We start from the raw sequence: 115343 nt of genomic DNA, 5'->3' as shown, positions 1-115343 counted from the left end.
AAAACGCTCAGGATCTTTAACTTGATAACCAAACACTGTTGCACCAAATTCACGTTCAGCTACATTCTGTAACGTTTTACTAAATGATTGGCCGTAGAAAATATTATCGCCAAGTACCAAACAGACATTATCATCACCGATGAATTCTTCACCAATAATAAATGCTTGTGCTAGACCATCAGGACTAGGCTGAATTGCATACTCTAAGTTGATCCCAAAGTCGCTACCATCACCTAACAAACGCTTGAAACCAGCATTATCTTCTGGTGTTGTGATGATCAAGATATCCTTGATACCCGCTAACATCAGTGTCGATATTGGGTAGAACACCATTGGCTTATCATAAATTGGCAATAACTGCTTAGATACACCACGTGTTAGTGGGTAAAGACGAGTACCAGAACCACCTGCAAGAACAATCCCTTTCATTATTTTTCTTCCTCTGTAACAACACCTAAGCGCTCACGCTGATAACTACCATCTTGAACATTCTGACACCATACTGAGTTATCTAAATACCACTGCACGGTTTTACGTAGTCCAGTTTCAAACGTCTCTTCAGGTGTCCAACCTAGCTCTTTCTGCATTTTTGAAGAATCAATCGCATAACGACGATCATGCCCCGGGCGATCTTGAACATATGTAATCTGCTCTGAGTAAGCTCTATCTTTAGGTACTAATGTATCTAAAATTGAACAAATCGTTTCAACTACCTCAAGATTTTGCTTCTCATTATGACCACCAATGTTGTAGGTTTCACCAACCTTACCTTCTGTTACAACTTTGTACAGCGCACGGGCGTGGTCTTCCACAAATAACCAATCTCGAATTTGATCGCCTTTACCATAGATTGGTAAATCCTTACCTTCTAAAGCATTAAGAATCACCAGCGGAATCAACTTTTCAGGAAAGTGATATGGTCCGTAATTGTTTGAGCAGTTAGTTACTATTGTTGGCAAGCCGTATGTGCGCAGCCAAGCACGTACAAGATGATCGCTTGAAGCCTTTGATGCAGAATATGGACTCGATGGCGCATATGGTGTCGTTTCTAAAAACATTGGCAATTCAGTGCCAGTTTCTACCTCATCGGGATGTGGTAGGTCTCCATAAACTTCATCAGTAGAGATGTGATGAAAACGAAACGAATCTTTTTGTGCCTCGCTCAGAGTATTCCAGTATGCTCGCGTAGCTTCAAGCAGTGTATAAGTACCCACCACATTTGTTTCAATAAACGCAGCAGGCCCTGTAATAGATCGATCTACATGAGATTCTGCCGCTAAGTGCATAACAGCATCTGGCTTATGTTCAGAAAAAACACGAGCCATAGCATTCGGATCACAGACGTCAGCACGCTCAAAAGCATAACGTGGATTATTTGACACTGTTGTCAATGACTCAAGATTACCAGCATAAGTTAACTTATCCACATTCACTACTTCATCCGAAGTGTTCTCAATAATATGACGAACAACTGCAGAGCCAATAAAACCCGCACCACCAGTAACTAATAATTTCATAATATTTTAAATATTTTCCAGTAATGTTAACGACACAACTTCGACTTCAGCTCCATCACATATTGCGGTAATAGAGTTTCTCTCATCTAGATATAACTCACCCTCATGGTACCTAGCCATACCAGCTTGCTCAATATCTTCATAATTGTTCTTATAGCCAGGTGTAGCAGTCGGACCTTGAAGCTGAATGTGTTTCATTTGCTCGGTTTTTACGAATAGGCCTGATACATTTCTATCCTTAAAATCAACTAAAACACATTTAAATTTCAACACATTACCAGCGACTTCAAACTGTTCAAATACGAATAAAAAGTCAGGGTTTAACTGATAATTCTCTACTGTCAATCCATAGGTCGAGAAACGCACATTAATATTGTACTCTTGGTAGATTTGTTTTGCTTCCCCCTCCTTCCGAACTTTCCCGCCATCTAACCAGACAATGCGCTCTGAAAGTCGAGATACTTGAGCTTCCGAGTGGGACACAATTATCACCGTAATGTCCGAAGCCATTTTCTCTTCGAGAGCCTGCTCTGCTTTTTGCTTGAAGCTAACATCTCCAACACCCAAAACTTCATCAATCAGCAATACATCGGGGGAAATATACATAGCAATAGAAAAAGCTAATCTAGCGCTCATCCCAGAAGAGTACGTTTTCACTGGCTTTTCAAAAAAGCCTTGAAGTTCTGAGAATGTTTTAATTAATTCTAGCTTTTCAATAATATCTTTTTTTCGGTAGCCTATTAGCATGCCGCTAATTATTGCATTTTTTCTTCCAGATAAATTAGGATCAAAGCCAGCAGCTAAAGCCATCAAAGAAACACTACTAGTATGGTGAGTAATTTCACCTTTATCTGGCTTAAATATGCCAGCTAAAAGCCTAAGTAACGTGGATTTACCCGCTCCATTTCTTCCAATAAGGCCTAATGTCTCACCTTTATAAACATCAAAAGAGACATCTTTAAGTGCGGTGTACACATTACTTTTAAAAAGAGAACTTCTCTCTTTATATGTAACGGCAACATTTTTTAGCTCAATTGCTTTATCATTACTCATTATTCAAGTACCACTCTAGGCAATATATACTCTAGCTTTCTATACAACCACAACGAAAGAAGGGTTAAAATCACACCAATACCTAGCACATAAGATAGCAATGCCCAACTTGGAGCAATTCCATCAATCAATACCATCCGATACGAAGAAAGTAGTGCTGCCATTGGGTTTATAAAAAAATATTCCTGAGCAGCCAAGGGGATATCTTTATAGCTAAAGAAGATGCCAGAACAAAACATTAAAAACTGAAGCCCTGTGGGAATAACAAAGGACATGTCACGAATAAATGGAACTAACAATGCGCATATTAATGAAACACCCAGTATAAATACGAACTGAATTGCGATGATAGGTAGTAAGCTAAACCAATTTAATGATGGACTTAAACCATAAAACAAAAGAAATAATAATAAAATAAAGAAAACAATTCCTTGTTTTACTAGATCTTGAGTAATGCAGGTTAATGGAAAAATGATCTTTGGTATGTGCAGTTGATTCATCAGCTGCTTCCCATTTAACACGCTATTCATTGCATGAGATACAGTTTTAGAGAACCATAGCCACGGGATCAACCCTGTTAAAAGAAAAGCAACAAAGTTATCCGCCCCACCATTAAGCAAAAAAGCAAAAACTGTATAGTAGACAGCCATATGCATTAGTGGTTCAATGATCCACCAAGCATAACTTAAGTAATTCACTGAAGCTTCAGAGCGTAAATTTAAACTAGCCCTTACCCAAATTAATTCAAGTGTTCGTTTCGTATCAAAAGAATGCATATAATATTTTAAACGAAGAGTGTTTCGTTTTTCCTACCTTTAACTTTTAAATGCTTTTACAGCCCCATTCAGGGAATTGCTCACAAATCAATGCGTTTAGTGCTTTTTCAGATTCGGTATATACACGACCTTCAGTATTACCCGATTTATCAGAGATTGTACTTATCATACCCGCACCAACCGTTACATTATTGATACGATCGATGACAATAAATGCACCTGTTTGCGGTAATTGCTGATACTCATCCATTGCTATAGTATCAGTAAGCTTGATGTTGATTAGCGCAATCTCGTTAAGCTCTAAACTATCAGCACCTTTAGCATGTTGTTCGAGTGTGTTTACATCGACTTTATGGGCAATGCTTGCAACCTTGCCTGAACAGCTCTTAGTAGCAAACTTAAATAGGTACTCTTTGTGCGTCAGCATTGGCTGTTCACCCATCCAAACAAGATGGGCCTCACACTGATTGGTCACTTGGGGTTCATGACCCGTATGAACAATCATATCACCACGAGAGATATCAATTTCATTTTCTAGCGTGATGGTAATAGCTTGGCCTGGATATGCAGTTTCTAACTCACCATCATGGGTGAAGACTGATTTTACTTTAGACGTTTTACCTGATGGTAGTGTTGTTACATCATCGCCTACCTGAACTTGACCTGAGGCCAATGTTCCACAGAAGCCACGAAAGTTTAGGTTAGGCCGATTTACATACTGCACAGGGAAGCGCATATGTTCTAAGTTCTTGTCTTTATCAACTTTAACCGTTTCTAGCAACTTCATTAGTGTAGCGCCCGGGTACCAATCCATTTTTTCACTTGGTGTAACTACGTTATCACCCTTAAGTGCAGAAATGGGCACAAAGCGAATATCATCGATGTTGAAGTTCTTCGCCATTTCACGGTAATCAGCTTTGATTTGCTGGTATACCTCTTGGCTATACTCCATTAAATCCATTTTGTTGATCGCAACAATAATGTGTTTGATACCTAATAGGGAACAAATGTAACTATGACGGCGTGTTTGAGTTTGAATGCCACGACGAGCATCGACCATCACGATCGCCAAATCACAAGTTGAAGCTCCTGTCACCATATTCCGCGTGTACTGCTCATGTCCTGGAGTGTCTGCAATAATAAACTTGCGCTTATCAGTAGAGAAGTAACGGTAAGCGACATCAATAGTAATGCCTTGCTCACGTTCTGATTGAAGACCATCGACTAAAAGCGCTAAGTCAAATGCTTCATCGGTGGTGTTAAACTTCTGAGAATCCTTTTCGATCGCAGCCATTTGATCTTCATAGATCAGCTTTGAATCGTAAAGTAGGCGACCAATGAGTGTTGATTTACCATCATCCACGTTACCACACGTTAGAAAACGCAATAGATCCTTGTTTTCATGTACTTTTAAATACGCTTCGATATCTTTAGCAATAAGCTCTGAAGAGTGTGACATGTCCTATTCCTACTTCTTATAAAATTCATTTAAAGCCTGTACGAAGTTTTCTACTTCAGACTTTGGTAATTGGTTAATACCTGCAGCAGCTTTTCGCCCGCCACCAGTTGCAAACTGACTACACACCTCATCGGCACCCGTTCTATTGTCTAAAGGAGCTCTTACACTGACAGTGTAGTCTTCTCCATTTGCATTCAAGGTTAGCACTGCATGTGCTTTACTTGATGATTGGTTAGCCAATTGGTTACCAAATACACCGCTAATTCTTCGAGCCCAAGCTTCACAAGGCAATACATACACTTCTGCTGACAAAGTTGTAAAGCTTGCTTCCAGTGTTTCTAGATTGCTTACATCACTTTCATACCCTTGCTTCAGCAAGTAGTAAGGGGAGTTCGTATCAGTTAACAGACCAAATGGTGACTCATACTGCATCAGTTGAACAAATAGCTCTGCGGGTTCTATGTGCAAATCAGATAAGCTTGAACCGTAACCATTGTAATTGATTAATACTCCGAGTTCTTTTAAAAACTCGACTTGTTCAACTTGCAGCTCACATTCATTAGCCAGCTTTTCTGCTTGAGCATTTAGGTTATCGCCAAAAGCACCCGCTATAGCCCAATGAATATAACGCCCACCAATATGTTTATTGATCAATAAACTAGTACAGATTTGAGCATCAAGATCGATCAAAGCGGTAAAGTTATCAGCTTGAGGCACTTCCCCTGTACGGTGATGATCACAATAGAAAACTGGTATCTCCCTATCTAATAACTCATGCAACGCATCTAGGTTCTTTTCCATTGAAATATCTAAGGCCGTCACACCACTAACATTTACCTCATTAACGACCTTTTGCAATAGTTTGATATCTCTCTTAACCCCGGTGATTAGAGTAGAGCTTTTGGGCTCATACTTACGCAGTTGGATAAGAGACAAGATGCCATCTGCATCACCATTAAAAACATCGTAATGCATATTAAATATATTCTTTTTCAGTCAGTGTATCGATAATCTGCTGTGCACACGCTTCAATCGTTGCGTCCGCTGTTTTGACATGTATTTCAGCAGAAGTTGGCGCTTCGTATTCAGAATCTATACCAGTGAAGTGTTTAATTTCACCCGCACGCGCTTTTTTATATAAGCCTTTAGGATCGCGTTGCTCACAGACTTCTAGCGGCGTATCAATAAACACCTCCAAAAACTGCCCACAATCTAACAGTTCTCGTACCTGATCTCGATCGGAAATAAATGGAGAAATAAATGCAGTCAGCACAATCGCACCGGAATCAACAAACAGTTTAGCCACTTCACCGATTCGGCGAATGTTCTCAACTCGATCTTCATCACTAAAGCCCAAATCTTTGTTGAGCCCGTGACGTACATTATCACCATCAAGTAGGTAGCTATGTTTGCCCAACTCTAGCAGTTTTTTCTCAACCGCATTGGCAACCGTTGACTTACCAGAACCACTTAAACCGGTGAACCATAGCACGACAGGTTGCTGTTGCTTCAATTCAGAGCGTTCTTGAGGTGATACTGTCGCATTGTGCCAAACAATATCATCATTCGCTGATTCATTTTTTTTTTGTTGTATGGATTCATAATTCATTAAAACGGGAATATTAGTGGAATAGCGGTAAGTGCTACGACGATATAACTCAGTGAAACTTTCCAACCCACTCGGATAAAATCTTTAAAGCTATAGCCCCCAGCATTCATCACCATCAAATTTGTCTGGTAGCCATATGGGCTGACAAAACAGGCACTGGCTGCATAAGCAACCCCCATAATGAAAGGCATTGCATTCACCTGGTATGCACTCGCAAGTGACAAACCTATGGGTAACATGATTGCCGCCGCTGCGGTATTAGTGATAATTTCAGTCATCATCACAGTTACCAAGAACAGTACCGAAAGAGCTATATAAGGGGATGCTTCACCCAATAGCTGATAAAGCATCTGCGTTATACTGTTAGCTAACCCTGAGTCACTAAATGCTTGGGCAATAGAAAGCGCACATACTAAGATGAGCCATAGCTCAAAAGGAAAACGTCGGCGGATTGTAGTACCATCGATAACCTTAATGCCAAGCATGAACACGATGTAAGCTCCGATAGACTCCAGCAAACTAACCGAAGTTAATGCAGAAATAGTAATGGCAAACACAAAACCAACAATGGCACACAAGTTCTGCATAGAAGTCAGGGTATTATTAAGCTCAATCCCGCTTAGTATAAAAAAGTTACGCGTTAAGTTTTGTCTTTTATTAAAATCTTGCCCTACCGCCAGAACCAACTTATCCCCTGACTGTATTTTTTGGTCACCCAATTTACCAGATAAACGTTGCCCCTCTCGGTTAATCGCTACTACTGCGGCATCAAAGCGAGAACGGAAGCCACTACTTTTAAGTGTTTTTCCAATCAATACTGATTCTGGGCTAACGATAACTTCGGTTAGGTTGCTGCTTAACAACTGGCTGTTATCAGCAAAAATTTCCACACCATCGAGCAGCTTTAATTGCTTGATGTTTTCCACATCACCTGTAAACACTAATTTGTCGTTGGCTTCGATGAGAGTCTCTGGGGTTACGGGTGAGATAAGCTGTTGACCTCTTACAATCTCGGCGAGAAACAATCCATCTAAGGCACGTAACTGATTAACTTTAACTGTCCTCCCAATGAGTTTACTCGCCCCTCTTACTTCAGCATCAATGAAATAGCCTTGATGAGATTCCACACCAGTTTGCTCATCTTTAAGGCTACCACAGCTCAAAGCGATGATGATCCCAACACAAGCGAGCAACAATAGTCCTACAGGTGCGAAGTCGAAAAAGCCCAATTCCGGCAGATCCATATCAACTAAAAGTGCATTAACTACCAAATTAGTGGCTGTACCTATAAGCGTGATCGTGCCACCTAGAATGGCAAAATAAGATAATGGAATAAGCAAGCGGCTAGAGGCGTGCTCTTGATTTCTTTTCACGCCGCTCATTAAAGTGGCAACAACCGCGGTATTATTCAAAAAAGCAGAGCTTAATGCAGATGATATTGCCAAATTGAACAGAGTTTTAGGATAGCTAGAATGGAAGATTTTACTCGATAGCCATGACAACAGATGGCTTTTTTCTAACGCTAAAGAGGCCACCATCAGACTAATTAAAGTCAATACTGCACTGTTAGTGACATTGGATAAAAGCTCGTGCTGCTCTACTTGACCAGAGATATACAGTACGATCGTAGCAGAGACGAATAACGACACTGCCCGATATTGAGTAAATATCAGGCAGAGTAACAAACCAATAATAACTAGAGCAGTCACTAACACAGCTTACAATCTTAATATCGCAGTTTAGTTAGAAGTAACCTTCACGCTTTTTCTTCTCCATAGAACCAGAGCTATCATGGTCAATGGCACGACCTTGGCGTTCTGAGGTCGTAGTTAGCAGCATTTCTTGAATGATTTCAGGTAGCGTTGTGGCTTCTGACTCCACAGCTCCTGTTAGTGGGTAGCAGCCAAGCGTGCGAAAGCGAACCATTTTCTCTTCAACTACTTCACCTTCTTTAAGCTCCATACGCTTATCATCCACCATGATAAGCATGCCATCACGGTCAACTACAGGGCGTTTTTTCGCTAAGTAAAGGCTTGGAATCTCAATGTTCTCTAGGTAGATGTACTGCCAGATATCTAGCTCTGTCCAGTTGGAAAGTGGGAACACACGAATGCTCTCACCTTGGTTTACTTTACCGTTGTAAATATTCCAAAGCTCTGGACGTTGATTCTTTGGGTCCCAGCGATGGTGCTCATCACGGAAAGAATAAACACGTTCTTTTGCACGCGACTTTTCTTCATCACGGCGTGCACCACCAAATGCCGCATCAAAACCGTGCTTGTCTAGTGCCTGTTTTAGACCCTGTGTTTTCATAATATCGGTATGCTTGGAGCTACCATGCACAAACGGACTAATGTTCATCGCCAAACCTTCAGGGTTTTGGTGAACAATGAGTTTCATACCAAGCTTCTCAGCCATGTAATCACGAAACTGAATCATTTCCTTGAACTTCCATGTAGTATCTACATGCATTAAAGGGAATGGGGGAATGCCTGGTGCAAAAGCTTTCTTTGCAAGATGCAACATAACCGAAGAGTCTTTACCGACCGAATAAAGCATCACTGGATTATCAAACTCAGCGACAACTTCGCGCATAATATGAATAGACTCAGCTTCTAGCTGCTTAAGGTGGGTCATACGCTCTTGCGTGATAGTCATTGTACTCATTCTTCCTTACTTGTAGGTCTTTGGTAGCGGGTACACTTTGACCACTCTGCCACCAAATTGTGGTAGAACAAAAATGCTACTACCATTAGTAGACGCTAAAACTCAGCTAATACTATGCTACTATATTATCCAGCCCAAATCGACTTGCACTATTCATTCGCGGTCAGATACTTGCCATCCATTTAACAAATGTAAGATTCAAAGAAGCTGTATACGACTCAGCCTCAATAGCATGATATACTTCTCCCAGTTTCATTATCTGACTGGACAATAACTATGATCATTGTAACTGGCGGCGCTGGCATGATTGGCAGCAACATTATTAAATCATTAAATGAGAAAGGCATTAACGATATTTTAGTCGTCGACAACCTTAAGAATGGTAAGAAATTCCAAAATTTGGTTGATCTAGACATCACAGATTATATGGACCGTGATGACTTTCTAACCCAAGTTATGGCTGGTGATGATTTTGGACCTATAGAAGCCGTGTTCCATGAAGGAGCATGCTCCGCTACCACAGAGTGGGATGGCAAATACGTGATGCTCAATAACTATGAATATTCAAAAGAGCTGCTTCACTATTGTTTAGAACGTGAGATCCCATTCCTTTACGCCTCTTCTGCAGCGACTTATGGAGAAACTGATACCTTCATTGAAGAAAAAAAATATGAAGGCGCATTAAACGTATACGGATATTCAAAACAGCAGTTTGATAACTATGTTCGTCGCATTTGGCAAGATGCAGAAGCACACGGTGAAACTTTGTCCCAAATTGCTGGATTCCGTTATTTCAACGTATACGGTCCTCGCGAACAACACAAAGGCTCAATGGCGTCAGTTGCATTCCATCTAAACAATCAAGTGAACGCAGGTGAAAACCCAAAACTATTTGCCGGAAGTGAGACATTCAAGCGAGATTTCATTTACGTCGGTGATGTTGTGGCCGTGAATCTGTGGTTTATGGAAAATGGCAAATCTGGAATTTTTAATCTAGGCACAGGTAATGCTGAGTCTTTTGAAGAAGTAGCGAAAGCTGTAATCAAGTTCCATGGCAAGGGTGAAATTGAGACTATTCCATTTCCCGAGCACCTTAAAGGTGCATACCAAGAGTTTACTCAAGCAGACCTGACCAAACTTCGTTCGGCTGGTTGTGAGCATCAATTCAAAACTGTTGCGGAAGGTGTCTCTAAATACATGTCTATAATTAATTAAAGAGAACATAGCGATCACTAAACATTATAAAATGCATAGATTAGTTCCAATGATCGAGCCCTTCATTATAGGGCTCCTCTTTTTATCTTTATTTATATCTAAGTCGGTGCTATATATTGCACTAGCATTACTACTGTTATTCCACTTCATCACTTCCATTAAAATTCAAACTTATAGCTTGCTAGGAAAGTCGCACCGATTACCGATGTGCTTATCTGTAGTTATTTTTTTGCTAGGAACCCTTGTCACATTCCCATACGACCTTAATTTCAATGATATTGGTGATTTCTTAAGAAAATGTATGATATTATTATTATTTCCATTACTTACACTACAATTAAGTAATGACAGACATCATACGACAGCACAAAAAAGTCTCTTGCTCGGCTTAGTCATATCATTACTTTACGCCTTATATCAATTCTTTAATATAGGGGTTAGCTCTTGGAGTGGGCAGCGAATTGGAAGTTTTTGGGATATTGGTCGATGGGCAGAGATTCTAGGTTATACAATCGCTTTATTAATCCCATTTTTATATGAATCAAGCCTGGGCTTAAGAAAAAGGCTAGCTTTAATTTCTATATTAATGCTAAGTCTAACCTGCTTAGTGCTTAGCGGTGGCAGAGGCCCTTTATTAGCAGTCTCAATTAGCATTAGTATATATTTACTACTAAGAAGCCCTAAAAGCCTTCTTTTTATACTGGTATTTATATTATCCATAGCAACATTACTTTCAGATAACTATTTTATCATCTACATTACGGAACGTATAGAAAGTATATTCAATATTAGCTCGCAACTATCCAACACCTCTAGAATAATAATGTGGGAGAAAGGGGTTGATTTCATTAAATACAACGCAAGCAATAGTATGGAAAGCCTATTGTTTGGAGTTGGTATAGATAGTTTTGAGCATGCCTACCATAGTTTTTTAAGAACCACGGATAGTTACAACTTGCTAGTAGCAAGTGGCAAATTTGATTTTTCGCTAACAGACATGCATAACACATACTTAGATTTAGCTCTAAAGCTTGGAGTATTATATGCTGCGCTATTTGTTTTGTTTCTAGCATGCCTATTCTGGGTATTTTATAGAAACAGGCACCTACGCCCTGATTTTGCTTATTCAGGAGCGGTCCTTGTTACCACCTACTCTATAACCGCTATATTCTACACTAGCGGTATAGAATTTCAGTTAACTGTGTTCCTATCCTTAGTTGCTTTATGTTACTCAAAGATATTGTGTTGTAGTGAGAAAAAAAATGAGAAGCCTTAAATTCAATGCAACAATTATCGTTGCATTTTATAATAACACCACTGCTTTATCCTGCATTATTAACGCATTACAAGCACAAAGTGACAATTTTGAAGTAATTATCGCTGATGATGGTTCCGCCCCCAATAATGTAGAAAAAGTTCAAGAGATAATAAGTAATTCCAGTATGGAAATACGGCATATTTGGCAAAGTGACAATGGATTCCGAAAAAATAGAGTACTAAATAAAGCAGTTAAAGCAGCTCGGAGTGATTACATTATATTTATTGATGGGGATTGTATTCCACAGTCACATTTTGTCTCTGATCATTTAGAAAATAGGGAGCTTGGATACATATTAAATGGAAGAAGAGTAGACCTGGCCGCTTGTTTTAAAGAGCCTTTACATGTATCACCTACTCCTCAAAACTTCTATCAAGATAATTTTTTTAAAATAGTTTTTAAATATCTCATGGGAGATGGAAAGAATGTAGAAAAAGGAATTAGAGTAACAAACAAACACTTATCACAGCTTCTAAATAGAAAAACCAAAGGTATTGTAGGGTGTAACTTTTCATTACATAAGTCTGATCTTGTTAAAGTCAACGGGTTTGATAACCGCTATAACACTCCAGGGGTAGGAGAAGATTCAGATATAGAGTATCGCTTGGTTGCAAATGGCATGAAGGTAAAAAACATATTTTACAAAGCCCCTGTATTACACCCTATTCACCCAGAGCTTACTCGAATGAATAGAGCTTATGAGATATTTGAGAAAACAAAGAAAGATCATCAAATTGTTGCATTAGACGGTTATGAACAAGCTCACCAACAAGACTAAGCTAGGGACTACCTATTATGGCTACTGAATATAAAACACCAGCGACTCTACACATCTGTCTTTCACATGGATGGGGTGGTCTTGAAATGTATCCAATTAGGATTGGACAAGAGCTTGTTCAGTCCGGCAGTAAGATTTATGGGCTATGTATAAAAGGCTCACAAGTGGCTACCGGAATGAAGAATGCAGGTATTGAAACATTTGAAGTCGAAAGTAAGTCTAAGTTGTTACTCTCTGGTTTACCTAAACTGAATAAGTGGTTAACTGAACGTAATGTGACAATTGTTCACAGCCACAAATCTGGTGATCTAGTTGTATCTTCTCTATTGAATACGCTTTCCAGGAGGAAATCATTTTTCACCGAACACATGGGGGTAAAGCGGTCAAAAAAAGATATTTATCACAAATATATCTATTCCCACTTAACGCATGTCTTCTCTATTAGTGAAGAAACTTACAAACGTAATATCAAAGCCCTACCAGTACCTCCAAATAAAGTCTCTCGATTGTGGCTAGGTACTGACATACCAGAAAAACCACTTGAATCTGCAGAGGTAGTTTCAAATATCCGTAGTGAGTTAGGGTTCAAAAGCAATGATATAGTTATAGGTAATGTAGGGAGGCTTTGTTCCGGGAAAGGCCAAATGGAGCTCTTAGAAGCGTTCGCCCTTCTTGAACCTAAGTTCACGTATTTAAAGCTGCTTCTTGTCGGGGGGCTTGACGTTAGCCACGGGTCTGACAACGACTTTGTCGCTCAAATTAAAGACAGAATTGCTGCGCTCTCCCTGGAGTCAAAAGTTACTCTTGCTGGTTTCAGAATTAACACATCAGATATGCTTGCTGCAATGAACATTGTATGCCTTCCAAACCACAACGAAGCGTTTGGTTTAACTGCGATTGAAGCTATGGCGGCTCAAAAACCGATAGTTGGTGCGAATACAGGTGCATTGCCCGAGATTCTTGAGCCTGTAGCTCTACTCTGTAACCCACAACTACCGAATGATATCGCAAACAAAATCGAAGTTTATCTATCTAGTCCAGACCTACAAGAGCGCAATTCAAAGCTAGCTTTTTCTCGGGCTCAAGCCGAATTTTCAATGTCATCTCACTTAGCTAAACTCCTGCAATACTATGAGATGGAATCAACTTCAAACAAAAGGCTAGATTTAAGTACTCGCCTCAGAAACAAAGTCCGGATCGAACATAACAACACGGTCACCATTTCAAGTGGTGCTAAACTTCGTGATTGTAACATTTCAATTAAAGGGCAGAATAATCGGTTGGTCATTGAAAGCGGTGTAAATATCAGAAAAACACAAATTGAAATCGATGGGAACCATTGCACAGTGTACATCGGCAAAGATTGTGTCATCGGCCATGGTTGTTACCTATCCTCTCGTGAAATAAAAACCGAACTGATGCTAGGCGCAAACTGCATGCTTTCTCGAAATGTTAAAGTCATGACTAGTGACGGCCATGACATCTTAAAGGGCGGGAAGCGCATCAACCCTGCTCAAAGTATTTCTATTGGAGAGCAAGTTTGGTTAGCTGATAATACAACGGTTCTCAAGGGTGTTAAAATCGGTGACAATTCTATAGTAGGAATCAATTCAACACTTACTAAATCCATTGCATCAGGAAGCATTGCTGTAGGTAACCCTGCCAAAGTGGTTCAAACAGACATATCATGGCGTTCTGATTTAACATATTAACCTAAATTTGTTCATATGAAGATACTTATTATTGGCCCTTCTTGGGTTGGGGATATGGTGATGTCTCAAAGCTTATACTCTGAGCTGAAACACCAATATCCAAGAGCCGAAATTGATGTGTTAGCTCCTTCTTGGTGTAAACCTATTCTTGAACGAATGCCTGAAGTAAATTCAGCAATCGAGATGCCAATTGGTCACGGTCAATTCAACTTTATGGGGCGCTATAAACTAGGGAGAGAACTCAACAAAAATAACTACTCTCATGCATTCATCTTGCCGAACTCAGCTAAGTCCTCTTTAATCCCATGGTTTGCAGGCATACCTACAAGAACAGGGTGGAAAGGTGAGTTTAGGTACGGATTGTTAACGGATTTAAGACCCAACAAAAAAGTCTTTCAATATATGGTGGAACGCTATGTAGCCTTGGCATTTCCAAAGTCCACCATGAATGAGTTGGTGTCCTTAGCAAATTGCCCCAGACCTAGTTTAGCTGTTGATGAGCAAGCACAACAACTAGCTCTAGATAGATTAGGATTGAATCTAGATAAGCCTACGTTTGGGCTATGTCCTGGTGCAGAATTTGGACCGGCTAAACGCTGGCCGGATAAATACTACGCAGAAGTAGCAAGTCACTTAATAAGTACAGGAAAACAAGTTTGGCTATTTGGTTCTAATAAAGATAGAGAAGTTACTCAGAAAATAAAAACATCATTACCTAAAGGTTTGCAAGCGTCATGCTTTAATTTGGCTGGCGAAACGTCTCTAATTGAAGCCGTGGACTTACTAGCTGCATGTCAAACCGTTATTTGCAATGACTCTGGGTTAATGCATGTCTCCGCTGCAGTCGGCTGTAATGTTGTAGCAATTTATGGTTCCAGCTCCCCTCAATACACTCCACCATTGACTGACTCTCTAGAAATAGTTCACACAGATATTGACTGTAGACCGTGCTTTAAACGAGAGTGCCCATTAGGCCACCAAAACTGTCTAAATGAACTGATGCCCAAACAAGTCATTTCTGCTATTAACGCTTTTTCGGATTAAATATTTATGAGTAACCTTTCTATTATCATTAGCAATCGACTCATTCGTTTTGTCGGCAACATCTTCAAGTTATTATCGTATCCTTTTCATGCACTTTTCCCGAATAAACGCTTTGTTATTCCATCAATCTCAAAGCCTAAGGTCGTTTCCACTGAACAGACTAAAATCCCAAAAATAATTTGGCAGACAAACTTTTCGGCTCGAAGTGCTTGGCCGGTTTATCTTAACTACCTGTTCAATCGCTTAATGTCTCTCGATTATGAATACCGTTATGTGAGTACCGAAGAGCGTGCAGAGTTTATTAAGGCAAACGCATCAGAGCGAGTCTACAACGCTTACATGCAACTGAATGATGGTGCTGCACAAGCCGATCTATGGCGCCTTGTGACTATCTATGTACACGGAGGTATTTACATGGATATTGACGCGACCCTCGTTTGGCCTTTAAAGCGTATCCTGCCTACGAGCGAGAACGCTATGTATGTAAAACTGAAAAAGAACCAGCACTACACTAATTTCTTTTTAGCTTCCGCTCCAAACAACCCAGATTATGAAGAAGCAATCAATAAGATTGTGGACAATATAGAGAAACGTTTCATCGAAAAAGGCGTTTACTTCTTAACAGGGCCAATGGTCATCACTGATATTCTAGAAAGTAAACAAGTAGCGTTTAAAGAAAGGAAATACGTTTGTATTCAAGGAACGTTTACCAATGAATACTTCCAATACCTTGATAAGCCTAGAAGTAAGTGGACGCATAAAAAACCAGAAGATTTGCTCAAGTGATACGCCTAATTTACACCTGCCTTTTGGTGCTAGCACTACCATTCCTTCTTCCTGGCTTATATAAACGTAAGTTGGGTAAACCATCAGTAGGCAAACGTTGGAAGGAACATTTTGGTGTTACTCCGACGCTACATAATCCAAGTCACAAACCTATCATTTGGGTTCACGCAGTTTCTGTTGGGGAGGTAATAGCGATCTCCCCACTAATGAGAAAACTGAGTGAGCAACACCCAAACACAAAGCTACTCATTACAACAACAACAGCAACAGGGGCGCAGCAGGCTTCTAAACTCAGCGATATTGCGGAGCATAGATACATGCCACTTGATTTTCCCTTTGCAGTCAAACGCTTCTTAAAGGTTATCCAACCGCAGCAAATGATCATCGTGGAGACTGAACTTTGGGCCAACACATTGACTTGTGTTTCCAGACTCAACATACCGATAACCGTAGTAAATGCCCGTCTCTCGGAGAAGTCGTTTCAAGGCTATAAAAAAATACAACCTCTATTCAATTTAATTGCACCTTGCCTACACAATGTCATCTGCCAACATGAAGATGACGCAGCAAGATTCCAAAAGCTAGGAGTTCCTCAAAGCAAGACCTCTGTTTCAGGCTCAATTAAATACGACATTTCAGTATTGCCTGAACAGTTTAGCAAAGCCGAGAAACTAAGGCGGGAGCTTGGCAATAAACGCCCTATTTGGATTGCAGCCAGTACCCATCAAGGAGAAGATGAGAAACTGCTTACCGCACACTCGCGCATACTTGAATCTCTTCCTTCTGCTTTGCTAATACTCGTACCTCGCCATCCTGAACGCTTTAATGACGTAATGAACTTAGCAAGTGCAAAGTTTAATACCGTTCGAAGAACAGAGCCGTCTAGTGTTGACGACAACACTCAAGTCTACTTGGCTGATACCATGGGTGAAATGATGGTGTTACTTGGTAGTTGTGATGTCTGTTTTATGGGGGGGAGCCTACTCGGTGACAAAGTTGGAGGGCACAATCTTCTTGAACCTGCAGCCTTAGCAAAGCCAACTCTGATTGGCCCTAGCTACTTCAACTTTGCAGATATTACTAAACAGCTCACCTCTGTTGGAGCATGTAAAGTTGTTGATTCAGAACAAGAGATTGCGCGAGTTTTAGTTGAATTATTCCTTAACCCAGAAGAAATGAAAATGAAAGGCTGCGCCGCTTTAGATGTCGTAGAACGCAATCAGGGAGCGCTAGATTGCACTTTGAATGAAATAGGGAAACTAAAGATATGAGTCTCAAAAAACTGTCGAAGCTTTATCATTACTTCAGATGCGTCCCTAAAACGATTTTCTTCAACTTGTATTACCTACCTATCAAGCAAGCGATCAAATTTCCGATATTGGTTAATCATCGAACCAAGTTCGTAGCGCTAGGCGGTCAAGTTAAGATTCCTAAAACTGCTAAGACCGCTAAAATCAAACTCGGCTTTGGTCGAGTCCAAATCTCTGATAGTAAATACTCTCGATTCATTTGGAACATAAGTAAAGACGGAGTCGTTGAACTGGGCCACCATATAAAAATAGGTACTGGTTCAAAGCTACATGTTCAGGGTCATCTTTCTATTGGGTCTGATAGCAACTTCACTGGTGAAGCAACCATTATCTGCAATAAAGAGATTGCGTTTGGTTCAAGTTCTCTTATTTCTTGGCAAACCCTTTTTATGGACTCTGACTTACATTCCATTACGAACGAACAAGGTGCACAGCTCAATGAGAATCAAACCATTCACTTCGGAGAGAATATATGGGTTGGAGCGCGAGCAACGGTACTTAAAGGCGTCAGCATTGGAAGTAATAGCGTCTTATCGAGTGGCGCTGTTGTAACTAAAACATTTCCAGAAAACAGTGTAATCGGTGGAAACCCAGCAAAAGTGATTGCTGATTTTACTGGGAAGAAATTCACGCATTAAAAAGGCTCCAAACGGAGCCTTCTCTTCTATTTCTCAGCTAGCCACAGTTCTGCTAACTCTTTTGCACCTTCATAATTCAAATGGTTGTTATCCAAATACAAAGGAATACCATTCAACTGACTGATACATTTTTCATCGTCACACATAAACGCAACAATTGGAATGACCTGAACCTGTGGGTATTTTGAAGCAACTTCATCAATTATGCTATTCGCTACAGATTGTCGATGTACCATTTCTTCAATCGGTAAATCACATGACTCGTCTTTCATCCAATCATACGTCATTTTCTTCACTAAACAGTTACTTGGCTTATAGCTGTACGATGGTGCTTGCTCAAACAATACTGGCGTGATTCCGTTATCAATTAGATGTTCTAATGTACGCTCTAAACCTTGCTTCAATGCTCGACGACTATTATCAATAGACTCGGAGTAATCCGTTGAATCCCCTAGAAATACACGGCTGCCTTTTTCACCTATAGCGCGAGTCGTTTCTGAGTACATTGCCCATCGACCGGCAAGAAAAACCATATCAGGTTTAAGCTCTACTATCTTTTTACCAATTTCATCATTTCTTTCGGAACAAGGTTTTTCTGGTGTGCCGTGTTTAATTAGATCTGAACCTAATAAAGGAGGGCACCCCCCCAAGCCACCATAAAGTGCAGAGAAACCACTGTCTTGACCTAACACATCGACAAAGCTTCTAAAATGCCCTGCGTGAGAATCGCCCCATACATAAGCATTAATAGGAGCAGTCACATCACCTATTAAATATGGCTCGAAAGGATACGATTCATCAACTTGAGGACGCTCTTGCTTGTCTTGGTCAAACGTATAGGAAGATACCTCGAAGACTTTTTGCACAGGCTCACTAAAGCGGCTTGGATACCCTTCTTTCGCAGCAATATTCTTGGCAACCGTCACAGATAGAGCAATTGGCAGAATGAGATAACATACGTATACCCAACGCTTCTTAATCTGTAGATGTCTCAATGGGTTTTCTACTAACTGCCATGATAAGAACGAAAGTACGATAGTAATCACACCACAGATAAGAGCATCTATTGTTGTGAAACCTGAAAAATAATAACGATAAAATGCCAATACAGGCCAGTGCCATAAATAGAGAGAATAAGACAATCGACCAACAAGAACGACGGGCTTCAAGCTCAATACATGTGACGTAATAGTCGTTTTAGACTCTCCCGAAAGAATGATAAAGGCAGATAAGAGCACCACCCAAAGCGCATTAAAGCCAGGAAATACATCACTTTCATCTAAAGAGAAAGACAACCAAACAAGGCCAATCGCGCCTATTACTCCAGCAAGTTGATAGACATGTTTTGACCAAGATACCTTTTTAAGCCGTTTTTGGTATATCGCTACTGCCAACAACGCACCAATCAAAAGTTCAAAAGCCCGACTTTGAATCAAGTAGTACCCAGCCCCGCCATCGATACGAGACAAATACTCTGAATAACCAACTAACCCAATGAAAGCAAAAAGCATTGAAATATTAAACCAACGCGGTGCCAAAAAACGGGTAGCTAAAATAAGAACAACAGGCCAGATAAAGTAAAACTGCTCCTCAATCGCCAGTGACCAAGTATGCAGTAATGGAAGAGTTTCAGATGTAGGAGCAAAGTACCCTGAATTTTTCTCGAAGTAGATGTTCGCAATAAATGAACTTGCATATCTCAAGCTATCCGCAAACCCGACAAAATCATTTGGAGTGTACAACCAATAAGCGAATACTAGGCTAGTTGTAGCAACAAGATAGAATAGCGGTAAGATTCTCTTAATTCGTTTTACATAAAACTGATTAAAAGAAAACTTTTTAGCCAGTACTTGTGGGTAAATGGCAGATGTAATGATGTAGCCTGAGATAACAAAGAACACATCAACGCCAATGAATCCACCAGGGATCCAGCTCGCATTCATGTGAAATAGAATGACCATCAAGACAGCAACAGCTCGAAGGCCATCTATATCTGCTCTGTATTTAATATTACTCACTTGTGTTTAACTCAACCTATTAGCCTACGAACAGATCATCCCACTGTTCTTGCGTCCAATGAATTTTTCGTTTGGTGGCTTCCTTCTCAAACGATCTTTTTAATCTATCTAAATTACTCTGCTTCCAGTCATCACCTGATTGCTGGAAGCATTTGTCGAAATCGATGATCCAGATTTTGTCTTGTTCATCGATAAGAATATTGTGAATGTTCAAGTCTGTGTGATTGACTTGAGCACCGTGCATTTTTTTGATTTCTTGACCGATTTTTTTGTACATCTCAGCAGAGAGTGGATTCTCCATCAATATAGAAACCAAATCTCGTGCATTTGGGATTTTTTCACTCAGTAGATCTGCTTTGTAAGTAAAGCCACTCTTCACTGCACGAGCTGCGATTGGCTTAGGCACATTCACGCCAGCCTCAATTAAGGTGTTTAAAAGCTGAAATTCTTGATGACTGCGAGTTTGCTCCCAACCAGAAAAGCGGTAACTGTCTTCCACTAGCTTGCCAAACAGACCGCCACGGCGATAATGGCGCAGTGCTGCTTCGATAGTTTCAGTTTGTACAAACCAAGTTGTACCTCGACCTTGAGCGCTGCCAATCACTTTGCCATTTTGCTGCCAAAACTCTGGGTTGAATACTTGCTTTGGGTCTTCTTTTAACAAGGCTTCATCATACCAAATCGTCTGGTTATCAAATTGCAAAGTCTTCATGCTCGGCTTTCTCTTAATAAATGCTGCTCGGTATTTTACATTTATTGAGCCTCTCTGCATAATCTTCGCTATTGCTCGTTAAAAGAAACGCTTATGACACTCTTCTCTTCTGCCCCTAAATCTCTCTGCATCTTGCGCTTGTCAGCCATTGGTGACGTGTGTAATACCGTTGCTGCAGTTCAAGCTATTCAACGTCAATGGCCAACGACAGAAATTGTCTGGATTACCGGTAAGCTTGAAGCAAAACTCATCGAAGATTTATCTGGTATTAAAGTGGTTATCTTTGACAAAAAAGAGGGATGGCAAGGGTATAAGAAGCTTTGGGCAGAGCTAAAGAGCGACCAATTCGATGCTTTGCTGCATATGCAGTATGCATTTCGAGCTAGTATCGCCACGTTAGGTATTAAAGCGAAATACAAACTCGGCTTTGATGCAGTGCGTAGTCAAGATTTTCAATCTCTTTTTACTAATGTAAAAGTGCCATCACCAAGCTCTATGCACGTTCTAGACGGCCTGCTGGCGTTTGGTGAAGCACTAGGGGTAACTGATATGTCCCCAAGCTGGAAGATTGATTACAGTGAGAGTGATTCAGCGTGGGCGGTAAGCAAACTGGCTAAAGATCAACGCAACTTAGTGTTCGTACCAGCAGCCAGCAAGGCTTATAAAAACTGGACGGCCGATGGCTATGCTCAAACGATTAAACATGCCCACCAACTAGGGTGGAACATTATCCTTACAGGTAGCCCAGCACAAATTGAAATTGATTTAGCCAATGAGATTGAGCAACTGCTCGATGTTCCCGTTCATAACCTCGTCGGGAAAAGCTCCCTAAAAGAGATGTTAGCGCTGCTCGACAAAGCCGACCTAGTCATAGCTCCGGACACTGGCCCTGCTCACATGGCGAATGCGGTCAATACTCCAGTGATCGGTTTATATGCTCATCATAATCCTGAACGCACAGGCCCTTATCAATATCGCCAATATGTCGTTTCTGCGTATGAAAAGGCGATTCAAGCAGAAACAGGCAAACCTTCGAGTGAGCTTAGTTGGCGAGCTCGGGTCAAAGATAAGTCCGCTATGCAGCGCATTCAACCACAGCAAGTCATCGCTATGTTTGATAAAGTAACCACAGAACTCGATTTACATTAAGCTCCGAGAGACTTTAGAGGTATCACAGTGAGTAAACCAACCATCGCCGTCGCACTTATCGTCAAGAACGAAGCGCAGCACCTAAAAGCTTGTTTAGAAACCGTTCATGATTGGGTCGATGAGATCGTAGTACTCGATTCTGGCAGTACTGACAACACCAAAGAGATTGCTAATCAGTTTACTGACAAGTTCTTTGTTAATGAGTCATGGCCTGGATTTGGTCCACAGCGCCGCCTCGCTCAATCTTATGTAGAGTCTGACTATGTACTTTGGTTAGATGCAGACGAGCGTGTGACCCCTGAGCTGAAAGAAAGCATTCTCAAAGCCGTATCTAACAACAACCCTGATACGATTTATCAAACGGCACGTTTAAGCTGGGTATTTGGTCGCTACATTCGTCATTGTGGGTGGTATCCTGATCGTGTGCTTCGCTTATACCCAACCAAGCTAACCCAATATAATGACTCACTGGTACATGAAAAGGTCGAAGTGACCAAAGAGATGAATGTAGAGAACCTGCAAGGGGATCTGATTCATTTCACTTACAACGACATGAACCACTACTTGGTTAAATCAGCGGGATACGCTAAAGCTTGGGCAGAACAACGTGAGAAGAAAGGCAAAAAGAGCAGCATTTCGCAGGGAATCCTTCACGCTTTTGGCTGCTTTTTGAAGATGTATGTGATTAAAGCTGGCTTCCTAGATGGCAAACAGGGCTTTTTGCTGTCCCTGCTCTCTGCGCACTCTACTTTTGTGAAGTATGCCGATCTATGGATTCGAACTGAAACCGAAAAAATGCCAGAAAAGTTTTAGGTTTAATTCGATTCGACAACAAGGCGACCATTTGGTCGCCTTTATTTTAATGTAGCTTTTCTGTTGCCCAAGGTTTTAGCTCTGCTAATACCTTATCGATATCGATTCTCGCCATATCCTCTTGGCTCGCTTTATCATCTGCTTTGGGCGGACAAAATGCGATGTGATTGCCTTGAGAGTTAATTGGTTGCCAACGTAGTGGTGTTGCCGAGCGCTTACTTGGGAAGAATCCAACCGTCGGTACATCAATCGCTGCTGCAATATGTAATGGGCCTGTCGAACCAGCAATGAACATATCGGCGCACGCAATCGAGCATGAGAAGTCCACCAACCCGTCATTCTTATCATACAAAGCGGCGCTTTTACCTTTCGCTTCGATCATCACTTTGAGTTCAGCCGCTTTCTCTTCTTCTCCTGGACCTGCGGTTAGCACCGTTTCAAACTCCCCCTCTAGGCCACAAATAAGGTTTGTGTATTGCGTAAGAGATAGATTATTGGCTGAGCCGCCGCTTCCCGCATGAACGTAAATCCACGGTTTATCCTGACTGATCGATAACTGCTGAGCTAACTTCGCCTTTTGGTTTGCAAGCTCATCTGAAGGGAATGATAGATACGGGGCCGCTGGTTCCTGAATCGAAATATTCTGGTCAGTTAAGAAGGCACGAATCAGATCCAAGTTGTATTGGTATTCTGGTTTAGCTGACTGAGAGCGTTTTTGTTTGATACGTTTGTTATAGAAGATTTGCGCTAATTTTGTCGCAGGAGCAAGTCGATACGGGATCTTTGCTTTCCAAACTAACTTGGCGTTGTAAGAGGTAGAAAATAAATTGATAGAGGCATCAAACTTCTCCGACTTAATCTTCTCAATAAGCAATTTTTGATCGGATTTAGCTGCTTTATCTGTCACATCCACAATCACTTCATCAATCCATGGACAAAGCTTAGCAAGGGCAACCGTATAGTTCGGGACTAGAGCGGTCACTTCACAATCTGGCATTGACTGCTTGAGCATAGCGAAACTCGGCCATGCCAACATAAAGTCACCAATTTTGTCATTGCGGACAACTAAAATCTTTTTCATTGCTTGTACCAACTCTCAATCTTTGCTGCCAATAATAACGGCTAAGTTGGGTAAATGTGAGCCTTTTTGTTACCATTGAAAGAGATAGAAGACTTTGAGTATAAAATCGTGAGCCAAAAACGCCTCTCCCGTGTCATTTACCCAGGCACTTTTGATCCCATTACCAACGGACATTTAGACCTTATCGAGCGTGCATCTGACATGTTTGATGAAGTGATCATCGCAGTTGCTGCCAGTCCAAGCAAAAACACCATGTTTACCCTTGATGAGCGTGTCGAGTTTGCCCAGCAAGTGACCAGCCATTTAGATAATGTCACTTCAAAAGGCTTCTCTGGTCTGATGGTTGATTTTGCTAAGCAAGAGCAAGCGAATGTACTAATTCGTGGCTTACGCACCACAGTCGACTTTGAGTATGAATTTGGCTTAACCAATATGTATCGTCGTTTAATGCCAGGCTTAGAAAGCGTTTTCCTAACCCCCGCAGAAGAGCACGCTTTTATCTCATCGACGATTGTGCGAGAAGTTGCGATCCATGGTGGTGATGTGACTGAATTTGTTCCAGACATTGTGGCCGACGCATTGAAAGGAAAAGCAAAAGTCTAATTTCGACCTGTAATTTGTCATCTTCGAGAGTAAGGAACGAGCGAGTTGAAGATCTCGCCGTTCACTAAAGAGATTCCTTGCTCTCTCATTCTTCGCTCCAAGGAGTGACAAGAAAACTTCAGTTCTATTTCTGGCAACTATTACAAAAAAACGTATTTCTTTGCCCTATTTTCTGCTCTGAAATGGGCTCTTCACAATTTGGGCAGGGCTCTCCTGCCTTGCCATACACCTGTAGTTCTTGTGCAAAATAACCAGGTTTGCCATCAGCTTGAGCAAAATCTTTGAGGGTTGTTCCCCCTTGTTTGATGGCGGTATCGAGTACTTGCTTAATCTCACTGACAAGTAGCATCCACTCTTTACTGGTTACCTTGCCCGCTGGCCGAGTTGGATGAATTTTGGCGCTGAATAAAGACTCATTGGCGTAGATGTTCCCAACGCCAACAACCACTTTGTTATCCATAATGAACTGCTTCACTGCCACGCGCTTGCCCTTCGCTTTTTCAGCAATATAGTCTGCATTAAAGTCATCAGTGAGTGGTTCGGGGCCCATTGTGCCAAGCGCGGTGTGGTTACCATCTTCCGTCCACAGCCATGCACCAAAGCGCCTAGGGTCGTTGTAACGCAAGACTTTGCCGTTAGTTAGCTTGAGATCAACATGATCATGTTTGGCTGGAGCGATCTCTGCATCTAGCACTCTCAATGAACCTGACATCCCTAAATGGACGATTGCACTGCCGACATCAGTTTCTATCAGCAAGTACTTAGCTCGGCGGGAAATATTGCGAATCACCTGCCCTTCCATCTGCTTCAATTCTTGGGGAATATCCCAACGCAGTTTAGGTGTACGAAAAGTCATTTTGGCGACAGTTTCTCCAATCAAATGTGGAGAAATACCCATACGGCTGACTTCGACTTCTGGTAATTCAGGCATGACAAGATCCTATGATGTGACTACTCGGGCATAAGATAACGAGGTTCGACTGAGATTGCTATCCACTTATCTTGCCAGTTATTCAATAGCCAAAACTGAGGTGTCTGATAAAAAGTGATCCTTTGCGGCTCTTCTTGATCGATATACCACACTTCAATCGTTTCAGGAGAACCGAGTTGAGGCCTCAGGCTATCAAAACTCTCTTGGCTCACCTCTGTACCCACCAGCTGTTGCCAACGTTGTACTAGCTCAGACTCAGGAACACTACTCGGAACAGAGCTTCTCCAACGACCTTGATTGTTTTCAAGTGACCAATTAGCAAAATGCAGCGCTTGAAGATCTTCACTTGGATTGAGGAGGTAAGGGTGTTGACTAATAACCACTGGCTCATCAATTAGGTAGGTTTTAATTAATGTTGGTAAATTCAACAGACCAATAAAGGCGATAATGCCTAGAATAAGGATATTATTCCAACGTCGGCGACGGGTAGGAGACACACGCATATCATTTCCTTGGCAGGCACTAGCGCCGCTTAAGTATTTAATACGCTGAGTATAAATTGCAGGTAATAAAAAACCCAACCATATTGCTATGATTGGGTTTCAATTCACGCTTCCCAAAGGAAGTTCAAAGAAGAATCAATTACTTGATTTTAGCTTCTTTGTACATAACGTGCTGGCGAACTACTGGATCAAATTTCTTGATCTCAAATTTGCCTGGCATGTTACGCTTGTTCTTATCAGTCGTGTAGAAGTGACCAGTACCTGCAGAAGATACTAGACGAATTTTCTCACGTACGCCTTTCTTTGCCATTGTCTATTTCCTCTTAAACGTTTACGCCGTTTGCACGGATATCAACAAGAACAGCATCGATGCCTTTCTTGTCGATGATACGCATACCTTTAGCAGATAGACGTAGTTTAACAAAACGTTTTTCGCTCTCTACCCAGAAACGATGAGTTTGTAGGTTCGGCAGAAAACGACGCTTAGTAGCATTGCGTGCGTGTGAACGGTTGTTACCCGTTACTGGACGCTTACCAGTTACTTGGCATACTCGTGACATGAATGTCTTCTCCAAAATCGTTTCAGCTCGATATCAACCTTGGTGGCCGAACCTCTCAGTTTCTAAATTAGAAGCTTGAGGTCTTATACCGCTATGGAAACCCATACAAGGCTATCAAAGGTCGCGCATTATACTAACTTGATTAGCATTGCTCAAGACCCGAACAGATCCTTTTTACAGGTTTTCGTGATCTTTTTTAGGCAGAGCTGATGTAAGTACTAAAAAATGTCGGGGGATTGTAGCAGAATTCAGCGAACTCACAACCCAAAATGTGACTTAAATCCAACCACGTTCTGCAAAGGAAACCACTTCGCCATCTCCGACAACAAAATGGTCAAGCACTCGGATGTCGACCAAAGCAAGCGCATCGCTTATACGGCGGGTGATTCGGCGGTCAGATTGACTGGGTTCTGCGACCCCTGAAGGGTGATTATGCGCCAATATTAATGCCGCGGCATTATGCTCTAGCGAACGCTTTACCACCTCTCTAGGGTAAACAGAAGCCGAATCAATCGTGCCTTGGAATAAGGGCTCGGTGCAGATCACTCGATGTTGATTATCTAAAAACAGCACATGAAACTCTTCTCGTTGTTTATCTCGCAAGATCCCCGAAAGGTAAAGCTTGGTTTGTTCAGGGCTCGTTAGTGCATCACCTCTTTTTAACGTCTCAACCAAATAGCGCTGAGTCATCTCAAGGGAGGCTTGTAACTGAACATATTTTGCGACTCCTAGCCCCTTGTGCTGACAAAAATTCTCTATATCGGCAGAGAAAAGCGACCTTAGTGAGCCAAATTCCTTAATCAAATGGTCTGATAGTGCCAGTACATTCATTCCCTGAGTACCTGTGCGAAGAAATATCGCCAGCAACTCAGCATCGGTTAATGATTGGGGCCCATGAGAAAGCAGTTTTTCTCTCGGCATTGACTCTTTAGGTAGCGCATTCATCCCTTCCTCCTTTGATCGTTTAGGAAGAATAGAGAAATTTACGTTTGAGAATAGACAAGCTAAACAAACCTGAGAGCGGACAAGAACAACGAATGAAAACCTATGTAGAAATAAGATTACCAAACGCTCTATCTATCACTTAGCGCTGGCGCTAGAAACTTTTTCATTAGCCGTGGTATCTTACAGGCAGAAAATTTAAGGAAGATCATCATGCAAACACTCGCAGGCAAAAAGATCCTTTTGGGTATCAGTGGCGGCATCGCTGCATACAAATGTGCCGAGCTGACTCGTCGCCTTATTGAACGCGGCGCGCAGGTTCAAGTGGTTATGACCAAAGCGGCCAAAGAATTTATTACTCCACTGACCATGCAAGCAGTATCGGGTAGACCCGTATCAGACAGTTTGTTAGACCCAGCGGCGGAAGCGTCTATGGGCCATATTGAACTGGCAAAGTGGGCAGACCTAGTGTTACTTGCGCCTGCAACCGCGGACCTAATTGCTCGTATGAGCGCTGGTATGGGTAACGACTTGCTGACAACTTTAGTTCTGGCGACCGATTCCCCTATCGCCGTCTCTCCCGCGATGAATCAACAAATGTATCGCAACATTGCTACGCAAGAGAACATCGCTACTCTAGAACGCCGTGGGATGCACATTTGGGGGCCTGCCGCTGGTGAACAAGCGTGTGGTGATGTCGGCCCAGGTCGAATGCTTGAACCAATGCAACTCGTCGAACGCTGTGAGCAATTCTTTGGTGATAAACCTCTACAAGGTAAGTCAGTACTCATTACCGCAGGCCCAACACGTGAAGCGATTGATCCTGTGCGTTACATCTCTAACCACAGTTCAGGCAAGATGGGCTTCTCATTAGCTCAGGCGGCAACCCAGCTGGGTGCAAGTGTTACGTTAGTCTCAGGCCCTGTTTCACTAACAACCCCAGCTAACGTTAAGCGTATAAATGTCGATAGTGCTCAAAGCATGTTTGATAGTGTGATGGGGAACGCGGCTCAGCACGATATCTTTATTGCTTGTGCTGCAGTAGCGGATTACCGACCTGAAAACATTTCCGAACAAAAGATTAAGAAGACTGACGACAGTGACCAAATGACCATTACTATGGTTAAGAATCCAGACATTGTTGCTTCTGTTGCCAAACTCAACGAATCAAGACCCTTTACTGTTGGCTTTGCAGCTGAAACTCAAGACGTCGAACACTACGCTCGTACTAAACTTGCAAAGAAAAAGCTCGACATGATTTGTGCTAACGATGTCTCAGTAGAAGGACAAGGATTCAACAGTAACGACAATGCTATCACCATGTACTGGAAAGATGGTAAGCAATCACTTACTCTAGCCTCCAAGCAACAGATTGCATCTCAGATCATCCTTACTATCGCAGAGCGACTAGAAGCCTAAACGGCCATTGCTCTCATTGAGTTATCCTCAGCGAAAAGTAATAGAACTTATAATATTCGGCTCCGAGACTAACGGAGCCTTTTGATTCAGAATGGTAACAGAAGGAAAACAGTTCATGGCCGGAACAAGAAAGTCCAACCGCCGAGAAGAAATTTTGCAAGCACTAGCGGAAATGCTGGAGTCCAATGAAGGCGCCTCTCGCATCACTACTGCAAAACTGGCAAAACAAGTTGGTGTTTCTGAAGCCGCTCTGTATCGCCATTTTCCAAGCAAGGCTCGCATGTTTGAAGGATTAATTGAGTTCATCGAAGAGTCATTAATGTCACGCATTAACCGAATCTTAGATGAAGAAAAAGATACCCTGACTCGCATTCGTCTTGTTTTACAACTTATCCTTGCTTTTGCAGAGCGAAACCCGGGCCTGAGTCGCATTCTATCTGGGCATGCTTTGATGTTTGAGAACGAGCGTCTACGTGAGCGAATCAACCAGCTATTTGAGCGTATCGAAACCTCTATCCGTCAAATACTGCGTGAACGCAAACTGCGTGAAGGCAAGTCATTCCCTGTTGATGAAAAAATCTTAGCGGCACAGCTACTAGGGCAAGTTGAAGGCAGCCTTAACCGATTTGTTCGTTCTGACTTTAAATATCAACCTACTGCTAATTTCGAAGAGTACTGGGCTCTACTAAGCGCACAAATTAAGTAATCGCTATGACAAAAAGATCGACCGTTGAGAAACCTAAATTCACACTCGCTCTCCTTCATCCTAAGTATTGGGGGGTATGGCTTGGTTTCGGCTTGCTTGCTCTTATCGTAAACCTCCTTCCTTATGCGGTGCTTTATCGTATCGGGCGTGGCATTGGAAAACTGGGGATGAAAGCGGGAAAATCCCGCGTAAAAATCGCTCGACGAAACTTAGAGCTAGCCTTCCCAGAGATGGGAGAGGTAGAACGCGAAAGAATGGTCGAAGAAAATTTCAAGAATACCGGTATGGCGCTGATCGAGACAGGTATAACATGGTTTTGGCCAACATGGCGTTTTAAACGCGTTATAGTGGCTAAAGATGTTGAAGAGCTCAAACGTCTCGACCAAGAAGGCAAAGGTGTCTTGCTTTGTTGTGTACACGCATTAAACCTTGAGATTACAGCTCGTGCTTTTGGTGCTTTGGGCCTGCAGGGTTATGGTGCCTATCGTCCGCACAGCAACCCAGCTTATGAGTTCATTCAATACCGTGGACGTACTCGTGATGGTAACCAACTGATTTATCGTCGAGACTTAAAGCAAATGATCAGAGTGCTACGTGATGGTGAGCGATTATTCTATTTACCCGACCAAGATTATGGTCACAACAAATCTGTATTTGTTCCATTTTTTGCTGTAGAGGAAGCATGTACCACAACAGGTACCAGTATTCTTTCTTACACAAGTAAATGCGCCATTGTTCCTGGTTCAGGGTTTAGAAACCAAGATGGCAAATATGAAATCATAGCCGATAAGTCTATTGATGCAGACTATCCTAAGAAAGATGAGCTAGCGGCTGCCGCTTACATGAATACCTTTGTCGAAGAGATTATTATGCGTGCTCCTGAACAATGGATGTGGTTACACAAACGCTTTAAGTCACTTCCAGACCACAACCTAACCAACTCTCGTTATCAATAATATAGGCACTGCTTGATGATCAACAACGACAAAAACAGCATTGATAAACACATACATAATCCTACTTTTGAGTGGTCACTTCTTCACCCAAAACACTGGGGGACATGGATTGGTATTTTCCTTGCTGCGATATTCGCATTCATCCCTTTTAGATGGCGTGATAACCTAGCGCGAAAGTTATCGGTATTCGCTGTGCGTAAAAATGGTCGTGTGGTTCGCAGAGCTCGAGTTAACCTTGCGTATTGTTTCCCAGAGAAATCAGAACAAGAACGCCAAGAGATTCTAGAAGAAACCTTCGTCAAGGCTTCTCAATACCTGCTTGGCTATTCTGAGTTTCTGGTTCGTTCAACCAAACACAACCAAAATCGTGGTGTAATGATTGGCGAAGAGAATATTCTTCCTCTGTTAAATGCAGGTGAAAATGTCATTATCCTTGCCCCTCATGCGTGGGCAGTCGACTACCCAGCAGTGATGCTGGCAGCGAAAGGCTATAAAGTCACGACCATTATGAAGCCGCAACGAAACCCAATTGGTGATTGGTTAATGCAAGTGCAGCGCATGCAGTATGGCGGTCGTATCTTTGCTCGTGATGCAGGAGTAAAACCCTTTGTTCGTTCCATCAAAGACGGGTATTTAGGGTATTGGCTACCAGATGAAGATTTCGGTGCTGCTAATTCTGTTTTTGTACCGTTTTTCGCTACCGAAAAAGCGACTTTAAAAGGGTTTGGTAAAATGGCGCGTTTATCAAAAGCTAAAGTAGTGCCTGTACTACCAGCCTACAATGATAAGACGGGTAAATACGAAGTTCATATTTTACCAGCACTAGAGAACTTTCCTACTGGCGATGAAGAGACCGACGCTCGTGCCATGAACCAAGCGATTGAAGATTTAGTTCGCCCTCGCCCTGAGCAATATATGTGGAACTTGTCTCTTCTTAAAACTCAACGTGATGGGCGAGAGATATATGACAACTCACATAAAGGCGCCTAAGCATAGCGGTCTTCCTCATCTATAGATTAAGTGTAAGTAAAAAGGGGCTGATGTTTACACATCAGCCCCTTTTGGTTTTATTAGTTTAGAGCATCATTCCCTAGAGGAGTTGGGAATCTTTTCAAGCGAGTAGCAAACCTCGAGGGATTCCCTACTCACTCCTACGTCACTCAATGGAATGACGGTTCTATTAGATGCCATACTCAGTTCGGTAAGCTTTTACTGCTTCTAGGTGTTCTGCGTCAGTCCCTTTCTCTTCTAGGAAAGTTACTAGGTCAGTCAGGCTTACAATTGAGATGATTGCACAACCAAAGTCACGCTCAACTTCTTGAATAGCAGATAGCTCACCTTTGCCTTTCTCTTGACGATCAATAGCTACTAACACACCGGCTAGGTCTGCTCCGTTGGCTTGGATGATTTCCATTGACTCACGGATTGCCGTGCCTGCTGTGATCACGTCATCAACAAGCATGATACGCCCTTCAAGCGCACTACCTACTAGGTTGCCGCCTTCACCGTGATCTTTTGCTTCTTTACGGTTGAAACAGTAAGGCGTATCAACATCGTGGTGATCCGCTAGTGCAACCGCTGTCGTCGTCGCAATTGGAATACCTTTGTATGCAGGGCCAAACAGAACATCAAACTCAATGCCAGAATCCGCTAGCGCAGCTGCGTAGAAGCGACCTAGACGCGCTAAGTCACGACCAGTATTGAAAAGACCAGCGTTAAAGAAGTACGGGCTCTTACGGCCAGACTTTAAAGTAAACTCGCCAAATTTTAGGACTTCTTTCTCTAGTGCAAACTCAATAAATTCACGCTGGTATGCTTTCATTACTTTCTCTCTAAATAAAAGGTCTAGTTTTCTAGACGGTTCATAACATAAAGAAACATTTTCTAAATAGATGGCTTAGCAGCTAGGCAACAAGCGCTTTCAACCCTATGAGCATAGGGAACCTATGTGATTAGGGGGAAAGAGTGCAGTTAACAACGCTGCAATGCTATCTATGACGAAAATAAAAAAATAGCCCCCAATTGGGAGCTATCTAAAAATTAATTTTCTAACGCCACCTTCTGCGCCGCTACGATCTCGGTGATACCTTTGGTCGCCGACTCCAACAACTTCATCAACTCAGCGTGGGTGAACGGTTCGCCCTCTGCCGTGCCTTGAACTTCGATCATGCGACCGTCTTCGGTCATCACTACGTTCATATCGGTATCTGCTGCTGAGTCTTCTGTGTATTCAAGGTCACAAAGGATATCTTCACCTAAAATGCCTACAGATACAGCGGCAACATGACCCTTCATTGGGTTCGCTTTTAGCTTGCCCTTTTCAACTAGGTGTTGGAATGCATCTGCCATCGCAACGCTCGCACCAGAGATAGACGCAGTACGCGTACCACCATCCGCTTGGATTACATCACAGTCTACTGTCACCATGATTTCGCCCATTGCTTCTAGGTCAACCACTGCGCGTAAGCTACGAGCAATCAGGCGTTGGATTTCCATCGTACGGCCACCTTGCTTGCCACTTGCCGCTTCACGACGCATACGTGAATGGGTAGAGCGTGGCAGCATGCCGTATTCAGCCGTTACCCAGCCCTTACCTTGACCTTTTAGCCAACGTGGAACGTTCTCTTCAACGGTCGCATTACAAAGTACTTTTGTATTGCCGAATTCAACCAATACAGAACCTTCTGCATAAGCTGTGTAGTTACGAGTAATTTTGATTGGGCGAACTTGATCCGCCTTGCGATCGTTTGGACGCATGGGCATCTACCTTATATGAAGGGGGAGACGTTTTTGGTTGGAGCAGGATTATAGCGAAGTTTGCTCTACAAAGCTATCCATCCGAGATTTGTGCTACTATTGCCTCGCGTTATTTTCAAAGATGATTAAACAGGAAAATTCGATGATCTACAGTATGACAGCCTACGCTCGTAAAGAAGTGAAAGGCGATTGGGGCAGCGCCGTATGGGAAATTCGTAGTGTTAACCAACGCTACCTTGAAACCTACTTCCGCTTGCCAGAACAGTTCCGTGGCCTAGAGCCAGTATTGCGTGAGCGTTTTCGTAAACGTCTTGCGCGCGGTAAAGTTGAATGTGCATTGCGATTTGAAGCTAACCCAGCGGCAAAAGGCGAGTTAAGCATCAACGAAAACCTAGCACAGCAAGTGATCAATGCAGCTAACCAAGTAATGCAAATGACAGGCGATGAAAGCCGCTTAAACCCATTCCAAGTAATGAACTGGCCAGGCGTGATGGAAACGTCTGAGCAAGACATGGATGCGGTTAACAAAGACCTGCTTGGCGCATTTGATGAAGCCGTGAGTGAGTTTATTGAAGCTCGTGGTCGTGAAGGTGAAAACATGAAAGCGCTGATCGTTCAGCGTTTAGATGCGATCACTGACGAAGTCGTCAAGGTACGTGCTCGCATGCCAGAAATTCTAGAGTGGCAACGTGAGCGTCTGTTTTCGAAGTTTGAAGATGCCAAAGTTGAGCTAGATTCATCTCGCGTGGAGCAAGAGTTGATCCTTCTCGCGCAAAAATCTGACGTGGCAGAAGAACTAGACCGCCTAGACTCTCACGTAAAAGAAGCTACCAACATCCTGAAAAAAGGTGGTGCTTGTGGCCGCCGTCTAGACTTTATGATGCAAGAGTTCAACCGTGAGTCGAACACGCTAGCCTCTAAGTCAATCAGCACAGACATCACAGCATCTGGTGTTGAGCTTAAAGTTCTGATTGAACAGATGCGTGAGCAGATCCAGAACATTGAATAATCAGTTCAATTGAATTAAAAGCCCCGCCATAAAAGGTGGGGCTTTTTTATATCTACAGCCTAACTAGACGCTAAGTCGTTTCGCACATTGAGCACAAAGCACTGGTTGTGGTTTTGCGCGCCAAAAACAAAGTTTGCGCCAGAAAGACGGCTCCGCTTTGGTCACCAAAATACCCAGCAGTAGTGGCACCATCAACAACAGAGACGTCATCGAAAAGCTGTTTCCCGCCACCCAACTCGACAGACTTAAAGCAATCAGTGGGAAAAAGAGAAAACAGATAGAGGCAGTAAACGGCGTCGACACCTGACCAAGCTTAAAGTACGCCACAATACCGCCGACACTTGCAAAAACACCCAAATAGACCACTGCCGCCATTGAGTCTACTGAAAATGAACCAATCTGTGGTTGCTCTAACCAGAATGAAACCAACAACAAGCACACTGAGGCAATCAAACTTGGAATAGCATTATAGGTCAAAACTGGCGTACTACGGCAGTACTTTTCCACAAACACATACATCACAGAATGAATAGCAACGGCGCCACCAAGAGCCAGTGAACCAAGCAAATAGTCTTCGCCACCTAATGTCATTTCCGTCGCTAATATCAATGCCAAACTTAATACCGCAACCAACAGGCCAGCTATTTGCAACATACTCAGACGTAAGCCCAAAAACAGACTTGATGTCACCATCACAGCAATCGGCATATTGGCAAAAATAATTGAAGCCAAACCTGATGAGATATACTGCTCACCAAAAATCATCAAGGTAAATGGAGTCGCAAAATAGAAGATAGCGACGACAAACATCCAAAATTGCTTTCCTTTCGGGAACAACAACGGTTGTTTCAACTTTATCGCCAGAAAAACTAACAGCGGCGAAGCAATCAAGAACCTCAAACCCGTAGCAAAAATTGGCGGAACAGTCGCTACCGCAACCTCCATGGCTAACCAAGTCGTACCCCAAATAAGGCATACTGAACAAAACAAAAACGTCGTTAGATATTTATGCGGCATAACGACCTCCTTGCATCAAAGAAAGCGAAGTCAACGTCGTCAAGCAAACAGCAGAAGCAGCACGGACACTAGTGCCATAAGTCATTTCAAATTTCATATTCTTATTCCCATCACAGGATGGCATAAATAGCCAAGCTACTTACACCGATATCAAAGGCACACAAGCAAGTTGTGTGAATATTGGTACGATAAATCGCAGTGAAATAAGAATTAGGCTATTGGAGGTCGGTATAGAGATGGGATCTCTACACTGGTGTAACTAATAGGTGCACTTACTGAAAGCGCATAGCGGAAAGGGGAACTATAGGAACGAACATTCGTCTCGACGAGTGCAATGTTTGAGACGTTTATATGAGAACAGCACTGTTTCTCGAAACAGGTACCGCCGGGATCGCAACAACCAACCTCAGCCTCTGGCATTGCTGATTCTAAACCACATACGCCAAACTCTATCTTCTGCACGACAGAGTTAGAAGTGTGATGAGGAGAAACATGATAAGAAGAGACGTCCGCCTGAGCTGCACTACTGAACAGCACAACGGATAGCAATGCGCTTAGAAAAAAACAAATTGTGGATGTATAGCGAAGCTGCATCACACACTCTCATCACAAAAAGGGTTGCTGAAAAGATAATCGGCTAAACAGAAAATAACAATATGATTTGAGAAGACTTTACACTTCTTTACCTCATATTGCCTCACAGATAACCCTACTCATCTTTCTCGGCAGTATTGTTATCAATGTATGGCCAATAGTGGTGGCCTACTCGAATCACCATGGTCGCTATCGCCAAAATTAATGCTGCTACTGATAGCCAAACCACCAAAACTGCATCCAACTCTTTCATACCTAAAGTGATATAACGAGCAATCGCCATCATCGCAATATAGATTGGGTAGCGTACAGGAATTTTACCATTCATCACGAACTGCTTAACCATCGCCAGCACTTCGAGATAGATAAACATCAACAGGATATCAGTCAGAAGGACACGCTTTTCAGTAAAGACATGGACAAACTCTTCGACCATCGCAAACAGCGTCGCAAGAGTTATCGCAACCAGCAGCACAGCCTCTAATGCGTGGAAGATTTTAAGAAACGGCTTACTGAAAGATTTAGGAAGATTGGAAGGCATAACCCCTATCCGTGATAAATATTAATAAGCATGCAGTTTACCACGAGAAGTATGACAAAGAAGCGAGCGGTCATCATTCTTTAGTCGATAACCGCCCTTGGTCGTGTAATTGTCTATAGCAGAAGTAGGTAAGCTAGGAATACTGCAGACAGTGCATAGATAATTGGATGAACTTGTTTGCCTTTACCTGCAACCACCATAGTAAATGCATAGCTGATAAAGCCCATAGCCATACCATTAGCCGGTGAGAAACTCAGAACGGTGAACATAATGGTAAAGAAAGCGGCAATACGAGACTCTTTCTTATCCCAATTGATTTGGCCTAAGCGACCAATCATGTAGATACCAACTACAACCATCGCCGGTGCCACCATAGCAGCAGAGAAGATAGAAAATAACGGGTATAGGAACAGAGAAACGAGGAACAGGCCTGATACCACAACCGCAGCAAGACCAGTTTTCGCACCTTGTGAAGAAGCGATGCCTGATTCAGAGAATGCAGTAATTGATGTAGTTCCCAGCACAGAACCAATCACCGTACCGCCAGCATCCGCCACTAGTGCAGAGCGTGCATTCGGCACTTTGCCATCTTTATCGATAATCCCTGCGTCACGGCCAACACCCACAATGGTGCTCATGCCATCAAAGAAATCGACAATCAGGAAGATAACCACAACAAACAGTAGATCGAACATTTTGTCTGCGGTCAGTGCTGAAAAATCAAATACCGCACCAAACGTGCCAGACATACTTGGCGGCGCCGTCACAATCTCTTCTGGGATTGGCGCATTGGATGTCCCCATCACTATGTCAGCAACAATCGTTAGAACAATAGCGCTTACAAACGAGATAAACGTCGCGAGTTTGATGTCACGCACCATACAGCCCAAAGCGATAAAGATACTGACATAAGCGATGATCACTTGTGGGTCAGCAATGTTACCCATACCAACCAAAACAAACTTGTTATCAACGATAATGCCAGCATTTTTAAGACCCAAGAAGGCAATAAAAAGACCAAGCGAAACGGTAATAGCATTTTTTAAATCTTCTGGAATCGACTCAATCAACGATTTGCGAATATTAGTGAGTGAAAGCAGTAGATAAACCACACCAGATAAGAAGATACCAAATAGCGCCTCATTCCACAGCAAAGCCACCGAACCGCTTAGAAGCATCCCTTTAAAGAAGCCGTTCATACTCATCCCTGGTGCAAGCATGACTGGGTAGTTACCCCATACTCCCATAATAAAGGTCGCAATCGCAGCCGCGAGAGCCGTAGCAGTAAACACCGCGCCTTTATCCATTCCAGGGATGCCCCCCAAGATTGCTGGATTAACCGCTAGAATATAGCTCATCGCTAAAAAGGTAATAAAGCCTGCATATAGCTCGGTACCTAGGGTTGTTTTGCGTTCAGTAATTTTAAATACAGAATCTAAAAGACCTGCTTGATTTTGCGCTTTAAGCGTTGAATCGAGACTCACAGTGAAACCTATACAATTAAGATGGAAGGTAAATGAGATGAAATGCCGTAAGCGGTGATAATAGGAGTCTCAGCACTTAAAAACTGTAGTCACTAAGATAGGCTCAGTGGTAGAGACATCTAGACCATCACTCTAGATATATACAGCATTTAATCGTTTGCGCGGATTGTAAGGAAGTAGAACAAAAACTCAACGATTATTTGATCAAATCCACAAAACAGTCCAAATTATCGTATTGAGTTGATGAGTTAAATTAACGATATAGAGACACAATTTTGCTAATAAAGCAGAACTCATCAATGTTATTGTCCTAAATAGGCGATTTATGCTACTCTTCGCCTCCATTTTTCTGGCCTAAATTTCACCACTTCGGTGAGTCAATCCGGTCAGTGCTATCTTTATATATGTCAGCTTACTGCTGGCTGTTATCAAACCAAATGTGAGATCGTACCTATGGGTAAAGGCACTCTATATATCGTATCTGCACCAAGTGGTGCTGGAAAATCTAGTCTTATTTCAGCAATGCTAGAAACAAATCCAACCTACGCGATGAAGGTGTCGGTATCTCACACGACTCGTGGCATGCGCCCGGGTGAACAAGATGGTGTCCACTACCACTTCGTACAGAAAGAGCACTTTGAAGAGCTGATTGATAAAGGTGAGTTCCTAGAGTGCGCAGAAGTGTTCGGTAACTACTATGGCACCTCTCGTGTTTGGATTGAAAATAATCTAGATAAAGGGATCGATGTGTTCCTAGATATTGACTGGCAAGGCGCTCGTCAAATCCGTGAACAAATGCCTCAAGCAAAAAGCCTATTTATCCTACCACCATCAAACGGTGAGTTAGAGCGTCGCCTTAACGCTCGTGGCCAGGATAGTGATGCTGTTATCGCTAAGCGTATGGCAGAAGCGAAGTCAGAGATCTCACACTACAGTGAGTACGACTACGTGATCGTTAATGACGATTTCGATACCGCATTAATGGACTTTAAGGCCATCATCCGCGCAGAAAGATTGAAGCAAGACAAGCAAGCTGCTAAATATAAAGGCATGCTTGATGCGCTTTTAGCTGAGTAAATTAGCCGAATGGCAAACAGATCCTAGACACTAGGAACTGTCAGCCTGTATAATTTCTCGTCATTCAAAATTTTAGTTAACTAATTTGGAGTTCTCATGGCACGCGTAACTGTTCAAGACGCTGTTGAAAAAGTTGGCAACCGTTTCGACCTAGTTCTAATTGCGGCACGCCGCGCTCGTCAAATGCAAACTGGTGGTAAAGATTCACTAGTGCCAGAAGAGAATGATAAGCAAACGGTTATCGCTCTACGCGAAATCGAAGAAGGTCTTATCACTAAAGAGATCCTTGATGCACGTGAGCGTCAAGAACAGCAAGAGCAAGAAGCCGCTGAACTAGCAGCTGTAAGCAGCATCGCTCACAGCCGTTAATTAGCCCCTCTCTTTTACAACTATCTTCCGGGCCTAAAGTTTGTATCTATTCGATAGCCTTAAAGACGTTGCCCAAGAATACCTAACAGAGCCTCAAATTGAGGCTCTGCGTCAATCTTATGTGGTAGCGAAAGACGCCCATGAAGGGCAAACCCGCTCTAGCGGCGAACCTTATATCATCCACCCTGTTGCTGTAGCTCGCATCTTGGCCGAAATGCGCCTCGATATTGAGACTCTACAAGCAGCCCTTCTGCATGACGTCATAGAAGACACTGAAGTAACCAAAGAAGAGCTCGAAGCTCAATTTGGTAATACAGTTGCAGAACTTGTGGATGGCGTTTCTAAGCTTGATAAGCTTAAGTTTCGTGATCGCAAGGAAGCTCAGGCAGAAAACTTCCGTAAGATGGTTCTTGCCATGGTGCAAGACATCCGCGTTATTCTGATCAAACTCGCTGACCGTACTCACAATATGCGCACACTAGGAGCTCTTCGCCCAGATAAAAAGCGCCGTATTGCTCGCGAGACATTAGAAATATACTCTCCACTGGCTCACCGCCTTGGTATCCACAACATCAAAACAGAGCTGGAAGAGCTTGGTTTTGAAGCGCTCTACCCGAACCGTTATCGTGTTCTTAAAGAGGTAGTAAAAGCTGCGCGTGGTAACCGTAAGGAGATGATTCAACGCATCCACGATGAAATTGAAGGTCGACTTGAAGAAGTTGGTCTAAAAGCTCGTGTCTTTGGCCGAGAGAAGAATCTTTTCTCCATCTACAATAAGATGAAAACCAAAGAGCAGCGCTTCCATACCATCATGGATATCTATGCTTTCCGCGTCGTGGTTGATGATGCAGACACCTGTTACCGAGTGCTTGGTCAAGTTCATAGCTTGTATAAGCCACGTCCAGGTCGCATGAAAGACTACATTGCGGTACCAAAAGCGAACGGCTACCAATCTATTCACACTTCAATGGTTGGCCCTCATGGTGTACCAGTTGAAGTTCAGATCCGTACCGAAGATATGGATCAAATGGCGGATAAAGGTGTTGCGGCTCACTGGTCTTACAAAGGCAACGGTGAACGCACAGGCACAACCGCTCAGGTTAAAGCACAACGTTGGATGCAAAGCCTACTTGAGCTACAACAAAGCGCAGGTAACTCATTTGAGTTTATCGAGAACGTTAAATCTGACCTGTTCCCAGATGAGATTTACGTCTTCACACCGAAAGGCCGCATTGTTGAACTGCCAGTAGGTGCAACTGCAGTAGACTTCGCTTATGCCGTACACACTGACGTAGGTAACACCTGTGTTGGTGCTCGCGTTGATCGCAACCCGTACCCATTAAGCAAGTCGCTTAAAAACGGCCAAACAATTGAGATCATCAGTGCTCCAGGTGCTCGACCGAACGCAGCTTGGCTAAACTACGTAGTGACATCACGCGCGCGTACTAAGATCCGCCAGGTTCTGAAAACAATGCGCCGCGAAGAGTCAATTACGCTAGGTCGCCGCCTACTGAACCATGCACTCGGTGAACTATCACTTTCAGACATTAGTGAAGAAAACATCAACCATGTCTTGGGCGATCTTAAGATTGACTCGATTGATGACCTATTAGCCGATATCGGTTTAGGTGAACTGATGAGCATCGTTATTGCTCGTCGTCTACTTGGTGATGCGGACGAATTAACCGAAGTTGAAGCGTCTAACGAAGCAGATAGCAACAAGAAGAAGCTGCCTATCCGTGGAGCGGAGGGGATTCTTCTGACGTTTGCCAACTGTTGTCACCCAATTCCAGACGATCACATCATTGCCCATGTATCTCCAGGCCGAGGCTTGGTGGTTCACCGCGAGATGTGTCCAAATGTACGTGGTTACCAGAAAGAACCAGATAAGTACATGGCGGTAGAATGGTCTGAAGATTACGAAAAAGAGTTCATTACTGAAGTCACCGTTGATGTTCAAAACCGTCAAGGTGCACTAGCCGAACTGACCAACGTAATCTCGAAGACAGGTTCAAACATTCACGGGCTTTCTACTGAGGAACGTGATGGTCGCTTGTACACTGTGACAGTGCTGCTAACAACTAAAGATCGTGTTCACCTTGCAGGCATTATGCGTAAGATTAAAGCAATGCCACACACGCTAAAAGTACGCCGTCGTAAGAACTAATCAACTCATTCGTTGAATATAAATGTCCTTGAAGCCATTGGTTTCAGGGACATTTTTGTAAGTAAGTTATCATTATGAATTTAGAACGCTACAACCGAATCCAAGAAGTCCTTAAAGCTCGCCAAGCAGATCTCACACTCTGCCTCGAAGAGGTTCATAAGCCAAACAACGTTTCAGCGGTAATTCGTACTGCTGATGCAACAGGCATCCACAAGATTCATGCGGTATGGCCTAATGAAATGCGCACTTTAAGCCACACGTCAGCAGGCGCTCGTAACTGGGTTGATGTAGATACTCATGATTCTATCGAAGAAGCCATCACCGAGCTCAAAGCACAAGGCATGCAGGTTCTGGTAACCAACCTCTCAGATACGGCTGTCGATTTTCGTGAAATTGACTACACCAAACCAACCGCAATCATTTTAGGTAGTGAAAAGGTCGGCGCTTCTGAAAAAGCCAAGCAACTAGCCGATCAGGACATTATCGTACCTATGGTTGGCATGGTTCAGTCACTCAATGTTTCAGTAGCAAGTGCGGTTATTCTTTATGAAGCGCAGCGTCAACGTGAAGCGGCAGGCATGTACGAGAACGAAGTCAGCTCAGTTCCACAAGAAACCATTCACCGTCTGTTGTTTGAACGTGGCCACCCTGTGCTAGCAAAAGTGGCTAAGCGCAAAGGCCTAGCTTACCCACCACTTGATGACCAAGGCCAAATCGTTGCAGACGACGATTGGTGGGCAGAGATGCAGAAAAAGTAGTATTTCCCTGTACAAAAACACAGCTCGATGGTTAACTATCTAAATTAGATTGAATGACTTATCGAGCTTTTTTATGTCCCAGCTACTCTCTGCTATTCCTTTAACGTCGTTAACTGGCGTCGGTGCCAAAGTGGCCGAGAAATTAGCAAAAGTTGGGCTTGTTACTGCTCAAGACTTACTGTTCCATCTTCCTCTTCGTTATGAAGACCGCACTCGTATTTATCCAATAGCCAAACTGCACGCAGGGCTCTGGGCGGCAGTGCAAGGCAAAGTAATGAGCATCGATACCCTTTTCGGTAAACGCAAAATGTTGGCGGTAAAAATCAGTGATGGCAATGGCACCATCACGCTGCGTTTTTTCAATTTTACCGCAGGCATGAAAAACAACTTCGCTGAAGGAAAAACCGTTCATGCCTATGGAGAAATTAAACGAGGCGGTTATGGGTTAGAAATCGTCCACCCAGATTACAAGTTTTATGCTCCGAACCAAAAAGCGGATGTTGAACAGACATTAACTCCGGTTTACCCAACTACAGATGGTCTGCGTCAAGTTACATTGCGTAACCTTACTGACCAAGCTCTTGAGTTACTCGACAAAGCCGCAGTGCAAGAGCTGCTGCCTAACGGATTATATGATCAGCAAACAACGCTTGCTCAAGCGCTACATACCATTCATCGTCCGCCGCCAAATATCGACTTAGAGCAATTCGACGAAGGTAAGCACCCAGCGCAAATACGCCTAATAATGGAAGAGCTACTTGCCCAGAACTTATCCATGCTCTCAGTACGTAGTAAAGGTCAACAAGACACCGCCCTACCTTTAGCAAAACGCGATAACCTCAAACAGCAACTGCTGAGTCAATTGCCGTTTTCACCGACTAATGCTCAAGCTCGCGTCGTACAAGAAATCGAACAAGACTTGGAAAAGCCTCACCCTATGATGCGCTTAGTTCAGGGCGATGTAGGCTCTGGAAAAACTCTTGTGGCAGCCTTAACTGCACTTCGAGCGTTAGAGCATGGCTATCAAGTCGCACTGATGGCTCCGACTGAACTATTGGCAGAGCAACATGCGATCAACTTTGCTAGTTGGTTAGAACCAATGGGCATCAAAGTCGGCTGGCTTGCCGGAAAACTAAAAGGTAAAGCGAAAGAAGCGGAACTGGCTAATATCGCTAGTGGTGAGGCGCAAATGGTGGTTGGTACCCATGCGCTATTCCAAGAACACGTTGAGTTCCACCATTTAGCGTTAGTAATTATTGATGAACAACATCGATTTGGTGTCCACCAGCGTTTAGAGCTGCGTGAAAAAGGAGAAAAGCAAGGTGCTTATCCTCACCAGTTAATCATGACCGCAACGCCAATTCCACGTACGCTGGCAATGACCGCCTATGCTGACCTTGAAACCTCAGTAATTGACGAACTGCCACCAGGTCGAACACCAATTCAAACCGTCGCCATTCCTGATACTAAGCGTGAGGATATTGTCGAACGAGTACGTAATGCTTGTCTTAACGAAGGCAAGCAAGCTTACTGGGTATGTACACTAATTGACGAGTCTGAAGTACTTGAAGCCCAAGCTGCCGCCGATACCGCAGAAGAGCTACAACGCAAACTGCCAGATGTCAAAATCGGTTTGGTTCACGGCCGAATGAAGCCTGCCGAAAAACAAGCCGTCATGCAGGACTTTAAAGACAATAAACTCCACCTTCTAGTTGCCACAACCGTGATTGAAGTCGGTGTTGATGTACCAAACTCAAGCTTGATGATTATCGAAAACCCAGAGCGTCTTGGTTTAGCTCAGCTGCACCAGTTACGCGGGCGAGTAGGTCGAGGCAGCGTTGCGAGTCACTGTGTGTTGCTCTATCACTCACCGCTATCTAAAACTGCCCAGAAACGCCTAGGTGTGCTGCGTGAAAGCAATGATGGCTTTGTGATTGCTCAGCGTGATTTAGAAATTCGCGGCCCAGGTGAATTACTTGGAACGAAACAAACTGGTATGGCAGATTTCAAGATTGCCGACTTGGTGCGTGATCAGCGCCTAATACCGGAAGTTCAGCGCATCGCTCGTCATATTCATGACAACTACCCAGGTAATGCTGTCGCGATTATTGACCGTTGGTTGGGTGATAGGGATGTCTATTCGAAGGCGTAATGACAGACTGTCATCCTCAAGAGTGAGGAACGAACGAGTTGGGGATCTCATAAAGCAAGTAGAGAACTTACAAAGACTCCCTACTCGCTGCTTCGTCACTCGATGGAGCGACTATATAGATTAACTAATCCTTCACTTGCAGAATCTCATCCCACGGCAAGTTTTCATCACCCAACACAATAAAGTTCGGGTTTTCCAACGTATCACGCTCGTTGTATGAAAGAGGCTCTAATTGAGTACTCAAGATACGTCCGCCAGCTTCTTCAACAATACATTGCGTCGCAGCAGTATCCCACTCCCCTGTAGGCCCTAGGCGTAAGTAACAGTCGACTGCCCCTTCCGCAACCAAACATGCTTTCAATGCAGCAGAACCCAGCGGTACTAAATCATAGTTCCACGCACTACTCATACGGCCAGTAATACGATTGATATCTTGACGACGACTGATTGCCATCGCTATTGGGCTTTTTGGTCCATCATGCTGATGCGTCTTGATACGAACACTCTCACTCAAGTCCGGAATTTTCCAAGCGCCTTTACCGTGATAAGCATAATATGTCACCCCAGAAACAGGGCCATATACCACCCCCATCACTGGCTTATTGTTCTCTATCAGAGCAATAATCGTAGCGAAGTCACCACTGCGAGCAATGAATTCTTGAGTCCCATCGAGTGGATCCACCAACCAATAGCGATTCCATTGTGAACGTTTATCTAAGCTTATATCCGCAGCTTCTTCAGAAAGGACAGGAATGTCGGGTGTGAGCTCCGATAATTTCTCAACAATCAGCTTATGTGCAGCAATATCGGCACTCGTGACTGGGGTTTCGTCACTTTTGGTAAATTCTTCGTACTCTTTCTTCTCGTAAATATCGAGAATTAACTGCCCTGCACTGCGAGCAATTTCAATCACGGACGGTAAATGATGAGACAAGTCTTCTGTTATTGGCATAAAAATTCCTTTGCGCTCTCGCTATAACTCCTTTGCTCAAGGCAAGGACGATGATTATTATTTTAAAAGGCGTAGAGCAAGTAATAACGCAGTAATACTTCGCGCTTCACTAAAATCGAGGTGCGTCAGCAGTTCTTCAGCTTGCGCTAACGGCCAACGAACCACATCTAATGGTTCAGGTTCATCACCTTCTAACTTTTCTGAGTATAGATCTTCGGCAATGAATAGGGTCATTTTACTAGAGAAATAAGAAGGTGCTAAAACGACTTCTTTTAGTGGAGTCAGTTTCTTTGCACCTTGACCAATTTCCTCTTTCAACTCTCGAATCGCAGCTTGCTCAGGAGTCTCCCCTGGGTCAATCAACCCTTTTGGGAAACCTAACTCATAACGCTCTGTCCCTGCCGCATATTCACGAACAAGCAAAATGTCGCCTTGCTCAGTGATTGGTACCATCATCACCGCATTTCGGCCACTTGGCTTCATACGCTCATAGGTACGTTCTTCACCATTGCTAAAACGCAAATCCAGCGCTTCAATAGCGAACAGTCGAGACTGTGCAACTGTTTGTTTATCTAGAATTTCTGGTGGAGTACGTTTAGCCACAAGCCTGCTCCTTTACGAAAGTTGAAGATCTTAATATATGAGAAATCTTATTGTTTTGAAAACAAAAAAAGGGCTGGCACAAACGCCAACCCTCTCGATTCGGTTCAAGTTAGACAGATGTCTTAGTAGTAAGAGTGCTCACCACGGTCATGCTCAGTCGCATCACGTACCGCAGATAGTTCACCTTCAAACTGTTGAAGAAGTTCTTTTTCAATACCTTCTTTTAGAGTCACATCCACCATAGAACAACCGTTACAACCACCACCAAAGGCTACGATAGCAATGCCTTCTTCCGTGATTTCAACTAGGTTTACATGGCCACCGTGACCTGCAAGTTGAGGGTTAACTTGTGTTTGAATTACGTATTCAACACGCTCTACTAGAGGAGCATCATCAGACACCTTACGCATTTTCGCATTTGGTGCCTTCAGAGTAAGTTGAGAGCCCATCTTGTCCGTTACGAAGTCGATCTCAGCATCTTCTAGGAATGGTAGGCTTAGCTCATCGATATAAGCAGAAAAACCTTCAAACTTAAGTTCTGTATCCGTGCTCTCTACCGCTTCTGTTGGGCAGTAAGACACGCCACACTCTGCATTTTGAGTGCCTGGGTTTACAACGAATACACGAATGTTTGTACCTTCTGGCTGCTGACCTAGTAGGTTAGCAAAATGAGTTTGGGCAGTTTCTGTAATAGTAATAGAATTTGACACGACGAATACCTGAGTAATTTTGTAGGCTATTTGTTGCCCATTTTACTCCTGAAAATAGAGAGATCTAGCGTTTTGATCAAATTCAGCTAAGTTACTGGATCAGGAGTTCGACAAACGCAATAAATATCAACGCTTTTCACGCCACTATCAAGCAGTAATTTACATAAATGCTGCACAGTACTCCCTGTGGTGACAACATCATCAACAATCGCGACATGGCGGTAAGTTTTCGATGATTTTAGCTTAAAAGCACCATTTAAATTCATATGACGCTGTTGGCGATTAAGTCCTTTTTGCTGTTGAGTAGAGCGTATACGTTCAAATAGAGGGATGTAAGGTCGCTCAATACGCTTAGCAATTGATGCCGCCAATAACTCACTTTGGTTAAAGCCTCGTCGCCACTTTCTACGCCAATGCAAAGGCACGGAAGTAACCACCTCTGCTGGTATATCAATTCTGGGCAGTAATAGATCCACGAGTTTTCTCGTTTGCCAAAACTGTCCTTCATATTTTAAGTGATGAACATAGGTAGACAGTGGCTGCTCATAATTTCCAACACAATATAGCCGATCCCAAGCCGGTGGCCTCACCAAACATTCACCACATTGGGCAATCTCTGTACTACAAGGTAAACCACAGCGAAGACATCTAGGCGCGGGTAAGAATTTTTCGCTGCAAGAAAAGCAAAAGCCACCCCCTTGGTTTTCTAGGCTTAATCCACATAGTTCACAGTTAAGAGGTAACAGGTCGGCGATGTATTCCCGCAATCTTTGAGTTAACATGAGCAAAATCCCAACAATGGAAATTCCCATTGTGAAGATCGACGCTCAACCTAAAGGATGAAAAAAGTGGCACAGAACGAGAGTAAATTAGAACCTTTATTTTGGCATACAGCAGGGAGTGGCGAAGATATCGTTCTACTTCATGGCTGGGGAATGAATGGCGCCGTTTGGCAACAAACTGTTGATGTTCTTAGCCAACATTACACGGTTCATGTTGTCGATCTACCAGGATTTGGCCATAGCCATCGTTCGGGCTTTGCCGACATGGAAGAGTTAGCAAGTCAGGTTCTTGCTGATGCTCCTCAAAAAGCGACTTGGCTTGGTTGGTCTCTCGGAGGCTTGCTTGCTACTCATATCGCTCTCAATCACCCGGACAGAGTTCAAAAACTGATTACCGTTGCAAGTTCACCTAAATTTGCGGCTGAGCGTCCATGGCGCGGTATTCAGCCCGATGTGCTAAGCAACTTTACCGAACAACTCGTAGAAGATTTTCAGCTTACGGTTGAACGATTTATGGCACTTCAAGCGATGGGAAGTCCATCAGCAAGACAAGATGTCAAACAACTCAAGAAAGCGGTACTTTCACGCCCTGCTCCAAATCCAAACTCCTTGCTTGCTGGGCTTAAGCTGTTAGCCGACATTGACTATCGCGCTGAACTCGACCGCTTAACCACTCCCACACTTCGACTCTATGGTCGGCTCGATGGCTTAGTACCAATCAAGGTTGCGAGCGACGTAGACAATCTATTACCAAGCAGTGAAAGCTACACATTTAGCGCCTCTTCCCATGCACCATTTATGACGGAGTTTGATGAGTTTTGCCAGAAAGTTCGTCAATTCATCGCCTAAGTATTTGTTTCTAATAAGTACATTTAACTAATTGTCATTTGCGCTAAATTTTTGTCGCTACTGGTCGATAAATATACTAACCGACGGAGTGTTCGCTCCAACGGTTGGGCGTGAGGAGACAAACAATGCTCGTATCACCTACGAACGTAAGCGTTCCACTGATCGCCCCATCGGTTAATGTGCAAACAGAACAAGCGGCACGCGACAATAAAGTCCGAGAGCCGATTGCTCCAACCATTGCATTAGCCAAGAGTAACGCCGAACGAAAAGTGACGGCAGACGATAAGCGACGAAAGCAATCTTCATGGGATCCCTCGGAGCACCCTAGCTACGAGACAGATGAAATTGAAGATGCTGTGGCCGCTTCTCAATATCAAGCTGAAGATAATATCGAACGGCTTTTTAAACTGCTCTCACTCGATAGTTACAGCGAACATCAAGGTAAAGGCTATGCCATGCGTTTTCGCTTGCCGAGACGCATAATCGATGCGGCGATATCAGAAGGGATGATGGCCAAACGAAGGACCGTGATTAAATTTCATTACGGCCATGCGGTTGCACCAAACACTCCATCTGATGTAATTGCGGTGTTGTAGTACCTTGTTTAGTGCAAGCTCGATAAGGTAATACCAAAAAAATCCCCGCCAGTATTGCTACTGCGGGGATTTGTCTTTTTTAAAACGTCCACTAGCTGTTATTAACGCTTCGCTTTGGCAAAAGCAGCAGCAAATGCGCCGCCCATTGCGTTATTTCCGCTGGACTCTTCACGACGACGTTGACCACCTTGTGTTTGGCGCTGCTGACCACGAGGGGCACTTGAACGTTGAGAGCGGTTGTCTTGTCCAGGCTCATCATTTAGACGCATAGAAAGACCAATGCGTTTACGTTGCACGTCTACTTCCATTACTTTGACTTTAACGATGTCGCCCGCTTTCACCACCTCACGTGGGTCAGACACATAGCGATCGGTTAACGCAGAAATATGAACCAAACCATCTTGGTGGACGCCAATATCAACAAACGCACCAAAGTTCGCCACATTCGATACCACACCTTCTAAGACCATCCCAGGTTCAAGATCAGAGACTTTATTCACGCCATCCGCAAAGGTCGCCGTTTTAAACTCAGGGCGTGGGTCGCGTCCAGGCTTGTCTAACTCTTTAATGATGTCTGTCACCGTTGGAACACCAAAATTATCGTCGGTGTAATCGACAGCATGCAGGCCACGTAAGAACTGCGTGTCACCAATCAAGCCTTTAACATCTTTCTGGTTCTTCTCAGCAATCGCTTTTACCACAGGGTACGCTTCTGGGTGCACTGATGATGCATCAAGTGGGTTTTTACCATCCATAATACGAAGGAAACCAGCACACTGCTCGAACGCTTTAGGTCCAAGACGTGCCACCTTCTTCAACGTCGTACGTGCTTCGAAACGACCGTTTTCATCACGGTAGTCGACAATATTTTGTGCAATGGTACTCGATAGACCAGCAACACGAGTCAATAGCGCAGGAGATGCTGTATTCACATCAACACCCACGGCGTTTACACAGTCTTCTACGACCGCATCAAGGCGCTTCGCGAGCATAGACTGGCTAACATCGTGCTGGTATTGACCAACACCGATCGATTTTGGATCGATTTTCACCAGCTCAGCCAATGGGTCTTGTAAGCGACGAGCAATCGACACTGCACCACGCAAAGATACATCAAGGTTCGGGAATTCTTTTGCTGCCAGTTCAGAGGCCGAATAAACCGATGCGCCCGCTTCACTCACCATGATTTTCTGTACTTTCAGATTGCCTCGTTTAATGAGGTCTGCAACGAAACTGTCTGTCTCACGAGAAGCCGTCCCGTTACCAATGGCGATTAGGTCAACATTGAACTTGCGAACTAAAGCATCAACGACTTGCGCTGATTTATCGTATTGATTTTGAGGTGGATGCGGATAGATAGTTTCTGTAGCTAACACTTTACCTGTAGAATCAACCACGGCGATCTTTGAGCCTGTACGCAGACCCGGATCAAGACCAAGGGTTGCACGAGGGCCAGCAGGTGCGGCCATTAACAAGTCTTTTAGGTTAGTGGCAAAAACTTCGATCGCTTCGATTTCCGCGCGCTCTTTCATCGCCCCCATTAGCTCAGTTTCCATATGCATAGAAACCTTAATGCGCCATGCCCAGCTAATAACCTGCTTGCGCCAACCGTCGGCTGGAGCGCTGCTCAATGAAATACCGTAATGATCGCTAATAATCGTTTCACAGTAAGACTGACGAGCCCCCTCTTCTTGTTCAGGGTCAGAGTTCATTGCGAGAGTTAAGAAGCCTTCATTTCGACCACGTAACATAGCTAACGCACGGTGTGATGGGACCTTGCTCAGCGCTTCATTATGCTCGAAGTAATCTTTGAACTTTTCACCTTCTTGCTGCTTACCATCAACAACTCGCGCCACAAGCTCTGCATTACGAGAGAGGTGCTGGCGAATTTTCTCAAGCAGGTTCGCGTCTTCTGCTATACGTTCCATCACGATAGCTCGTGCACCATCTAGTGCCGCTTTGGTATCGGCGACGCCTTTATCTGCATCAATATAGTGCGTTGCTTCCGACTCTGGCTCTGTCTGAGGATCATTCCAAAGCTTATCAGCCAAAGGCTCTAGACCAGCTTCGATGGCAATCTGCCCTTTGGTACGGCGCTTTGGTTTGTATGGCAGGTATAAATCTTCTAAGCGCGTTTTACTGTCTGCTTGGTTGATTTCTGCTTCCAACTCAGCCGAGAGTTTGCCTTGTTCTTGAATCGATTTAAGAATGGTTTGACGACGGTCATCCAACTCACGCAAATACGATAAACGGCTATCAAGGTTTCGCAGTTGGGTATCATCCAGCCCACCAGTCACCTCTTTACGGTAACGAGCAATAAACGGCACAGTGTTGCCATCATCAATTAAGTTAACAGCAGCGATTACTTGCTCAGAACGTACGTTCAACTCCTGAGCAATCAAATTACAGATAGCTTGGCTCATCCGTGTCTTCTCTTAATTCTAATGTAGGTATCAGCTCACGCTTCATGCGCTCTATAGCTGTCGATATGACTCAATATATTGGGGTAACTAACAGATTTTGCAATGCTTTCGACGCAGGTCAGAAAACTAGCTCATAAATTGCTGACCTAAGTTGGACATCGGTCAAAATTGTGTCAAAACTAAGGAGGATTTCGAAACTTATTCGCTCAAAACTGCCTACTATTTCTATAAGCACGAATTTAATAATGAACAGGCGCGGAATAATAAATGAAAAAATTGTCACTGGCGGTCGCTTTAGCAAGCTCATTACTTACCTCATCACTTTCATGGGCTGCCCCTCTTGAAGCCACAACTCAAAAGCCCGTTTATCAGCTCGAAGACAAACTGGTTCTTGGTCGAGTCGAAAGCGTTTACTTAAAAAATGTCAAAGGATTAGAAGGTATCTCTTTCGCTGGCAAGATAGACACTGGCGCAGACACAACCTCCATGCATGCTGAAAACATTCACGTTTCAAGTGAGCACCCTAAGTTCAAACATTTAAAAGATGAGAAGCTTATGAAAGCTCTCATCGACTACGATCCGATTGATGACGTCCATTACGATAAGTGGGACGATGAACTCTTTGCACCCTACAAAGTCACCGTTTCGTTCACCGTTCCTCACCCTCATACAGGGAAAGATATCGACATATCACTGCCTATCGAACGTGTGGGGGTGATTCGCAGCCGCACCAGTAAAGAGCCCCTATTGAGGCCTACCGTCAACCTGCCTCTCGTCATTGCGGATAAAACCGTGATGACGGATGTCAACTTGACTAGCCGCACTCAGTTCTCAGCTCCGTTCCTCATTGGTAAAACATTCCTTGATGACAATGCTTGGGTCTTTGCAGGTTACGACTACTTACAAGAACAAAAAACAGCACAGCTGATTGGTAAAAAAGAGAGTGTCATGATTGATGGTCTTACTCAAAAGATCAGTTATTCACTCAAAAACAACTACAGCTCTTTGCACGCAACAGACATCAAAGTCGATGAGAAAAGTGGTCAGGTGAACTTCACACTCGAAGACAAAGACGGCAAAACAGCTCAACTCTCTCGACCTTTAGTCCGTATGCTCAATGTAGATGGCGAGCAAAGGCCGCTTGTATTTGTCCCGATCAATACCAATGGCGATGAAACTCAATATTGGATGGTTTATTTAACCGACCGCAGTGACTACAGCTCTCAGCTTCGCCTAGGCAAAGGTACCTTAAACAAGCGCTTTATGATTGATACCAGCAAGAAGTCGCTATTAAGCGGTGCGCCGCAAGCTTTCAATAGCAAATCTAAAGCGATGCAAGTAACAGGTGAAGAAAACCTGGTGCTCGATGGTATCCCACTTCACGCAGAACCTTCTTTAGTCGTAAAAACGCCGCTGCTCAAAGTAAGCAGCTTTGAAATGTTCGAGAAAAAAGGCAAAGAGTGGGTTACTTATTACCTCACCAATTCAGAAGGTGATGTGCAGCAGTTCTCTAAACCTATCAACAAAAAACTGCGCGTAGGTGAATCGGTAAGGCCTGTCGTATTTGGCACTTTCACTCTATATGGAAAGGAAGTAGAGATGCCTTACGCGATTGATGTCCTCAATGACGATGAAGTGGAAGATTACTTCATAATTGGGCAAAAAATGTCGAAAAATGGCGTGCTCATCAATACCCGAACAGAGCACCTATTAGATGCTTATCCATTATTTACGGCTGGTCACATCGAAGTAGCGAAAGTAGAAGGCATGAGCTTTCCAGTGAAGCTCGATACGGGAGCCGATGTCAGCTCAATCAACGCACAAAACATCAAGCTGTTTAAAAAAGATGGTAAGCAAATGGTAAGCTTCACCTATGAAAATGATGTTGGTATGAAAGAGAAATTCACCCGAGAAGTGGTCGATACCATGACTATCACAGCCAAAGAAGGTGAGAAGGCCAACGTTCGTCCGGTGGTGGAGATGCAAGTTGCACTCGGAGAACTTGAGAAAAAGATTCACGTCAACTTACAAGATCGTAGCCGCTTCCATTACAGCATGATTCTTGGGAAGAACTTCCTCAAATACGGTGCGGTTGTTGCCAGTGAAACCGACTACATCGTAACGGATAAACCAGACTACGAGAAATAACGCACTTAGGTTAATAAGCCCCGTATCATGCGGGGCTTACTTTATTCTTCACTATAGCGGATGCTGTTAACAAACCACTCTTTAAAACCTTCTGGCGTTTTCACACTGAACTCGTCATCTACTTCTTTTTTGAGTAATGCACGCGCCATTGGTGAATCAATCGAGATGTAGCCTTTCGCATCCCCGTAAATTTCATCCGGACCAACAATACGAAATGCTTTGGTTTCACCAGATTCATTCTCTATTTCAACCCAAGCACCAAAGAAAACCTTACCCTCTTGCTGAGGTGAGTAATCTACTACTTTGACTTGTTCTAAGCGTTTACGCAGGTAGCGAACACGACGATCGATCTCTCGCAAACGTTTTTTGTTGTATTGGTAGTCAGCATTTTCACTTCGATCCCCTAGGCTCGCCGCCCAAGTAACCTTTTTGGTCACTTCAGGCCGGTCCTCTTTCCATAAAAAGTCGAGCTCTTTCTTAAGTCGATCAAAGCCTTCTCTCGTTATTAGGTTTGTTTTCATATTTCTGACGCTATTAAATTGCAGTTCCGATATACATTAGCTAAAAAGGAAATAAACGTTAACAATTCTTTGCGCCAATAGAACAAGAACAGTGTTACATTTTAAGCTGCGCAACAGAATCATCACTCTGTGTTTGCGTAAGCTTATTTAATAGGTGGAACCATTACATGCAAGAAAATCACAAAATTTTAGTTGTCGATGATGATGCACGACTTCGTGCCCTACTAGAGCGTTACTTGTCTGAACAAGGATTCCAAGTTCGTAGTGTTGCCAACAGTGAGCAGATGGACCGCCTGCTAACACGTGAAACGTTCCATTTGATGGTATTAGACCTGATGTTACCAGGAGAAGACGGCCTATCGATTTGTCGCCGTTTACGTAACGCAAACAGCACCTTGCCTATCTTAATGTTGACGGCAAAAGGTGATGAGATTGACCGTATCGTGGGTCTTGAGGTGGGTGCAGATGATTACCTGCCAAAACCATTCAACCCTCGTGAACTATTAGCACGCATTAAAGCCGTGCTTCGCCGTCAAACAACTGAACTACCTGGCGCTCCAAGCAGTGAAGAGTCAGTTGTTGAATTTGGTGACTTCCGATTGAACCTAGGTACACGAGAAATGTTCCGTGGTGATGAAGCAATGCCTCTGACTTCTGGTGAGTTTGCGGTATTAAAAGCGCTGGTAACCAACGCTCGTGAGCCAATGTCACGCGATAAGCTAATGAATATGGCACGTGGCCGAGAGTATTCTGCAATGGAACGCTCCATCGACGTACAGATTTCTCGCTTACGTCGTATGCTTGAAGTTGACCCAAGCAAACCACGCTACATTCAAACCGTCTGGGGCTTAGGTTATGTCTTTGTCCCTGATGGCAAAGAAGCCTAGAATTAACAGACATTGATAGAGTGCGAGACTGAGTCTCGCACTCTTTGTTTTGACCACCGTTACTTGCCCAAGGTTGGTGTTATGCGCATTCGCAGCTCATTTACTCAATCCATACTCATCTTTCTGACACTACTGATTGCCAGTCAGGTCTACTCTTACTACGCTGTTTTCAACTACGCCCTCATGCCAAGCTTGCAACAGTTCAACAAGATCTTAGGCCATGAAATTAATCTGATGCTTGACGATTCAGATGCCCTTGATGGTGACTTAGAAATGGACTCGTTGATGCGTCGCCGTGTCCTAGAGCAGCTTGGTGTGACCATACACTCAAAAGATAGCCAAATCGCAGATGAGTACTACCACGCTGTGAGTATCGATCTTATGAGTGAAGAGATGACTCAAGAGCTCGGCTCTCCGACTGACGTACGAATGATGCTGGGCTCCGAAAGCTATGTGTTATGGATGCAGATCGAGTCCTTACCCGACTCTTTATTGAGGATCCCACTCTCTGAGCTACAGGAAGAAGATTTTGCCCCACTATTTCGCAATAGCCTGATTATGGCACTGCTGATTGTCGCAGGCGGTTGGTTATTTATTAGAATGCAGAATCGTCCACTAACAGCGTTAGAGCGTGCAGCAAAAGGTGTTGGTCGTGGTGAGATTCCACCACCTATCCCTGAAAAAGGTGCCTCCGAGATTCGATCGGTCACTCGCGCTTTCAATCAAATGTCTAAAGGTATTCAAGCACTCGAAGAAGATCGTGCTCTGCTAATGGCAGGTATTAGTCATGACTTACGTACTCCACTGACTCGTATTCGACTAGCAACCGAAATGATGTCGCCAGAAGACAGCTACCTTGCCGAAGGCATTATTAGTGATACTGAAGAATGTAACGAGATTATCAGCCAGTTTATGGACTACCTCAAGCCGGTAAACAAAGAGTCGTTTATTCCTATCGATCTGAATGACATTGCCAGTGATGTCGCATCATCTGAAGGAGGTTATGAAGTACAAATCGAAACCGACCTTCACAAGCCTTTAAAAGAAACATTAGGCAGTGCAATAGCGATAAAACGTGCAGTCAGTAACTTGGTGGTCAACGCGATTCGCTATGGTAATGGCTGGATAAGAGTCAGCACAGGTATCACCGCTGACAACAAATTAGTCTGGGTATGTATTGAAGATAATGGTCCCGGGATTGAGCAAAGCCAAATTGGCAAACTGTTCGAACCCTTTACCCGTGGCGATACAGCACGTGGCAGTGAAGGGACTGGGCTTGGACTGGCCATTGTGAAACGCATAGTCAGCCAGCACAATGGTTCCGTTATCGTCAATAATCGCAGTGGTGGTGGTTTAAAGGTTCAAATTAGCTTTCCTGCTAGTAAATAAACTAAGGGCAGCCATTGTGGCTGCCCTTATCAATTCTGTTCAACGGCTAGAATCGCCCTCGAAAAGTAAATGGAAATTTACCTTCTGCATTTGCTTGATTAGGTAACCACTTCAGTTGTTGAGCTAGTTCATTCGGAAAATCACCTTCCGGCTTAAACCAAGCGGTAACCGCATAGTTACGATTTGCTTCTAAAGTCACATCTGCACTACTTGATACCTGCTCGCTGTTTTGCTCTGCAGTAAACGCAATCTTGCTGTCCTGGCAATTAAACTGCGCGATCACTGGACCAATAGATAAACTCGCTAATGGTGAGTTTACCACGTCAGTGTTCCATACCACGCTACCTTCCGCGGCCTGACAATAAGGCGCAGCATAAGAGTATGAACGAAGACTTAGTTCAACTTGTCCATTCAGCTCAAGAGGTACGGGTAGTGCAGGAGCATACTCTAACACCGACTCAACCGGCATCGACACCATCAAGTTTTCAGCATATGGGCCACTCGCCGAGTAGCCGACCACACCACGCCCTTGTATCTGCATATCACTACCACGGCCAAAGCGCACATTCGCTTCTACACTAGCCGCTATAAGTTTAGTAGGACTTAGCTCCCAGCTCAGCTCACCATAGTTTTTTCGATTCCATATCACTTGGTTTGCAGAGCCTTGCCACAGTGTGCCTTCTACACCAACAAGACTAAGCTGGCTTGGTAGAGGAACATATTGCACGATAAACTGCGCAGGAACATGGACGATCGCGCTCGTAGCCAATACACCACTCAAGAACAGTCCAGATAGGATGATTTTTTTCACACTTCTATCCTCGACCAAATTGCAGTCGCTTAATCTCTACCATACCTTCTTGATCTCCTTTATCTAGGTCAAGAAATACGACACCAATACCGTAGCTTTCCTGTAAGAAGGTCACCCAGCTCATGAATTGGTTAAATGGCATAGGTGCAACCCATACTTGGAATTCTTCTCCACGAGGTTGAACACGGATTAACTCCACTTTAAAGCGAGAGACACTCGAAGAGACCGCTTGGTTGATAGGCAAACTTGAGACACTCTTACCTCCTTGCCCTTTTAGCTGATTGATCTCGTCTGCTTTGTCTTTCACCCAAGCAAGCAACTGTTTTTCATTTTGAATGCGCAGCTGTGCGTTATCCGCTCGATTTGAGACAGGTTGAACGACCCCCCAGTAAAGGCCACCAACCAAGATTAAAACGGTACAAACAACAACTAGACGCTGTTCACGCTGAGAAATGCTCTGCCACCATGTCTGCAAGGAGGCTAATAGGTTTTTCATATTCACTCCTTACAACGGCTTCAACACAAACGAGCCATTCACATTGCCACCCGAGCGATTGAGTTGCCCTTGCTCAACACTAAAGCGACTGCCCAGTAACTCAGCAGCTTTCTCGAACGTCTGGAAATCTTTGCTCTGAGCCTGTAACCGAACCTCATTTCGACCATCGTCATATTTAAAGCTAGTTAACGTCATACCTGGAACTTGTTTTAGCAGCGGTGGTAGTTGAACCATCAGACTCAACAACGCACTACTATCCGCACCACCAGACAAACGCTCTGCCTCACGGTTCATTTCGCGCTTTAGGTAACTGACCGTTGGGATCTTGTTTTTACCCGGTAAAGACTGACGGAATATACGCTCGCTCTCAGCACGGTAAGCTGCAGCTTGCGCTTCATAACGTTGCACTTTCTGAACGTTATCAACTACCACGACCGCGAGTAACAATACCGCAGCGATCGCTACTTTTTGCCAAATTTTCCAGTAGCGGCTGAAAGAAGACTTTGGCTTAAATGCTCCCGTCAAAAGGTTGATTTTACTTGTGACCATTTGCTCAGCAAGTAACTGCATCACCAGTTTAGGCTCTCCATCTCGCCACTGTTGCTCATCGGCTAGCTCTAACTTTGGTAAAGCAGAAAACGCAACTAACGGCAAAAACTCGTCATCATTTTTCACCCATTCAGATTGAGCAATTAACGGCAGCCAATCACTGTCAATCGACATACCTGAGTGAGCCGCTTTTTTAAGTAGCCACTGGCCGTCAAGCTCAACTGCTGAAATACCTTCTACGTCAGGCAGAGCAAGTACATCAGGCATCACTTGATGAATTTGGCAGCCTTGCTCTCTTAAATCACTCAGCAGTTGTTCCAGAAACTCTCGATCGATAGCACAAATGTGCGCCCGACCTTGGCTTTTGCTTAGCACTGAAAAATGCAATTGATCGACGTCTTGTGCCAAGTCATCTTCAAGGATATACGGCAACATAGATTCAAACTGACGGCTCGCACCTGCTGGTACTTCAACCTCTGTTAGCACAAGGCTTTGCGCTGATAGAAGTACTGACGTACGTCGGCCCTGGGCATAATTAGCCAGTTCTGGTAATTCAGAGCGGTCTGCTAACTCACCACTCGCAATCACTTCTTTTTGCGATTCCGACCACACTAGCCACTGGATAGCCTGCGTCGTGTTATTGCTCAGTCGAACGATCAGAAACTCGTTCACCGATACCTCCGAAGCGACGGCGTACCACCATCGCAGTTTCTTTATTCTCACTAAACAGTAAACTGCGCACTCTCACACGGGAGTCGCCTACTAACAATTCAGCATCCAATTCAAAGTAAACACTGGTTACCGCAAGATAACCTTTAGCATCTTTCCTTTGCTCTTCAGTCACTGAAGAGAACTCTTTTTCATTTAAAAAGTCGTCAACACTACCCCAACCATCAAAGGGACGGTTATCCAACACTTGTTTCGCTTGATCTAATCCTAATGCTGGATGAAATAAAGCCACCAGCAATTCTGCTTGTTCAGCTTTTAAGGTATTCACATTTAAGCGAAAATCAGAGGTTGGCAAAGCGCATACATACGGGCGAATTTTTTCCATGGCCTCACCCGATACTTGGTTGATCGCTCGAAGCTCAGAACCATCAGCCAATAGACTGTTTGCCGTCATATACGCTGGCGACATCGATTCATAAAAACTGTCTTCCACGCCACTCGTTGAGTTCACAGAGTTGTCACTATCCACATACTCCCACAATGATTGGGCGATGGTTTCAGCTTGGTAATTTTCAACCTCTAACTCTTCAAGTAAATGTTGAAACACTTCGACTAAATATGGCGCTTTATCTGAGCCCGCAATCGCTTCTACCCCAGCAAGTGCGTTGAGGTTAAAACAAGCCTGTTTATCCACCAAACGTCCGGTAAGGGTACCGAAATCTAGAGGGTATGTTTGCTCCTCTAGTGCCCATGGCTGAGACAAATTAATCGTGTCAGAGTCTTTATAGCTCTGTTCAATACCCACTTTTGCTAATGCTTCTGCACCCAAGCTATACCAATAAGCTTGTTGATAATTAATCTGGTTAGTCGCTCGTTTAAACTGTCCAAATAAACGGTCTGCCATTGTTGCAGTGATCGTTACCATCACCGCCAATAGCAGTAAAATAATGATCAGAGCAACGCCGCGTTGCTTTTTAACCATCATTTTCAGACTCCTCTCCACTTTCCAGTGTCGCACCTGTGGTGAGGTAGATTCGTTCGATCTTACCGTAATCTTTCAGCTCAAGACTGACGGTCACGGCTGTCGGTAGACGATAATTGTTCTGCCAATTGTCACTCCATTGGCTTCCGTCGTAAAAACGCATCTTGAAGGACTCGACACCATCAAGCAGCGGCATGATTACGCCTTCTTGCCCGACAGGCGTATCCACATAGCGCCACCAAACTCGTTCCAGTTGCTCATCTTTAATACGGTAACCAACTTTACTGATTTCTCCTCGCGGGAACTGTTGTTGTGGATTGTGCCAACCCAAGCGGGTAAACATGATGCCTTTCGCATCAGAATCAAGTAAGTAGTCTTGCCATTGTATTAACTGCTTAGACGCTTCTTCACCATTAGTGCGTGACTGGCGCAGCGCCATCTGGCGAAAGTCATTGTCCATAAAGACTAAAGTTCGCTGCAGTGACTTTAATCGTTCACTTCGCTCAAGAGATAGCTCATTACTGCGTTGTATCTGATTTAGAACCTGATAAGCACCAACACTTAAGCTTGCAAATATCGCAATAGCTACCAGCACCTCAATTAACGTAAAGCCTTGCTGGCGCTTCTGATTATTTCGGAACATAACTTCTCACCGTAACAACAGGAGAACCTTTGGCACTGGTTGCAACCTTGACATCAAAGGCTTGAAGCATGTCTCCACTGGTTGAGACAGGTTCAACAGTCCAATACCACTCACGCTCAGCTAATGTTTCTTTTCCCTTTTTCTTGCTCACTTTACTATTTGAGAGCATCACCTTGGCCATTTGATTGTCGGCCACCATGGCAGCAAAGGTCTTCTCTTCCAGTAAGCTGAGGGTATTAATATGCTGACTCACCGAACGAATCGTCGCGATTGCAGCCGTTGCGAATATCGCCAGAGCGACCAAAACTTCTAATAAGGTAAATCCGCGTTTACTGCTGTTCATCGTTTTCTCCCGGTGCAAACAGGAGAATCTGACCATTTTCTTTTGCCACTACACGCCACGAATCTTTATCTGCATCAGAATTTTGCGGGTAAATAGCAATAGAAAATGGCGTCACTTCACCACTAGACATAATGAAGACTTGCGGAGGAGGAAGACGTTTTTCTTCCTCATATTCCGCAAACATTTCTTCATCGAATAGACTGCCTGGCTCAAACAAGCGCTCTTTATTGGCCCAAACATTACCGCCCAGAGATAGACTTAAAGTCAGATCGTCTTGCAACTCCGTACGGTTCGGGATGTCGATCCCTTCCATACGTTGCCATCCATCCACTTTTAGCTGCAAGAACTCATAGGCAGATTTTTTTTCGTCAACATGCAAGCCATAATCCCGGCCACTCAGTATTGCTTCCTCATTGAGAAGCTGAACACGATGATAGAGTGATTGCGCCTGTTGTTTAGCACCATCTTCCGCACTGACAGGTAGCGTTGAAATAACGGCTACCGATGCTATCGAAACAAGCACCAGTACCAGCAAAATCTCAAGCAGCGTAAAACCAGAATGATGGCGCACTTTCAATGAAAACCTGACGACTTATTGGAAATCTTGAATATTCCAGTTACCAATATCAGCACTCACACCTTCACCACCTTCTTGACCATCAGCACCAAGAGTAAAGATATCAACACTGCCGTTGTCACCAGGGCTTAGGTATTGGTAATCATTACCCCAAGGGTCAGTTGGCAAGCGTTTAATGTAACCACCATCGCGGTAATTACGTGGTTCTGGGCTTGATGGCTTTGTTACTAGCGCATCTAGGCCTTGGTCAGTTGATGGGTAAACGCTGTTATCCAATTTGTACATATCCAATGCATTTTCTAGCGCGACAATATCGGTAATCGCTTTTTGCTGATCGGCTTTCTCTTTGTTACCTAGCAAGTTAGGCACAACAAAGCTTGCTAAAATACCTAAGATCACGACAACAACCATGACTTCTAATAGGGTAAAGCCTGACTGCTTTTGCATTTTTTTGTTCATTTCTCTCTCCACTAAATTTTTAGCTTGGCTAAAAACGGTTATGAACTCATTAAGTTATTCATTTCTAAAATCGGCATCAGCGTCGCCATCACGATGAACAGCACGAGACCCGCCATAATTGCGATCAACGCCGGAGTAAATATCCCCAACGCAATATTGACCGTAGATTCAAAATTCGCATCTTGGTTATCTGCTGCGCGTGTCAGCATGCTTTCCAACTCACCACTTTGCTCACCACTGGCGATCATGTGCAACATCATTGGTGGAAATAACTTGGTTTGCTCAAGCGCGCGACGCAGACTTGCACCTTCACGAACATTGTCAGTCGCTACTAAGACCTGCTGTTTGACGTAATGGTTCGACATAACATCAACGGCAACACGCATTCCTTCCAAAATTGGAATCGCACTCGAAGTACAAATAGATAAGGTGCGTGCAAAACGAGAAGTGTTCAAGCCACGAGCAATCTTGCCAATCAAGGGCAACGAAATGACTTTGCGATCCCAGCTCAGACGTATTTTGGGTTTGCTGAGTAGAAACTTCACTAGGTAAATCAACACAACCATCGCAACTAATAGCTGCAATCCCCAATTCTGGATAAATTCACTGGAGGCCAATAGAAACTGGGTCGACTGTGGCAGCTCTTGTCCCATTTGAACAAACTGGCCAACAATTTTGGGTACAACTGCTGCTAATAGGAAAGCAACGATACATACGGCAAAAATAACCAAAACCACAGGGTAAATCATAGCCTGTTGCAGCTTGGAACGAAGCTTCTGCCGATCTTCTGCATAATCTGCTAATCGCTCTAATACCGAATCAAGGTGACCCGATTTTTCCCCTGCTGATACCATAGAGCGGAATAGTTCATCAAAGATATGAGGAAAGTCAGCCAAACTGTCCGATAAGGTATAACCTTCAGTGACTTTTGAGCGAACCGCCAATAGCATGGTACGAATACGCGGCTTTTCAGACTGCTCTGACACCGCCTTTAAACACTCTTCAAGCGGCATCCCCGACTGGACTAACGTTGCTAATTGTCTAGTAATGAGCGCCAAGTCTGGAGTACTTAAGCCACGTTTAAATTGAAACGTCGCCTGGTTGCTGCTGTTTTGCTTTTTAGCTTTCTGCCGCGTCTCATTTACCTCGACCGGAATCAAGCCTTGCTCTTTTAGCCTAGCGCGCACTTGACGAGCATTATCGCCTTCAATAACGCCTTTTTTGCTTTTTCCTTTAGCATCCAGTGCTTTGTATTCAAACGCTGCCATTACCCTTCCTTGGTCACTCTCATGACTTCTTCAAGTGAAGTAATGCCTTGGCGCACTTTGTCCAAACCATCTTGGCGAATACTCGGAGTACGTTCACGAACGCTTTTCTCGATAGCCTGCTCACCAGCCTCACTATGGATAAGTTCTTGAACTTCTTCATCAACAACTAACAGTTCATGAATACCAGTTCGACCACGATAGCCTTTAAAGTTACAAGCTTCACAGCCAGTAGCACGATACAAAGTCAGATCATCTTTCTTCTTCATACCAAACAGCTTTTTGGTTTCTTTATCCGCTTCGTGTGGCTGCTTGCAATCAGGACACAAAGTGCGAACCAATCGCTGGGCAAGAACCCCAAGTAGAGAAGAAGAAATCAAAAATGGTTCAATGCCCATATCTCGTAGACGCGTAATCGCACCAACGGCTGTGTTGGTGTGCAATGTCGACATCACTAGGTGGCCAGTCAAAGAAGCTTGAACACCAATCTGTGCGGTCTCTAAGTCTCGAATCTCACCAACCATCACCACATCCGGGTCTTGACGCAGAATCGCGCGTAAGCCACGGGCAAAGGTCATATCTACTTTTGGATTTACTTGGGTCTGGCCGATACCATCGATATCAAATTCAATTGGGTCTTCAACCGTAAGAATATTGCGCTCGTTGCTGTTAATTTCAGTTAGGCCAGCATACAAAGTGGTCGACTTACCTGAACCCGTTGGGCCGGTAACCAATATAATGCCGTGAGGGCGCTGAATCATTTGGCGGAAGGCGTTATGGTTCACCTCCGTCATTCCCAAGCTATGCAGATCTAGGCGAGTGGCATTCTTGTCCAATAGACGCATTACTACACGTTCGCCGTGTGAAGATGGCATGGTTGATACACGTACATCGACCGCTCGACCACCGATACGCAGAGAAATACGACCATCTTGAGGAACGCGTTTTTCCGCAATATCCAACTTAGCCATAACTTTTACGCGTGATACTAGCAGCGGGGCAAGCTTGCGGCTTGGCGACAATACATCGCGCAATACACCATCAATACGGAAACGGATCGACAGGCTTTTCTCGAACGTCTCAATGTGAATATCCGATGCACCTTCTTTGATCGCTTCACCAAGCATGGCATTGATCAACTTGATGATTGGCGCGTCATCTTCTGACTCAAGCAAGTCTTCATCTTGAGGTAAATCTTCTGCCAAAGAGAAGAAGTCATCACTATCAGCCCCGATATCTTCCATTAGCTGACGCGCTTCTGAAGAGTCTCGCTGATACGCCTCCGTCAGTTTGCTATCAAACATTTCTTTGTCGATTGCTTGCAAAGAAAAAGGCTGAACACAAACGCGTTTTACTTCTCGAAGCGCATCAATAGAAATAGGCGCAATATAGTACAACACTAAGCCTTGCTCACTAGGCTCAAGTACTAGCTTGAAGCGGTTAGCGAAGCTGAAAGGTAAGCGCTTAAAATAAGGCGTAACTTCTACATCCATTACTGGGTATCCATTTGATCAAGGAATGCTTGGATCTCTACCGGGTGGCGAATATCTTCACCAAATTTTGGCAGTACAGGAATATGGCCGTCGTCCATTAATTTCAGGCCTTGGTCCGCTTTATAAAGCTGCTCTGCACGGATAAAGTTGTACTTACGCTGAGTGATACCATCCGCCGTCATACCATCACGAATAATGGTTGGCTTGATAAATACCATCAGGTTCTTTTTCTCAACTTGGGTGCTCGTCGATTTGAACAAGTGGCCTAAATATGGAATATCGCCTAACAATGGTACTTTCGATTCACTTTCTAACGCACGCTCATCAATCAAACCACCTAAGACGATCATTTGACCATCTTCAACCATCACAGAAGTATTCAACTGGCGCTTAGCAAAACGAACGTCAACCGCACCATTCGCCCCAAGGACATTAGACACTTCTTGCTCGATGTTCAGCTGAACAGAGTTACCTTCGTTGATTTGAGGTACGACTTTTAGTTTGATACCCACTTCTTTACGGTCAACAGTCTGGAAAGGGTTGTCGTTGTTTGAACCAGCTGTCGAACCAGTAATAACCGGCACTTCTTCACCAACAATGAACGACGCCTCACCGTTATCCATTACGGTAATACTTGGCGAAGATAGAATGTTCGAGTTTGAATCTGTTGATACCGCACTAATTAGGGCCGTCCAATCACCCATTACGACACTCAGTGCCGCGCCGTTGACACCACCTAAGGCTGAAGCTAGGTTGGAGTAGTCACCTTCTTCTGTCGTGGTCTCATTGCGGAGGAAATTGCCATCAGAGTCGTAAACTGCCGTTGTTGTTGTGGTGTCTTTGGCTTCTTCTAAACCTACCATCACCTGACCAATTGGCGCACCAGTGTTGCCGTACTGAATGACCGCGCCACTTTCAAGCGATCCCCACTGTACGCCAAGGTTGATACCATCGCCTTCAGCCATCTCGACAATCAGCGCTTCAATCAGAACCTGAGCTCGGCGGATATCAAGTTGAGCAATGACATCTTGTAAGGTGTTCATAATATCTGGCGGCGCAGTCAGTACGAGTGAGTTAGTACCTTTATGCGCCGCAATCACAACTTCACCACGTTGAGCAGAGCTTGAATTCTTGCCACCTGTAGACTTCTCTGCTTGCAGATTATCGGAGACCCCTTTAAGTACTTCAACCATCTCTTCGGCTTTCGCATACTTTAAGTAAACAACGCGGTTATTACCTTTCGAGGCCATTTCAATATCAAGCTGTTGGATCAATCGACGCAAGCGCTGACGAACTTGAGGATCGCCCGAGATCAAGATGGAGTTGGTTCGATCGTCGGCCACCAGCTTAGGTTGAAGAAAAGCTGGCGTGTTTTTGGTGTCGGTCGACTTATTTAGTGCTTCAACAATACGTACCATTTCAGCCGCAGAAGCGTTATCTAATTCAACGACCTCAATTTCTTTATCACCAGCTTGGTCGACACGTTTAATAATGTCAGCAAGGCGATTAACTACCGCCGCTCGGCCTGTAATCAAAATAATGTTAGCTGGATCGTAATGAACAACGTTACCTGCACCGGCATTATCGTTTAGTTGACGTAGAAGTGGAGAGAGTTCGCGTACCGAGACGTTACGTACCGCCACAACGCGCGTCACGACTTCATCACCCTTAATAGAGCCATCACCTACAACTGGTACAGAAGACGTCTTGGCATCTTTCGACTTAATCACTTTAAGGATGCCATTATCCATCTCTACGACAGCAAACCCATACACCTCTAATACATTAAGGAAGAAGCTGTAATATTGCTCTTCCGTTAACATATCGTAGCTGCGTACATCGACTTTACCGCGTACAGAAGGGTCAACAATGATGGTTTTTTCTAGGTTTCGACCAACGATGTTGATGAATTCTTGAATGTCTGTGCCTTTAAAGCTGGCACTAAAGTCATTCGCTGCCACCATCGCAGGGGACGTCAATAAGCTTCCTGCTAAAAGCCACATGCTTTTCTTAAGCCAATGGTTCACATTTTACTCCTCGAACGACTGCCGCCTTGTGCGACACTCTTATAATTCAATGTATATCTCATGTGGCTGACCATCTCGCTCTACTGTCAGCGTTAATTCGGTCAACTGAGATACACTCTTAAAGATTTCACTCATGACCGAGGAATCTTTCAAATCTAATCCATTTATCGATACTGCAATATCACCCGGTTTTAACCCAACAGAGTCAAACAATGCTCTGTCTTTACCTGGAGATAAGCGATAGCCCGCAATGTCACCATCTTTCTTGATTTGCGACATGCGTACATACTGGAAAATCTTCTTACTGTCTTGGCGAAGCTCCGCGCGTATTTTGTCTAATGACGCTTGCGATATCTTACTGCGTGTAGAGCTGGTACTTGGACGAACATCAACCGGTTCTGTCGGCTTACTGTATTTGAGTCCTTCTAACATCACAGTTTCATTGCGCCCAGAGTTATCGATAATCACGCGGTCAGGTTGAACTTGAATCAACTTGGCGCGGGTTCCTTCGATCACCTCATTAATCCCATAGGTTGCCTGTCGACCGCGATTAGCAATTACCGCAAGGCTTTTTTCTGGGTCAGAACTTGTCACAAGCCCAACCAAAACAACGTTAAGTCTACTCTTTGGCGCGTCTTGTAGTTTCGGTTGTTCAACAACAGGGGCGGTTTGATTTAACTCACCAAAAATATGGCTATTTTGCAGCTCAGAGATATCAATACCTGATGCACTCTCACCACCACGTTGAACCACGCTGGAAGGCTGCCATTGAGAAACTGATAGCGAATTCCAAGGCTGCCAAATCATTTGACCTGCAATCCATGCGCTTATAGCTAGTAGCACGATCGTTGCGGTATAGCTCACGCGTTGCTGAACGAGTGGTTCTTTTAACGATTCACTGAGCTTAAAAAATGCTTGGACACTGCTTTGCTTCACTCACTATCCTTATTGTTCATCTGAAGTTCTTGATACGCTATCACACTGACAACCTAGGTGTTCCAATAAATTTGTTGATTTCGATAACTTATGAATAATTTAGCTGTTCATTGTACCAAACCATGAAACAAGCTAAACGATAAACCCCGACGACTTAGCTCTACACGTCGATTTTTTTGATCTTGCTTGAAAAATGATACCTCCATCACCATTTTTTATAGTATCGACATCAAAGAAAGTAAGTTGTCACACTTATTTTCAACCAAAGAATCATCAACTCAGAGGTAAGAAAACTATGGGTTCCCAAACTGAAGCTGTCAGACTTGATAAATGGCTATGGGCTGCACGCTTCTACAAAACTCGTTCCATCGCGAGAAATATGGTCGATGGTGGTAAAGTCCACTATAATGGCCAGCGTAGTAAACCTAGCAAAGCGGTCGAACTCGGTGCGGTGATCACTCTAAGACAAGGTCACGAGGAAAAGACCGTGGTCATTGAAAAAATCTCTGACCAGCGACGCGGAGCTCCAGAAGCGCAACTACTCTACTCAGAAACAATTGAAAGTGTAAATAAGCGAGAAGAAAACGCGGCACAACGTAAACTTCACGCACACAACCCTAGCCCTGAGCGCCGCCCTGACAAAAAACAGCGCCGCGATATCATTAAGTTTAAACACCAATAAGCTCTACCAGATTTACGAGGAACCGCCACATGGCAAACAATGTTTTGAATCGCTACTTATTTGAAGACCTTTCAGTTCGTGGTGAGTTGGTACAGTTGGATGACGCTTACCAGCAAATTATTTCAAGCAAGGAATACCCAGCAGCCCTACAAAAGCTACTTGGGGAGCTATTGGTATCAACAACTCTACTTACAGCAACACTAAAATTTGAAGGCTCTATCACGATGCAATTGCAAGGTGATGGCCCGGTATCGCTTGCAGTAATTAATGGCGATCACGATCAGAAGATTCGTGGTGTGGCTCGTTTTGAAGGTGACATTGCCGATGATGCAACTATCCACGACATGATGGGTAAAGGCTACTTGGTTATCACTATCGATCCTAAGAAAGGCGAGCGTTACCAAGGTATCGTTGCACTTGAAGGTGACAACCTTGCTCAGGTTTTAGAGGGTTACTTCGCCAACTCAGAGCAGCTTAAGACTCGTCTATGGCTACGCACTGGTGAACACGAAGGCAAAGCTCATGCTGCGGGTATGCTTATTCAGGTTGTTCCAGATGGTACTGGCTCACCAGATGACTTCGAGCATCTAGAGCAACTGACTAATACAGTTAAAAATGAAGAACTGTTTAGCCTAGAAGCAAGTGCTCTACTTTACCGCCTCTACAACCAAGAGAAAGTTCGTCTGTTTGACCCTCAACCAGTTGAGTTCTTCTGTGGTTGTTCACGTGAACGTAGCGGCGCAGCGATCGTTACCATTGATCGTGCGGAAGTAAATGACATTTTGGCCGAGATTGGTTCAATTTCTTTACATTGTGATTACTGCGGCACGAATTATTCGTTCGACGCCTCAGACGTAGAAGAGCTATTTACACACGCAACTTCAGGCGACAATAAGCTGCATTAATTTTTATGGCATAGCAAGCCTGTAATTTACCTTTCAAAAGGCCAGCGCACGCTGGCCTTTTTGTGATCAAAACCCCGTATTACCTAGCCTCCCTCGTAATAAAGTAACCGGTTAATTTTAGACAATTAATAATTCTTTTGCCCTAGCGCAAAGCTTTGCGCACACGATAAACTAACCCTGCCAATATGTGATGAGTCGCTTAAAACCCCATGAAGATTGCGGATATTTTTTGAGCTATATCCCTGTTTTCTCTGAGGCCCATTGCTAGCATGGTGAGCAGATAAAAATTAAAAAATTATTACAAAATCCCTACAAAATATTCCGATAAGGAGCACCTATGACCGTTATGGAACATACTAAGGCTGCAACAATTGATCTTACCAAACACGGGCTTCATAACGTAAAAGAGGTTATTCGTAACCCAAGCTACGAAGTGTTGTTCGAAGAAGAGACTCGCGCTGATCTGGAAGGCTACGAAAAAGGCGTCGTAACTGAGCTGGGTGCTGTCGCAGTTGATACCGGTATTTTTACCGGCCGCTCACCAAAAGATAAATACATCGTGAAAGATGCGACTACAGAAGAACATATGTGGTGGACATCTGATGCAGTGAAAAACGATAACAAAGCTATCGACCAAGCTGTATGGAATGATCTGAAAGAGCTCGTTACTGGTCAACTTTCAGGCAAGCGTGTATTTGTGATTGACGGTTACTGTGGTGCAAACCCAGATACACGTCTTAGCATCCGTGTGATTACTGAAGTAGCATGGCAAGCTCACTTCGTGAAGAACATGTTCATTCGTCCTAGCGAAGAAGAGCTAGCAACATTTGAACCTGACTTTGTGGTCATGAACGGTGCGAAGTGCACTAACCAAAAATGGGAAGAGCACGGCCTAAATTCGGAAAACTTCACTGTATTTAACCTAACCGAGCGCATGCAGCTGATTGGTGGTACTTGGTACGGTGGCGAAATGAAGAAAGGCATGTTCGCGATGATGAACTACTTCCTTCCTCTGAAAGACATCGCATCCATGCACTGTAGTGCCAACATGGGCAAAGAAGGCGATGTGGCTATTTTCTTCGGCTTATCTGGTACAGGTAAAACAACACTATCAACAGATCCTAAACGCGCACTTATTGGTGATGATGAGCACGGCTGGGATGACGATGGTGTCTTCAACTTTGAAGGTGGTTGCTACGCAAAAACCATCAAGCTATCTAAAGAAGCAGAACCTGACATCTACAATGCCATCCGTCGTGATGCATTACTAGAAAACGTAACAGTTCGCGGCGATGGCTCTATCGACTTCGATGATGGCTCTAAAACAGAGAATACTCGTGTTTCTTACCCAATTGAGCATATTGAAAACATTGTTAAGCCAGTATCAAAAGGCGGTCATGCTAATAAAGTGATCTTCCTATCAGCTGATGCATTTGGTGTGCTTCCTCCGGTTTCTAAACTAACGCCAGAACAAACCAAGTACCACTTCTTATCTGGCTTTACAGCAAAACTGGCAGGTACTGAGCGTGGAATCACTGAACCAACACCGACCTTCTCTGCATGTTTTGGCGCTGCGTTCCTTACGCTACATCCAACAAAATACGCAGAAGTACTGGTAAAACGTATGGAAGCAGCGGGAGCTGAAGCTTACCTAGTTAACACAGGCTGGAATGGCAGCGGCAAACGTATCTCAATTCAAGATACTCGCGGCATCATTGATGCAATCTTAGATGGTTCGATTGAGCATGCTGAAACCAAGCATATCCCAATCTTCAATCTAGAGGTGCCAACAGCACTGCACGATGTTGACCCTGCTATCTTGGACCCTCGTGATACTTACACTGATCCACTACAGTGGGAAAGCAAAGCGAAAGATCTAGCAAGTCGCTTTATCAATAACTTTGAGAAGTACACTGATAATGATGAAGGCCAATCACTGGTTGCAGCAGGTCCTCAGCTAGATTAGTGACATCGGCAGTAAATGTTTATCTAAGCCCCTCTTTTGAGGGGCTTTTTGTTGCTTGAAATGAAAAAGTGTTCCAAGCTAGTAACACTGTTCACTAAGGGAATGTGAGTTACTGTGAAGAAAGCACTCTTGCTGCTGGCGTTGGTTATCGTCGGTACTCTCGCTTTGTCTGCTATTGGTCTTTATAGCGTCATGCAGACGCGCTATGCGACGCAAGTGGTGAACACACTTCTTAGTCAGCTCACCCCGTTTCAAGTATCTCCCGCTAAAGTTGCCTATACGCCTCCTTTGCAACTAACCCTAGAAGACACTGTTATTGGTACTAGTGAAAACAGCACATCAATTCCCAAGCTGACCCTATGGGTTAGCCAACAACCTTGGCAAAATGGAAAACTCTCGTTTGATTCAATATTGATCGAAGGTGCCACGCTCGATCTAAAGCACGCTAACTTGCCTCTACTTGCTCAAGTGAATCTCCACCAGCTAGCTCTAAAGCAAACCGATATAAGCAGCTCTAAATGGTCTGCCCGAGGCGTTAATCTGCAAGTAGATCAGCCAACATGGAAGTCAGATAGCCAGCAACTTCCCTATGGTGATATTCAACTAGCAACCGAACAGCTTTATATTCAAGGAGAAGCGTTAGACAACCTGCTAGTCGACATGCGCTATCAGCAACAGGACAGCACCATATTTGGTAGCTCTTTTAATTGGCGTGGCGCCAGCATTTCTGGTCAGGCAGAGCAGTATGCCCAAGGCTGGTCCCTTGTTAATGTCACGATTGATAACCTGTCACTGCCTGAATCTCAACAAATTCAACCTTTACTCACTACGCTGCAAAACTTCGGTCTGCCAATCAACCACATCAATAGCTTGGATATTCTCAATAGCTCGTTTTCTTATGGCATGTGGCAATTAAAGCACCTTGATGCGTCTATCGAGGCAATATCACTAAAAAACTCTATCTGGCAGCAAGAACAGGGGTATGCATCATTTAACGCAGAGAGCATTCGTAACCCAAGTTTTGCCCTATTTTCTCCTCGAGCAAAAGTGACTTTTAACCAAGAGCAAATCTACATTGAAGAGTTTGATAGTGACTTTAAAGACGGGCGTGTGCAGATTCAGGGGAAAATCACTCCGAACCAAGTGAAGCTTGATCAGCTGTCCATTTCTGGAGTGAAGTGGTTAGAAGATGTCGATCAACTCGCTTCCACTATCGAGCAAATTACCACTCCATTAAAACATCTTGAGATTTCTTCATTGGAAGTTGAAAACACTCAATTTATTCAAGTTGAGCAAGAGCCTTATTGGCAAGTGTCAGGGCTGACGATTGAAGGCAAAGATCTTACCTTGATTGAAGAGGGCAATTTGGGATTACTTGATGGTGTGCTAGAGGTTAGCGCTAACTCAGCAAGTATTGATAAATTACTAACCACTCAGGCTCACTTTGCTGCATTTGCTAACGGACATAAATTGACGTTAGAGCGCGCTTTTATTCCTCTTGAGCAAGGTTATATCGAAGCGAATGGCACATGGGACAGAGCCTCTCTGAGCGCTCCTTGGCAGGTATCGATTCATGCCGACGGGATTCCGCTACAACAACATCACATTCAACAGAACTTACCTTTTGCTTTATCTGGAACGGCTGAAGTCGAAGTCGAGTTAAGTGGATTATCCGGTGATTACTCGATGTTTTCGCATAGCTTATCCGGACAGGTGACCACTTTCCTACACCAAGCCATCGTAGAAGCGAAAAGTGTCGATGGTGAGAAAAGCTACACTCAAAAGCTCGATATTGATGAAATTAAGCTTAAAGCGGATAGAGGAAGAGTTATTGTTCAATCAGTAAGTCAGAGTGAGGTAACACAAATCGCTGGCGAGATGGATTTAACCAAACCTCAATATGCGACACTATTGCTTAAATCGGAGCAAGCTTGCTTACAGCTTTGGTCCGATATAATCAATGGAGCTAACGTTATAAAGGCAACCTGTGGCACTCAAGAACAAGCTAAGCCTATCGCACCACAGGTAGTAGAGGGTCAAGAGTCAGAGACAGGGTCAGAACCAAGTACCGCTTTGTAATCAGGCAGCAACATGTAGGTGCCGATAAACTCGACCGCAGCTTCATTACCACTGTAGATAGTCACGTGGATAACAATACGTGCTTTACGACCAGAAGCCAGTCTATCTAAATCACCGCTAATACCATCAAGTGATGTCGACGCCACTGGGTTTTGAGTAACTGGCTGGCGATAACGAATCTGACTGTCGGCCAACACAATATCACCGGTAAGATTACGCTCTTTCATCAATAGCCATGTCATTCCCCAACCTGTTAATGTGGCTAGCGTAAATGCAGAACCAGCAAACATCGTATTGTGGGGGTTTAAGTTGGGATTGAGCTGAGCTGAACACTCAAACTGATAACCTGTGTACTGATTTATCTTAATCCCCATCTTGTCACTGATTGGGATTTGGTGCTCCCAGCGCTCTTGAAGCTCGGTACACCATTCAGGCTTACGCAAGACATTTGCCATAGGGTCAAGCGGCTTGACCATCTGTTGGTGCCTTACTGGGCCACGCACATCGGTGAGCTCACCTCGACGCTCAAAACCATTCTTCTCATAGAATGAAATGGCATCTTCACGTGCATTACACACTAAGCGTTTTGCTCCCTCTTGTCGTGCTAACGACTCAAGCGCGACCAGAACCAACGAGCCCATACCCTTGCTACGACGATTACCTTTTACCGCCATAAAGCGGATCTGACCTTCACTGTCAGGGGTAATGTATAAACGACCAATCGCCATTGGCCTACCTCGCCCATCGACAATCATACGATGATGACCCATTGGATCATATTCATCACGCTCAGAACCGATAGGCATTCGCCAAGGTTCTCGCAGCATTTGCCAACGGAAGTGGTAATACTTATTCAGTTGTTTTTCAGTCTTCGGCGTAATCAGCTTAAACATGTAAATCCTTTTCTAGAGACACTGAACATCTCTACTAGCCTTATAATTATACTTGCAACCAGAACGTCACAGGGCCGTCATTCACTAGCGACACTTTCATATCCGCTGCAAATTGACCTCGCTCTGTTGGTAAAACTTGTGCACATTGATCCGCAAAATACTCATACAAGCGTTCAGCTTCAGCTGGGTGAGCTCCTCGCGAGAAACCTGCTCGAGTCCCTTTTTTGGTATCTGCTGGTAAAGTAAATTGAGAAACGACCAGAACTTTACCCTCAACTTGCTTCACGTTGAGGTTCACTTTTCCTTCGTCATCACCAAACACACGATAAGTAGTGACTCGCTCCATTAGACGCTTTGCTTTCACTTCATCATCGTCTTTTTCTACGCCTAATAGCACAAGTAGACCTTTGTCGATCTCACCGACAATTTCACCTTCTACGCGTACTGCTGCTTCACTTACTCTTTGTATCAGGGCTATCACCGCTGTTTCCTTCTACTTGTTGTGTGATTGAACTTTCCGAAGAGTGTACCATTTCTTCGTCCTTGCTCCACTCTTCCCTTTCACCCAAGGCTGCGGTGACTTCTGCCCCAATGAGCACTATTAGCCAGCATAAGTAGACCCAAACAAACAAGATTGGAATCGCCGCTAATGCGCCATAAATCAACTGATAAGAAGGGAACTGGGTAATGTAGGCAGCAAAGCCTTTCTTACTCGCTTCAAACAGCAACGCCGCCACAATTGCACCAATCAGAGCATGAGAAATGCGCACCTTTTTATTTGGTACCAACAAGTACAAACCAACAAAAGCAAACAACGACAGCAAAAACGGCAACCAACGAAGCAGCAAGTTATATACACCAGAGACTGCTTCGCTTTCGAGAATTTTGAGAGACGTTACATACGAAGTGGCAGCAATGCTCGCCCCGACTAGTATTGGGCCAAGGGTCAATACCATCCAATACATCGAAAACGAAAACACCGCACGACGCTTCTGCTGAACACGCCAGATATAGTTAAGATTTTTATCGATGTTGGAAATCAACATAAGCGCTGCGACAAATAGGAAAGCGCCGCCCACCGCACTCATTTTGCCGGTATTAGAAACGAACTCTAGCAATGCGCCTTTCACCGCATCCCCCGCAGCGGGAACAAAGTGAGTAATGACAAAATCTTGAATGGCATCACCAGCGTTTTCAAAGATAGCAAACGAAGATAAAACCGAAAGTAGAACGGTCAACATAGGAACAATCGAGAGCAAAGTAATGTAAGCCAAATACCCTGCATTCACATTAACTCTATCGTGCCCCATTCGGCTCAATAGATAGCGCCCGAACAGCATGGTTTGTTTCACCAATGACTCGATTTTCAACTTGTATCTCCCTATCAACTCAGTCATCCTAACATTATAATTCTAAAGGAAAGGAACCCATCATGCCGTACTTACTGGCTATTGTATTGTCTATTTTTACCCTGACAGGATGTCAATCAGCCTATTACTCTGCGATGGAACAAGTAGGCTACCACAAACGAGACATCATGGTGGATCGCGTTGAGGACGCAAAAGAGTCACAGCAGGACGCACAGCAAGAATTTACTAGCGCACTAGAAGCACTATCTGCATTAACAAACTTTGATGGCGGTGAACTTGAATCGGTTTACAACCAAATCAACGATAAATACCAAGACAGCGAAAAAGCAGCGCAAGACGTTAGTGATCGAATTGCGGCAATTGAAGATGTATCAGACGCTCTATTTGCCGAATGGCAAGATGAATTAGAACTCTACACAAGCAGTTCTTTACGCCGCTCTAGTGAACAGAAACTGCGTGAAACCAAAGCATCATACACAACGATGTTGTCAGCGATGAAGCGCGCAGAAGACAAGATGACGCCGGTGCTCAACACCTTGCGAGACAATACCCTTTACTTGAAGCACAACCTCAACGCCAGCGCAATTGGTGCGTTGCAAGGCGAGTTCACCAACCTTGAACAAGACATTCAATTCGCAATTAAGCAGATGAACGCTGCGATTGCTGAATCGGATAAGTTTTTAGCTCGCTTAAACCAGAAGTAACCGAGTCAATGCTCCCAATAATCATCACTGGTGGCCCCGGCGCAGGTAAAACCACGCTGATCGATGCACTCAGCGCGCATGGGTATCAAACCTTTGCAGAATCTTCTCGCCAGTTAATTGAAGAGCAAAGCGAATTAGATGATGGCATTTTACCTTGGACTGATTTACTTGGGTTTGCCCGCTTGTGCCTTGCAACTATGCTGAAGCAAAAACAGCAAGCCAACCAATGTGATGTAGCGTTTCTCGATCGAGCAATTCCGGATATTTGTGGCTATTTGCAACAAGCAGGGTTAGACATAGAACCTTGCTATATATCAGAAAGCGAAGGCTATCATCGACAAGCATTTTTCTGCCGCCCAGAACGCAGTATCTATGTGCAAGATGAAGTAAGGCCTTACCCATTTGAAGGCGCTGTAGCGATCCACAATGCTTTAATTGAAGTGTATCAAGAGCTCGGATTCCAAGTTGTTGAGGTGCCCTTTATGTCAGTATCAGAACGTGTTCAGTTCGTTCAGCACCATTTAGGGCTTAAAAGCTAGCTCCCCTCCCCCTAATTCACAACTAAGAGGGGCAACAGATTAGAGTTTCTCCTCGACGTATTGCTTATCTACAACCCATAAAACAAAAGCCCCGAGCAGCTAGGCTACTCGGGGCTTCTTTATTTAATCACTAAGATTACTTAGCGTTACGAGCTTCACGCTTACGATCGCTTTCCGTTAGGAACTTCTTACGGATACGGATGCTTTCAGGCGTTACTTCTACTAGTTCATCTTCATCAATGAATTCTAGTGCTTGCTCAAGCGTGTGCTTGATTGGCGGAGTAAGAACCTGTGCGTCATCAGTACCTGATGCACGAACGTTGGTTAGCTGCTTACCTTTCAGTGCGTTTACTGTTAGGTCGTTGTCACGGCTATGAATACCGATGATCATACCTTCGTAAACTTCTACACCGTGACCGATAAATAGACGGCCACGTTCTTGAAGGTTAAACAGTGCGTTAGTCAGTGCTTTACCAGCAGCGTTCGCAATTAGAACACCATTGATACGTTGACCGATTTGACCACCTTTGTGTGGACCGTAGCTGTCGTATGTATGGTAAAGAAGACCAGAACCTGAAGTTAGAGTCATGAACTCTGTTTGGAAACCAATCAGACCACGAGATGGCATGATGAAGTCCATACGTACACGGCCTTTACCGTCTGGCGCCATGTCTTTCAGCTCACCTTTACGTAGGCCGATGTTTTCCATGATACCGCCTTGGTGCTCTTCTAGAACATCAATCGTTACCGTTTCAAACGGTTCCATTAGCTGGCCATCAATTTCTTTGATGATTACTTCTGGACGAGATACTGCTAGCTCGAAGCCTTCGCGACGCATGTTTTCGATCAGGATAGATAGGTGAAGTTCACCACGGCCTGAAACGCGGAATTTGTCTGGATCGTCAGTCTGTTCAACACGTAGTGCAACGTTGTGTACTAGTTCTTTCTCTAGACGCTCAAGGATGTTACGTGACGTTACGTACTTACCTTCTTTACCCGCGAATGGAGACGTGTTTACTTGGAAAGTCATCGTTACTGTTGGTTCATCAACAGAAAGTGCTGGTAGTGCTTCAACTTCACCCTGCGCACATACTGTGTCAGAGATTTTCAGCTCACCAAGACCAGTGATTGCGATGATGTCACCTGCAGCGGCTTGGTCTACATCGTGACGCTCTAGGCCAAGGTAACCTTGAACTGTACCCACTTTACCGTTACGAGTCTTACCATCAGCACCAACTACTGTTACTTGCTGGTTAGGTTTGATTGTACCGCGAGTTACACGACCAACACCAATAACGCCTAGGTATGAGCTGTAATCAAGCTGAGAGATTTGCATCTGTAGAGGACCATCAAGGTCAACAGCAGGTGCCGCTACTTCATCAACGATAGTTTGGAATAGTGGTTCCATGTTCTCGCCAGTTTCGCCTTCTTCGCGTGTTGCCCAACCATTTAGAGCTGAAGCGTAAACCACTTGGAAGTCTAGCTGTTCGTCAGTCGCACCTAGGTTGTCGAATAGGTCAAATACTTGATCCATAACCCAGTCAGGACGAGCACCAGGACGGTCAATCTTGTTGATAACAACGATTGGCTTGAGACCGTGAGCAAATGCTTTTTGTGTTACGAAACGAGTTTGCGGCATTGGGCCGTCAACAGCGTCAACGATAAGTAGAACTGAGTCTACCATCGACATGATACGTTCTACTTCACCACCGAAGTCCGCGTGTCCCGGAGTATCGACGATGTTGATGCGGTAGTCATTCCAGTTAATTGCTGTGTTCTTAGCAAGAATGGTAATACCACGCTCTTTCTCGATGTCGTTAGAGTCCATGACTCGCTCTTCAGCTTCGCCGCGAGACTCTAAAGTACCTGATTGCTGTAGTAGTTTATCAACCAGTGTAGTTTTACCGTGGTCAACGTGCGCGATGATCGCGATATTTCTTAAATTATCAATCTGTGGAGTAGCCATGGATTTGATTCGCTCGATAGAAGAAGCTCGCACTTAAATGTTGAAACCTAAGCTGCGCGCTTACTTGATTAAAAAAACGGCCATAATGTACCAGATTCTAGCGAAAAACCCAGAAATATGTGATCTGATTCGCCCCTTTTCGGCGAATATTTTATTGATGAAACGCAAGCTGCCTCCGAGTAACACAAAAACCTCATTGACAACATCAGTAAAACTGGGCTGAATGGTATGCGATTTTGTATTATTTTGGTGCAATGACACTATTAACGCACCAACTTGGTGCAATACAGGATCAATTTGGTGCATCATGACGCACCAACTTCTTACTAAGCCCGCTAATTTATTGAAATTAATGGATTAATTTTTTTGGCACGGTTTTGGCTTTAATAAATTCAGCATCGATTAATACGATTGAAATGAAGTTAATCAATGCTGGATTGTACTAAACAAGTCGAGCTAAACCGCTTTAATAACACTGGAGGTTATCCAAGATGTCAGTAGAAAATGTTCTATCGCTAATCCAAGAAAACGAAGTTAAGTTTGTAGACCTACGCTTTACAGATACTAAAGGTAAAGAGCAGCATATCTCTCTACCTTCTCACCAAGTTGACGCAGACTTCTTCGAAGAAGGTAAGATGTTCGATGGTTCTTCTGTTGCTGGCTGGAAAGGCATCAACGAATCAGACATGGTAATGATGCCAGACGCATCATCTGCTGTTCTAGACCCATTCACAGAAGATGCAACGCTTAACCTACGTTGTGACATTCTAGAACCTGCAACAATGCAAGGCTACGACCGTGACCCACGCTCAATCGCTAAGCGCGCTGAAGACTTCATGCGTTCTACTGGTGTTGCAGACACTGTACTTATCGGTCCTGAGCCAGAGTTCTTCCTATTTGACGATGTTAAGTTCGCAACTGACATGTCGGGTTCATTCTTCAAGATTGATGACGTAGAAGCAGCTTGGAACACAGGTTCTGACTACGAAGAAGGTAACAAAGGCCACCGTCCTGGCGTTAAAGGTGGTTACTTCCCAGTAGCTCCAGTTGACTCTTCTCAAGACATCCGCTCTGCAATGTGTCTAATCATGGAAGAAATGGGCCTTGTTGTTGAAGCGCACCACCATGAAGTAGCAACTGCGGGTCAGAACGAAATCGCAACTCGCTTCAACACGCTAACAACTAAAGCTGACGAAATCCAAATCTACAAGTACGTTGTACACAACGTAGCACACGCATTTGGTAAGACTGCGACATTCATGCCTAAGCCACTAGTTGGTGACAACGGTTCTGGTATGCACGTGCACCAATCTCTTGCAAAAGACGGCGTTAACCTATTCTCTGGTGATAAGTACGGCGGCCTATCTGAAATGGCTCTACACTACATCGGCGGTATCATCAAACACGCTCGTGCAATCAACGCATTTGCTAACCCATCAACTAACTCGTACAAGCGTCTTGTACCGGGCTTCGAAGCGCCAGTTATGCTTGCTTACTCTGCACGTAACCGTTCTGCTTCTATCCGTATCCCTGTGGTACCAAGCCCTAAAGCACGTCGTATCGAAGTTCGTTTCGGTGACCCAGCAGCAAACCCATACCTATGTTTCGCAGCAATGCTAATGGCTGGTCTTGACGGTATTAAGAACAAGATCCACCCAGGCGAAGCAATGGATAAAGACCTTTACGATCTACCTGCAGAAGAAGCAGCAGAGATCCCAACAGTGGCTTACTCACTAAAAGATGCTCTAGAAGAACTAGATGCGGACCGTGAGTTCCTAACTGCTGGCGGCGTATTCTCTGACGACTTCATCGATTCTTACATCGCTCTTAAGTCTGAAGACGTAGAGAAAGTAAACATGACAACTCACCCACTAGAGTTCGAACTTTACTACTCTGTATAATCGATTGTCGTTCGCAACATTCGATCGTGTTGCATAAAATCAAGGCTCGCCTCGCAGGCGAGCCTTTTACATTTTTATGAGCCTAAAAGTGCTTGTTAGTATGTCGTCATCGCTACATGAGGACAGGTTATGCAAGTCTCTAATTTCGCAGTCATTATAGCGCTATTGTTTAGTGCGAAATCATTCTGCCAAACTGTCTATACATGGGTAGATGAAGATGGCACTTTGCATTTCGATGACGCACCTAATCACAGCCAAGCTCAGGCGATCGATTTACCCGACTTCGCTCAGCCAGCGCTGCCTCCTCAATTCGGTCACTCTGAGCCAGCTCAAACCAAACCAAAGCCTGTTGCACCAATGCCTCTATCCGTCACGATTACATCACCAGAAAACAACCAAGCAATAAGAAGCAACAACGGTTTTCTCTCTGTAAAGGCAACACTGAACAGAAAGCTGAAGGTTGGTGAACAGTTACAATTAACCTTAGATGGCAAAAATTATGGAGCGCTAACAACAACCCCTAACTGGCAGCTAAAAAATATTGACCGAGGTTCACACTCACTGACAATTCAAGTAGTTAAGGACGGCAAGCTTATTGCATCGTCTCTACCAACTACGGTGCATTTACAACGTACAACGATGAAACCAGCAGAGATCTCCCCTAAAGCTTGAGGCATCTCACTATTTCACTTTCGTTCTCTTAGTGATTGCGCCATACTTGAAAAGTACTCCGCACCAATTTGGTGCAAAGGGTAATTCAGGTTCATGGAATGGGGTAAGGCAGTGGATAGCGAACTGAGCGATATTATTTTAAATCACCAAGTCACATCGATTTTGATCATGAATGAGTCATTGCAGGTGCAATATGCCAACCCGGCAGCCGAGCAATTGTTTTCTCAAAGTGCAAAGCGAATCGTTGATCATCCTCTCTCTAACCTAATTCAACATGCTTCAATGGACCTCGCGCTACTCTCTCAGCCTTTGCAAAGCGGTCAAAGTATCACTGACAGCGACGTGACTTTTGTTGTTGACGGAAAGCCTTTGATGCTTGAAGTCACAGTCAGCCCGATCGAGTGGAAAAAAGAGCTGATGCTATTGGTTGAGATGAGAAAAATTGGCCAGCAACGTCGACTGAGTCAAGAGCTTAATCAACATGCGCAGCAACAAGCCGCTAAATTACTGGTGCGCGGATTAGCCCATGAGATAAAAAATCCTCTCGGTGGATTAAGGGGCGCAGCTCAGTTACTCGAAAGAACATTGCCCGATCCTAGTCTGGCTGAATATACCCAAATCATTATTGAACAAGCAGATCGACTTAGAGCCTTGGTAGACAGGTTACTTGGTCCACAAAAGCCCGGACAAAAGAAGCAAGAAAACCTGCACCTGATTTTAGAAAAGGTACGCCAGTTAGTCGACTTGGAAGCCAACCAAAGCATTTGTATTGAACGCGATTACGATCCGAGTTTGCCAGAGATTTTAATGGACGCGGCGCAAATCGAACAAGCGCTACTTAATATAGTCAGTAACGCCGGACAGATATTAAAAGATCAAAGCAACGGCCAAATTACTATTCGCACCAGAACAGTGCACCAAGCTAATATTCATGGTCAACGCTGCAAGCTTGCGGCCCGTATCGAAATCATCGACAACGGACCAGGTATTCCAGCAGATCTTCAAGATACCCTTTTCTACCCAATGGTCAGTGGGCGAGAAGGTGGCACTGGGCTAGGTCTATCCATTGCCCAAAATCTAATCGACCAACACCAAGGCAAGATCGATGTCGAAAGCTGGCCTGGTAGAACAACATTTACAATATATTTACCGATTTAATTTGACGCTATTGGCATTGCCGGAAGGAAGAGACTATGAGTAAAGGGTATGTGTGGGTCGTAGATGACGACAGTTCCATTCGCTGGGTAATGGAAAAAACGCTTTCATCGGCGAGCATAAAATGCGAGACCTTCTCCGATGCAGAGAGCGTGTTGCTTGCCCTTGAACGTGAAACGCCTGATGTCCTAGTTTCCGATATTAGAATGCCAGGAATAGATGGTTTAGAGCTGTTAAAGCAAGTTAACGAACGTTCACCTGAGCTACCAGTCATCATCATGACGGCTCACTCCGATCTTGATGCTGCAGTGAATGCCTATCAAAAAGGAGCATTCGAATACCTGCCAAAACCCTTTGATGTTGACGAGACCCTAACGCTGGTAGAGCGTGCAATTGCCCACAGCCAAGAGCAAAAACAAGTTCAGGGCTCTTTGGCGGATGAGGACTATACGCCGCCTGAGATCATCGGTGAAGCCCCAGCAATGCAGGAAGTCTTTCGCGCTATTGGCCGCCTCTCTCGCTCTTCCATTTCGGTGCTAATTAATGGCGAATCAGGTACAGGTAAAGAGTTAGTTGCTCATGCCTTGCACCGTCATAGCCCAAGAGCCAGTAAACCCTTTATTGCTCTTAATATGGCAGCCATTCCTAAGGACCTCATCGAGTCAGAGCTTTTTGGCCACGAAAAAGGGGCGTTTACCGGAGCGAATAGTGTAAGACAAGGGCGCTTTGAACAATCAAATGGAGGCACTCTTTTCTTAGATGAAATCGGTGATATGCCCCTCGACATTCAAACTCGGCTGCTAAGGGTTTTAGCGGACGGTCAGTTTTATAGAGTCGGGGGTCACTCACCAATCAAAGTGGACGTGCGCATTGTTGCAGCGACTCACCAAAACCTTGAAAAACTCGTCCATAAAGGCGACTTCCGTGAAGATCTCTTTCATCGCTTAAATGTGATTCGTATTCAGATACCAGCACTACGAGAGCGCAAGCAAGACGTTGAAAAGCTAACATTACACTTCTTGGCTCTAGCCGCTGAGGAGCTCGCTGTCGATGTCAAAACATTACACCCATCAACCGTTGAAAAGCTTACTCAACTTGATTGGCCAGGTAACGTACGTCAGCTAGAAAATATCTGTCGTTGGTTAACTGTGATGGCAAGCGGCAGTGAAGTACTTCCGAGCGATCTGCCCTCTGAATTGTTCGAAGAGAGGATGACAAGTGAAGAAATGTCATCAGGAACATGGCAACAACAGTTAGCAAGCTGGGCGAGAAACTCCCTCACTCAGGGAGACACAGAGCTTCTATCTTACGCACTTCCTGAATTTGAACGTATACTTTTGGAAGCGGCATTAGAACACACCAATGGCCATAAGCAGGATGCAGCTAAGGTTTTAGGCTGGGGACGTAACACTCTGACGCGGAAGTTGAAGGAGCTTTATTAGGCTATAGTGTTCATAACCCTAAAGCTAATTAATCAACACAAGTAGGTAGTATTAGCTCTATCTTAAACCAAGCTAGGGCTAGATGACTTACTTTTTGACCAAAAAGCCTCGCTCGCATTTATTAAAACAGATAAAATACACAATACTGTAAGAATAGAAGACGATATATGTCAGCGACAACACAAATTACGCTAAGAACTGCGGTAGTGCTGCCCTTTGTAATGATTTTTATCATTACCATTGGTGTGATAGTGACTGTGCAGAAAAATAGCTATGAAGAAATGGTCGTTGATATTAGTGATAAGCAGCTCTCTGCTTTAACCGGAAACGTTACATTAGAGCTTAACAAATTCTTAAACGACCCTTTCCAAGCAAGTCTTGCGCTTAGCCATTCTATTGGTTTCAATCAACTGTACCAACAGGGCGATACCACAGATATAGAGAACTACTTCCTAACTTCATTTCGCTCTCTTTATAACTCAATCCCTCAGCTCGATGTTATTGGATTTGGCGGAGAAGGTGCAGAATATGTAGGTTTTAGAAAAGAGCCCAACAATGCCTACACCCTCATGGTTCAAGATGACCGAACCGAGCAACAGCTTATCATCTATCGGGGCCAAACTATCAGCCGTGACATTCGCTCTGTCATTGGTGGTTATGACCCTCGAATTCGTCCATGGTATGCACCCGTTGCAAAAAGTTTAACCCCTATGTGGTCTTCCATTTATGCCAATGCGGATGAAAGACAAGAAATCACCTTATCCGCACTGACCCCTGTCTTCTATGGGCAAGATTTTCAAGGCGTTGTGGTCACTGATGTCAAAATCGATACCTTTAATGCATTTCTAAAAGACCAGCAGCAGCAAACGAACGCAGTCATTTACCTAGTGGACGATAAGAAAAGGCTTGTCGCTCATTCGACAGGTGGTAGCGTTGTTTCATGGGGTACGCCTTTCAGCGATAAGGGAGAACGACTCCTAGCAACAGAGAGCGCAAACCCAATCGTCAAAGCAAATGCAGAGTACTCTAAAACCAGAGATTTCTACTCTCAAGGTACCGTTCAGCGCTTTGCTCTCGATATTAATAATGAGCGCTACTTTAACCACTTTACCCCATACGTTGATGAACATGGCCTCAAATGGTACATCGGGGTTGCGATTTCCGAATCCAACCTACTTGGCAAACTACCTGAAAGTCAGAGAGATAGCTGGATCATCGGTATCACAGCGAGCTTAATCGGCATTGCACTAGGCTTATTTGCATTTAATAGAGTTGTCGCTCCGATCACCTCTACCGCTGCAGCTGCCAAGCACCTAGCCAAAGGGGACTGGGAAAGTAATATGCCTCAACCGGGTAATATCTATGAAACGACCATGTTGGTATATGCTTTTAACGAGATGGCAAACAACCTCAAAGCATCATTCCGGGCTCTTCGTTCTCAACTGCTTTATGACTCTTTGACTAAGCTATACAGCCGAGAGGGACTGATTGATACTTGCGATAAATTACCTGAACTTAATGGCTCACTGATACTTGTCGGTATCAAAAAGTTTCGTGACATCAACGATAGCTTAGGTCATTACAAAGGGGACCAACTGCTCGTCACCATATCTCAGCGCCTTAACTCAATTTATTCTCAAGATCACTATATCGCCAGAATTGGCGGTGATGAGTTCGCTATCTACACACCCAAGAAACAGAATGAACAAGAGCTCATTCTCGCTGCAAACCGAATTCTGCAAATGTTTGCTTCACCGTTTGTTATGGAGCAAGACAGTGTCATCGTAAATGTATCTATTGGTGTGGTTGAAAGCGGCCCTGACTTCAATATGACGCTATGGCTACGTAACGGTAGTATCGCCCTTAGTAATGCAAAACAAGAACTGACCAACATCAGCTTTTATCGCCCAGAAATGGCGGATATCTCGCGTAAGCGCACGCTTATGGTGGCTAAAATTAAGGATGCAATTGAACGCAAAGAGTTCATACCTTTTTATCAGCCCTTAGTTGATCTCAATAGTGGAGAGGTTATTGGTGCTGAAGCGTTAGCTCGTTGGCTGTCACCTTCAGCAGGCCTAGTGTCACCGTTAGAATTTATCCCTATCGCTGAAGAAAGCGGATTAATTGGTTCTATTGGCGAGCAGATTCTCCTTCAAGCGTGTAACGATGCTGTTCGAGGAATGCGTGCAGGAAAATGGGATGAGAGTTTCCACATGCACGTTAATCTGTCAGTGAATCAACTATCACAGCCGGACTTTATATCGATACTGCAAAGAATATTAACTCAATCGACCTTGAACCCTAATAACCTCACCCTAGAGATAACTGAATCTCGAATTGTCGACAACGATCCTGTGACAATACGAAATATGCAGGCAGTCAGAGATCTGGGGGTTCACATCGCCATTGATGATTTTGGAACCGGCTACAGCTCACTTGCCTATCTACATAAGTTGCCATTTGACTGTATCAAGATAGATCGCACGTTTGTTGATAAACTCTCACCACAAGATTTAGATACTTCCATTGTTTCGGCGATCATTAACATGACGCGCGGAATGAAAGTTAATCTCGTGGCAGAAGGTATCGAAACTTCTGAGCAAGCCAAAATGCTCACACAGTTGAACTGCCCTCAAGGACAAGGTTTTCTGTATAGCCGCCCTGTACCATTCGATGAATGGCCAACAGATTTGGTTAACATGAAATAAAAACCAACATTAATGGTTGGTTTTATGCCCTTACTCTACTGACACTTCTGTCTTTGATTCTTATACTTAGCTCAATTCATTTACTTGGAACGACGATAATGATAACCAAAAATCTTCCCCTAACTGATTTGCACCGTCACCTTGATGGTAATATCCGCACAAAAACAATCCTAGAACTAGGTCAGAAGTTTGGTGTTGCTCTACCTGCGTACGATATCGAGTCTCTAACTCCGCACGTACAAATCGTTGAAGCAGAGCCATCGCTCGTAGCGTTCCTATCAAAGCTAGATTGGGGTGTCGCTGTTCTTGGTGACCTAGATGCTTGTCGTCGTGTTGCTTACGAAAACGTTGAAGACGCACTAAACGCACAGATTGATTACGCCGAGCTGCGCTTCTCTCCTTACTACATGGCGATGAAACACAAGTTGCCAGTAGAAGGTGTCGTTGAAGCTGTAGTTGATGGTGTTCAAGCGGGTGTGCGCGACTTTGGTATTAAGGCGAACCTAATCGGTATTATGAGCCGCACATTTGGTACTGACGCTTGTCAGCAGGAACTGGATGCAATCCTGACGCAAAAAGACAAGATTGTTGCTGTTGACCTTGCAGGTGATGAACTTGGTCAACCTGGCGATCGTTTCGTTAAGCACTTTGCACAAGTAAAAGACGCAGGTCTTAATGTTACTGTACATGCTGGTGAAGCCGCTGGTGCTGAAAGTATGTGGCAGGCGATTCAAGAACTTGGTGCAACACGTATCGGCCACGGTGTTAAAGCAGTCCATGATCCTAAACTAATGGACTTCCTTGCTGAAAATCGTATTGGTATCGAGTCTTGCCTAACATCGAACTTCCAGACAAGTACGGTTGAGTCTCTGGTAAACCACCCGCTTAAACAGTTCCTAGAACATGGTGTGTTAGCCTGTCTAAATACAGATGATCCAGCAGTTGAAGGTATTGAACTTCCTTTCGAATACGAAGTAGCAGCACCTCAAGCCGGTCTATCTCAAGAGCAAATTCGTCAAGCACAGATCAATGGTCTTGAGCTTGCGTATATCTCTGATGCAGAGAAACAAGCACTAAAAGATAAAGTCGCTAACCGCGCTTAATCAGTTTTAAGTGATTTTGAAGCCGACACATCGATGTCGGCTTTTTTGTACCTTATTGTTCATCGAATTTACTCTGCATAAAGTCGATAAATGTTTTGAGTCGCTTCGGCTGGTATTTATCACGATGGTAAATCGCATAAAAAGGAACTGGTTCAACTTGCCAATCCCCCATTATAGGCCTCAGGAGGCCACTCTCTATCTGCTCTAAACAGTACATCTCTGGTACGCGAATAATACCATTGCCTTGAATAGCTCCAGCCACTAACGCCCGTCCATTCTTACACACTAAGCTCGCTTTCACAGAAGCCTCATAGCGACTTTTGTCCGCTTTATGTTGATAATGCCAGCGAGTAACAGAACCTCTTAATATACGATGCTCTAGCAACTGTTTAGGATGTTGTGGCTCACCATATTTAACTAAGTATTCAGGACTCGCTAGTGTGACCATCTTGATGTCACTTAAACGGCGACCGACGAAGTTAGCGTCCTCCAACTCCCCCATACGAAAAGCAATATCAAACTGATCTTCAATTAAGTCTATACGTGGACTCGAAAAGTCGAGCTCCACCGTAATATCCTGATGTTGACGCATGAACTCAGCTATGTAACTGGCAATCACATCTTCACCCAGCGGACCACCAACACTGTTAACCCGAATATGACCTTGCACATTCTCAGTGTCATCAACCGCCGCGAGTAACGCTTGTTCAACCTGAATCAATGCTGCCTCGCACTGCTTATAAAAACGCTCCCCAGCATAAGTCAGTTTTAAAGAACGCGTCGTACGAGTTACTAAACTTACTCCCATACGGGACTCTAAAGCAGAAATCTGACGAGAAACATGGGAACGAGATACGTTGAGCGCTTCAGCAGCTTTTGTAAAATTACCAAGTTGGGCAATCAGTACGAAAGAGCGAATATCTGCGAGGTTTACGTTATTAATCATCAATGGCGGTATGTTTAAAGATTTTCTTTAGCATACCAAAGATCGGCTTATTACTTAGCCTTAAAACGCAAAAAGCCCGTTGCGTTAGCAACTGGCTAAAATGAAAAAAGCCTCGCTATTTCTAGCGAGGCTTTTCAATGTGGCGGAGAGATAGGGATTTGAACCCTAGATACGCTATTAACGTATGCCGGTTTTCAAGACCGGTGCTTTCAACCACTCAGCCATCTCTCCACAAATTGTCATCGTCAGATTAGTACACTGATGATGTTGTTACACGTCTATACGGGTAACGATATTTAAAGCCTGGCGATGTCCTACTCTCACATGGGGAAACCCCACACTACCATCGGCGCTAATTCGTTTCACTTCTGAGTTCGGCATGGAATCAGGTGGGTCCAAATCGCTATGGTCGCCAAGCAAATTCTTTAATTTGAAAAGCTGAAGTTCTTACACATTCAATGTTCTTATTTGAGTCCATCAAAACCCTTTGGGTGTTGTATGGTTAAGCCTCACGGGCAATTAGTACAGGTTAGCTCAACGCCTCACAACGCTTACACACCCTGCCTATCAACGTTCTAGTCTCGAACAACCCTTTAGGACCCTCAAGGGGTCAGGGAAGACTCATCTCAGGGCTCGCTTCCCGCTTAGATGCTTTCAGCGGTTATCGATTCCGAACTTAGCTACCGGGCAATGCGTCTGGCGACACAACCCGAACACCAGAGGTTCGTCCACTCCGGTCCTCTCGTACTAGGAGCAGCCCCCTTCAATCTTCCAACGCCCACGGCAGATAGGGACCGAACTGTCTCACGACGTTCTAAACCCAGCTCGCGTACCACTTTAAATGGCGAACAGCCATACCCTTGGGACCGACTTCAGCCCCAGGATGTGATGAGCCGACATCGAGGTGCCAAACACCGCCGTCGATATGAACTCTTGGGCGGTATCAGCCTGTTATCCCCGGAGTACCTTTTATCCGTTGAGCGATGGCCCTTCCATACAGAACCACCGGATCACTATGACCTGCTTTCGCACCTGCTCGAATTGTCATTCTCGCAGTCAAGCGGGCTTATGCCATTGCACTAACCTCACGATGTCCAACCGTGATTAGCCCACCTTCGTGCTCCTCCGTTACTCTTTGGGAGGAGACCGCCCCAGTCAAACTACCCACCAGGCACTGTCCGCAACCCCGATTCAGGGGTCGACGTTAGAACATCAACACTACAAGGGTGGTATTTCAAGGACGGCTCCAACGATACTGGCGTACCGTCTTCAAAGCCTCCCACCTATCCTACACATGTAGGGTCAATGTTCAGTGCCAAGCTGTAGTAAAGGTTCACGGGGTCTTTCCGTCTAGCCGCGGGTACACTGCATCTTCACAGCGATTTCAATTTCACTGAGTCTCGGGTGGAGACAGCGTGGCCATCATTACGCCATTCGTGCAGGTCGGAACTTACCCGACAAGGAATTTCGCTACCTTAGGACCGTTATAGTTACGGCCGCCGTTTACCGGGGCTTCGATCAAGAGCTTCGACCGAAGTCTAACCCCATCAATTAACCTTCCGGCACCGGGCAGGCGTCACACCGTATACGTCATCTTACGATTTTGCACAGTGCTGTGTTTTTAATAAACAGTTGCAGCCACCTGGTATCTGCGACTCTCAATAGCTCCATCCGCGAGGGACTTCACCGTCAAGAGCGTACCTTCTCCCGAAGTTACGGTACCATTTTGCCTAGTTCCTTCACCCGAGTTCTCTCAAGCGCCTTGGTATTCTCTACCCGACCACCTGTGTCGGTTTGGGGTACGATTCCTTACAATCTGAAGCTTAGAGGCTTTTCCTGGAAGCATGGCATCAATGACTTCACACCCGTAGGTGCTCGACGTCGTGTCTCAGCCTTAGAAAGAGCCGGATTTACCTAACTCTTAAGCCTACGCACTTGAACCTGGACAACCGTCGCCAGGCCCACCTAGCCTTCTCCGTCCCCCCATCGCAATTGTAAGAAGTACGGGAATATTAACCCGTTTCCCATCGACTACGCCTTTCGGCCTCGCCTTAGGGGTCGACTTACCCTGCCCCGATTAACGTTGGACAGGAACCCTTGGTCTTCCGGCGAGGGGGTTTTTCACCCCCTTTATCGTTACTCATGTCAGCATTCGCACTTCTGATACCTCCAGCATGCTTTACAACACACCTTCAACGGCTTACAGAACGCTCCCCTACCCAATGACTAAAAGTCATTGCCGCAGCTTCGGTTTATAGCTTAGCCCCGTTACATCTTCCGCGCAGGCCGACTCGACTAGTGAGCTATTACGCTTTCTTTAAATGATGGCTGCTTCTAAGCCAACATCCTAGCTGTCTAAGCCTTCCCACATCGTTTCCCACTTAGCTATAATTTGGGACCTTAGCTGGCGGTCTGGGTTGTTTCCCTCTCCACGACGGACGTTAGCACCCGCCGTGTGTCTCCCGGATAGTACTTACTGGTATTCGGAGTTTGCAAAGGGTTGGTAAGTCGGGATGACCCCCTAGCCTTAACAGTGCTCTACCCCCAGTAGTATTCGTCCGAGGCTCTACCTAAATAGATTTCGGGGAGAACCAGCTATCTCCAGGTTTGATTGGCCTTTCACCCCTAGCCACAAGTCATCCGCTAATTTTTCAACATTAGTCGGTTCGGTCCTCCAGTTGATGTTACTCAACCTTCAACCTGCCCATGGCTAGATCACCTGGTTTCGGGTCTATATCCAGCAACTCGACGCCCAGTTAAGACTCGATTTCTCTACGGCTCCCCTAGATGGTTAACCTTGCTACTGAATATAAGTCGCTGACCCATTATACAAAAGGTACGCAGTCACACCACGAAGGTGCTCCTACTGCTTGTACGTACACGGTTTCAGGTTCTATTTCACTCCCCTCACAGGGGTTCTTTTCGCCTTTCCCTCACGGTACTGGTTCACTATCGGTCAGTCAGTAGTATTTAGCCTTGGAGGATGGTCCCCCCATATTCAGACAGGATATCACGTGTCCCGCCCTACTCGATTTCACTGAATGTGCGTTGTCGACTACGGGGCTATCACCCTGTATCGCCGGACTTTCCAGACCGTTCGTCTAACGCATATAAAGCTTAAGGGCTAGTCCAATTTCGCTCGCCGCTACTTTCGGAATCTCGGTTGATTTCTTTTCCTCGGGGTACTTAGATGTTTCAGTTCCCCCGGTTCGCCTCATTAACCTATGTATTCAGTTAATGATACATGCTTATGCATGTGGGTTTCCCCATTCGGAAATCCCAGACTCAAGTGGCTTTTACTGCCTAATCTGGGCTTATCGCAAGTTAATACGTCCTTCATCGCCTCTGACTGCCAAGGCATCCACCGTGTACGCTTAGTCACTTAACCATACAACCCCAAAGAGTTTCGCGAAGCGAATCTTGAGGATGTTGTTAAACAACCAAAGTTGTCTGCATTTTTATACATGTGCAGACTCGATTTTGCCGGACTCAAATTCCAAGAACACTTGAATGTGTTGTATTGGTGTTTGTCATAAAGACAAACATTGAGAACTTTACAATCAACAATAAATTGTTGATTTGTCAGCTTTCCAAATTGTTAAAGAGCATGATTCTTCCGAAGAAGGTCATTTTCTAAAGACTTTCGGCGTCAAAAAATCCAACCACATACGCTTTACTGAAGTGGTTTGGAATTCCTATCCAAAAATACTTAGAGAATGGTGGGCGATACCGGGCTCGAACCAGTGACCCCCTGCTTGTAAGGCAGGTGCTCTCCCAACTGAGCTAATCGCCCACATAAGTTTTAATTCTTCGTGGAGAAGAATGGTGGGTCGTGCAGGATTCGAACCTGCGACCAATTGATTAAAAGTCAACTGCTCTACCAACTGAGCTAACGACCCAATGGTATCCCGTAGGGGAGTCGAACCCCTGTTACCGCCGTGAAAGGGCGGTGTCCTAGGCCTCTAGACGAACGGGACACTAATCTGAACACCTTGGGGGGTGTTCCATCTCTTAAACTACATAAACCATCAATCTGTGTGAACACTCATCGCAATAATCATCGTATAAGGAGGTGATCCAGCCCCAGGTTCCCCTAGGGCTACCTTGTTACGACTTCACCCCAGTCATGAACCACAAAGTGGTGAGCGTCCCCCCGAAGGTTAAACTACCCACTTCTTTTGCAGCCCACTCCCATGGTGTGACGGGCGGTGTGTACAAGGCCCGGGAACGTATTCACCGTGGCATTCTGATCCACGATTACTAGCGATTCCGACTTCATGGAGTCGAGTTGCAGACTCCAATCCGGACTACGACGCACTTTTTGGGATTCGCTCACTATCGCTAGCTTGCTGCCCTCTGTATGCGCCATTGTAGCACGTGTGTAGCCCTACTCGTAAGGGCCATGATGACTTGACGTCGTCCCCACCTTCCTCCGGTTTATCACCGGCAGTCTCCCTGGAGTTCCCGACATTACTCGCTGGCAAACAAGGATAAGGGTTGCGCTCGTTGCGGGACTTAACCCAACATTTCACAACACGAGCTGACGACAGCCATGCAGCACCTGTCTCAGAGTTCCCGAAGGCACCAATCCATCTCTGGAAAGTTCTCTGGATGTCAAGAGTAGGTAAGGTTCTTCGCGTTGCATCGAATTAAACCACATGCTCCACCGCTTGTGCGGGCCCCCGTCAATTCATTTGAGTTTTAATCTTGCGACCGTACTCCCCAGGCGGTCTACTTAACGCGTTAGCTCCGAAAGCCACGGCTCAAGGCCACAACCTCCAAGTAGACATCGTTTACGGCGTGGACTACCAGGGTATCTAATCCTGTTTGCTCCCCACGCTTTCGCATCTGAGTGTCAGTATCTGTCCAGGGGGCCGCCTTCGCCACCGGTATTCCTTCAGATCTCTACGCATTTCACCGCTACACCTGAAATTCTACCCCCCTCTACAGTACTCTAGTCTGCCAGTTTCAAATGCAATTCCGAGGTTGAGCCCCGGGCTTTCACATCTGACTTAACAAACCACCTGCATGCGCTTTACGCCCAGTAATTCCGATTAACGCTCGCACCCTCCGTATTACCGCGGCTGCTGGCACGGAGTTAGCCGGTGCTTCTTCTGCAGCTAACGTCAAATGATGTAGCTATTAACTACACCACCTTCCTCACTGCTGAAAGTACTTTACAACCCGAAGGCCTTCTTCATACACGCGGCATGGCTGCATCAGGCTTGCGCCCATTGTGCAATATTCCCCACTGCTGCCTCCCGTAGGAGTCTGGACCGTGTCTCAGTTCCAGTGTGGCTGATCATCCTCTCAGACCAGCTAGGGATCGTCGCCTTGGTGAGCCCTTACCTCACCAACTAGCTAATCCCACCTGGGCATATCCTGACGCGAGAGGCCCGAAGGTCCCCCTCTTTGAGCCGAAGCTATTATGCGGTATTAGCCATCGTTTCCAATGGTTATCCCCCACATCAGGGCAATTTCCCAGGCATTACTCACCCGTCCGCCGCTCGACGCCCTTAACGTTCCCCGAAGGTTCAGTTAAGTCGTTTCCGCTCGACTTGCATGTGTTAGGCCTGCCGCCAGCGTTCAATCTGAGCCATGATCAAACTCTTCAATTTAAGATTTTGTCGGCTCAATGAATACTGAACATTACATAAAGTAATGTTTGAATTGACTGTGCTGAGTCTTTCGACTCGTTGGTCACTTCGTTTCATTGAAACCTAATTTGATACCGAAGCATCCAATTGGATTATCATCAACGAGTGCCCACACAGATTGATAGGTTTATATTTTTAAAGAGCGTTTCTTCTTTGTGACTTACATCACTTCGGAAGAGGCGGTCATTTTAGCGAGATAAAGTTTAGTGTCAACCACTTTTTTCAAACTTTTTTCAAACGTTTCCGCTTGGCTAATTGACCTTGCTAACTGGGCTCTCGTTTCTTTCGAAGCGTTCCCGTGTCAGCGAGGGGGCATTATAGAGATCGCCATCACATTGGCAACCCCTTTTTTCAGTTTTTTTTGATTTTTTTGTCTTTTGCGTATTTTCTATTCAAAACGACCTATTTTCCTGCCTTTTCTTTGCTTCTCTAGGCAAGTTTCCCTCTATATAAGGAGAAAAAATGAGCTCTCTACGCAGTTATAAAGGAATTTCCCCTCAAATTGGCCAACGCGTCTATATAGATAGTAGCTCTGTTTTGGTTGGTGACATTAAAGTTGGCGACGATTCGAGTATCTGGCCACTTGTCGCAGCTCGAGGTGATGTAAACCACATTCACATTGGAGAACGTACTAACATTCAAGATGGCAGTGTTTTACATGTTACTCATAAAAATAAAGAGAACCCTGAAGGCTACCCTCTTATTATTGGTAATGACGTTACTGTAGGACATAAAGTCATGCTGCATGGATGCGTGATTAAAGATCGCGTTTTGGTTGGTATGGGAGCGATCGTCTTAGACGCAGCAATTATCGAAGAAGAGGTGATGATTGGCGCTGGCAGTTTAGTGCCACCAGGAAAACGACTCGAAAGCGGTTATCTTTATGTTGGAAGTCCTGTAAAGCAAGCTCGTCCACTTAATGATAAAGAACGAGCTTTCTTACAAAAGTCAGCAGATAACTATGTACAGAATAAAGAAGATTATCTTCATGAGGTAAAGGAACTTAACTAACCACCTCTATATTACCCTCTGAATTGAACTCTTCTTCTTCAATCAGTTCTTCAGCAAGCTCTTCTAGGTCGAATCGATACTGAGAGAATACTTCTAGAGCTTGCTGTTCATTCCCAATTACCTGCCCTGAGATCTTTGCTAACTCATCTTTACTTATCAAGCATTGAATCAATGCGCCTGATTGCTGAGCAGTAAACACTACAGCTTTCTTCTCTTCATCCCAAGATTGGATATCGGGGAATAAAATTGACTGGTTCATTACTGACCCTCTAAATTTTTTCTTAACTCGCGGAGGATTTGCTTAGTTCCAGGCCTTAAACCACGCCATAACATAAAGCTCTCCGCTGCCTGACCAACCAACATACCTAGGCCATCGTAAACCAATGCCGCGCCTTGCTCATGTGCCCATTGGTTAAAGGTGGTTTTCCCAGCCCCATACATCATGTCATAGACAACACTCTGGTTAGAAAATATTGCCGCTGAGATATCTGGCAGCTCACCACTCAAGCTTGATGATGTGGAATTGATGATCACGTCAAACGACTGTGTTACTTCATTCATTTCACAAGCCTTAATCGAGCCATAAGGAGAAAACATTTCTGCAAGCACCTCTGCCTTCGCAAAGGTTCTATTAGTTACTACAATTTCAGCTGGCTGCTGGTCTAACAGTGGCTTAATCACACCACGGGCCGCCCCACCAGCGCCAATAAGTAAAATACGAGCACCTTTTAAAGGCACCTGATATTGCAGCAAATCTTGTACTAGTCCTTCACCATCGGTGTTGTCACCAATGATTTCGCCGTCATCAAGTTTTTTTAGCGTATTCACTGCCCCAGCAAGTTGAGCTCGCTCGGTTAAGCGTGTAGCAAATCGGTAAGCGTCTTCTTTAAAAGGCACAGTCACATTACAGCCTTTACCACCTTGAGCGAAAAACTCGGTCGCTGCTTGGTCGAAAGCGTCTTTATTTGGGCTCTCTGCAGTGTAAGTCAGAGATTGACTTGTTTGGCGAGCAAATAGAGTGTGAATGAATGGGGACTTACTTTGTCCGATAGGATTACCAAAAACGGCGTAACGATCTATTTGCTGAGTCATTTCCTTTACCTGCAATAATATAAAAGGGCCAATGCGATGCATTGACCCTATCACTAACTATTTATTGAAGAAAGTCTTACCACTCTCTTGGTTTGAGGTAATGATCGTATAACTCTGCTTCAGGAGAGTTAGGTTCTACTTGATACGCATATTCCCAGCGCGCTAGTGGGGGCATCGACATAAGAATAGACTCTGTACGGCCACCACTTTGTAGTCCAAACAATGTGCCACGGTCAAAGACTAGATTGAACTCCACATAGCGACCACGACGATATAGCTGGAACTGACGTTCGCGTTCTCCATATTCAGTCTCTTTACGGCGTTCAACAATAGGTAAGTATGCTTGCGTGTAACCTTCTCCCACCGCCTTAATGTAATCAAAACACTTATCGAATTCCCAATGGTTGAGATCATCAAAGAATAAACCACCGACACCACGTGTTTCATCACGGTGAGGTAAGTAGAAGTATTTGTCACACCAAGCTTTATGCTCTGAGTACACTTCACCGCCAAATGGCGCACAGACCTCTTTCGCCGTGTTGTGCCAATATTGAGCATCTTCTTCGAAAGGGTAGAAAGGGGTTAAGTCAAAACCACCACCGAACCACCAAATCGGCTCTTCACCGTCTTTTTCTGCAATAAAGAAGCGAACATTTGCGTGTGAAGTTGGGATATAAGGGTTATTAGGGTGCATCACCAAAGAAACGCCCATCGCCTCAAAACGACGCCCTGCTAATTCAGGTCGGTGCGCCGTTGCGGATGCTGGCATCTCTTTTCCTTGAACATGAGAAAAGTTAACTCCTCCCTGCTCAAACACTGCTCCCTCTTTCATTACTCGTGTTCGACCACCACCACCCAGTCTTTCACCAGGTTCGCGATGCCATTCATCCTCTACAAATACGGCTTGCCCATCGGCTTGCTCTAGTTGCTGACATATAGAGTCTTGGAGTGCCATAAGAAATTGTTTTACGGCTAATTTATCTATCGCTGACATTCGACTTCCTTTATTGCAGGGTTAACCCTGTCTCAATATTTGTGAGGTTATTGCATCACGAATTTCACTTGGGTTCGTTCTACCACCTGTTTGCCCTTCAAGTATCGCAACCAACTGATCGCCTAAATGTTGATAAACTTGCTCAGTCGTCACACATGGTGGCTCGCCCGTTAAGTTGGCGCTGGTAGAGGTTAGCGGCTTTCCAAACGCATTACACATCTTTTGTACTAAAGGATGATCAGTCACACGCACTGCGATCGAGTCATATTGCCCCGACACCCATTTAGAGACCTTATCGCTACATGGCATTACCCAAGTGACCGGGCCTGGCCATGTTTGAAGCACCTTTTCTAGCTGCTCTTTCGTTAAAGCCTGCTGATTAATATAAGGCAATAGCTGTTCATAGCTTGCCGCAATTAAAATGAGGCCCTTTTCTATTGGTCGCTGTTTAAGTTCAAGAAGCTTTTGTATGGCTTGGGGGTTATCAGGGTCGCATCCTACCCCAAACACGCCCTCAGTTGGGTAGGCGATCACTTCACCTTGTTGTAACGCACTGAGTGCTTTTTCAAAGTTACTCACCTTAAGCTTCCTATTGGTTGGCAGTTTGGGTTAAGTGTACAAATAATCGAGAGTAGTGACTAAACCTATTTAAGAGCGATTATTTGCACTTCCCGTCCAAACCTGACGCAAACGTTTGCTTAGTGGCAAAATCCCCGTATAATGCGCTCAAATTATTTTCTCACCTGTTCTATGCAGCTTTGAAGGAGTTTGAGATGAAAGTCGGTATCATCATGGGTTCTAAATCAGATTGGCCAACAATGAAACTAGCAGCTGAAATGCTAGACAGATTCGGTGTTGAATACGAAACCAAGGTTGTTTCTGCGCACCGTACTCCTCAACTTCTTGCTGACTATGCAAATAGTGCAAAAGAACGCGGCCTTAAAGTTATCATTGCAGGTGCGGGAGGCGCAGCTCACCTTCCTGGAATGGCGGCAGCGTTCACTTCTCTGCCAGTTCTTGGCGTACCAGTACAATCACGTGCACTTAGCGGCTTAGACTCTCTATACTCAATCGTTCAGATGCCAAAAGGTATTGCGGTTGGGACACTTGCAATTGGTGAAGCAGGTGCCGCAAATGCTGGTATTCTGGCGGCACAGATTCTTGGTACTCACGATGAAGAAGTGATGGCAAAAGTCGAAGCTTTTCGCCAAGAACAAACAGACACGGTTCTAGCAAACCCTAACCCTGCAGAGGACTAATGCAATGCATGTTTTAGTGCTAGGTGCTGGTCAACTGGCTCGAATGATGTCTCTAGCGGGTGCTCCGTTAAACATTGAAATTTCTGCATATGATGTGGGCAGCGAAAATATTGTTCACCCTCTCACTCAAAGTGTGCTTGGTCACGGCTTAGAAAATGCGATTGCTAAAGCGGATGTCATCACTGCAGAGTTCGAGCATATTCCACACGATATTCTTGCGGTATGTGAGCAAAGCGGTAAGTTCCTCCCATCAGCTGATGCAATCAAAGCCGGTGGCGATCGCCGAATTGAGAAAGGTTTGCTCGATGATGCGGGTGTTCGTAATGCAAAATATTATGTCATCAACTCTCGTGAAGATTTTGACAAAGCGATAGAACACGTCGGTATTCCTATGGTACTCAAAAGTGCCTTAGGTGGTTACGATGGTAAAGGTCAGTGGCGTTTAAAAGATGCAAATCAAGCCGATAGCATTTGGGCAGAAATGGCAGAGTGTATTGCTGCCACAGAGACTCAAGCAATTGTGGCTGAAGAGTTTGTTCCTTTTAGCCGAGAAGTTTCATTGGTTGGGGCACGAGCAAAAGATGGCTCTGTCGCTGTCTACCCACTGGCAGAGAATGTTCACACCAATGGCGTACTGACACTTTCTACCGCGATTGCAGATAACGAACTGCAAGAGCAAGCCAAAGAAATGTTTACCGCAGTTGCAAATAAGCTCGACTATGTCGGTGTGCTAGCACTAGAGTTTTTTGATGTCGACGGCACTCTATTAGTGAATGAGATTGCACCACGCGTACACAACTCTGGTCATTGGACCCAGCAAGGTGCTGAAACTTGTCAGTTTGAAAACCATCTACGTGCAGTTTGCGGTCTACCTTTAGGCTCAACCAAACTGATTCGTTCGACTTCCATGATCAACATTCTTGGTGAAGACACGCTTCCTCAAGCAGTGCTTGAAATGGATGGCTGTCATGTTCACTGGTATGGCAAAGAGAAGCGCGCGGGTCGTAAAATGGGTCACATCAATGTTTGTGGCGACTACAACGGCGAGCTGCAACGTAAGCTTTGCGCACTAGCAGATAGCTTAGACAAAGAAGCTTTCCCTGCGGTACACGAGTTTGCCGCTAACTTTTCTGAGTAGCCGAAACTAACAAACAATAAAAAACGGCGCACCCAGCGCCGTTTTTTTTAATCTTGTTGAATGTGATGACACTTTCGGTCAGCACATTGAAGCTTGTCACCACTGACGAGCTTTTTTTCTACCAATAGCGGATAGCCACACTTCTCACACTTGCCAGCAACCGGAGGCTGATTAACGGCAAACTTACATTTAGGGTAGTTATCACAAGCATAAAACAATTTACCAAAACGAGTTTTACGCTCAACCAATTGGCCTTTATGACATTCAGGACACGAGTGCGTTTGCGGTGCCTGCTCTTGTTTAGGCTGGTCGAGAGACTCGATATGGTGGCAACTTGGGTAGTGACTGCAGCCAATAAACATGCCGTAGCGACCCTGACGTAATACCAGCTCATTCCCGCATTCAGGGCATGGCACACCTAGCTCTTTAACGATGTGTCCATCGTTTTGATGCAAGGGCTTAATGAAATCACACTCAGGGTATTGGTTACAACCAAGGAAAGGGCCATGTTTGCCGTGACGAAGCTGAAGCTCACCTTCACGCTGCTCCGCTTGGCATTTTGGGCACGATTGATGCTCCAACGCATGCTCATGCGCTGAAAACAGTGTCTGATCAATCTTGTTACTCATATCAACTCATGAAGATTAGTGAAGAATACCTTGCTCTTTGGTATACAACAGCTCTTCCATAAGCGTATAAGCGTTCTCATTGCCCGGCACATTAAACAGCACCATTAACACAATCCATTTCAGATCATCTAATTCGAACTCATCCGTTTCTAAACCCATGATACGGTCAATCACCATTTCACGAGTTTCTGTCGTCAGCACATTAACCTGCTCAAGGAAGGTTAAAAAGCCACGACATTCAATGGATAGGCGTTCACACTCTTTACTGGTGTAAATACGAGTCGAATTGGAAGTGCTGCACACAGAAATTGCAGAGTGGGTTTCACTTTGCTGAAGTGCCGCTAGCTCTTCTAGCCAGACAAGGGCTTTATAGATGTCTTTTTGATGAAAACCAGCTCGAAGAAGTTCTTCTTCTAGTTCATCTTGATTGACTTGTAACTCCGCATCGCTATGGATGTAAGTCTCGAACAGATACATTAGGATATCCATCATCATAGCTAGCCCCTCCCCTTTCGAATATAGCCACCGGAAACTGCAACAACATGCCCTGAAAGCTCAAGCTCTAAGAGCTGCATCATGACTTCCTGCACAGGTATATTGGTCCTGTTTGCAAGAATATCAACTGGTGTAGCCTTACTTCCTACGTTAGCTAACAGCAAAGGAAATGGCAATTCTTCTTTACTATCTATTTTATCGAACAATTCTGCTTGAATCGGTGGCTTCTCATATTCAGACCAAGCGCGCAACGTTTCTATTTCATCAAGAATATCTTGAGCCGTCATTACGAGACATGCACCTTGCTTGATCAATAGGTTACACCCTCGAGCACTAGGTTGATGTATAGAGCCAGGCAGCGCAAAAACTTCACGCCCTTGCTCTAACGCATAACGAGCTGTAATTAAAGAACCACTCTTCTCTGCTGCTTCAACGACTAAAACACCTAATGAGAGACCACTAATAATTCGGTTACGACGAGGAAAGTGATCGGCTTTAGGCTTCGCTGACGGATGAAATTCAGAGACAAGTGCTCCGCCACTTTCAATAATCCGTTCAGCAAGGTCTCGATGCCGAGCGGGATAGACCGTTTGCAAACCACAGCCCAAAACAGCGAGTGTTGTTCCGCCGCCTTGCAGAGCACCATCATGAGCATAGCCATCTACACCTAATGCCAAACCACTGGTAATCGCTAGGTCATGTTCAACCAGACTGGTAGCGAAATATCTGGCGCTATTTAAACCATCGATAGTCGAATTGCGACTACCCACAATGGCAACTTGTGGAACAGACAAACAATGTAGGTTTCCAGACACAAACAACAAAGGAGGTACTCCCTCGGCCTGTTTAAGCAAATTAGGAAACCTCTCATCGCCTTGAGTCATGATGTGATGATTAGAGGAGCATTGTTGCCAGTCGATACTAAGCTCTACGTCACGCTGGGCAGTATGGCGCAAATAATGAACTTGCTTATCACTCAAGCCAATCGCTTTTAACTGGGTGGAATTAGAGTTAACAATATTACTCGGCGAATCTACCGCTAATAAGCGAGCAAAGGTTTTAGGTCCAATTCGAGGAGTAAAATAGAGAGCGAGCCAATCAGCCAGCTCTTGAAGGTTCATAGCTTTTCACCAGAGAATAAGTGTGGAGCCCTTAGTTTGGAATCAGTCGCAACTGGCTGCTTACTTTGTGTAATAAGGGCGAGGCTAAAATATTGATAAGGGCGAATAATGATCAAGTTGCCAATATGGATATCAGGAAATCGCACGATTTCAGTATCACTCAAGTCTGCTTCTGCCCCCTGCTGATACAGTTCAAACATACTACCCTGATCAAGTTCATCACTATGGCCACGATTCAATACCACCACATCGTATTCCCCTGCATAGCGGTTGCCCTCTAGCGTACCTAAAATCTCGGCAAACAAACCTTGTGTTGAAGGTGTTGGATAGAACGTTGTAGAAAGCGTATCTGAGCTCCCATTCATTTCTGGTAAAGCGATGTCATCGACTAAAATTTCTTGCACTTGGTGAGTAACGTTTAGGCGAGTCATATTGTCATTGTGTTCCACACGCTCAGCACTGGCGATTCGCTTTAACGCAACAGCAACATGCTCACCACGACTAAACGTTGCCATCTGACGGTAAATACCCCAATGAGGCTGCAACTGCTGACCAGAGATATAAAGAGACTCTTGCTGAGTTAGATATTGTCGACCATTGCTAGACCCCAAAACCCGAGCACTACTATCTACTTTCATTTGGCTAAGCAATCGATCTGACTCAAGGTAAGGGAGTACAAGCTCTTCTTTTAATGTTGGAATCGGCTGCTTATCAGCTAAGCGTATTTTCGGGCTAAGCTTCACCATCGGCTTTACACTCAGCACTGGTTGACCATTTTTCCAAACTAAACTCAGGCGATCGCCTGGATAAATAAGGTGAGGGTTTTCTATCTCAGGGTTAACCTGCCACAAACGAGGCCAGAGCCACGGGTTATCAAGATACAGTTCAGAAATATCCCAAAGCGTATCACCTTTCACAACAGTATAAGTCTCGGGGGCATCTTGCTTAATATGAAGAGGCGTAGTTTTGTCACCAGCAGAACTCGCAAACGGAGCTAGCAATAAACCAAGCAAAACCGAGGGGTACTTCAATAAACGTAACATAGCCAATCCCTGACAATGATGAAATCCTTGGCCTACTTCTACTCCCTCAATCTCCGTTTAAGGTAAGAGAAGCTGTTCAAAAAGCCGCATTGATGCTGTCATTTGACATATAAAATGTCTAGAATTGAGCCAACGAGGTTTATCCTGATTCGGCACAGTTCAACATTTCGAGTGTATATGTCTGTATTACAAGTATTAACATTCCCAGATGATCGTCTTCGCACCGTGGCAAAGCCAGTAGCAGAAGTGACACCTGAGATTCAAAAGTTCGTTGATGACATGATTGAAACCATGTACGACGAAGAAGGTATTGGCTTGGCTGCAACCCAAGTTGATTTCCACCAACGTATTGTTGTTATCGATATTTCTGAAACTCGTGATGAACCAATGGTTCTGATCAACCCAGAAATTATTGAAAAGCGCGGCGAAGATGGCATCGAAGAAGGTTGTCTATCGGTTCCTGGTGCTCGTGCACTTGTTTCACGTGCAGCTGAAGTTACCGTGAAAGCACTTAACCGCGATGGTGAAGAGTTCACATTTGAAGCCGATGACTTATTGGCTATTTGTGTTCAGCATGAGCTTGACCACTTAGAAGGCAAACTATTTGTAGATTACCTTTCGCCTCTAAAACGTAAGCGTATTCAAGACAAGCTAGCTAAGATCAAGCGCTTCAACGAGAAGAATGCTAACAAAGCCTAACCGCTAATCAATAGAAGGAAGGTACCTTGAGCAAACCTTTGAAAATAGTTTTTGCTGGTACTCCGGATTTCGCCGCCCGTCACTTGGCGGCGTTGTTGTCTTCGGAGCATGAAGTTATTGCTGTTTACACTCAACCAGACCGCCCAGCAGGCCGTGGTAAAAAGCTTACAGCAAGTCCAGTAAAGAACATCGCCCTTGAGCACAATATTCCGGTTTACCAGCCAGAAAACTTTAAGTCAGACGAAGCCAAGCAAGAGCTTGCTGATCTAAATGCTGACATCATGGTTGTTGTCGCTTACGGTTTATTGCTACCGCAGGCAGTATTAGATACACCGAAACTAGGTTGTATCAACGTACACGGTTCTATTCTTCCACGCTGGCGTGGTGCGGCTCCGATTCAACGTTCAATTTGGGCGGGAGATGAAGAGACAGGCGTGACTATCATGCAAATGGACATCGGCCTTGATACTGGCGATATGTTGAAGATAGCGACGTTACCGATCGAGGCAACCGACACCAGCGCATCTATGTATGAAAAGCTGGCTGAGCTTGGCCCTGGCGCACTAGTTGAGTGTTTAGCTGACATTGCTTCAGGTAGAGCGATTGCTGAAAAGCAAGACGATGAGCTAGCAAACTACGCGAAGAAACTGAGCAAAGAAGAAGCTCGCATTGATTGGAATGATGATGCGGCTCATATCGAGCGCTGCGTTCGTGCGTTCAACCCTTGGCCAATGAGCCACTTTGAAGCGGCTGAAAACAGCATCAAAGTTTGGCAAAGCCGAGTTGAGCAACAAACAACAGATAAGCCTGCTGGTACCATTCTTCAAGCGGACAAAACCGGTATCTACGTTGCGACAAGCAATGGCGTACTGGTGCTAGAACAGCTCCAAGTTCCGGGTAAAAAAGCAATGCCAGTGCAAGATATTCTTAATTCTCGCGCAAGCTGGTTTGAAGTCGGCACTCAGCTGGTTTAAACATATTCTCCCTCATGGGGAAAAGTACATTTTGAGGGTGGAGACACCCTCCCTTAATTTAAGGTATTCATCATGAATGTTCGCGCTGCTGCAGCCAACGTCCTATTCCAAGTGGTCGATAAAGGCCAATCTCTTTCACACGCATTACCTGCGGCGCAAAAGACTATCAGACCGAGAGACCATGCGCTCTTACAAGAGATCTGTTATGGCGCCCTACGTTACTTGCCACGTTTGGAATCTATTGCTAACGAGCTAATGGAAAATCCACTGAAAGGGAAAAAGCGTGTTTTCCACCACCTCATTTTGGTCGGCATTTACCAACTGAGTTTCATGCGTATTCCAGCACATGCTGCAGTCGCTGAAACGGTTGAAGGTACTAAGACGTTGAAAGGCCCAAGCCTACGCGGCCTAATTAATGCCGTACTGCGTAGCTACCTTCGCGAACAAGAAGAGCTAGATGAGAAAGCAGTTAGCCACAACGCTGGCAAATATGGTCACCCAAATTGGCTGCTCAACATGCTACGCGAGAGCTACCCGCAGCAGTGGGAACAATTGGTTGAAGCGAACAACAGCAAAGCGCCAATGTGGCTACGTGTAAATCGCCAACACCATACTCGTGATGAATATCTAGAACTGCTGAAAGATGAAAACATTGAATTCAGCATTCACCCTGAAGCAGCTGATGCCATAAAATTGGCCTCGCCTTGTGACGTGACGCTTCTTCCAGGTTTCGATCGTGGTTGGGTATCGGTACAAGACGCTGCTGCTCAGTTGTCAGTAAACTATCTGCAGCCACAAAATGGTGAGTTGATTCTTGATTGTTGTGCTGCGCCAGGTGGTAAAACAGCGCACATTCTTGAACACACTGAAGATACCGAAGTAGTTGCGATTGATTGTGACGCAAAACGCCTTGACCGTGTCTATGACAACCTAGAACGCCTTCAACTGCGTGCCGATGTTATTTGTGGTGATGCCCGTTACCCTCAAGAGTGGTGGACAGGCGAAAAATTTGACCGCATCCTGCTTGATGCTCCTTGTTCAGCAACTGGTGTTATTCGTCGTCACCCTGATATTAAGTGGTTACGTCGAGCAAACGACATTGATGCCTTGGCTGAACTGCAAAGCGAAATTATGGATGCGATGTGGGGGCAATTGAAAGTGGGCGGCACTATGGTTTACGCCACTTGCTCAATTACGCCACAAGAAAACGTACTACAAGTAAAAGCTTTCCTTGAACGCACTGATAACGCAACCTTAGTTGGTTCTGATATCGACAATCCTGGACGCCAAATCTTACCTGGTGAAGAGGATATGGATGGCTTCTACTACGCAGTGTTAATCAAAAACGCGTAATACAGTTAGGCGGTGACAATAGTCGCCGCCTTTTCAGTAGTTAAACGAGATAAATGTATGAAAATCATCATTCTTGGTGCGGGTCAGGTTGGCGGCACGCTGGCAGAAAACCTTGTCGGTGAAAACAACGACATCACCATCGTAGACAGAGACAGTGATCGACTGCGTGAACTGCAAGATAAATACGATTTACGAGTTGTGAACGGCTATGCAAGCCACCCTGATGTTCTGCGTGAAGCAGGAGCTCAAGATGCCGATATGTTGGTTGCGGTAACCAACATGGATGAAACAAACATGGCTGCGTGTCAGGTTGCTTTTTCTCTGTTTAACACTCCTAACCGTATTGCTCGTATTCGTTCTCCACAATACTTATCTGAAAAAGAAGCGCTATTCCAATCAGGTGCAGTACCGGTTGACCACCTTATCGCACCAGAAGAGTTGGTGACGAGCTATATCGAGCGCCTAATCCAATATCCTGGTGCGTTGCAAGTAGTCAGCTTTGCCGAACAAAAAGTCAGCTTAGTTGCGGTCAAAGCCTACTATGGTGGTCCATTGGTGGGTAATGCACTTTCTGCACTGCGTGAGCACATGCCACACATTGATACTCGTGTAGCTGCAATTTTCCGTCAGGGACGCCCTATTCGCCCTCAAGGCACGACTATTATCGAAGCCGATGATGAAGTCTTTTTCGTTGCTGCAAGTAACCACATCCGCTCGGTGATGAGTGAACTGCAACGCCTTGAAAAGCCATATCGCCGCATCATGATCGTTGGTGGTGGTAACATCGGTGCTAGCCTTGCTCGACGCTTAGAACAATCTTACAGCGTTAAGCTGATTGAACGTAGTTACCAGCGCGCAGAGAAACTCTCAGAAGAACTTGAAAATACGATTGTTTTCTGTGGTGATGCCGCTGATCAAGAACTACTAGTAGAAGAGAATATCGATCAAGTTGATGTCTTTATTGCCTTAACCAACGAAGATGAAACCAACATTATGTCTGCCATGCTTGCTAAGCGCATGGGAGCCAAGAAGGTAATGGTTCTTATCCAGCGTGGCGCCTATGTAGACCTAGTACAAGGTGGTGTGATTGATGTGGCAATATCTCCTCAACAAGCGACCATTTCAGCACTATTGACGCACGTTCGTCGCGCAGACATTGTAAACGTATCATCACTTCGTCGCGGCGCTGCAGAAGCGATCGAAGCGATTGCTCATGGTGATGAGACGACATCTAAAGTGGTTGGCCGAGCCATTGGCGACATCAAACTGCCACCAGGTACCACCATAGGTGCGATTGTTCGTGGTGAAGAAGTATTGATTGCCCATGACCGCACGGTTATCGAACAAGACGATCACGTAGTAATGTTCCTCGTTGATAAGAAATACGTGCCTGACGTCGAAGCGCTATTCCAACCGAGTCCGTTCTTCTTGTAAGGCTCTGTTATGGTCAATTTCCGCCCCGTACTGTTTGTTATCGGGCTAGTGTTATCAAAGCTAGCCCTATTTATGTACGTCCCAACCTTAGTCGCCTTTATCACTGGTACGTCTGGGTTCTTAGAATTTGGTCAAGCAGTCGTCATTACTCACCTCGCAGCCTTTGTCTGCCTGACCGTTGGACGAACCAAAGACTTTAAATTAAGCGTGCGTGATATGTTCTTAATCACCAGCTTAGTTTGGACTATCGCAAGCGCCTTTGCTGCCCTGCCTTTTGTTTTCATTAACCATATAAGTTTCACTGACGCTTACTTTGAAACCATGTCTGGTATTACTACCACAGGTTCTACAGTATTGAGTGGCCTAGATAATATGGCGCCAAGCATTTTATTGTGGCGTTCAATATTGCAATGGTTAGGTGGGATCGGTTTTATTGTAATGGCAGTAGCCGTACTACCAATGCTTAACGTCGGTGGTATGAAGCTCTTTCATACTGAATCCTCTGACTGGTCAGATAAAAGTAGCCCTAGAGCCAAAACCGTGGCGAAAAATATTGTTGCGGTCTATCTGGTCCTAACGGGCTTGTGTCTATTGGGTTACCTCGCCACTGGCATGACCCTATTCGAAGCGATAAACCACTCTTTCACCACTTTGTCGACTGGTGGCTACTCGACCTCAGACGGTTCAATGAACCACTTTGCTAATTCCGCTCACTGGGTAGCAACCTTGTTTATGTTCCTGGGAGGCTTACCCTTCCTGTTGTTTGTCGCCGCTATGCGTAAACGACGCTTAAACGAACTGGTCAAAGATGCACAGGTTCGTGGGTTTACCTATTTGTTTCTGATCAGCAGCTTAATTATTTCAGCTTGGTTGGTTATTCGTGATGGCTATACGATATTAGATGCCTTGCGTGTCTCAATGTTTAACATCGTCTCTGTCGTTACCACCACAGGCTTTGGCCTAGAAGACTTTACCGCCTGGGGCGCTCTGCCTACAACGCTGTTTGCTTTCTTGATGATGGCAGGTGCTTGCTCGGGATCGACTTCAGGCGGGATTAAAATCTTCCGCTTCCAAATTGCCATTACGTTACTCAATAAACAGATGATGAAGTTGATTCACCCATCTGGGGTGTTTGTTCAGCGCTACAACCAACGCCCTGTCAACGATGATATCGTTCGCTCAGTCGTGGCATTCGGCTTAACCTTTTTCATTACCATCATTGCAGTAGCAGGCGGTTTGAGTGCGATGGGACTTGACCCTATTACCAGTATTTCAGGTGCTATTACCGCTGTTGCTAACGTGGGTCCTGGTATGGGCTCAATTATCGGCCCAACGGGTAATTTTGCTCCTTTGCCTGATGCAGCCAAATGGCTACTAAGCTTAGGAATGTTGATGGGACGACTAGAAATCTTGACGCTACTTGTGCTGTTTTTCCCAGCATTCTGGCGACGCTAAGGAATAATAATGATGAAACCACTTTTTGTACTTTGTAGCCTATTGGCGAGCTCTCAGCTCATAGCGGCACAACAAATTATTTTAGAGGATGGGCGACACGTTCAGCTCAATGATGACTTTACGTGGCAATATGTGAATACTTCTGAAGAAAACTCGGCGGATTCACTGAAGACTTCTAGCTTAACTCCAGCCGTGGCAATTCCTGTTACAACGAACAAGACAGGTACATTGGTCAATGTTGGTAGTAGTAAACCGACCATGCAGCTTTCAGATTCTGGTATCGATATTCTTCTGGGAGCGGCAAATTACCAAGATGGCCAACTCGTCATTCCAACCTCACTGACCAATCAAAGTAGACAAGCCGTCATTGCCGTTGAGCTCGAAATCGAAGTATTGGATAGCACAGGCAATGAACTTACTGCGCAAAACGTAAAAATTTGGTCTTCCATCAAACGTATGGCAGACACTTATCTAAGGCCTCAACAAATCGCCGAAGGTAAGCCGATTAAGATTTCGCTTGAGTCAGCGAAGCAGTACCAAATCAACGTTACTGTCACCAATATAGAGAGCCGCTAGACCGGCTCGACATAGAGGTAAATGGCAAAGAAATGACAAGCGCATCCTGCTAAAACAAAGCCATGCCAAATAGCGTGGTTGTAAGGGATGCGTTTCGCGACATAAAAAATAACCCCTAACGAATAGATCACACCACCAGCCGCCAACAGAGTTAACCCTTCCACCGATAAGCTCATCGCCAATTGATAAATTACGATGAGAGAGAGCCAACCCATCGTTAGGTACGTGACCAATGACAGCTTCTTGAAGCGATAGACAAACGCTACCTTCATGACAATGCCAAACAAGGCTATTCCCCAAATCACAGCCATTAGACCAACTGCTAAGGGAGTTCGCAGCGCCACTAATAGGAAAGGCGTATAGCTGCCAGCAATAAGTAAGTAAATCGCACAATGATCAAAAGTTTTGAGTGCTCGCTTTGCACTAGGGTTAGGAATCGCATGGTATAGCGTTGACGCCAAAAACAGCAAAATCATACTGCTACCATAGATACTCATACTAACCACTGTCATAGTGTCGGCATTGTGCTGTGAAGCTTTCATCAGCAATAGCACAAGGCCAACGATACTCAATACCATACCTAGAGCATGAGTTAACGTATTAGCGAACTCTTCTTTTATGCTGTATTCAGCAGGGGGGTGTACTGACATGCGTGCGCAACTCTTGAGTAAAATTGGAATAATTACTCAAGAGTATTGCACATTAAGCTTACACTTGTAAGCTGAAAGTTTTAAATTTCGGTTAAGAATGGCTATCGAGGTAGCTAAGTACCTGTTTACCAGCTTCTTCAGCAGGAGTGTGTAAAGGAAGGGCAAGCTGCCTTTTAAGCTGGCCAACTCCTAGTAAGCTAGCGAGCATCCCTTTCGCCCCTTCACGGTGGCGATCGATTTCAAACCACATCTGTAGCTCATCATCAGTGCGGTAAGCCACCACTTCTAATTCTCTCCAACGGCCATGGAATGGACCAGTCGTTGGCACAAACTCAAATTCCTGAACGAATGGCATCGCAAAGCCGTCCACCTCTTCACATTCAACCTGTCTGATGCGCAGGCCTTGTTCTTCAAGCGCGGTAAATATGCCATCGAGTAATGGGTCCGGACGAACCGTAAGAATATCTTTGTCGGTTGGATCTTTAGCCATCGCAATATCAAGCCCTGTCTCTAACCAGACTTTAGAATCACCAATTGTGACCGGCGTATTCCATGGCACGTCGAGCTCAACCTCAAAGTCTCGGGTTTCACCTGGGCTTATAGTAAATGCATAAGGTAATGACCACTCGGCAAGCACATAACTTGCTGGAACGCGACGCATCGTACCCGCCGTTTGCTTGCTTTTGTCATGGTCTGCAGGCACTTCTTTGATGTAGCGGCAATACAGTTTCAGATCGATATTATCGATCTCTTGCTCTGTGGAGCCACCATAAACGTGAATAGTAATGTTGACCTTTTGTCCCGGGTACAACACTTCTTGCTGTAATACCGAATCAACCTTCGCCGATCCAATACCAAAACTTGCCAGGGTTTTCTTGAATAACGACATAACGACCTCCTGGGCTCTAAAAGAATTCAATTACTTTCATACTAATCTTGTTTAGTGTCTCACTACTACTACCCGCTTCACATAATTGTAGTGGACGGAAAACGATTAGATATCGATCAATCCAACTGATAATGCTAATCTATTTATTGATATGCACGCATATCAATACTCCTGATTAATTAATTGGATTGGCATCAGCCAAAAGAGCCTACCTTCAGCAATGGAGCTTCGCTCATAGTTAATTAGGCCATTACATTGGCAATGGATATGCCTGACAGTTAGGTATCTTAAATGCGCCCAACAACCGTCAGGTTTTCGCACACTAACCGTAGTGCAATGCGCCGCCGCAGTGGCTTTGTAGCTGCTCCAGTGGCAAAAAAGACAGCTCCTACAATGACCTTAGTTGAAAAGACTGCCGTTATGGCATCTGCTCCAGCAAAAGTTGTTAAAGCAGCCTAATTAAAAAGCGCAGTGTTTACTGCGCTTTTTTCTTACCTTCATTTCATCTATTTGATACCTTTAGCCTCAAATCATTATAAATATTGTGGAGAAAACCTGTGAAGTGTCACCGTATTGAGGAGCTGCTTGAGCTACTGGAGCCTGAATGGCAAAAAGATCAAGACCTTAACCTGCTACAAATGATCGTTAAGCTAGCGCAAGAAGCTGGCTATGAAGGTAAGCTTGAAGATCTCACTGATGATGTGCTGATCTACCACCTTAAAATGCGTAACAGCGAAAAAAATGAAATGATCCCTGGTCTGAAAAAAGACCAAGAAGACGATTTTAAAACGGCTATTTTGAGAGCGCGCGGCATCATCAGCTAAAGCACTATCGAAATCTCTTAAAGCGGCAATAGCCGCTTTTTTTATACCTATTTCCCCCGAAACTAAGGAACTGTTAGGCGATTTATTTCTATAACTGTACTGATCTTTGTTGTTAAAGGTTGATAACCTTAAAGAAATAATAATGTTATTGCGTATATAATCGCCGTCCATAAGAATTTACTAAAATATTAAATAGCAATGTCTTAGAGCGAGAGCCCAAGAACCTCGCCATTCAGCCGAGAAGGAAGCGTAATGAGTCAGGACAAGATCGATATAAAAGATGTGACTCCTAAAACCTTTAACCCCAAAACCCATAAGACTAAGGGGGATAGGTTTAACCCAAGTAATCGCATTTACGTTCGTGAAAGCAAAGGTACATTCCAACAACTTCGTCGCTATGGCGGTTGGTTTTTGCTGCTCTTTTTTGCCCTTATTCCTTGGATACCTTATGGCGACCGCCAAGCTATCTTGCTCGACATTGGCAATCAACAGTTTAACTTTTTCAGTACTACCCTTTATCCGCAAGATTTAACCTTACTTGCACTACTGTTCATGATTGCCGCCTTTGGTCTGTTTTTCCTGACGACTTTTTTAGGTCGCGTTTGGTGTGGTTATCTCTGTCCACAAACGGTGTGGACCTTTATGTATATTTGGTTCGAAGAAAAGTTTGAAGGTAGCGCTAACAAGCGTCGCAAACAAGACTCAGGAAAACTCACGACTAACCTTGCGATGCGCAAAGCAGCAAAGCATACAGCTTGGATAGCGATCGCAATTGCAACTGGCTTAACCTTTGTCGGCTATTTCGTGCCAATGAAAGAGCTAGTGGCAGGCTTCTTTACGTTCGATGCTGAGTTTTGGCCAGTATTCTGGGTGCTGTTCTTTGCTGGTTGTACCTACGCGAATGCGGGTTGGATGCGTTCGATTATGTGTATCCACATGTGCCCATACTCTCGTTTCCAATCTGCCATGTTTGATAAAGACACATTTATCGTCGGTTATGACAGCAAGAGAGGTGAAACCCGTGGCCCTCGCTCACGTAAAGCAGATCACAAAGCACTAGGCCTAGGCGACTGTATCGATTGCGACCTATGTGTTCAGGTCTGTCCAACTGGCATTGATATTCGTGATGGTCTGCAATACGAGTGTATTAACTGTGGTGCGTGTATCGATGCTTGTGACAAAACCATGGACCGCATGGGCTATGAAAAAGGCTTAATTAGTTACACCACAGAACATCGTCTATCAGGTAAACACACGAAAGTGGCTCGTCCTAAACTGCTTGGCTACGGCGCTGTATTACTGATCATGATTGGACTGTTCTTCGTCCAAGTGGCCAGTGTCGACCCTGCGGGGCTGAGCGTGCTTCGTGACCGAAACCAGCTATTTAGAGTCAACGGTTCCGGGGAAGTCGAAAATACCTACACACTTAAGATCATCAATAAAACTCAACAAGAGCAAGAGTATCAGTTGAGCGTTGAAGGTTTGAGTGATGTCTCTTGGTATGGGAAACAAACCATACAAGTTGACCCAGGTGAAGTTCTCAACTTGCCGATGAGCCTGGGAGTCAACCCTGACAATCTGAGCTCTCCAGTTTCGACAATTCAGTTTATACTGTCCGATAGCGAAGACTTCACTATTTCTGTAGAAAGCCGCTTTATTAAGAAGCTTTAGATTTTCTACTTACCCAATGGAAAGAGGCTCAGCAATGAGCCTCTTTTGTTTTATGACACAACAAGCATTCAATTTTGACGCGTTGACTCCCGACTTCATGTGGTATGCCTTAGAAAGTATCGGCATTCGCGCTGAATCAGGCTTTCTTGCTCTAAACAGCTACGAAAACCGCGTTTATCAATTCACTGATGAAGAGCGTCAGCGCTACGTAGTGAAGTTCTATCGTCCAGAACGCTGGAGCCAAGAGCAGATTCAAGAAGAGCATGACTTTACCCTTGAGCTCATCGAGTCTGAAATCCCCGTCGCGCCGCCAGTTAAACTCAACGGGCAAACTCTGCATCAATACCAAGGTTATCTGTTTGCCTTATTTGAAAGTGTTGGTGGACGTCAATTTGAAGTGGACAACCTAGAACAGCTTGAAGGCGTCGGTCGATTCCTTGGCCGTATCCATAAAGTGGGTTCAAGAATACCATTTACACATCGTCCAACTGTTGGCTTAGAAGAATATCTTTACCAACCACGCAAGTTATTGGAGCAATCTCAATTCATCCCGATGCACCTTGAGAATGCGTTTTTTAATGACCTCGACCTACTGATTAAGTCACTAGAAAATCACTGGGATGAAAGCGCGACAAGCATACGCCTACACGGTGACTGTCACCCTGGTAATATATTGTGGCGTGACGGACCAATGTTCGTTGATCTAGATGACTCAAGAAACGGCCCTGCAATTCAAGACCTATGGATGCTACTCAGCGGAGAGCGCTCAGAAAAATTGATGCAATTAGACATTATCTTAGAGGCGTACCAAGAGTTTAATGATTTTAATAGCAGCCAATTGAAACTAATTGAACCATTGCGCGGTCTACGTATGGTGCACTATATGGCATGGTTGGCAAAAAGATGGCAAGATCCGGCCTTTCCTATCGCTTTCCCATGGTTTAATGATCCAAAATATTGGGAAAGTCAGGTGCTTGCTTTTAAAGAGCAAATTTCTGCAGTGGATGAACCCCCACTTTCACTCATGCCACAGTGGTAAGTAAAATGACAACATGGAGTCAAAAATGAAAAAGCTGTTCGCACTCGTTGCAACATTGATGTTGAGCTTCACAGCTCACGCTGCACAGTTTAGTCAAGGTGAGCACTACAAGGTGCTGGATTTAGAAGCATCGAAGAAGCCAACAGTAACAGAGTTTTTCTCTTTCTACTGTCCGCACTGTAATACCTTTGAGCCAATCATCCAGCAGCTGAAAGCGCAATTGCCAGCTGATGCTAAATTCCAAAAGAACCACGTATCCTTCATGGGTGGAAGCATGGGTGAGTCGATGAGTAAAGCTTACGCGACAATGGTTGCGCTTAAGATTGAAGACAAAATGACTCCAGTGCTATTTAACCGCATTCACAACATGCGTAAAGCACCAAAGAACGATGAAGAACTTCGCCAAATCTTCCTAGATGAAGGTGTAGATGCAAAGAAATTTGACTCTGCTTTCAAAGGTTTTGCAGTAGATTCAATGGTTCGACGTTTTGACAAACAGTTCAAAGACAGCGGTCTTTCTGGTGTTCCTGCGGTAGTCGTAAACAACAAATATCTTGTTGATGCACAATCTATCAAAACATTAGATGAGTACTTTGCACTAGTAAACTACCTACTAACGCTGAAGTAACTCGATAGAATCATGACAAAAAAGGGAGCAATTGCTCCCTTTTTTATTACTCTTATTTAGCCGACGATTCTTGGTGTAAATCTTTAAGGAGCTCATCCTTTTCTTGCCATACATCGCCCAACCATTGCTGAAAGCGACGTTTATAAGGCTTGTCATTGAAATAATCACCACGCACTTGCTCATCAACTGGCATAACCTTAGTGCGAACGACAATTTTCGTCATGCGCCCCATTAGCACGTCCTTAAATGGTTTTCCCGTGTTCTCAGGGTAGGCTAGCGTCACATCGATAATATTTTCAAACTGATCGCCCATAGCCGCCAATGTGTAGGCAATGCCCCCAGTTTTAGGCTGCAGTAAGTACTCATAACCA

At 44.5% G+C, this 115343-nt stretch carries 109 protein-coding genes, 4 tRNA genes, 3 rRNA genes, 1 pseudogene and 1 riboswitch (2 of these 118 running past the window's edge); of the genes and pseudogenes, 53 read left to right on the top strand and 64 right to left on the bottom strand.

The annotated features are described in order from the left end of the window. The 9 genes in view from rfbA to cysD are tightly spaced (at most 46 nt apart) and all read right to left on the bottom strand, a layout consistent with a single transcriptional unit that may run on beyond the window. Positions 1–429, bottom strand: the 5' portion of a protein-coding gene (rfbA, locus tag AAFX28_RS09540; protein WP_408687259.1) for a glucose-1-phosphate thymidylyltransferase RfbA. 441 nt of this gene lie to the left of the window's left edge; the window shows 429 of its 870 coding nt (coding positions 1–429); its start codon is at positions 427–429; the stop codon falls past the left edge of the window. Next, complete coding sequence (gene rfbB / locus AAFX28_RS09535) at positions 429–1517, bottom strand: dTDP-glucose 4,6-dehydratase (protein ID WP_408687258.1); 1089 nt, start codon at positions 1515–1517, stop codon at positions 429–431. The genes rfbA and rfbB overlap by 1 nt, the downstream gene beginning before the upstream one ends. A 6-nt stretch (positions 1518–1523) precedes the next feature. Continuing rightward, on the bottom strand, positions 1524–2570 hold the full coding sequence (locus AAFX28_RS09530; RefSeq protein WP_408687256.1) for an ABC transporter ATP-binding protein: 1047 nt from the start codon (positions 2568–2570) through the stop codon (positions 1524–1526). After that, positions 2570–3346, bottom strand: coding sequence for an ABC transporter permease (locus AAFX28_RS09525; RefSeq protein ID WP_408687254.1), 777 nt, complete (start codon positions 3344–3346; stop codon positions 2570–2572). Before AAFX28_RS09525 ends, AAFX28_RS09530 begins: the two co-directional genes overlap by 1 nt. A gap of 46 nt (positions 3347–3392) precedes the next feature. Continuing rightward, positions 3393–4805, bottom strand: a complete 1413-nt coding sequence (gene cysN, locus AAFX28_RS09520) for a sulfate adenylyltransferase subunit CysN (protein ID WP_408687252.1) — start codon at positions 4803–4805, stop codon at positions 3393–3395. A gap of 9 nt (positions 4806–4814) precedes the next feature. Further along, positions 4815–5780 (bottom strand): DHH family phosphoesterase, encoded by a 966-nt coding sequence (locus tag AAFX28_RS09515; RefSeq protein WP_408687250.1) that lies wholly within the window; start codon positions 5778–5780, stop codon positions 4815–4817. A 1-nt stretch (position 5781) separates the two neighbouring features. Continuing rightward, entirely contained in the window at positions 5782–6414 is a 633-nt protein-coding gene (cysC, locus tag AAFX28_RS09510; RefSeq protein WP_408687248.1) for an adenylyl-sulfate kinase, read from the bottom strand. Beyond that, positions 6414–8123, bottom strand: a complete 1710-nt coding sequence (locus AAFX28_RS09505; RefSeq protein WP_408687247.1) for an SLC13 family permease — start codon at positions 8121–8123, stop codon at positions 6414–6416. Before AAFX28_RS09505 ends, cysC begins: the two co-directional genes overlap by 1 nt. 34 nt (positions 8124–8157) lie before the next feature. Further along, complete coding sequence (cysD, locus tag AAFX28_RS09500) at positions 8158–9072, bottom strand: sulfate adenylyltransferase subunit CysD (RefSeq protein ID WP_408690853.1); 915 nt, start codon at positions 9070–9072, stop codon at positions 8158–8160. 285 nt (positions 9073–9357) lie between these two features. Between cysD and rfaD the strand changes: the two genes are divergently transcribed. From rfaD to AAFX28_RS09455, 9 genes and pseudogenes are all read left to right on the top strand, one after another. Beyond that, the gene (gene rfaD, locus AAFX28_RS09495) at positions 9358–10296 is read left to right on the top strand and encodes an ADP-glyceromanno-heptose 6-epimerase (RefSeq protein ID WP_408687245.1); all 939 of its coding nucleotides are present in this window, start codon (positions 9358–9360) and stop codon (positions 10294–10296) included. A 301-nt stretch (positions 10297–10597) separates the two neighbouring features. After that, positions 10598–11572, top strand: coding sequence for an O-antigen ligase family protein (locus tag AAFX28_RS09490; protein WP_408687243.1), 975 nt, complete (start codon positions 10598–10600; stop codon positions 11570–11572). Beyond that, on the top strand, positions 11559–12392 hold the full coding sequence (locus tag AAFX28_RS09485) for a glycosyltransferase (protein ID WP_408687242.1): 834 nt from the start codon (positions 11559–11561) through the stop codon (positions 12390–12392). The genes AAFX28_RS09490 and AAFX28_RS09485 overlap by 14 nt, the downstream gene beginning before the upstream one ends. A 17-nt stretch (positions 12393–12409) precedes the next feature. Next, positions 12410–13444: pseudogene (locus tag AAFX28_RS09480) on the top strand (glycosyltransferase); the annotation flags it as partial. A gap of 84 nt (positions 13445–13528) precedes the next feature. Next, complete coding sequence (locus tag AAFX28_RS09475; RefSeq protein WP_408690852.1) at positions 13529–14104, top strand: acyltransferase; 576 nt, start codon at positions 13529–13531, stop codon at positions 14102–14104. Positions 14105–14119: 15 nt separating this feature from the next. After that, the gene (waaF, locus tag AAFX28_RS09470) at positions 14120–15148 is read left to right on the top strand and encodes a lipopolysaccharide heptosyltransferase II (RefSeq protein WP_408687240.1); all 1029 of its coding nucleotides are present in this window, start codon (positions 14120–14122) and stop codon (positions 15146–15148) included. Positions 15149–15154: 6 nt separating this feature from the next. After that, the gene (locus AAFX28_RS09465; RefSeq protein WP_408687239.1) at positions 15155–15934 is read left to right on the top strand and encodes a glycosyltransferase family 32 protein; all 780 of its coding nucleotides are present in this window, start codon (positions 15155–15157) and stop codon (positions 15932–15934) included. Next, a complete protein-coding gene (gene waaA / locus AAFX28_RS09460) occupies positions 15931–17205 on the top strand; it encodes a lipid IV(A) 3-deoxy-D-manno-octulosonic acid transferase (RefSeq protein ID WP_408687237.1) in 1275 nt (424 codons plus the stop codon). Before AAFX28_RS09465 ends, waaA begins: the two co-directional genes overlap by 4 nt. Continuing rightward, positions 17202–17882: an acyltransferase gene (locus tag AAFX28_RS09455; RefSeq protein WP_408687235.1), complete on the top strand. Its 681-nt coding sequence runs from the start codon at positions 17202–17204 to the stop codon at positions 17880–17882. Before waaA ends, AAFX28_RS09455 begins: the two co-directional genes overlap by 4 nt. A gap of 26 nt (positions 17883–17908) precedes the next feature. On the opposite strand, the gene AAFX28_RS09450 is transcribed toward AAFX28_RS09455, so the two are convergent. Together AAFX28_RS09450 and AAFX28_RS09445 are read right to left on the bottom strand one after the other, a co-directional pair. Continuing rightward, positions 17909–19900: an acyltransferase family protein gene (locus AAFX28_RS09450; protein ID WP_408687233.1), complete on the bottom strand. Its 1992-nt coding sequence runs from the start codon at positions 19898–19900 to the stop codon at positions 17909–17911. A 19-nt stretch (positions 19901–19919) separates the two neighbouring features. Further along, positions 19920–20612 carry a 3-deoxy-D-manno-octulosonic acid kinase gene (locus AAFX28_RS09445; RefSeq protein WP_408687231.1) on the bottom strand — a complete coding sequence of 231 codons (693 nt, stop codon included), beginning with the start codon at positions 20610–20612 and terminating at the stop codon, positions 19920–19922. A 93-nt stretch (positions 20613–20705) separates the two neighbouring features. Here AAFX28_RS09445 and AAFX28_RS09440 point away from each other — a divergent pair, with 93 nt between their 5' ends. After that, positions 20706–21761: a glycosyltransferase family 9 protein gene (locus AAFX28_RS09440; protein ID WP_408687230.1), complete on the top strand. Its 1056-nt coding sequence runs from the start codon at positions 20706–20708 to the stop codon at positions 21759–21761. Between the two features lie 21 nt (positions 21762–21782). After that, positions 21783–22574: a glycosyltransferase family 2 protein gene (locus tag AAFX28_RS09435; protein ID WP_408690851.1), complete on the top strand. Its 792-nt coding sequence runs from the start codon at positions 21783–21785 to the stop codon at positions 22572–22574. A gap of 46 nt (positions 22575–22620) precedes the next feature. Here AAFX28_RS09435 and AAFX28_RS09430 read toward each other — a convergent pair whose 3' ends face one another. Beyond that, positions 22621–23655, bottom strand: a complete 1035-nt coding sequence (locus tag AAFX28_RS09430; protein ID WP_408687228.1) for a glycosyltransferase family 9 protein — start codon at positions 23653–23655, stop codon at positions 22621–22623. A 108-nt stretch (positions 23656–23763) separates the two neighbouring features. On the opposite strand from AAFX28_RS09430, the gene coaD reads away from it, so the two are divergent. Then, on the top strand, positions 23764–24258 hold the full coding sequence (gene coaD, locus AAFX28_RS09425; protein ID WP_408687226.1) for a pantetheine-phosphate adenylyltransferase: 495 nt from the start codon (positions 23764–23766) through the stop codon (positions 24256–24258). Between the two features lie 124 nt (positions 24259–24382). On the opposite strand, the gene mutM is transcribed toward coaD, so the two are convergent. The 5 genes from mutM to radC all read right to left on the bottom strand — a co-directional run bounded on the left by mutM (position 24383) and on the right by radC (position 27197). Continuing rightward, positions 24383–25189 (bottom strand): bifunctional DNA-formamidopyrimidine glycosylase/DNA-(apurinic or apyrimidinic site) lyase, encoded by an 807-nt coding sequence (mutM, locus tag AAFX28_RS09420; RefSeq protein WP_408687224.1) that lies wholly within the window; start codon positions 25187–25189, stop codon positions 24383–24385. Between the two features lie 20 nt (positions 25190–25209). Further along, a complete protein-coding gene (locus tag AAFX28_RS09415; protein ID WP_408687223.1) occupies positions 25210–25692 on the bottom strand; it encodes a hypothetical protein in 483 nt (160 codons plus the stop codon). Between the two features lie 139 nt (positions 25693–25831). Continuing rightward, on the bottom strand, positions 25832–26002 hold the full coding sequence (rpmG, locus tag AAFX28_RS09410; protein ID WP_004410866.1) for a 50S ribosomal protein L33: 171 nt from the start codon (positions 26000–26002) through the stop codon (positions 25832–25834). Between the two features lie 13 nt (positions 26003–26015). After that, positions 26016–26252, bottom strand: a complete 237-nt coding sequence (rpmB, locus tag AAFX28_RS09405; RefSeq protein ID WP_004743834.1) for a 50S ribosomal protein L28 — start codon at positions 26250–26252, stop codon at positions 26016–26018. A gap of 276 nt (positions 26253–26528) precedes the next feature. After that, entirely contained in the window at positions 26529–27197 is a 669-nt protein-coding gene (gene radC / locus AAFX28_RS09400; RefSeq protein ID WP_408687221.1) for a DNA repair protein RadC, read from the bottom strand. Positions 27198–27407: 210 nt separating this feature from the next. Between radC and coaBC the strand changes: the two genes are divergently transcribed. The 4 genes from coaBC (at position 27408) to lpxM (ending at position 31265) form a co-directional block, all read left to right on the top strand. Beyond that, a complete protein-coding gene (gene coaBC / locus AAFX28_RS09395) occupies positions 27408–28613 on the top strand; it encodes a bifunctional phosphopantothenoylcysteine decarboxylase/phosphopantothenate--cysteine ligase CoaBC (protein WP_408687219.1) in 1206 nt (401 codons plus the stop codon). Between the two features lie 115 nt (positions 28614–28728). Next, complete coding sequence (gene slmA / locus AAFX28_RS09390; RefSeq protein ID WP_004410873.1) at positions 28729–29319, top strand: nucleoid occlusion factor SlmA; 591 nt, start codon at positions 28729–28731, stop codon at positions 29317–29319. A gap of 5 nt (positions 29320–29324) precedes the next feature. Then, complete coding sequence (gene lpxL, locus AAFX28_RS09385) at positions 29325–30275, top strand: LpxL/LpxP family Kdo(2)-lipid IV(A) lauroyl/palmitoleoyl acyltransferase (RefSeq protein ID WP_408687217.1); 951 nt, start codon at positions 29325–29327, stop codon at positions 30273–30275. Positions 30276–30290: 15 nt separating this feature from the next. Continuing rightward, the gene (gene lpxM / locus AAFX28_RS09380; protein WP_408687216.1) at positions 30291–31265 is read left to right on the top strand and encodes a lauroyl-Kdo(2)-lipid IV(A) myristoyltransferase; all 975 of its coding nucleotides are present in this window, start codon (positions 30291–30293) and stop codon (positions 31263–31265) included. A gap of 190 nt (positions 31266–31455) precedes the next feature. Here lpxM and pyrE read toward each other — a convergent pair whose 3' ends face one another. Both pyrE and rph read right to left on the bottom strand, forming a co-directional pair. Beyond that, the gene (pyrE, locus tag AAFX28_RS09375; RefSeq protein WP_408687215.1) at positions 31456–32097 is read right to left on the bottom strand and encodes an orotate phosphoribosyltransferase; all 642 of its coding nucleotides are present in this window, start codon (positions 32095–32097) and stop codon (positions 31456–31458) included. Positions 32098–32315: 218 nt separating this feature from the next. Further along, complete coding sequence (gene rph, locus AAFX28_RS09370; RefSeq protein ID WP_408687213.1) at positions 32316–33032, bottom strand: ribonuclease PH; 717 nt, start codon at positions 33030–33032, stop codon at positions 32316–32318. A gap of 142 nt (positions 33033–33174) precedes the next feature. Between rph and AAFX28_RS09365 the strand changes: the two genes are divergently transcribed. Further along, positions 33175–34041 (top strand): YicC/YloC family endoribonuclease, encoded by an 867-nt coding sequence (locus AAFX28_RS09365; RefSeq protein ID WP_408687211.1) that lies wholly within the window; start codon positions 33175–33177, stop codon positions 34039–34041. A gap of 63 nt (positions 34042–34104) precedes the next feature. Here AAFX28_RS09365 and AAFX28_RS09360 read toward each other — a convergent pair whose 3' ends face one another. The 4 genes from AAFX28_RS09360 to AAFX28_RS09345 form a co-directional block, all read right to left on the bottom strand. Continuing rightward, positions 34105–35058, bottom strand: coding sequence for a DMT family transporter (locus AAFX28_RS09360; RefSeq protein ID WP_408687209.1), 954 nt, complete (start codon positions 35056–35058; stop codon positions 34105–34107). 210 nt (positions 35059–35268) lie between these two features. Further along, positions 35269–35652, bottom strand: coding sequence for a hypothetical protein (locus tag AAFX28_RS09355; RefSeq protein WP_408687208.1), 384 nt, complete (start codon positions 35650–35652; stop codon positions 35269–35271). 115 nt (positions 35653–35767) lie between these two features. Next, complete coding sequence (locus AAFX28_RS09350) at positions 35768–36193, bottom strand: phosphate-starvation-inducible protein PsiE (protein WP_408687206.1); 426 nt, start codon at positions 36191–36193, stop codon at positions 35768–35770. Between the two features lie 113 nt (positions 36194–36306). Next, positions 36307–37677, bottom strand: coding sequence for an NCS2 family permease (locus AAFX28_RS09345; RefSeq protein ID WP_408687204.1), 1371 nt, complete (start codon positions 37675–37677; stop codon positions 36307–36309). 66 nt (positions 37678–37743) lie between these two features. Further along, positions 37744–37843: riboswitch (purine riboswitch) on the bottom strand. A 287-nt stretch (positions 37844–38130) separates the two neighbouring features. Here AAFX28_RS09345 and gmk point away from each other — a divergent pair. From gmk to recG, 5 genes are all read left to right on the top strand, one after another. Next, on the top strand, positions 38131–38754 hold the full coding sequence (gmk, locus tag AAFX28_RS09340; protein ID WP_408687202.1) for a guanylate kinase: 624 nt from the start codon (positions 38131–38133) through the stop codon (positions 38752–38754). Between the two features lie 96 nt (positions 38755–38850). After that, complete coding sequence (gene rpoZ, locus AAFX28_RS09335) at positions 38851–39123, top strand: DNA-directed RNA polymerase subunit omega (RefSeq protein WP_004410883.1); 273 nt, start codon at positions 38851–38853, stop codon at positions 39121–39123. A gap of 40 nt (positions 39124–39163) precedes the next feature. Continuing rightward, positions 39164–41290, top strand: a complete 2127-nt coding sequence (gene spoT, locus AAFX28_RS09330; protein ID WP_408687200.1) for a bifunctional GTP diphosphokinase/guanosine-3',5'-bis pyrophosphate 3'-pyrophosphohydrolase — start codon at positions 39164–39166, stop codon at positions 41288–41290. Positions 41291–41364: 74 nt separating this feature from the next. Next, positions 41365–42048, top strand: coding sequence for a tRNA (guanosine(18)-2'-O)-methyltransferase TrmH (gene trmH / locus AAFX28_RS09325; RefSeq protein WP_408687199.1), 684 nt, complete (start codon positions 41365–41367; stop codon positions 42046–42048). A gap of 73 nt (positions 42049–42121) precedes the next feature. Next, the gene (gene recG / locus AAFX28_RS09320) at positions 42122–44200 is read left to right on the top strand and encodes an ATP-dependent DNA helicase RecG (RefSeq protein WP_408687197.1); all 2079 of its coding nucleotides are present in this window, start codon (positions 42122–42124) and stop codon (positions 44198–44200) included. A gap of 124 nt (positions 44201–44324) precedes the next feature. Here the strand turns inward: recG and cysQ are convergent, their stop codons facing one another. The 4 genes from cysQ to AAFX28_RS09300 all read right to left on the bottom strand — a co-directional run bounded on the left by cysQ (position 44325) and on the right by AAFX28_RS09300 (position 46941). Then, complete coding sequence (gene cysQ / locus AAFX28_RS09315) at positions 44325–45152, bottom strand: 3'(2'),5'-bisphosphate nucleotidase CysQ (protein ID WP_408687195.1); 828 nt, start codon at positions 45150–45152, stop codon at positions 44325–44327. 57 nt (positions 45153–45209) lie between these two features. Further along, positions 45210–45755, bottom strand: a complete 546-nt coding sequence (gene nudE, locus AAFX28_RS09310) for an ADP compounds hydrolase NudE (protein WP_408687193.1) — start codon at positions 45753–45755, stop codon at positions 45210–45212. 122 nt (positions 45756–45877) lie between these two features. Further along, positions 45878–46465, bottom strand: a complete 588-nt coding sequence (nfuA, locus tag AAFX28_RS09305) for a Fe-S biogenesis protein NfuA (protein ID WP_408687191.1) — start codon at positions 46463–46465, stop codon at positions 45878–45880. Between the two features lie 86 nt (positions 46466–46551). Further along, complete coding sequence (locus AAFX28_RS09300) at positions 46552–46941, bottom strand: ComF family protein (RefSeq protein WP_408687189.1); 390 nt, start codon at positions 46939–46941, stop codon at positions 46552–46554. A gap of 363 nt (positions 46942–47304) precedes the next feature. Between AAFX28_RS09300 and bioH the strand changes: the two genes are divergently transcribed. Together bioH and AAFX28_RS09290 are read left to right on the top strand one after the other, a co-directional pair. Then, the gene (gene bioH / locus AAFX28_RS09295) at positions 47305–48096 is read left to right on the top strand and encodes a pimeloyl-ACP methyl ester esterase BioH (protein WP_408687187.1); all 792 of its coding nucleotides are present in this window, start codon (positions 47305–47307) and stop codon (positions 48094–48096) included. Positions 48097–48221: 125 nt separating this feature from the next. Next, positions 48222–48692, top strand: coding sequence for an ATP-dependent Lon protease (locus AAFX28_RS09290; RefSeq protein ID WP_408687186.1), 471 nt, complete (start codon positions 48222–48224; stop codon positions 48690–48692). Between the two features lie 101 nt (positions 48693–48793). Here AAFX28_RS09290 and AAFX28_RS09285 read toward each other — a convergent pair whose 3' ends face one another. Continuing rightward, positions 48794–51115: a Tex family protein gene (locus AAFX28_RS09285; protein WP_408687185.1), complete on the bottom strand. Its 2322-nt coding sequence runs from the start codon at positions 51113–51115 to the stop codon at positions 48794–48796. A 267-nt stretch (positions 51116–51382) separates the two neighbouring features. Here AAFX28_RS09285 and AAFX28_RS09280 point away from each other — a divergent pair, with 267 nt between their 5' ends. Then, positions 51383–53263, top strand: coding sequence for a RimK/LysX family protein (locus AAFX28_RS09280; protein ID WP_408687183.1), 1881 nt, complete (start codon positions 51383–51385; stop codon positions 53261–53263). Between the two features lie 41 nt (positions 53264–53304). On the opposite strand, the gene greB is transcribed toward AAFX28_RS09280, so the two are convergent. Beyond that, complete coding sequence (gene greB / locus AAFX28_RS09275) at positions 53305–53784, bottom strand: transcription elongation factor GreB (RefSeq protein ID WP_408687181.1); 480 nt, start codon at positions 53782–53784, stop codon at positions 53305–53307. A 167-nt stretch (positions 53785–53951) separates the two neighbouring features. Here greB and ompR point away from each other — a divergent pair, with 167 nt between their 5' ends. Both ompR and envZ read left to right on the top strand, forming a co-directional pair. Continuing rightward, the gene (gene ompR, locus AAFX28_RS09270) at positions 53952–54671 is read left to right on the top strand and encodes a two-component system response regulator OmpR (protein WP_004746095.1); all 720 of its coding nucleotides are present in this window, start codon (positions 53952–53954) and stop codon (positions 54669–54671) included. Positions 54672–54752: 81 nt separating this feature from the next. Then, positions 54753–56060, top strand: coding sequence for a two-component system sensor histidine kinase EnvZ (envZ, locus tag AAFX28_RS09265; protein ID WP_408687178.1), 1308 nt, complete (start codon positions 54753–54755; stop codon positions 56058–56060). 46 nt (positions 56061–56106) lie between these two features. Here the strand turns inward: envZ and AAFX28_RS09260 are convergent, their stop codons facing one another. From AAFX28_RS09260 to gspC, 12 genes are read right to left on the bottom strand one after another with little or no spacing between them, the layout of a single operon-like run. Continuing rightward, positions 56107–56871 carry a type II secretion system protein N gene (locus tag AAFX28_RS09260; RefSeq protein WP_408687176.1) on the bottom strand — a complete coding sequence of 255 codons (765 nt, stop codon included), beginning with the start codon at positions 56869–56871 and terminating at the stop codon, positions 56107–56109. Between the two features lie 4 nt (positions 56872–56875). Then, a complete protein-coding gene (locus AAFX28_RS09255; protein WP_408687174.1) occupies positions 56876–57367 on the bottom strand; it encodes a type II secretion system protein M in 492 nt (163 codons plus the stop codon). A 9-nt stretch (positions 57368–57376) separates the two neighbouring features. Continuing rightward, complete coding sequence (gspL, locus tag AAFX28_RS09250) at positions 57377–58588, bottom strand: type II secretion system protein GspL (RefSeq protein ID WP_408687173.1); 1212 nt, start codon at positions 58586–58588, stop codon at positions 57377–57379. Further along, the gene (gene gspK / locus AAFX28_RS09245) at positions 58554–59567 is read right to left on the bottom strand and encodes a type II secretion system minor pseudopilin GspK (protein WP_408690850.1); all 1014 of its coding nucleotides are present in this window, start codon (positions 59565–59567) and stop codon (positions 58554–58556) included. The genes gspL and gspK overlap by 35 nt, the downstream gene beginning before the upstream one ends. Then, positions 59560–60210 carry a type II secretion system minor pseudopilin GspJ gene (gspJ, locus tag AAFX28_RS09240; protein WP_408687172.1) on the bottom strand — a complete coding sequence of 217 codons (651 nt, stop codon included), beginning with the start codon at positions 60208–60210 and terminating at the stop codon, positions 59560–59562. Before gspJ ends, gspK begins: the two co-directional genes overlap by 8 nt. Then, positions 60197–60553 carry a type II secretion system minor pseudopilin GspI gene (gene gspI / locus AAFX28_RS09235; protein ID WP_408687171.1) on the bottom strand — a complete coding sequence of 119 codons (357 nt, stop codon included), beginning with the start codon at positions 60551–60553 and terminating at the stop codon, positions 60197–60199. Before gspI ends, gspJ begins: the two co-directional genes overlap by 14 nt. After that, the gene (gspH, locus tag AAFX28_RS09230; protein WP_408690849.1) at positions 60540–61124 is read right to left on the bottom strand and encodes a type II secretion system minor pseudopilin GspH; all 585 of its coding nucleotides are present in this window, start codon (positions 61122–61124) and stop codon (positions 60540–60542) included. Before gspH ends, gspI begins: the two co-directional genes overlap by 14 nt. A 21-nt stretch (positions 61125–61145) precedes the next feature. Further along, positions 61146–61589, bottom strand: a complete 444-nt coding sequence (gene gspG / locus AAFX28_RS09225; protein WP_408687170.1) for a type II secretion system major pseudopilin GspG — start codon at positions 61587–61589, stop codon at positions 61146–61148. Positions 61590–61627: 38 nt separating this feature from the next. Then, positions 61628–62857: a type II secretion system inner membrane protein GspF gene (gene gspF, locus AAFX28_RS09220; protein WP_408687169.1), complete on the bottom strand. Its 1230-nt coding sequence runs from the start codon at positions 62855–62857 to the stop codon at positions 61628–61630. Continuing rightward, on the bottom strand, positions 62857–64347 hold the full coding sequence (gspE, locus tag AAFX28_RS09215; RefSeq protein WP_408687168.1) for a type II secretion system ATPase GspE: 1491 nt from the start codon (positions 64345–64347) through the stop codon (positions 62857–62859). Before gspE ends, gspF begins: the two co-directional genes overlap by 1 nt. Further along, positions 64347–66374, bottom strand: coding sequence for a type II secretion system secretin GspD (gene gspD / locus AAFX28_RS09210; protein ID WP_408687167.1), 2028 nt, complete (start codon positions 66372–66374; stop codon positions 64347–64349). The genes gspE and gspD overlap by 1 nt, the downstream gene beginning before the upstream one ends. A 39-nt stretch (positions 66375–66413) precedes the next feature. Continuing rightward, positions 66414–67310 (bottom strand): type II secretion system protein GspC, encoded by an 897-nt coding sequence (gene gspC / locus AAFX28_RS09205; protein ID WP_408687166.1) that lies wholly within the window; start codon positions 67308–67310, stop codon positions 66414–66416. Positions 67311–67605: 295 nt separating this feature from the next. Here gspC and hslR point away from each other — a divergent pair, with 295 nt between their 5' ends. The 4 genes from hslR to AAFX28_RS09185 all read left to right on the top strand — a co-directional run bounded on the left by hslR (position 67606) and on the right by AAFX28_RS09185 (position 72942). Then, on the top strand, positions 67606–67992 hold the full coding sequence (hslR, locus tag AAFX28_RS09200; protein WP_408687165.1) for a ribosome-associated heat shock protein Hsp15: 387 nt from the start codon (positions 67606–67608) through the stop codon (positions 67990–67992). A gap of 29 nt (positions 67993–68021) precedes the next feature. Beyond that, positions 68022–68897: an Hsp33 family molecular chaperone HslO gene (hslO, locus tag AAFX28_RS09195; RefSeq protein ID WP_408687164.1), complete on the top strand. Its 876-nt coding sequence runs from the start codon at positions 68022–68024 to the stop codon at positions 68895–68897. Positions 68898–69234: 337 nt separating this feature from the next. Next, a complete protein-coding gene (gene pckA, locus AAFX28_RS09190; RefSeq protein WP_408687163.1) occupies positions 69235–70863 on the top strand; it encodes a phosphoenolpyruvate carboxykinase (ATP) in 1629 nt (542 codons plus the stop codon). A gap of 114 nt (positions 70864–70977) precedes the next feature. Then, on the top strand, positions 70978–72942 hold the full coding sequence (locus tag AAFX28_RS09185) for an AsmA family protein (RefSeq protein WP_408687162.1): 1965 nt from the start codon (positions 70978–70980) through the stop codon (positions 72940–72942). Here the strand turns inward: AAFX28_RS09185 and AAFX28_RS09180 are convergent. The 3 genes from AAFX28_RS09180 to AAFX28_RS09170 are packed head-to-tail and all read right to left on the bottom strand — an operon-like array spanning position 72900 to position 75205. Beyond that, entirely contained in the window at positions 72900–73835 is a 936-nt protein-coding gene (locus tag AAFX28_RS09180; protein ID WP_408687161.1) for a YiiD C-terminal domain-containing protein, read from the bottom strand. The genes AAFX28_RS09185 and AAFX28_RS09180 overlap by 43 nt on opposite strands. A gap of 46 nt (positions 73836–73881) precedes the next feature. Continuing rightward, positions 73882–74316 (bottom strand): D-aminoacyl-tRNA deacylase, encoded by a 435-nt coding sequence (gene dtd, locus AAFX28_RS09175; protein WP_408687160.1) that lies wholly within the window; start codon positions 74314–74316, stop codon positions 73882–73884. Beyond that, on the bottom strand, positions 74288–75205 hold the full coding sequence (locus tag AAFX28_RS09170) for a virulence factor BrkB family protein (RefSeq protein WP_408687159.1): 918 nt from the start codon (positions 75203–75205) through the stop codon (positions 74288–74290). Before AAFX28_RS09170 ends, dtd begins: the two co-directional genes overlap by 29 nt. A gap of 62 nt (positions 75206–75267) precedes the next feature. Between AAFX28_RS09170 and AAFX28_RS09165 the strand changes: the two genes are divergently transcribed. Continuing rightward, positions 75268–75909, top strand: coding sequence for a DUF2959 domain-containing protein (locus AAFX28_RS09165; protein WP_408687158.1), 642 nt, complete (start codon positions 75268–75270; stop codon positions 75907–75909). Between the two features lie 8 nt (positions 75910–75917). After that, positions 75918–76448: an AAA family ATPase gene (locus tag AAFX28_RS09160; RefSeq protein ID WP_408687157.1), complete on the top strand. Its 531-nt coding sequence runs from the start codon at positions 75918–75920 to the stop codon at positions 76446–76448. 136 nt (positions 76449–76584) lie between these two features. On the opposite strand, the gene typA is transcribed toward AAFX28_RS09160, so the two are convergent. Further along, entirely contained in the window at positions 76585–78414 is a 1830-nt protein-coding gene (typA, locus tag AAFX28_RS09155) for a translational GTPase TypA (protein ID WP_408687156.1), read from the bottom strand. Between the two features lie 491 nt (positions 78415–78905). Here typA and glnA point away from each other — a divergent pair, with 491 nt between their 5' ends. The 6 genes from glnA to add all read left to right on the top strand — a co-directional run bounded on the left by glnA (position 78906) and on the right by add (position 87395). Then, positions 78906–80315, top strand: a complete 1410-nt coding sequence (glnA, locus tag AAFX28_RS09150; protein WP_408687155.1) for a glutamate--ammonia ligase — start codon at positions 78906–78908, stop codon at positions 80313–80315. A gap of 129 nt (positions 80316–80444) precedes the next feature. After that, on the top strand, positions 80445–80987 hold the full coding sequence (locus tag AAFX28_RS09145) for a DUF4124 domain-containing protein (protein WP_408687154.1): 543 nt from the start codon (positions 80445–80447) through the stop codon (positions 80985–80987). 93 nt (positions 80988–81080) lie between these two features. Then, positions 81081–82145 (top strand): nitrogen regulation protein NR(II), encoded by a 1065-nt coding sequence (gene glnL, locus AAFX28_RS09140; protein ID WP_408687153.1) that lies wholly within the window; start codon positions 81081–81083, stop codon positions 82143–82145. Between the two features lie 35 nt (positions 82146–82180). Next, a complete protein-coding gene (gene glnG / locus AAFX28_RS09135) occupies positions 82181–83584 on the top strand; it encodes a nitrogen regulation protein NR(I) (protein WP_408687152.1) in 1404 nt (467 codons plus the stop codon). Positions 83585–83751: 167 nt separating this feature from the next. After that, positions 83752–86292: an EAL domain-containing protein gene (locus AAFX28_RS09130; RefSeq protein WP_408687151.1), complete on the top strand. Its 2541-nt coding sequence runs from the start codon at positions 83752–83754 to the stop codon at positions 86290–86292. A gap of 98 nt (positions 86293–86390) precedes the next feature. After that, positions 86391–87395, top strand: coding sequence for an adenosine deaminase (gene add / locus AAFX28_RS09125; RefSeq protein WP_408687150.1), 1005 nt, complete (start codon positions 86391–86393; stop codon positions 87393–87395). Between the two features lie 52 nt (positions 87396–87447). On the opposite strand, the gene AAFX28_RS09120 is transcribed toward add, so the two are convergent. The 8 genes from AAFX28_RS09120 to AAFX28_RS09085 all read right to left on the bottom strand — a co-directional run bounded on the left by AAFX28_RS09120 (position 87448) and on the right by AAFX28_RS09085 (position 93959). Then, on the bottom strand, positions 87448–88341 hold the full coding sequence (locus AAFX28_RS09120; RefSeq protein ID WP_408687149.1) for a LysR family transcriptional regulator: 894 nt from the start codon (positions 88339–88341) through the stop codon (positions 87448–87450). A gap of 140 nt (positions 88342–88481) precedes the next feature. After that, a tRNA-Ser gene (locus AAFX28_RS09115) sits at positions 88482–88572 on the bottom strand. A gap of 70 nt (positions 88573–88642) precedes the next feature. After that, positions 88643–88758 (bottom strand): 5S ribosomal RNA (gene rrf, locus AAFX28_RS09110). An 81-nt stretch (positions 88759–88839) separates the two neighbouring features. Further along, positions 88840–91729: ribosomal RNA gene (locus AAFX28_RS09105) — 23S ribosomal RNA — on the bottom strand. A gap of 329 nt (positions 91730–92058) precedes the next feature. Next, positions 92059–92134 (bottom strand) — tRNA-Val (locus AAFX28_RS09100). A 30-nt stretch (positions 92135–92164) separates the two neighbouring features. Beyond that, a tRNA-Lys gene (locus AAFX28_RS09095) sits at positions 92165–92240 on the bottom strand. 2 nt (positions 92241–92242) lie between these two features. Beyond that, positions 92243–92318: transfer RNA gene (locus AAFX28_RS09090), tRNA-Glu, on the bottom strand. Between the two features lie 88 nt (positions 92319–92406). After that, positions 92407–93959 (bottom strand): 16S ribosomal RNA (locus tag AAFX28_RS09085). The 16S, 23S and 5S rRNA genes sit together here with 4 tRNA genes alongside, the layout of an rRNA operon. A gap of 501 nt (positions 93960–94460) precedes the next feature. Between AAFX28_RS09085 and AAFX28_RS09080 the strand changes: the two genes are divergently transcribed. Continuing rightward, on the top strand, positions 94461–95009 hold the full coding sequence (locus AAFX28_RS09080) for a gamma carbonic anhydrase family protein (RefSeq protein WP_408687148.1): 549 nt from the start codon (positions 94461–94463) through the stop codon (positions 95007–95009). Here AAFX28_RS09080 and AAFX28_RS09075 read toward each other — a convergent pair. From AAFX28_RS09075 to AAFX28_RS09060, 4 genes are all read right to left on the bottom strand, one after another. Next, positions 95002–95268 (bottom strand): DUF1488 domain-containing protein, encoded by a 267-nt coding sequence (locus AAFX28_RS09075; protein ID WP_408687147.1) that lies wholly within the window; start codon positions 95266–95268, stop codon positions 95002–95004. The two genes, AAFX28_RS09080 and AAFX28_RS09075, sit on opposite strands and share 8 nt — an antisense overlap. After that, positions 95268–96101 carry a shikimate dehydrogenase gene (gene aroE / locus AAFX28_RS09070; protein WP_408687146.1) on the bottom strand — a complete coding sequence of 278 codons (834 nt, stop codon included), beginning with the start codon at positions 96099–96101 and terminating at the stop codon, positions 95268–95270. Before aroE ends, AAFX28_RS09075 begins: the two co-directional genes overlap by 1 nt. Positions 96102–96177: 76 nt before the next feature. Then, positions 96178–97095: an oxygen-dependent coproporphyrinogen oxidase gene (gene hemF, locus AAFX28_RS09065; RefSeq protein WP_408687145.1), complete on the bottom strand. Its 918-nt coding sequence runs from the start codon at positions 97093–97095 to the stop codon at positions 96178–96180. Between the two features lie 21 nt (positions 97096–97116). Then, a complete protein-coding gene (locus tag AAFX28_RS09060) occupies positions 97117–97674 on the bottom strand; it encodes an L-threonylcarbamoyladenylate synthase (protein ID WP_408687144.1) in 558 nt (185 codons plus the stop codon). A gap of 194 nt (positions 97675–97868) precedes the next feature. On the opposite strand from AAFX28_RS09060, the gene purE reads away from it, so the two are divergent. Next, positions 97869–98354, top strand: a complete 486-nt coding sequence (gene purE / locus AAFX28_RS09055; protein WP_408687143.1) for a 5-(carboxyamino)imidazole ribonucleotide mutase — start codon at positions 97869–97871, stop codon at positions 98352–98354. A 4-nt stretch (positions 98355–98358) separates the two neighbouring features. Further along, a complete protein-coding gene (locus AAFX28_RS09050; RefSeq protein WP_408687142.1) occupies positions 98359–99492 on the top strand; it encodes a 5-(carboxyamino)imidazole ribonucleotide synthase in 1134 nt (377 codons plus the stop codon). A gap of 47 nt (positions 99493–99539) precedes the next feature. Here AAFX28_RS09050 and AAFX28_RS09045 read toward each other — a convergent pair whose 3' ends face one another. The 4 genes from AAFX28_RS09045 to AAFX28_RS09030 are packed head-to-tail and all read right to left on the bottom strand — an operon-like array spanning position 99540 to position 102780. Next, on the bottom strand, positions 99540–100121 hold the full coding sequence (locus AAFX28_RS09045) for a topoisomerase DNA-binding C4 zinc finger domain-containing protein (protein WP_408687141.1): 582 nt from the start codon (positions 100119–100121) through the stop codon (positions 99540–99542). A gap of 15 nt (positions 100122–100136) precedes the next feature. After that, positions 100137–100616 (bottom strand): DUF494 family protein, encoded by a 480-nt coding sequence (locus AAFX28_RS09040; RefSeq protein ID WP_171383540.1) that lies wholly within the window; start codon positions 100614–100616, stop codon positions 100137–100139. A gap of 2 nt (positions 100617–100618) precedes the next feature. Beyond that, a complete protein-coding gene (dprA, locus tag AAFX28_RS09035; RefSeq protein ID WP_408687140.1) occupies positions 100619–101737 on the bottom strand; it encodes a DNA-processing protein DprA in 1119 nt (372 codons plus the stop codon). Beyond that, complete coding sequence (locus AAFX28_RS09030) at positions 101734–102780, bottom strand: LysM peptidoglycan-binding domain-containing protein (protein ID WP_408687139.1); 1047 nt, start codon at positions 102778–102780, stop codon at positions 101734–101736. The genes dprA and AAFX28_RS09030 overlap by 4 nt, the downstream gene beginning before the upstream one ends. Before the next feature lie 177 nt (positions 102781–102957). On the opposite strand from AAFX28_RS09030, the gene def reads away from it, so the two are divergent. The 6 genes from def to AAFX28_RS09000 all read left to right on the top strand — a co-directional run bounded on the left by def (position 102958) and on the right by AAFX28_RS09000 (position 109271). Then, entirely contained in the window at positions 102958–103479 is a 522-nt protein-coding gene (gene def, locus AAFX28_RS09025) for a peptide deformylase (protein WP_408687138.1), read from the top strand. A gap of 26 nt (positions 103480–103505) precedes the next feature. Then, positions 103506–104453 carry a methionyl-tRNA formyltransferase gene (fmt, locus tag AAFX28_RS09020; RefSeq protein WP_408687137.1) on the top strand — a complete coding sequence of 316 codons (948 nt, stop codon included), beginning with the start codon at positions 103506–103508 and terminating at the stop codon, positions 104451–104453. Between the two features lie 72 nt (positions 104454–104525). Then, positions 104526–105806, top strand: coding sequence for a 16S rRNA (cytosine(967)-C(5))-methyltransferase RsmB (gene rsmB / locus AAFX28_RS09015; RefSeq protein ID WP_408687136.1), 1281 nt, complete (start codon positions 104526–104528; stop codon positions 105804–105806). Between the two features lie 57 nt (positions 105807–105863). Further along, positions 105864–107240, top strand: coding sequence for a Trk system potassium transporter TrkA (trkA, locus tag AAFX28_RS09010; protein WP_408687135.1), 1377 nt, complete (start codon positions 105864–105866; stop codon positions 107238–107240). Positions 107241–107249: 9 nt separating this feature from the next. Next, complete coding sequence (locus tag AAFX28_RS09005; protein ID WP_408687134.1) at positions 107250–108695, top strand: TrkH family potassium uptake protein; 1446 nt, start codon at positions 107250–107252, stop codon at positions 108693–108695. A gap of 12 nt (positions 108696–108707) precedes the next feature. Continuing rightward, complete coding sequence (locus AAFX28_RS09000; RefSeq protein WP_408690848.1) at positions 108708–109271, top strand: DUF3157 family protein; 564 nt, start codon at positions 108708–108710, stop codon at positions 109269–109271. Here the strand turns inward: AAFX28_RS09000 and AAFX28_RS08995 are convergent. Together AAFX28_RS08995 and AAFX28_RS08990 are read right to left on the bottom strand one after the other, a co-directional pair. Beyond that, entirely contained in the window at positions 109268–109921 is a 654-nt protein-coding gene (locus AAFX28_RS08995; protein WP_408687133.1) for a hemolysin III family protein, read from the bottom strand. The genes AAFX28_RS09000 and AAFX28_RS08995 overlap by 4 nt on opposite strands. Positions 109922–110012: 91 nt before the next feature. Beyond that, entirely contained in the window at positions 110013–110810 is a 798-nt protein-coding gene (locus AAFX28_RS08990; protein ID WP_408687132.1) for a sporulation protein, read from the bottom strand. A gap of 291 nt (positions 110811–111101) precedes the next feature. Between AAFX28_RS08990 and AAFX28_RS08985 the strand changes: the two genes are divergently transcribed. From AAFX28_RS08985 to AAFX28_RS08965, 5 genes are all read left to right on the top strand, one after another. Next, complete coding sequence (locus AAFX28_RS08985) at positions 111102–111269, top strand: hypothetical protein (protein WP_408687131.1); 168 nt, start codon at positions 111102–111104, stop codon at positions 111267–111269. A 98-nt stretch (positions 111270–111367) separates the two neighbouring features. Continuing rightward, positions 111368–111634 (top strand): YihD family protein, encoded by a 267-nt coding sequence (locus AAFX28_RS08980; RefSeq protein WP_408687130.1) that lies wholly within the window; start codon positions 111368–111370, stop codon positions 111632–111634. Positions 111635–111886: 252 nt separating this feature from the next. Next, positions 111887–113305 (top strand): cytochrome c oxidase accessory protein CcoG, encoded by a 1419-nt coding sequence (ccoG, locus tag AAFX28_RS08975; RefSeq protein WP_408687129.1) that lies wholly within the window; start codon positions 111887–111889, stop codon positions 113303–113305. Positions 113306–113357: 52 nt separating this feature from the next. Then, positions 113358–114344 (top strand): serine/threonine protein kinase, encoded by a 987-nt coding sequence (locus tag AAFX28_RS08970; protein WP_408690847.1) that lies wholly within the window; start codon positions 113358–113360, stop codon positions 114342–114344. A gap of 25 nt (positions 114345–114369) precedes the next feature. After that, positions 114370–114972: a thiol:disulfide interchange protein DsbA/DsbL gene (locus AAFX28_RS08965; RefSeq protein WP_408687128.1), complete on the top strand. Its 603-nt coding sequence runs from the start codon at positions 114370–114372 to the stop codon at positions 114970–114972. A gap of 52 nt (positions 114973–115024) precedes the next feature. On the opposite strand, the gene AAFX28_RS08960 is transcribed toward AAFX28_RS08965, so the two are convergent. Continuing rightward, positions 115025–115343: the 3' end of an acyltransferase gene (locus tag AAFX28_RS08960; RefSeq protein ID WP_408687127.1), read on the bottom strand. 575 nt of this gene lie beyond the right edge of the window; 319 of the gene's 894 nt are visible here — the last part of the coding sequence; its start codon lies beyond the right edge, outside the window — the gene reads right to left on this strand; its stop codon occupies positions 115025–115027.

This window comes from Vibrio sp. TBV020, from assembly GCF_046056895.1.
Taxonomy (GTDB): Bacteria; Pseudomonadota; Gammaproteobacteria; order Enterobacterales; family Vibrionaceae; genus Vibrio.
The sequence above is the reverse complement of the archived record's forward strand: the minus strand, read 5'-3'. Positions and strand labels throughout refer to the sequence as shown.

Coding starts and splice junctions, on each gene's coding strand:
- rpmG (WP_004410866.1), bottom strand. CDS start 26,002: ATGGCAAAGAAAGGCGTACGTGAGAAAATTCGTCTAGTATCTTCTGCA.
- add (WP_408687150.1), top strand. CDS start 86,391: ATGATAACCAAAAATCTTCCCCTAACTGATTTGCACCGTCACCTTGAT.
- cysQ (WP_408687195.1), bottom strand. CDS start 45,152: ATGCCAATAACAGAAGACTTGTCTCATCATTTACCGTCCGTGATTGAA.
- cysC (WP_408687248.1), bottom strand. CDS start 6,414: ATGAATTATGAATCCATACAACAAAAAAAAAATGAATCAGCGAATGAT.
- rpmB (WP_004743834.1), bottom strand. CDS start 26,252: ATGTCACGAGTATGCCAAGTAACTGGTAAGCGTCCAGTAACGGGTAAC.
- gspJ (WP_408687172.1), bottom strand. CDS start 60,210: ATGTTCCGAAATAATCAGAAGCGCCAGCAAGGCTTTACGTTAATTGAG.
- AAFX28_RS09525 (WP_408687254.1), bottom strand. CDS start 3,346: ATGCATTCTTTTGATACGAAACGAACACTTGAATTAATTTGGGTAAGG.
- AAFX28_RS08970 (WP_408690847.1), top strand. CDS start 113,358: ATGACACAACAAGCATTCAATTTTGACGCGTTGACTCCCGACTTCATG.
- AAFX28_RS09365 (WP_408687211.1), top strand. CDS start 33,175: ATGATCTACAGTATGACAGCCTACGCTCGTAAAGAAGTGAAAGGCGAT.
- AAFX28_RS09045 (WP_408687141.1), bottom strand. CDS start 100,121: ATGAGTAACAAGATTGATCAGACACTGTTTTCAGCGCATGAGCATGCG.
- rfbB (WP_408687258.1), bottom strand. CDS start 1,517: ATGAAATTATTAGTTACTGGTGGTGCGGGTTTTATTGGCTCTGCAGTT.
- lpxL (WP_408687217.1), top strand. CDS start 29,325: ATGACAAAAAGATCGACCGTTGAGAAACCTAAATTCACACTCGCTCTC.
- AAFX28_RS09120 (WP_408687149.1), bottom strand. CDS start 88,341: ATGATTAATAACGTAAACCTCGCAGATATTCGCTCTTTCGTACTGATT.
- waaF (WP_408687240.1), top strand. CDS start 14,120: ATGAAGATACTTATTATTGGCCCTTCTTGGGTTGGGGATATGGTGATG.
- ompR (WP_004746095.1), top strand. CDS start 53,952: ATGCAAGAAAATCACAAAATTTTAGTTGTCGATGATGATGCACGACTT.
- bioH (WP_408687187.1), top strand. CDS start 47,305: ATGAAAAAAGTGGCACAGAACGAGAGTAAATTAGAACCTTTATTTTGG.
- AAFX28_RS09130 (WP_408687151.1), top strand. CDS start 83,752: ATGTCAGCGACAACACAAATTACGCTAAGAACTGCGGTAGTGCTGCCC.
- trkA (WP_408687135.1), top strand. CDS start 105,864: ATGAAAATCATCATTCTTGGTGCGGGTCAGGTTGGCGGCACGCTGGCA.
- AAFX28_RS09415 (WP_408687223.1), bottom strand. CDS start 25,692: ATGCGTGTGTCTCCTACCCGTCGCCGACGTTGGAATAATATCCTTATT.
- AAFX28_RS09050 (WP_408687142.1), top strand. CDS start 98,359: ATGCATGTTTTAGTGCTAGGTGCTGGTCAACTGGCTCGAATGATGTCT.
- AAFX28_RS09040 (WP_171383540.1), bottom strand. CDS start 100,616: ATGATGATGGATATCCTAATGTATCTGTTCGAGACTTACATCCATAGC.
- gspF (WP_408687169.1), bottom strand. CDS start 62,857: ATGGCAGCGTTTGAATACAAAGCACTGGATGCTAAAGGAAAAAGCAAA.
- greB (WP_408687181.1), bottom strand. CDS start 53,784: ATGAAAACAAACCTAATAACGAGAGAAGGCTTTGATCGACTTAAGAAA.
- glnG (WP_408687152.1), top strand. CDS start 82,181: ATGAGTAAAGGGTATGTGTGGGTCGTAGATGACGACAGTTCCATTCGC.
- radC (WP_408687221.1), bottom strand. CDS start 27,197: ATGAATGCGCTACCTAAAGAGTCAATGCCGAGAGAAAAACTGCTTTCT.
- dprA (WP_408687140.1), bottom strand. CDS start 101,737: ATGAACCTTCAAGAGCTGGCTGATTGGCTCGCTCTCTATTTTACTCCT.
- cysD (WP_408690853.1), bottom strand. CDS start 9,072: ATGACTATCACGCAAGAGCGTATGACCCACCTTAAGCAGCTAGAAGCT.
- AAFX28_RS09455 (WP_408687235.1), top strand. CDS start 17,202: ATGAGTCTCAAAAAACTGTCGAAGCTTTATCATTACTTCAGATGCGTC.
- AAFX28_RS09160 (WP_408687157.1), top strand. CDS start 75,918: ATGCTCCCAATAATCATCACTGGTGGCCCCGGCGCAGGTAAAACCACG.
- def (WP_408687138.1), top strand. CDS start 102,958: ATGTCTGTATTACAAGTATTAACATTCCCAGATGATCGTCTTCGCACC.
- lpxM (WP_408687216.1), top strand. CDS start 30,291: ATGATCAACAACGACAAAAACAGCATTGATAAACACATACATAATCCT.
- slmA (WP_004410873.1), top strand. CDS start 28,729: ATGGCCGGAACAAGAAAGTCCAACCGCCGAGAAGAAATTTTGCAAGCA.
- mutM (WP_408687224.1), bottom strand. CDS start 25,189: ATGCCTGAATTACCAGAAGTCGAAGTCAGCCGTATGGGTATTTCTCCA.
- AAFX28_RS09490 (WP_408687243.1), top strand. CDS start 10,598: ATGATATTATTATTATTTCCATTACTTACACTACAATTAAGTAATGAC.
- AAFX28_RS09030 (WP_408687139.1), bottom strand. CDS start 102,780: ATGTTACGTTTATTGAAGTACCCCTCGGTTTTGCTTGGTTTATTGCTA.
- coaBC (WP_408687219.1), top strand. CDS start 27,408: ATGCAAACACTCGCAGGCAAAAAGATCCTTTTGGGTATCAGTGGCGGC.
- AAFX28_RS09445 (WP_408687231.1), bottom strand. CDS start 20,612: ATGAAGACTTTGCAATTTGATAACCAGACGATTTGGTATGATGAAGCC.
- AAFX28_RS09440 (WP_408687230.1), top strand. CDS start 20,706: ATGACACTCTTCTCTTCTGCCCCTAAATCTCTCTGCATCTTGCGCTTG.
- ccoG (WP_408687129.1), top strand. CDS start 111,887: ATGAGTCAGGACAAGATCGATATAAAAGATGTGACTCCTAAAACCTTT.
- gmk (WP_408687202.1), top strand. CDS start 38,131: ATGGGTAAAGGCACTCTATATATCGTATCTGCACCAAGTGGTGCTGGA.
- AAFX28_RS09530 (WP_408687256.1), bottom strand. CDS start 2,570: ATGAGTAATGATAAAGCAATTGAGCTAAAAAATGTTGCCGTTACATAT.
- AAFX28_RS09075 (WP_408687147.1), bottom strand. CDS start 95,268: ATGAACCAGTCAATTTTATTCCCCGATATCCAATCTTGGGATGAAGAG.
- AAFX28_RS09360 (WP_408687209.1), bottom strand. CDS start 35,058: ATGCCGCATAAATATCTAACGACGTTTTTGTTTTGTTCAGTATGCCTT.
- gspE (WP_408687168.1), bottom strand. CDS start 64,347: ATGGATGTAGAAGTTACGCCTTATTTTAAGCGCTTACCTTTCAGCTTC.
- AAFX28_RS09485 (WP_408687242.1), top strand. CDS start 11,559: ATGAGAAGCCTTAAATTCAATGCAACAATTATCGTTGCATTTTATAAT.
- AAFX28_RS09430 (WP_408687228.1), bottom strand. CDS start 23,655: ATGAAAAAGATTTTAGTTGTCCGCAATGACAAAATTGGTGACTTTATG.
- AAFX28_RS09165 (WP_408687158.1), top strand. CDS start 75,268: ATGCCGTACTTACTGGCTATTGTATTGTCTATTTTTACCCTGACAGGA.
- AAFX28_RS09145 (WP_408687154.1), top strand. CDS start 80,445: ATGCAAGTCTCTAATTTCGCAGTCATTATAGCGCTATTGTTTAGTGCG.
- AAFX28_RS09080 (WP_408687148.1), top strand. CDS start 94,461: ATGAGCTCTCTACGCAGTTATAAAGGAATTTCCCCTCAAATTGGCCAA.
- AAFX28_RS09280 (WP_408687183.1), top strand. CDS start 51,383: ATGAAAAAATTGTCACTGGCGGTCGCTTTAGCAAGCTCATTACTTACC.
- AAFX28_RS09255 (WP_408687174.1), bottom strand. CDS start 57,367: ATGAAAAACCTATTAGCCTCCTTGCAGACATGGTGGCAGAGCATTTCT.
- AAFX28_RS08995 (WP_408687133.1), bottom strand. CDS start 109,921: ATGTCAGTACACCCCCCTGCTGAATACAGCATAAAAGAAGAGTTCGCT.
- pckA (WP_408687163.1), top strand. CDS start 69,235: ATGACCGTTATGGAACATACTAAGGCTGCAACAATTGATCTTACCAAA.
- AAFX28_RS09290 (WP_408687186.1), top strand. CDS start 48,222: ATGCTCGTATCACCTACGAACGTAAGCGTTCCACTGATCGCCCCATCG.
- trmH (WP_408687199.1), top strand. CDS start 41,365: ATGAATTTAGAACGCTACAACCGAATCCAAGAAGTCCTTAAAGCTCGC.
- rfaD (WP_408687245.1), top strand. CDS start 9,358: ATGATCATTGTAACTGGCGGCGCTGGCATGATTGGCAGCAACATTATT.
- AAFX28_RS09355 (WP_408687208.1), bottom strand. CDS start 35,652: ATGCAGCTTCGCTATACATCCACAATTTGTTTTTTTCTAAGCGCATTG.
- AAFX28_RS09515 (WP_408687250.1), bottom strand. CDS start 5,780: ATGCATTACGATGTTTTTAATGGTGATGCAGATGGCATCTTGTCTCTT.
- AAFX28_RS09475 (WP_408690852.1), top strand. CDS start 13,529: ATGGAATCAACTTCAAACAAAAGGCTAGATTTAAGTACTCGCCTCAGA.
- AAFX28_RS08985 (WP_408687131.1), top strand. CDS start 111,102: ATGCGCCCAACAACCGTCAGGTTTTCGCACACTAACCGTAGTGCAATG.
- glnL (WP_408687153.1), top strand. CDS start 81,081: ATGGAATGGGGTAAGGCAGTGGATAGCGAACTGAGCGATATTATTTTA.
- AAFX28_RS08990 (WP_408687132.1), bottom strand. CDS start 110,810: ATGTCGTTATTCAAGAAAACCCTGGCAAGTTTTGGTATTGGATCGGCG.
- hemF (WP_408687145.1), bottom strand. CDS start 97,095: ATGTCAGCGATAGATAAATTAGCCGTAAAACAATTTCTTATGGCACTC.
- AAFX28_RS09005 (WP_408687134.1), top strand. CDS start 107,250: ATGGTCAATTTCCGCCCCGTACTGTTTGTTATCGGGCTAGTGTTATCA.
- rph (WP_408687213.1), bottom strand. CDS start 33,032: ATGCGTCCAAACGATCGCAAGGCGGATCAAGTTCGCCCAATCAAAATT.
- aroE (WP_408687146.1), bottom strand. CDS start 96,101: ATGACTCAGCAAATAGATCGTTACGCCGTTTTTGGTAATCCTATCGGA.
- AAFX28_RS08965 (WP_408687128.1), top strand. CDS start 114,370: ATGAAAAAGCTGTTCGCACTCGTTGCAACATTGATGTTGAGCTTCACA.
- envZ (WP_408687178.1), top strand. CDS start 54,753: ATGCGCATTCGCAGCTCATTTACTCAATCCATACTCATCTTTCTGACA.
- purE (WP_408687143.1), top strand. CDS start 97,869: ATGAAAGTCGGTATCATCATGGGTTCTAAATCAGATTGGCCAACAATG.
- typA (WP_408687156.1), bottom strand. CDS start 78,414: ATGGCTACTCCACAGATTGATAATTTAAGAAATATCGCGATCATCGCG.
- gspK (WP_408690850.1), bottom strand. CDS start 59,567: ATGGTTAAAAAGCAACGCGGCGTTGCTCTGATCATTATTTTACTGCTA.
- AAFX28_RS09000 (WP_408690848.1), top strand. CDS start 108,708: ATGAAACCACTTTTTGTACTTTGTAGCCTATTGGCGAGCTCTCAGCTC.
- rsmB (WP_408687136.1), top strand. CDS start 104,526: ATGAATGTTCGCGCTGCTGCAGCCAACGTCCTATTCCAAGTGGTCGAT.
- recG (WP_408687197.1), top strand. CDS start 42,122: ATGTCCCAGCTACTCTCTGCTATTCCTTTAACGTCGTTAACTGGCGTC.
- AAFX28_RS09180 (WP_408687161.1), bottom strand. CDS start 73,835: ATGTTTAAGCTGATTACGCCGAAGACTGAAAAACAACTGAATAAGTAT.
- AAFX28_RS09285 (WP_408687185.1), bottom strand. CDS start 51,115: ATGAGCCAAGCTATCTGTAATTTGATTGCTCAGGAGTTGAACGTACGT.
- cysN (WP_408687252.1), bottom strand. CDS start 4,805: ATGTCACACTCTTCAGAGCTTATTGCTAAAGATATCGAAGCGTATTTA.
- pyrE (WP_408687215.1), bottom strand. CDS start 32,097: ATGAAAGCATACCAGCGTGAATTTATTGAGTTTGCACTAGAGAAAGAA.
- gspG (WP_408687170.1), bottom strand. CDS start 61,589: ATGAACAAAAAAATGCAAAAGCAGTCAGGCTTTACCCTATTAGAAGTC.
- AAFX28_RS09350 (WP_408687206.1), bottom strand. CDS start 36,193: ATGCCTTCCAATCTTCCTAAATCTTTCAGTAAGCCGTTTCTTAAAATC.
- hslO (WP_408687164.1), top strand. CDS start 68,022: ATGGCAAACAATGTTTTGAATCGCTACTTATTTGAAGACCTTTCAGTT.
- gspI (WP_408687171.1), bottom strand. CDS start 60,553: ATGAACAGCAGTAAACGCGGATTTACCTTATTAGAAGTTTTGGTCGCT.
- rpoZ (WP_004410883.1), top strand. CDS start 38,851: ATGGCACGCGTAACTGTTCAAGACGCTGTTGAAAAAGTTGGCAACCGT.
- AAFX28_RS09465 (WP_408687239.1), top strand. CDS start 15,155: ATGAGTAACCTTTCTATTATCATTAGCAATCGACTCATTCGTTTTGTC.
- hslR (WP_408687165.1), top strand. CDS start 67,606: ATGGGTTCCCAAACTGAAGCTGTCAGACTTGATAAATGGCTATGGGCT.
- glnA (WP_408687155.1), top strand. CDS start 78,906: ATGTCAGTAGAAAATGTTCTATCGCTAATCCAAGAAAACGAAGTTAAG.